Annotated in this window: 123 protein-coding genes and 1 pseudogene (1 of these 124 running past the window's edge); 68 read left to right on the forward strand and 56 right to left on the reverse strand. The window is 68.8% G+C overall.

Annotated elements, in window-relative coordinates; translation table 11 throughout:
• Positions 1-8 precede the first annotated feature (8 nt).
• The 3 genes from EP28_RS05895 to EP28_RS05905 form a co-directional block, all read right to left on the reverse strand.
• On the reverse strand, positions 9-638 hold the full coding sequence (locus EP28_RS05895) for a flavin reductase family protein (RefSeq protein WP_049983078.1): 630 nt from the start codon (positions 636-638) through the stop codon (positions 9-11).
• Positions 638-1,120: a VOC family protein gene (locus EP28_RS05900; RefSeq protein ID WP_049983079.1), complete on the reverse strand. Its 483-nt coding sequence runs from the start codon at positions 1,118-1,120 to the stop codon at positions 638-640. Before EP28_RS05900 ends, EP28_RS05895 begins: the two co-directional genes overlap by 1 nt.
• A 75-nt stretch (positions 1,121-1,195) precedes the next feature.
• A complete protein-coding gene (locus EP28_RS05905; protein WP_049983080.1) occupies positions 1,196-1,645 on the reverse strand; it encodes a DoxX family membrane protein in 450 nt (149 codons plus the stop codon).
• A gap of 69 nt (positions 1,646-1,714) precedes the next feature.
• Here EP28_RS05905 and EP28_RS05910 point away from each other — a divergent pair, with 69 nt between their 5' ends.
• Together EP28_RS05910 and EP28_RS05915 are read left to right on the forward strand one after the other, a co-directional pair.
• Positions 1,715-2,104 (forward strand): winged helix-turn-helix transcriptional regulator, encoded by a 390-nt coding sequence (locus EP28_RS05910; protein ID WP_049983081.1) that lies wholly within the window; start codon positions 1,715-1,717, stop codon positions 2,102-2,104.
• A 53-nt stretch (positions 2,105-2,157) separates the two neighbouring features.
• Positions 2,158-2,619, forward strand: coding sequence for a DUF7960 family protein (locus EP28_RS05915; RefSeq protein ID WP_049983082.1), 462 nt, complete (start codon positions 2,158-2,160; stop codon positions 2,617-2,619).
• 21 nt (positions 2,620-2,640) lie between these two features.
• On the opposite strand, the gene EP28_RS05920 is transcribed toward EP28_RS05915, so the two are convergent.
• Positions 2,641-2,919: an acylphosphatase gene (locus EP28_RS05920; RefSeq protein ID WP_049983083.1), complete on the reverse strand. Its 279-nt coding sequence runs from the start codon at positions 2,917-2,919 to the stop codon at positions 2,641-2,643.
• Between the two features lie 149 nt (positions 2,920-3,068).
• On the opposite strand from EP28_RS05920, the gene EP28_RS05925 reads away from it, so the two are divergent.
• Complete coding sequence (locus EP28_RS05925; RefSeq protein WP_049983084.1) at positions 3,069-4,574, forward strand: phosphohexomutase domain-containing protein; 1,506 nt, start codon at positions 3,069-3,071, stop codon at positions 4,572-4,574.
• A 143-nt stretch (positions 4,575-4,717) separates the two neighbouring features.
• Positions 4,718-5,872 carry a BMP family lipoprotein gene (locus tag EP28_RS05930; protein WP_049983085.1) on the forward strand — a complete coding sequence of 385 codons (1,155 nt, stop codon included), beginning with the start codon at positions 4,718-4,720 and terminating at the stop codon, positions 5,870-5,872.
• A gap of 128 nt (positions 5,873-6,000) precedes the next feature.
• Here EP28_RS05930 and EP28_RS05935 read toward each other — a convergent pair whose 3' ends face one another.
• Positions 6,001-6,594, reverse strand: coding sequence for a DUF7411 family protein (locus EP28_RS05935; RefSeq protein WP_049983086.1), 594 nt, complete (start codon positions 6,592-6,594; stop codon positions 6,001-6,003).
• A complete protein-coding gene (locus EP28_RS05940) occupies positions 6,595-6,948 on the reverse strand; it encodes a DNA-binding protein (RefSeq protein ID WP_049983087.1) in 354 nt (117 codons plus the stop codon). It abuts the gene before it with no gap.
• Between the two features lie 158 nt (positions 6,949-7,106).
• On the opposite strand from EP28_RS05940, the gene EP28_RS05945 reads away from it, so the two are divergent.
• Entirely contained in the window at positions 7,107-8,213 is a 1,107-nt protein-coding gene (locus EP28_RS05945; protein WP_049983088.1) for a 60S ribosomal export protein NMD3, read from the forward strand.
• A 105-nt stretch (positions 8,214-8,318) separates the two neighbouring features.
• Here EP28_RS05945 and EP28_RS05950 read toward each other — a convergent pair whose 3' ends face one another.
• The 4 genes from EP28_RS05950 to menD form a co-directional block, all read right to left on the reverse strand.
• Positions 8,319-8,510 carry a DUF7317 family protein gene (locus tag EP28_RS05950; RefSeq protein ID WP_049983089.1) on the reverse strand — a complete coding sequence of 64 codons (192 nt, stop codon included), beginning with the start codon at positions 8,508-8,510 and terminating at the stop codon, positions 8,319-8,321.
• Positions 8,511-8,839: 329 nt separating this feature from the next.
• Positions 8,840-10,756: a helicase C-terminal domain-containing protein gene (locus EP28_RS05955; protein ID WP_049983090.1), complete on the reverse strand. Its 1,917-nt coding sequence runs from the start codon at positions 10,754-10,756 to the stop codon at positions 8,840-8,842.
• Positions 10,757-10,807: 51 nt separating this feature from the next.
• Positions 10,808-11,560, reverse strand: coding sequence for a DUF2797 domain-containing protein (locus EP28_RS05960; RefSeq protein ID WP_049983091.1), 753 nt, complete (start codon positions 11,558-11,560; stop codon positions 10,808-10,810).
• A gap of 110 nt (positions 11,561-11,670) precedes the next feature.
• On the reverse strand, positions 11,671-13,584 hold the full coding sequence (gene menD / locus EP28_RS05965) for a 2-succinyl-5-enolpyruvyl-6-hydroxy-3-cyclohexene-1-carboxylic-acid synthase (protein ID WP_049983610.1): 1,914 nt from the start codon (positions 13,582-13,584) through the stop codon (positions 11,671-11,673).
• Positions 13,585-13,678: 94 nt separating this feature from the next.
• On the opposite strand from menD, the gene grpE reads away from it, so the two are divergent.
• A complete protein-coding gene (gene grpE, locus EP28_RS05970) occupies positions 13,679-14,374 on the forward strand; it encodes a nucleotide exchange factor GrpE (RefSeq protein WP_049983092.1) in 696 nt (231 codons plus the stop codon).
• Between the two features lie 30 nt (positions 14,375-14,404).
• Here the strand turns inward: grpE and surE are convergent, their stop codons facing one another.
• The gene (gene surE, locus EP28_RS05975; protein WP_049983093.1) at positions 14,405-15,253 is read right to left on the reverse strand and encodes a 5'/3'-nucleotidase SurE; all 849 of its coding nucleotides are present in this window, start codon (positions 15,251-15,253) and stop codon (positions 14,405-14,407) included.
• Between the two features lie 130 nt (positions 15,254-15,383).
• Between surE and EP28_RS05980 the strand changes: the two genes are divergently transcribed.
• Positions 15,384-15,728 (forward strand): DUF5798 family protein, encoded by a 345-nt coding sequence (locus EP28_RS05980; RefSeq protein WP_049983094.1) that lies wholly within the window; start codon positions 15,384-15,386, stop codon positions 15,726-15,728.
• A gap of 7 nt (positions 15,729-15,735) precedes the next feature.
• Here the strand turns inward: EP28_RS05980 and EP28_RS05985 are convergent, their stop codons facing one another.
• Positions 15,736-16,302 (reverse strand): acyltransferase, encoded by a 567-nt coding sequence (locus tag EP28_RS05985; protein WP_049983095.1) that lies wholly within the window; start codon positions 16,300-16,302, stop codon positions 15,736-15,738.
• Between the two features lie 243 nt (positions 16,303-16,545).
• On the reverse strand, positions 16,546-17,829 hold the full coding sequence (gene purD / locus EP28_RS05990; protein ID WP_049983096.1) for a phosphoribosylamine--glycine ligase: 1,284 nt from the start codon (positions 17,827-17,829) through the stop codon (positions 16,546-16,548).
• A gap of 143 nt (positions 17,830-17,972) precedes the next feature.
• Here purD and EP28_RS05995 point away from each other — a divergent pair, with 143 nt between their 5' ends.
• Complete coding sequence (locus EP28_RS05995; RefSeq protein WP_049983097.1) at positions 17,973-20,201, forward strand: thioredoxin domain-containing protein; 2,229 nt, start codon at positions 17,973-17,975, stop codon at positions 20,199-20,201.
• 53 nt (positions 20,202-20,254) lie between these two features.
• Positions 20,255-20,428 (forward strand): hypothetical protein, encoded by a 174-nt coding sequence (locus EP28_RS14095; protein WP_155118438.1) that lies wholly within the window; start codon positions 20,255-20,257, stop codon positions 20,426-20,428.
• 11 nt (positions 20,429-20,439) lie between these two features.
• Here the strand turns inward: EP28_RS14095 and purN are convergent, their stop codons facing one another.
• Positions 20,440-22,044, reverse strand: coding sequence for a phosphoribosylglycinamide formyltransferase (gene purN, locus EP28_RS06000; RefSeq protein ID WP_049983098.1), 1,605 nt, complete (start codon positions 22,042-22,044; stop codon positions 20,440-20,442).
• Positions 22,045-22,231: 187 nt separating this feature from the next.
• Between purN and purB the strand changes: the two genes are divergently transcribed.
• Positions 22,232-23,728, forward strand: coding sequence for an adenylosuccinate lyase (purB, locus tag EP28_RS06005; RefSeq protein ID WP_049983099.1), 1,497 nt, complete (start codon positions 22,232-22,234; stop codon positions 23,726-23,728).
• 25 nt (positions 23,729-23,753) lie between these two features.
• On the opposite strand, the gene EP28_RS06010 is transcribed toward purB, so the two are convergent.
• The 3 genes from EP28_RS06010 to EP28_RS06020 form a co-directional block, all read right to left on the reverse strand.
• Positions 23,754-24,788, reverse strand: a complete 1,035-nt coding sequence (locus tag EP28_RS06010; RefSeq protein ID WP_049983100.1) for an MsnO8 family LLM class oxidoreductase — start codon at positions 24,786-24,788, stop codon at positions 23,754-23,756.
• Positions 24,789-24,932: 144 nt separating this feature from the next.
• Positions 24,933-25,109: a 50S ribosomal protein L37e gene (locus EP28_RS06015; protein WP_049983101.1), complete on the reverse strand. Its 177-nt coding sequence runs from the start codon at positions 25,107-25,109 to the stop codon at positions 24,933-24,935.
• A complete protein-coding gene (locus EP28_RS06020; protein WP_049983102.1) occupies positions 25,106-25,348 on the reverse strand; it encodes an LSM domain-containing protein in 243 nt (80 codons plus the stop codon). Before EP28_RS06020 ends, EP28_RS06015 begins: the two co-directional genes overlap by 4 nt.
• Before the next feature lie 276 nt (positions 25,349-25,624).
• On the opposite strand from EP28_RS06020, the gene EP28_RS06025 reads away from it, so the two are divergent.
• The 3 genes from EP28_RS06025 to EP28_RS06035 all read left to right on the forward strand — a co-directional run bounded on the left by EP28_RS06025 (position 25,625) and on the right by EP28_RS06035 (position 29,037).
• Positions 25,625-26,977 (forward strand): ribonuclease J, encoded by a 1,353-nt coding sequence (locus tag EP28_RS06025; protein ID WP_049983103.1) that lies wholly within the window; start codon positions 25,625-25,627, stop codon positions 26,975-26,977.
• Positions 26,974-28,020, forward strand: coding sequence for a geranylfarnesyl diphosphate synthase (gene idsA3 / locus EP28_RS06030; RefSeq protein ID WP_049983104.1), 1,047 nt, complete (start codon positions 26,974-26,976; stop codon positions 28,018-28,020). The genes EP28_RS06025 and idsA3 overlap by 4 nt, the downstream gene beginning before the upstream one ends.
• A gap of 90 nt (positions 28,021-28,110) precedes the next feature.
• Entirely contained in the window at positions 28,111-29,037 is a 927-nt protein-coding gene (locus tag EP28_RS06035) for a DMT family transporter (protein WP_049983105.1), read from the forward strand.
• Positions 29,038-29,061: 24 nt separating this feature from the next.
• Here the strand turns inward: EP28_RS06035 and EP28_RS06040 are convergent, their stop codons facing one another.
• On the reverse strand, positions 29,062-29,529 hold the full coding sequence (locus EP28_RS06040) for a peroxiredoxin (RefSeq protein WP_049983106.1): 468 nt from the start codon (positions 29,527-29,529) through the stop codon (positions 29,062-29,064).
• A gap of 79 nt (positions 29,530-29,608) precedes the next feature.
• On the opposite strand from EP28_RS06040, the gene EP28_RS06045 reads away from it, so the two are divergent.
• The 3 genes from EP28_RS06045 (at position 29,609) to EP28_RS06055 (ending at position 33,342) form a co-directional block, all read left to right on the forward strand.
• Positions 29,609-31,816: a histidine kinase N-terminal 7TM domain-containing protein gene (locus EP28_RS06045; RefSeq protein WP_049983107.1), complete on the forward strand. Its 2,208-nt coding sequence runs from the start codon at positions 29,609-29,611 to the stop codon at positions 31,814-31,816.
• Positions 31,817-31,885: 69 nt separating this feature from the next.
• The gene (gene map, locus EP28_RS06050) at positions 31,886-32,791 is read left to right on the forward strand and encodes a type II methionyl aminopeptidase (RefSeq protein ID WP_049983108.1); all 906 of its coding nucleotides are present in this window, start codon (positions 31,886-31,888) and stop codon (positions 32,789-32,791) included.
• Entirely contained in the window at positions 32,791-33,342 is a 552-nt protein-coding gene (locus EP28_RS06055; RefSeq protein WP_049983109.1) for an HIT family protein, read from the forward strand. The genes map and EP28_RS06055 overlap by 1 nt, the downstream gene beginning before the upstream one ends.
• Positions 33,343-33,429: 87 nt before the next feature.
• Here EP28_RS06055 and thiL read toward each other — a convergent pair whose 3' ends face one another.
• Entirely contained in the window at positions 33,430-34,362 is a 933-nt protein-coding gene (gene thiL, locus EP28_RS06060; RefSeq protein ID WP_049983110.1) for a thiamine-phosphate kinase, read from the reverse strand.
• A gap of 239 nt (positions 34,363-34,601) precedes the next feature.
• On the opposite strand from thiL, the gene EP28_RS06065 reads away from it, so the two are divergent.
• Positions 34,602-34,952, forward strand: coding sequence for a hypothetical protein (locus tag EP28_RS06065; protein ID WP_049983111.1), 351 nt, complete (start codon positions 34,602-34,604; stop codon positions 34,950-34,952).
• A gap of 139 nt (positions 34,953-35,091) precedes the next feature.
• On the forward strand, positions 35,092-36,180 hold the full coding sequence (aceA, locus tag EP28_RS06070) for an isocitrate lyase (protein ID WP_049983112.1): 1,089 nt from the start codon (positions 35,092-35,094) through the stop codon (positions 36,178-36,180).
• Positions 36,181-36,295: 115 nt separating this feature from the next.
• Here aceA and EP28_RS14380 read toward each other — a convergent pair whose 3' ends face one another.
• The 5 genes and pseudogenes from EP28_RS14380 to gatD all read right to left on the reverse strand — a co-directional run bounded on the left by EP28_RS14380 (position 36,296) and on the right by gatD (position 39,993).
• Complete coding sequence (locus EP28_RS14380; RefSeq protein WP_196219614.1) at positions 36,296-36,460, reverse strand: DUF7838 family putative zinc beta-ribbon protein; 165 nt, start codon at positions 36,458-36,460, stop codon at positions 36,296-36,298.
• A 57-nt stretch (positions 36,461-36,517) separates the two neighbouring features.
• Positions 36,518-37,498, reverse strand: coding sequence for an A24 family peptidase (locus EP28_RS06075; RefSeq protein ID WP_049983113.1), 981 nt, complete (start codon positions 37,496-37,498; stop codon positions 36,518-36,520).
• Between the two features lie 362 nt (positions 37,499-37,860).
• Positions 37,861-38,109 (reverse strand): annotated as a pseudogene (locus EP28_RS14100) (DUF6498-containing protein); the annotation flags it as partial.
• 145 nt (positions 38,110-38,254) lie between these two features.
• Positions 38,255-38,476, reverse strand: coding sequence for a hypothetical protein (locus EP28_RS06085; RefSeq protein ID WP_049983115.1), 222 nt, complete (start codon positions 38,474-38,476; stop codon positions 38,255-38,257).
• A 203-nt stretch (positions 38,477-38,679) separates the two neighbouring features.
• Positions 38,680-39,993: a Glu-tRNA(Gln) amidotransferase subunit GatD gene (gene gatD, locus EP28_RS06090; protein WP_049983116.1), complete on the reverse strand. Its 1,314-nt coding sequence runs from the start codon at positions 39,991-39,993 to the stop codon at positions 38,680-38,682.
• Positions 39,994-40,151: 158 nt separating this feature from the next.
• Between gatD and EP28_RS06095 the strand changes: the two genes are divergently transcribed.
• The 3 genes from EP28_RS06095 to EP28_RS06105 all read left to right on the forward strand — a co-directional run bounded on the left by EP28_RS06095 (position 40,152) and on the right by EP28_RS06105 (position 41,565).
• Positions 40,152-40,520, forward strand: a complete 369-nt coding sequence (locus EP28_RS06095) for an Hsp20/alpha crystallin family protein (RefSeq protein WP_049983117.1) — start codon at positions 40,152-40,154, stop codon at positions 40,518-40,520.
• Between the two features lie 95 nt (positions 40,521-40,615).
• The gene (gene deoC / locus EP28_RS06100; protein ID WP_049983119.1) at positions 40,616-41,269 is read left to right on the forward strand and encodes a deoxyribose-phosphate aldolase; all 654 of its coding nucleotides are present in this window, start codon (positions 40,616-40,618) and stop codon (positions 41,267-41,269) included.
• A gap of 71 nt (positions 41,270-41,340) precedes the next feature.
• Positions 41,341-41,565, forward strand: coding sequence for a hypothetical protein (locus tag EP28_RS06105; protein WP_049983120.1), 225 nt, complete (start codon positions 41,341-41,343; stop codon positions 41,563-41,565).
• A 123-nt stretch (positions 41,566-41,688) separates the two neighbouring features.
• Here the strand turns inward: EP28_RS06105 and dpsA are convergent, their stop codons facing one another.
• Entirely contained in the window at positions 41,689-42,237 is a 549-nt protein-coding gene (gene dpsA, locus EP28_RS06110; RefSeq protein ID WP_049983121.1) for a DNA starvation/stationary phase protection protein DpsA, read from the reverse strand.
• A 259-nt stretch (positions 42,238-42,496) separates the two neighbouring features.
• Here dpsA and EP28_RS06115 point away from each other — a divergent pair, with 259 nt between their 5' ends.
• Positions 42,497-43,945: a HEAT repeat domain-containing protein gene (locus tag EP28_RS06115; protein ID WP_049983611.1), complete on the forward strand. Its 1,449-nt coding sequence runs from the start codon at positions 42,497-42,499 to the stop codon at positions 43,943-43,945.
• 111 nt (positions 43,946-44,056) lie between these two features.
• Complete coding sequence (locus tag EP28_RS06120) at positions 44,057-45,736, forward strand: phospholipase D-like domain-containing protein (RefSeq protein WP_196219623.1); 1,680 nt, start codon at positions 44,057-44,059, stop codon at positions 45,734-45,736.
• Positions 45,737-45,787: 51 nt separating this feature from the next.
• Here EP28_RS06120 and EP28_RS06125 read toward each other — a convergent pair whose 3' ends face one another.
• Positions 45,788-47,734, reverse strand: a complete 1,947-nt coding sequence (locus EP28_RS06125) for a Hef-associated nuclease (RefSeq protein ID WP_049983122.1) — start codon at positions 47,732-47,734, stop codon at positions 45,788-45,790.
• Positions 47,735-47,872: 138 nt separating this feature from the next.
• On the opposite strand from EP28_RS06125, the gene EP28_RS06130 reads away from it, so the two are divergent.
• The 6 genes from EP28_RS06130 (at position 47,873) to EP28_RS06155 (ending at position 53,123) form a co-directional block, all read left to right on the forward strand.
• Complete coding sequence (locus EP28_RS06130) at positions 47,873-48,394, forward strand: Mov34/MPN/PAD-1 family protein (protein ID WP_049983123.1); 522 nt, start codon at positions 47,873-47,875, stop codon at positions 48,392-48,394.
• Complete coding sequence (locus EP28_RS06135) at positions 48,391-48,855, forward strand: FAD synthase family protein (protein ID WP_049983124.1); 465 nt, start codon at positions 48,391-48,393, stop codon at positions 48,853-48,855. The genes EP28_RS06130 and EP28_RS06135 overlap by 4 nt, the downstream gene beginning before the upstream one ends.
• A gap of 47 nt (positions 48,856-48,902) precedes the next feature.
• On the forward strand, positions 48,903-50,303 hold the full coding sequence (locus tag EP28_RS06140; RefSeq protein WP_049983125.1) for a heme o synthase: 1,401 nt from the start codon (positions 48,903-48,905) through the stop codon (positions 50,301-50,303).
• Positions 50,304-50,376: 73 nt separating this feature from the next.
• Positions 50,377-50,619: an Rdx family protein gene (locus EP28_RS06145; RefSeq protein ID WP_049983126.1), complete on the forward strand. Its 243-nt coding sequence runs from the start codon at positions 50,377-50,379 to the stop codon at positions 50,617-50,619.
• Between the two features lie 56 nt (positions 50,620-50,675).
• Entirely contained in the window at positions 50,676-52,001 is a 1,326-nt protein-coding gene (locus EP28_RS06150; protein ID WP_049983127.1) for a 5'-deoxyadenosine deaminase, read from the forward strand.
• A 129-nt stretch (positions 52,002-52,130) separates the two neighbouring features.
• Positions 52,131-53,123: a DUF4382 domain-containing protein gene (locus tag EP28_RS06155; RefSeq protein WP_049983128.1), complete on the forward strand. Its 993-nt coding sequence runs from the start codon at positions 52,131-52,133 to the stop codon at positions 53,121-53,123.
• Positions 53,124-53,245: 122 nt separating this feature from the next.
• On the opposite strand, the gene EP28_RS06160 is transcribed toward EP28_RS06155, so the two are convergent.
• The 4 genes from EP28_RS06160 to hemC all read right to left on the reverse strand — a co-directional run bounded on the left by EP28_RS06160 (position 53,246) and on the right by hemC (position 56,703).
• Positions 53,246-53,644, reverse strand: coding sequence for a hypothetical protein (locus EP28_RS06160; protein ID WP_049983129.1), 399 nt, complete (start codon positions 53,642-53,644; stop codon positions 53,246-53,248).
• Between the two features lie 194 nt (positions 53,645-53,838).
• The gene (locus EP28_RS06165; protein ID WP_080506075.1) at positions 53,839-54,636 is read right to left on the reverse strand and encodes a uroporphyrinogen-III synthase; all 798 of its coding nucleotides are present in this window, start codon (positions 54,634-54,636) and stop codon (positions 53,839-53,841) included.
• Complete coding sequence (gene cobA / locus EP28_RS06170) at positions 54,633-55,481, reverse strand: uroporphyrinogen-III C-methyltransferase (protein ID WP_230455266.1); 849 nt, start codon at positions 55,479-55,481, stop codon at positions 54,633-54,635. Before cobA ends, EP28_RS06165 begins: the two co-directional genes overlap by 4 nt.
• On the reverse strand, positions 55,474-56,703 hold the full coding sequence (gene hemC, locus EP28_RS06175) for a hydroxymethylbilane synthase (protein WP_049983130.1): 1,230 nt from the start codon (positions 56,701-56,703) through the stop codon (positions 55,474-55,476). Before hemC ends, cobA begins: the two co-directional genes overlap by 8 nt.
• A 406-nt stretch (positions 56,704-57,109) precedes the next feature.
• Between hemC and EP28_RS06180 the strand changes: the two genes are divergently transcribed.
• The 7 genes from EP28_RS06180 (at position 57,110) to EP28_RS06210 (ending at position 62,692) form a co-directional block, all read left to right on the forward strand.
• On the forward strand, positions 57,110-58,387 hold the full coding sequence (locus tag EP28_RS06180) for an aminotransferase class V-fold PLP-dependent enzyme (protein ID WP_049983131.1): 1,278 nt from the start codon (positions 57,110-57,112) through the stop codon (positions 58,385-58,387).
• Between the two features lie 287 nt (positions 58,388-58,674).
• Entirely contained in the window at positions 58,675-59,220 is a 546-nt protein-coding gene (locus tag EP28_RS06185; protein WP_049983132.1) for a response regulator, read from the forward strand.
• An 84-nt stretch (positions 59,221-59,304) separates the two neighbouring features.
• Entirely contained in the window at positions 59,305-59,730 is a 426-nt protein-coding gene (gene sufU, locus EP28_RS06190; protein WP_049983133.1) for a Fe-S cluster assembly sulfur transfer protein SufU, read from the forward strand.
• A 65-nt stretch (positions 59,731-59,795) separates the two neighbouring features.
• Positions 59,796-60,488: an Sjogren's syndrome/scleroderma autoantigen 1 family protein gene (locus EP28_RS06195; RefSeq protein WP_049983134.1), complete on the forward strand. Its 693-nt coding sequence runs from the start codon at positions 59,796-59,798 to the stop codon at positions 60,486-60,488.
• A 129-nt stretch (positions 60,489-60,617) separates the two neighbouring features.
• Positions 60,618-60,860: a sulfurtransferase TusA family protein gene (locus EP28_RS06200; protein ID WP_049983135.1), complete on the forward strand. Its 243-nt coding sequence runs from the start codon at positions 60,618-60,620 to the stop codon at positions 60,858-60,860.
• Between the two features lies 1 nt (position 60,861).
• A complete protein-coding gene (locus EP28_RS06205; protein ID WP_049983136.1) occupies positions 60,862-62,007 on the forward strand; it encodes an NAD(P)/FAD-dependent oxidoreductase in 1,146 nt (381 codons plus the stop codon).
• Position 62,008: 1 nt separating this feature from the next.
• The gene (locus EP28_RS06210) at positions 62,009-62,692 is read left to right on the forward strand and encodes a helical membrane plugin domain-containing protein (protein ID WP_080506076.1); all 684 of its coding nucleotides are present in this window, start codon (positions 62,009-62,011) and stop codon (positions 62,690-62,692) included.
• Between the two features lie 96 nt (positions 62,693-62,788).
• Here the strand turns inward: EP28_RS06210 and EP28_RS06215 are convergent, their stop codons facing one another.
• Together EP28_RS06215 and EP28_RS06220 are read right to left on the reverse strand one after the other, a co-directional pair.
• Positions 62,789-63,400, reverse strand: coding sequence for a DsrE/DsrF/DrsH-like family protein (locus tag EP28_RS06215; protein ID WP_049983137.1), 612 nt, complete (start codon positions 63,398-63,400; stop codon positions 62,789-62,791).
• Position 63,401: 1 nt separating this feature from the next.
• Positions 63,402-63,656 carry a sulfurtransferase TusA family protein gene (locus EP28_RS06220; RefSeq protein ID WP_049983138.1) on the reverse strand — a complete coding sequence of 85 codons (255 nt, stop codon included), beginning with the start codon at positions 63,654-63,656 and terminating at the stop codon, positions 63,402-63,404.
• Positions 63,657-63,937: 281 nt separating this feature from the next.
• On the opposite strand from EP28_RS06220, the gene EP28_RS06225 reads away from it, so the two are divergent.
• From EP28_RS06225 to EP28_RS06245, 5 genes are all read left to right on the forward strand, one after another.
• On the forward strand, positions 63,938-65,140 hold the full coding sequence (locus tag EP28_RS06225; RefSeq protein WP_049983139.1) for an MBL fold metallo-hydrolase: 1,203 nt from the start codon (positions 63,938-63,940) through the stop codon (positions 65,138-65,140).
• 99 nt (positions 65,141-65,239) lie between these two features.
• Positions 65,240-65,764 (forward strand): YeeE/YedE family protein, encoded by a 525-nt coding sequence (locus tag EP28_RS06230; protein WP_049983140.1) that lies wholly within the window; start codon positions 65,240-65,242, stop codon positions 65,762-65,764.
• 17 nt (positions 65,765-65,781) lie between these two features.
• Positions 65,782-66,219: a YeeE/YedE family protein gene (locus EP28_RS06235; RefSeq protein WP_049983141.1), complete on the forward strand. Its 438-nt coding sequence runs from the start codon at positions 65,782-65,784 to the stop codon at positions 66,217-66,219.
• Positions 66,220-66,231: 12 nt separating this feature from the next.
• Positions 66,232-67,476, forward strand: a complete 1,245-nt coding sequence (locus EP28_RS06240) for a M20 family metallopeptidase (RefSeq protein ID WP_049983142.1) — start codon at positions 66,232-66,234, stop codon at positions 67,474-67,476.
• Positions 67,477-67,527: 51 nt separating this feature from the next.
• Positions 67,528-67,896 (forward strand): thioredoxin family protein, encoded by a 369-nt coding sequence (locus EP28_RS06245; protein ID WP_049983143.1) that lies wholly within the window; start codon positions 67,528-67,530, stop codon positions 67,894-67,896.
• A gap of 105 nt (positions 67,897-68,001) precedes the next feature.
• Here the strand turns inward: EP28_RS06245 and EP28_RS06250 are convergent, their stop codons facing one another.
• The 8 genes from EP28_RS06250 to cofD all read right to left on the reverse strand — a co-directional run bounded on the left by EP28_RS06250 (position 68,002) and on the right by cofD (position 73,835).
• Positions 68,002-68,268, reverse strand: a complete 267-nt coding sequence (locus EP28_RS06250; RefSeq protein WP_049983144.1) for an elongation factor 1-beta — start codon at positions 68,266-68,268, stop codon at positions 68,002-68,004.
• A 1-nt stretch (position 68,269) separates the two neighbouring features.
• Positions 68,270-68,449 (reverse strand): HVO_2753 family zinc finger protein, encoded by a 180-nt coding sequence (locus EP28_RS06255; RefSeq protein ID WP_049983145.1) that lies wholly within the window; start codon positions 68,447-68,449, stop codon positions 68,270-68,272.
• 134 nt (positions 68,450-68,583) lie between these two features.
• Positions 68,584-69,819, reverse strand: coding sequence for a tripartite tricarboxylate transporter permease (locus EP28_RS06260; RefSeq protein WP_049983146.1), 1,236 nt, complete (start codon positions 69,817-69,819; stop codon positions 68,584-68,586).
• A gap of 98 nt (positions 69,820-69,917) precedes the next feature.
• Positions 69,918-70,112, reverse strand: coding sequence for a 30S ribosomal protein S17e (locus EP28_RS06265; protein ID WP_049983147.1), 195 nt, complete (start codon positions 70,110-70,112; stop codon positions 69,918-69,920).
• A 102-nt stretch (positions 70,113-70,214) separates the two neighbouring features.
• A complete protein-coding gene (locus tag EP28_RS06270) occupies positions 70,215-70,877 on the reverse strand; it encodes a DUF447 domain-containing protein (RefSeq protein ID WP_080506077.1) in 663 nt (220 codons plus the stop codon).
• A complete protein-coding gene (locus EP28_RS06275; protein ID WP_080506095.1) occupies positions 70,874-71,863 on the reverse strand; it encodes a triphosphoribosyl-dephospho-CoA synthase in 990 nt (329 codons plus the stop codon). The genes EP28_RS06270 and EP28_RS06275 overlap by 4 nt, the downstream gene beginning before the upstream one ends.
• 65 nt (positions 71,864-71,928) lie before the next feature.
• A complete protein-coding gene (locus EP28_RS06280; RefSeq protein WP_049983150.1) occupies positions 71,929-72,768 on the reverse strand; it encodes a tRNA-dihydrouridine synthase in 840 nt (279 codons plus the stop codon).
• Positions 72,765-73,835: a 2-phospho-L-lactate transferase gene (cofD, locus tag EP28_RS06285; protein ID WP_049983151.1), complete on the reverse strand. Its 1,071-nt coding sequence runs from the start codon at positions 73,833-73,835 to the stop codon at positions 72,765-72,767. Before cofD ends, EP28_RS06280 begins: the two co-directional genes overlap by 4 nt.
• Before the next feature lie 147 nt (positions 73,836-73,982).
• Here cofD and EP28_RS06290 point away from each other — a divergent pair, with 147 nt between their 5' ends.
• The gene (locus EP28_RS06290; RefSeq protein WP_049983152.1) at positions 73,983-75,485 is read left to right on the forward strand and encodes an HTTM domain-containing protein; all 1,503 of its coding nucleotides are present in this window, start codon (positions 73,983-73,985) and stop codon (positions 75,483-75,485) included.
• Positions 75,486-75,665: 180 nt separating this feature from the next.
• Positions 75,666-76,928, forward strand: a complete 1,263-nt coding sequence (gene icd, locus EP28_RS06295) for an isocitrate dehydrogenase (NADP(+)) (RefSeq protein WP_049983153.1) — start codon at positions 75,666-75,668, stop codon at positions 76,926-76,928.
• 124 nt (positions 76,929-77,052) lie between these two features.
• Here the strand turns inward: icd and EP28_RS06300 are convergent, their stop codons facing one another.
• Both EP28_RS06300 and EP28_RS06305 read right to left on the reverse strand, forming a co-directional pair.
• Positions 77,053-77,490: a DUF5809 family protein gene (locus tag EP28_RS06300; RefSeq protein WP_049983154.1), complete on the reverse strand. Its 438-nt coding sequence runs from the start codon at positions 77,488-77,490 to the stop codon at positions 77,053-77,055.
• A 36-nt stretch (positions 77,491-77,526) separates the two neighbouring features.
• The gene (locus tag EP28_RS06305; protein ID WP_049983155.1) at positions 77,527-78,009 is read right to left on the reverse strand and encodes a DUF5810 domain-containing protein; all 483 of its coding nucleotides are present in this window, start codon (positions 78,007-78,009) and stop codon (positions 77,527-77,529) included.
• Positions 78,010-78,171: 162 nt separating this feature from the next.
• Here EP28_RS06305 and EP28_RS06310 point away from each other — a divergent pair, with 162 nt between their 5' ends.
• From EP28_RS06310 to EP28_RS06350, 9 genes are all read left to right on the forward strand, one after another.
• Positions 78,172-78,396 carry a hypothetical protein gene (locus tag EP28_RS06310; RefSeq protein WP_049983156.1) on the forward strand — a complete coding sequence of 75 codons (225 nt, stop codon included), beginning with the start codon at positions 78,172-78,174 and terminating at the stop codon, positions 78,394-78,396.
• A 130-nt stretch (positions 78,397-78,526) separates the two neighbouring features.
• Entirely contained in the window at positions 78,527-79,771 is a 1,245-nt protein-coding gene (locus tag EP28_RS06315; protein WP_049983157.1) for a translation initiation factor IF-2 subunit gamma, read from the forward strand.
• Positions 79,772-79,814: 43 nt separating this feature from the next.
• Positions 79,815-80,213 (forward strand): PIN domain-containing protein, encoded by a 399-nt coding sequence (locus EP28_RS06320; protein WP_049983616.1) that lies wholly within the window; start codon positions 79,815-79,817, stop codon positions 80,211-80,213.
• Between the two features lie 21 nt (positions 80,214-80,234).
• Positions 80,235-80,810, forward strand: coding sequence for a DNA-directed RNA polymerase (locus EP28_RS06325; protein WP_049983158.1), 576 nt, complete (start codon positions 80,235-80,237; stop codon positions 80,808-80,810).
• Positions 80,810-81,007 carry a transcription elongation factor subunit Spt4 gene (spt4, locus tag EP28_RS06330; RefSeq protein WP_049983159.1) on the forward strand — a complete coding sequence of 66 codons (198 nt, stop codon included), beginning with the start codon at positions 80,810-80,812 and terminating at the stop codon, positions 81,005-81,007. The genes EP28_RS06325 and spt4 overlap by 1 nt, the downstream gene beginning before the upstream one ends.
• A 26-nt stretch (positions 81,008-81,033) precedes the next feature.
• Positions 81,034-81,633, forward strand: a complete 600-nt coding sequence (locus EP28_RS06335) for a GTP-dependent dephospho-CoA kinase family protein (protein ID WP_049983160.1) — start codon at positions 81,034-81,036, stop codon at positions 81,631-81,633.
• Between the two features lie 76 nt (positions 81,634-81,709).
• A complete protein-coding gene (locus tag EP28_RS06340; RefSeq protein WP_049983161.1) occupies positions 81,710-82,018 on the forward strand; it encodes a 30S ribosomal protein S24e in 309 nt (102 codons plus the stop codon).
• Between the two features lie 11 nt (positions 82,019-82,029).
• On the forward strand, positions 82,030-83,706 hold the full coding sequence (locus EP28_RS06345) for a bifunctional N(6)-L-threonylcarbamoyladenine synthase/serine/threonine protein kinase (RefSeq protein WP_049983162.1): 1,677 nt from the start codon (positions 82,030-82,032) through the stop codon (positions 83,704-83,706).
• Between the two features lie 74 nt (positions 83,707-83,780).
• On the forward strand, positions 83,781-84,074 hold the full coding sequence (locus tag EP28_RS06350) for a DUF5808 domain-containing protein (RefSeq protein ID WP_049983163.1): 294 nt from the start codon (positions 83,781-83,783) through the stop codon (positions 84,072-84,074).
• 28 nt (positions 84,075-84,102) lie between these two features.
• Here EP28_RS06350 and EP28_RS06355 read toward each other — a convergent pair whose 3' ends face one another.
• Genes EP28_RS06355 through pyrH form a run of 3 tightly spaced genes read right to left on the reverse strand, consistent with a single transcriptional unit; the run spans position 84,103 to position 86,849 of the window.
• Complete coding sequence (locus EP28_RS06355; protein WP_049983164.1) at positions 84,103-84,360, reverse strand: DUF7573 domain-containing protein; 258 nt, start codon at positions 84,358-84,360, stop codon at positions 84,103-84,105.
• On the reverse strand, positions 84,361-86,127 hold the full coding sequence (gene lysS, locus EP28_RS06360) for a lysine--tRNA ligase (RefSeq protein WP_049983165.1): 1,767 nt from the start codon (positions 86,125-86,127) through the stop codon (positions 84,361-84,363).
• Entirely contained in the window at positions 86,124-86,849 is a 726-nt protein-coding gene (gene pyrH, locus EP28_RS06365; protein ID WP_049983166.1) for a UMP kinase, read from the reverse strand. Before pyrH ends, lysS begins: the two co-directional genes overlap by 4 nt.
• Positions 86,850-86,944: 95 nt before the next feature.
• Between pyrH and EP28_RS06370 the strand changes: the two genes are divergently transcribed.
• From EP28_RS06370 to EP28_RS06380, 3 genes are all read left to right on the forward strand, one after another.
• A complete protein-coding gene (locus EP28_RS06370; RefSeq protein ID WP_049983167.1) occupies positions 86,945-87,811 on the forward strand; it encodes a molybdopterin synthase in 867 nt (288 codons plus the stop codon).
• A gap of 347 nt (positions 87,812-88,158) precedes the next feature.
• Positions 88,159-88,416, forward strand: coding sequence for a DUF7123 family protein (locus EP28_RS06375; protein WP_049983168.1), 258 nt, complete (start codon positions 88,159-88,161; stop codon positions 88,414-88,416).
• Positions 88,417-88,671: 255 nt separating this feature from the next.
• Positions 88,672-89,820: a site-2 protease family protein gene (locus EP28_RS06380; RefSeq protein ID WP_049983169.1), complete on the forward strand. Its 1,149-nt coding sequence runs from the start codon at positions 88,672-88,674 to the stop codon at positions 89,818-89,820.
• A gap of 81 nt (positions 89,821-89,901) precedes the next feature.
• Here EP28_RS06380 and EP28_RS06385 read toward each other — a convergent pair whose 3' ends face one another.
• The 4 genes from EP28_RS06385 to EP28_RS06400 form a co-directional block, all read right to left on the reverse strand.
• Positions 89,902-91,575 carry an ABC1 kinase family protein gene (locus EP28_RS06385; protein ID WP_049983170.1) on the reverse strand — a complete coding sequence of 558 codons (1,674 nt, stop codon included), beginning with the start codon at positions 91,573-91,575 and terminating at the stop codon, positions 89,902-89,904.
• Positions 91,576-91,578: 3 nt separating this feature from the next.
• Positions 91,579-91,962: an Hsp20/alpha crystallin family protein gene (locus tag EP28_RS06390; protein WP_049983171.1), complete on the reverse strand. Its 384-nt coding sequence runs from the start codon at positions 91,960-91,962 to the stop codon at positions 91,579-91,581.
• 103 nt (positions 91,963-92,065) lie between these two features.
• Complete coding sequence (locus tag EP28_RS06395; protein ID WP_155118439.1) at positions 92,066-92,851, reverse strand: DUF2391 family protein; 786 nt, start codon at positions 92,849-92,851, stop codon at positions 92,066-92,068.
• Between the two features lie 398 nt (positions 92,852-93,249).
• Entirely contained in the window at positions 93,250-94,029 is a 780-nt protein-coding gene (locus EP28_RS06400) for an alpha/beta fold hydrolase (RefSeq protein WP_049983172.1), read from the reverse strand.
• Between the two features lie 177 nt (positions 94,030-94,206).
• Between EP28_RS06400 and EP28_RS06405 the strand changes: the two genes are divergently transcribed.
• Both EP28_RS06405 and EP28_RS06410 read left to right on the forward strand, forming a co-directional pair.
• On the forward strand, positions 94,207-94,458 hold the full coding sequence (locus tag EP28_RS06405; RefSeq protein WP_049983173.1) for a DUF7127 family protein: 252 nt from the start codon (positions 94,207-94,209) through the stop codon (positions 94,456-94,458).
• Entirely contained in the window at positions 94,455-96,722 is a 2,268-nt protein-coding gene (locus tag EP28_RS06410) for a CDC48 family AAA ATPase (protein WP_049983174.1), read from the forward strand. Before EP28_RS06405 ends, EP28_RS06410 begins: the two co-directional genes overlap by 4 nt.
• A 98-nt stretch (positions 96,723-96,820) precedes the next feature.
• Here the strand turns inward: EP28_RS06410 and EP28_RS06415 are convergent, their stop codons facing one another.
• A complete protein-coding gene (locus tag EP28_RS06415) occupies positions 96,821-97,060 on the reverse strand; it encodes a DUF8029 family protein (protein ID WP_049983618.1) in 240 nt (79 codons plus the stop codon).
• 211 nt (positions 97,061-97,271) lie between these two features.
• Positions 97,272-97,892 carry a GTP-binding protein EngB gene (gene engB / locus EP28_RS06420; protein ID WP_049983175.1) on the reverse strand — a complete coding sequence of 207 codons (621 nt, stop codon included), beginning with the start codon at positions 97,890-97,892 and terminating at the stop codon, positions 97,272-97,274.
• Positions 97,893-98,016: 124 nt separating this feature from the next.
• On the opposite strand from engB, the gene EP28_RS06425 reads away from it, so the two are divergent.
• The 5 genes from EP28_RS06425 (at position 98,017) to speB (ending at position 101,328) form a co-directional block, all read left to right on the forward strand.
• Positions 98,017-98,454 (forward strand): CBS domain-containing protein, encoded by a 438-nt coding sequence (locus EP28_RS06425; protein WP_049983176.1) that lies wholly within the window; start codon positions 98,017-98,019, stop codon positions 98,452-98,454.
• Positions 98,455-98,599: 145 nt separating this feature from the next.
• Positions 98,600-99,748, forward strand: coding sequence for an aminotransferase class I/II-fold pyridoxal phosphate-dependent enzyme (locus EP28_RS06430; RefSeq protein ID WP_049983177.1), 1,149 nt, complete (start codon positions 98,600-98,602; stop codon positions 99,746-99,748).
• Positions 99,748-100,035 (forward strand): hypothetical protein, encoded by a 288-nt coding sequence (locus EP28_RS06435; RefSeq protein WP_049983178.1) that lies wholly within the window; start codon positions 99,748-99,750, stop codon positions 100,033-100,035. The genes EP28_RS06430 and EP28_RS06435 overlap by 1 nt, the downstream gene beginning before the upstream one ends.
• 63 nt (positions 100,036-100,098) lie before the next feature.
• Positions 100,099-100,476, forward strand: coding sequence for a translation initiation factor IF-5A (locus EP28_RS06440; protein ID WP_049983179.1), 378 nt, complete (start codon positions 100,099-100,101; stop codon positions 100,474-100,476).
• A 9-nt stretch (positions 100,477-100,485) separates the two neighbouring features.
• Positions 100,486-101,328 carry an agmatinase gene (gene speB, locus EP28_RS06445; RefSeq protein ID WP_049983180.1) on the forward strand — a complete coding sequence of 281 codons (843 nt, stop codon included), beginning with the start codon at positions 100,486-100,488 and terminating at the stop codon, positions 101,326-101,328.
• An 18-nt stretch (positions 101,329-101,346) separates the two neighbouring features.
• Here speB and EP28_RS06450 read toward each other — a convergent pair whose 3' ends face one another.
• Positions 101,347-101,598 carry a SelT/SelW/SelH family protein gene (locus EP28_RS06450; RefSeq protein ID WP_049983181.1) on the reverse strand — a complete coding sequence of 84 codons (252 nt, stop codon included), beginning with the start codon at positions 101,596-101,598 and terminating at the stop codon, positions 101,347-101,349.
• A gap of 150 nt (positions 101,599-101,748) precedes the next feature.
• Entirely contained in the window at positions 101,749-102,399 is a 651-nt protein-coding gene (locus EP28_RS06455) for an HVO_0476 family zinc finger protein (protein WP_049983182.1), read from the reverse strand.
• A gap of 165 nt (positions 102,400-102,564) precedes the next feature.
• Between EP28_RS06455 and prs the strand changes: the two genes are divergently transcribed.
• On the forward strand, positions 102,565-103,434 hold the full coding sequence (prs, locus tag EP28_RS06460; protein WP_049983183.1) for a ribose-phosphate diphosphokinase: 870 nt from the start codon (positions 102,565-102,567) through the stop codon (positions 103,432-103,434).
• On the opposite strand, the gene EP28_RS06465 is transcribed toward prs, so the two are convergent.
• Positions 103,431-104,009, reverse strand: coding sequence for a sugar O-acetyltransferase (locus EP28_RS06465; protein ID WP_049983184.1), 579 nt, complete (start codon positions 104,007-104,009; stop codon positions 103,431-103,433). The genes prs and EP28_RS06465 overlap by 4 nt on opposite strands.
• Positions 104,010-104,115: 106 nt before the next feature.
• Between EP28_RS06465 and EP28_RS06470 the strand changes: the two genes are divergently transcribed.
• Complete coding sequence (locus tag EP28_RS06470; RefSeq protein WP_049983185.1) at positions 104,116-104,541, forward strand: universal stress protein; 426 nt, start codon at positions 104,116-104,118, stop codon at positions 104,539-104,541.
• A 164-nt stretch (positions 104,542-104,705) separates the two neighbouring features.
• Here EP28_RS06470 and EP28_RS06475 read toward each other — a convergent pair whose 3' ends face one another.
• On the reverse strand, positions 104,706-106,295 hold the full coding sequence (locus EP28_RS06475; RefSeq protein WP_049983186.1) for a globin-coupled sensor protein: 1,590 nt from the start codon (positions 106,293-106,295) through the stop codon (positions 104,706-104,708).
• Positions 106,296-106,435: 140 nt separating this feature from the next.
• On the opposite strand from EP28_RS06475, the gene EP28_RS06480 reads away from it, so the two are divergent.
• Positions 106,436-107,203, forward strand: a complete 768-nt coding sequence (locus EP28_RS06480) for an MBL fold metallo-hydrolase (RefSeq protein WP_049983187.1) — start codon at positions 106,436-106,438, stop codon at positions 107,201-107,203.
• A gap of 33 nt (positions 107,204-107,236) precedes the next feature.
• Here EP28_RS06480 and EP28_RS06485 read toward each other — a convergent pair whose 3' ends face one another.
• On the reverse strand, positions 107,237-108,154 hold the full coding sequence (locus tag EP28_RS06485) for a thiamine-phosphate synthase family protein (protein ID WP_049983188.1): 918 nt from the start codon (positions 108,152-108,154) through the stop codon (positions 107,237-107,239).
• A gap of 126 nt (positions 108,155-108,280) precedes the next feature.
• Here EP28_RS06485 and tenA point away from each other — a divergent pair, with 126 nt between their 5' ends.
• The 3 genes in view from tenA to EP28_RS06500 are tightly spaced (each overlapping or abutting the next) and all read left to right on the forward strand, a layout consistent with a single transcriptional unit that may run on beyond the window.
• Positions 108,281-108,940, forward strand: a complete 660-nt coding sequence (gene tenA, locus EP28_RS06490) for a thiaminase II (RefSeq protein ID WP_049983189.1) — start codon at positions 108,281-108,283, stop codon at positions 108,938-108,940.
• Complete coding sequence (locus EP28_RS06495; RefSeq protein ID WP_230455267.1) at positions 108,937-109,599, forward strand: TenA family protein; 663 nt, start codon at positions 108,937-108,939, stop codon at positions 109,597-109,599. Before tenA ends, EP28_RS06495 begins: the two co-directional genes overlap by 4 nt.
• Positions 109,599-110,126 carry the start of a sodium:solute symporter family transporter gene (locus EP28_RS06500; protein WP_080506079.1) on the forward strand. It continues 1,074 nt past the right edge of the window, so only the first 528 of its 1,602 coding nucleotides appear in the window; it begins with the start codon at positions 109,599-109,601; its stop codon lies off the right edge, out of view. Before EP28_RS06495 ends, EP28_RS06500 begins: the two co-directional genes overlap by 1 nt.

Genomic DNA, 110,126 nt, shown 5'->3' on the forward strand with positions numbered 1-110,126 from the left:
CGCGACCGCTACGGCGGCCGCTCGATCTCGTATCGGTCGTCGGTGCTGGCGTACCACTCGCCGGCGAGCCGACCCACCGTGTCGAGCCGATCGACGTCGATCCGACCGTCGGTGAGAACCGACTCGTCGGCGTGGGCGTAGACGACCTCGCCGAGCACCAGCGTCGAGGTACCGACCTCGACTGTGTCGTACAGTTCACACTCCAGTCCGACGACCGCGTCGGCGACCCGCGGCGCGTCCACCCGATCCGCGTCGACGCGCTCGATCCCGACGTGGTCGAACTCGCTGTCTCCGGGATCAAGGGTCGCGCTCGACCCGTTCATTGTCTCGACGAGGTCGGCGGTGACGACGTTGACGACGAACGCCTCGGTTTCGAGGGCGTTCGCGAGCGTGTCCTTCGGGTTCGCCGCGGTCGCCACCGGCGCGAATCCGACGACCGGCGGGTCGACCGCGACGACCGTGAAGAAGCTGTACGGCGCGAGGTTCTCACCGGCCGGCCCGCGCGAGGAGACCCACGCGATCGGTCGGGGCGTCACCGCGGTCGAGAGCAGCCGGTACGGCGATCCGAAGGCGTCCGGCCCGCCGCTCCGGTGGATGTCGTCGCACTCGCGGTGAGTGCCGTCCTCTTCGTCTGCCATCAGCGCTCGTACCCGCGCTCGAACGGGTCGATCTCGTCGCTGCCCGGCTCCTCCTCGTCGCGAGCGAATCCCGGTCCCTCGGTGGCCAGTTCGAAGACGAGCCCGTCGGGGTCGCTGAAGTAGATGCTCTTGAAGTAGGTGCGGTCTTTGATCTCGGAGACGCGGACGCCCCGCTCGCGCAGGTGCGTCTGCCACTCGCGGAGCGTCGCCTCGTCGTCGACGCCGAACGCGAAGTGGTGGCTCGCGCCCGGCCCCGGCGCGCCCTGCGAGTTCGGGTACTCGAAGTAGGTGACGGTGGTTCCAGGCTCCCCCTCGGGGGTAGAGGAGAAGTAGTAGTGCGGCGTTCCAGGGTCGTCGTAGTTCTGGGTCCGCTTGACCGTGTGCCAGCCGAGCGCGTCCTCGTAGAACGCGACGGTCTCGTCCATGTCGGTGCAGATGTTCGTTACGTGGTGTAAGCCGGTGGTCGGCGGCGCGTCGGTCATATTCGTGTGTCGAGGGTCGTCGCGGAGTCAGTTAGTGATACTGGCGGTCGAACCGTCTGGGCGCGCCTCGCCGGATCAGAACAGCCCGACGCCGAGCGCGTACGGCCACGCGGTGCCGCCGACGGCGAGGAGCGCGAGCGCCGCGCCCGCACCGTAGACGTTCTTCAGGAAGCTCGTCATCTCGCTCTGCTTCTCCTCGGGGTCGTCGACCGACCAGAAGTCGTGCATCGTCACGGCTGAGGCGAGGAGGAAGGCGGCGAGCGCGCCGGCCGAGAGCACGGGGAACGCGCCGGCGGCGACGCCGATCCCACCGAGCACGAGGAGGAGGCCCGAGGCGACGACAGAGAAGCGCGGCGCGGGAAGCCCCTTGAACTCGGCGTAGCCCGTCATCGCGTCGAGATCGCCGAAGTGATTCACCCCCGTGAACGCGAGCGTCGCGCCGAACAGGATCCGGCCGAGCAGGAAGATCTCGCCCGCCAAGGGCGTGTCGAACTGAAGCGGTAGCGCCGTGATTTCAGCTAACATCGTGTAACCACATATACGGACGTAACCTATATATCGTTTCCCGGACAATCGGGTAAGCAGGTAACACCGATGTCCTCACAAGAACTCGCGGACGGAAACTCGACGGACGCGGGTGACGCCGCGTCCGGGTCGGACACGTCGTCGGCCCCGGAGACGCCGTGTCCCGTCGTCGACTCGCTCGAACAGATCGGCTCGCGGTGGCGGCTCGTCGTCCTCCACGAGCTGTTGAACGGTGAGTCTCGGTTCAACGAGCTGAAACGCGAGACCGACGCCAACGCCCGCACCCTCTCGCGCGTGCTCGACGACCTCCAAGAGACGGGGTTCGTCGACCGCCGGCTCGAAGAGGACTCGCCCGTGGCGACCTACTACAGTCTCACCGCAAAAGGCGAGTCTCTCGCACCCGTCTTCGAGGAGATCGACGAGTGGGCGCACGAGTGGCTCACCGAGTGTAACGCCTGACCGACGGTTCTGCCGGCGAAACGCACACCACCGTCCGGCCCCAACGACTCGTCGTGTACGCCGGACTGAAGAACACCCCCTGTTGTCTGTGCGGCCGCGACGACACCCACACCCGGATCGCGGTGCCGCCGCGCGCGCTCACGCTGATGGAAAACGGCGAGCCGATCGCGTGGCGCGACGTGGTCGGGGCCGTCACGCTCCGCTTTTGTGCCGACGACTGGGACCTCGTGCGCGACCTCGCCGTCGAGATGGACACCCACCCGCTCTCGCGGTGTAACGCCGCGCACGTCTCCTTGGACCTCCGCGAGGACCACGAGGCGCTGCTGTCGGCGACGAAGGCCGAGACGGACCAGACCGAGCTAGAGGCTCGGCTGGAGCGCGAGGCGGAGGCGACGCTCGACGCGGTCGACGACCCCTACACCGAGGAACGCGACGTGGTCGAGGCGATCGTCGTGTTGCGCGCGCTCGACGCGCTCGGCGTCCGCGACCGACCCGGGGACGCGGTCAGGCCGTAACCGCTCGCGCCGGGCGAGTGGTCACCACCTGACCTCGAACCCGTCGAGCCCCTCTGGCTCCTCGTAGGTCGCGTCGACGGCGTCGACTTCGGCCGCCTTGCTTCCGGTTTCACACCACTCGACCATCTCGCGCACGGCCGCCTCCTCGCCCTCGAAGACGGCCTCGACGCGGCCGTCCTCACGATTCCTGACCCAGCCGTCGACGCCCGCTTCCCGGGCGGTGTCGCGGGTGGTCGCGCGGTAGTAGACGCCCTGGACGCGGCCGGAGACGTACACGTGTGCTCGCGTTCGATCGGTCATCGATCGGCCGTGCGTCCGCGAGCGTTGTAACTACCACGGCGGACCGACCGTCCAACGCACCACGGCGGACCGACCGGTCGGCGGCGTCCGTTCACCACGACTCGGCACCGACCGACGACTTCTAACGACTCGCCCGCGACACTCCGGACATGGAACTGTTCGGAACCGCGGGAGTCCGCGGGAGCGCCACGGAACGGGTCACCCCCGAACTCGCGCTCGCCGTCGGCCGGGCGGTCGCGGCGGCGGTGCGCGATCGCGAACCGGTCGGCGACGGCGGCGGCGAGAGCGACCGCGGGGACTCGGATGCCACGGGGAGCGCGAACGCCACGGACGCCGCAACGGAGCCGGCTCCTGAGGTCGTGATCGCTCGCGACGGGCGGGTGACCGGTCCGGCGCTTGCGGCCGCGATGGAGGCGGGGGTCGCGTCGGGCGGCGTCTCGGTCGAGCGAGCCGGCCAACTGCCGACGCCGGCGCTCGCGTACGCCTCGCAGGGCCGATACGGCGTGATGCTCACGGCCTCGCACAACCCGCCGGCCGACAACGGGATCAAGCTGTTCCGCGACGGCAGCGAGTTCGATCGCGACGCCGAGCGCGCCGTCGAAGCGCGAGTCGACGCGGGCACGTCGCCGGCGGCGTGGGACGAGTGGACGGATCCCGAGCGCGTCGACGTGCTCCCGAGCTACCTCGACGCGGTGTGCGAGTACGCGGGAGAGTTCGGAGCCGACCTCGACGGGCTCCGGATCGCCGTCGACTGCGGCAACGGAATGAGCGCGCCCGCGACGCCGACCGTGCTCCGCGAACTCGGTGCCGACGTCGTCACCCTCAACGGGAACGTCGACGGCCACTTCCCCGGTCGCGGGAGCAAGCCGACGCCCGAGACGCTCGCCGACCTCAGGGCGTTCGTCGCCGACGCCGACGACGGCGGGGACGACGCGGGGTTCGCGTTCGGCATCGGTCACGACGGCGACGCGGACCGGATCGTGATCGTCGACGCCGACGGCGAGGTCGTCCACGAGGACACCGTCCTCGCGATGCTCGCAGAGCGGTACACCCGCGAGAGCGACGCCGACGACCCGGTGGTCGTCACCACGCCGAACGCCTCGGGCCGGATCGACGAGCGCGTCCGCGCGGCCGGCGGGCGAGTCGAGCGCGTGCGGCTCGGGGCCCTCCACGAGGGGATCGCGGCCGTGCGAGAGACGGCGACCCCGACCGGCGACGACACTCGGGTCGTCTTCGCCGCGGAGCCGTGGAAACACGTTCACGTCGGGTTCGGGGAGTGGATAGACGGCGTCGCGTCTGCGGGCGTGATCGCTCGGCTCGTCGCCGACGAGGGACTCGACGGGCTCCGCGAGCCGATCACGGAGCGCCCGTATCGCAAGGTCAGCGTCGACTGTCCCGACGACGCCAAGTCAGACGCGATGGGGCGGCTCGAATCGGCGCTCCCCGACGCCTTCCCCGACGCGGACGTCGACACCGACCACGGCGTGCGTCTCGAGTTCCCGGACGCCTCGTGGGTTCTCGTTCGTCCCTCGGGGACCGAACCGTACGTCCGCGTGTACGCCGAAAGCGACGCCGTCGACGAGCTGATCGCGGAGGCCAAAGCGGTCGTCGAGACGGCCGTCGGAGCGGTCGCTGACGCGGCGGACGTGGAGTGACGCTGGCGGCTGGGTCGGATTGGGAGTGCGGGTGTGCGTTAGGCCGAGAGTGCAGAAGCGTGTCGGCAGAGACGCGGCGATGACGCCCGTGAGACGCCCGGAGCGACGAATTTATGGCCCGCTCGCGCTCCGTTGTAGGTGACATGGATTCCGAGATCGATCGGCGGCGACTCCTCAAGGCGGCGAGCGCGGCGGGCCTCATCGGACTCGCCGGCTGCAGCGGCGGACCGAGCGGCGACGGCGCGGACGGTTCCGACAGCGAAGACGGCGCTGATGGAAACGACGGCTCCGACGGAAGCGACGGAGACGGCGTGGACGGCGCAGACGACGTTCCGGCCAGAGTCGGCATCGTCTACTCCGACGGCGGGCTCGGGGACAACTCGTTCAACGACGCGGCCCAGCAGGGGCTCTTGCAGGCCGAAGAGGAGTTCGGAATCGAGTACAACGAGGCCGAACCGGACGGCGCGGGCGAGTTCGCGCGGTTCCAACAGCGGTACGCGAGTTCGACCGACCCGGCGTACGACCTCGTCTCCTGTATCGGGTTCAACCAGGGCGACGCGCTCTCCGAGACCGCCCCGCAGTACCCCGATCAGGACTTCATGGTCGTCGACACCACGGTAGACGAGTCGAACGTCGCGAGCTACCTGTTCCGCGAGGAGGAGGGATCGTTCCTGATGGGCGTCCTCGCCGCACGTCTGACGGAGACGGATTTCGCCGCGGGCGAAGGCGCAACCAACCCAGACTCGACGAACGTCGGATTCGTCGGGGGCATCGACAGCCCCGTCATCCGCCGGTTCCAAGCCGGCTTCGAGGCGGGAGTCGACTACGCGTCGGACGACGTCGACGTCACCACGAGCTACGTCGGCAGCTACGCCGACCCCTCGGGCGGACAGGAGGCGGCGCTCTCGATGTACCAGAGCGGTGCCGACATCGTCTACCACGCCGCCGGTGCGACAGGCGTCGGCGTCTTCCAAGCCGCCCAAGCGGAGGGGCGGTTCGCGTTCGGAGTCGACCAAGACCAGTCGATCACCGAGGAGTCGTTCGCAGACGTGATCCTCGCGTCGATGGTGAAACGCGTCGACACCGCGGTCTACGAGTCGATCGCGAACGTCATCGACGACGAGCATCAGGGCGGTGAGACCGTCGCGCTCGGACTGGAGTCTAACGGCGTCGAGTGCGTATACGGGAACGAGATCGGCGATCAGGTGCCGGACGAGATCGTCACGGCGGTCGCCGACGCCCGCGAGGAGATCATCGCCGGGAACATCGACGTCCCGGACACGACCGACGGGAACTGAGCCGTTCGGTCGCCGTCGGTTGAATCGCCGCGACACCGATCGACCGATCGTGGCCGTGGGCCGTGAGTACCGTCACAGCCGCTGAGGCGGGCGGCTGCAGGTGAGTGCTCGCTGCCGCCGTCACGGCATCACTTGTTCCGGCCGTGTACGTAGGTCTGGTCGTGGTCCGGAAACACCTCGTCGACCGCCTGCTCTCCGTTCTCGTCGGCGATGAGCGTCCGGAGTTCGTCCTCGTAGTCGGCTTTGGGCACCTCCTCGCTCGGTCCCTGCTGGACGTCGAAGGTCGCCTCGACGAGGCGGTCGACGGCGTGACGACCGAACCCGGACAGCGGTGAGATGTAGTCGACGCCGTGGCGGTCCTCCAAGCTCTGCGCCTGTGCGCGCGAGACCGTCGGCACGCGGTCGTCTCGGCGCGTGCCGTCGGCGACGGCGTCGACGTCTCGGGTCGCGACCACCTCCAGCGCGTGTTCGTGCACGCGCTGGATTCCGTTGCGGGGGTATCCGTCCGCAATCATCCGCTCTGCGGCCGCCGCGGCCACCTCGTCGTCGAGGTCGACCCGCTCGAACGCGTAGCCGAGTTCTGCGGCCGCGCGCTCGGCGTGCTCCCAGTCGTCGGTGAGGCCGAAACTGCCGGTGACACACCGCACGTCGTAGAATCGATCGAGCAGGTGAGCGGCGAGCGACGAGTCTTTCCCCCCGCTGTACAGCAGCGCGAGCTCCATCTATCGCCGCCGGATGTCGAAGCTCTGCTGGTCGGGCTGGAGTTCCTTCAAGAGGTCGCGCATCTGGTCTTCGTCGATGCGTCCCTGGATGCGGCCGCTCTGTGCGAGCGCGGCGACCTGCTGTTTCACCTTCTCGCCGAACTCCGGTTTGGACATCTCGACCGCGTTGAGTCGCTGGCGCGCGCCGTCTGTCAGGTACTGTTTGAGCACCGCCTCCTGTTGTGCATCCGCGCGCTCTTGGGCTTCCTTTTGGGCTTCGGGGTCCGTGCCGCCCTGCTGTTTCCGCTCGCGAAGCTCTTCCATTTTCTCCTCGCGAAGTTCCTGTAGCCGCTCGTCGTCGGGGTTCTCGCTCATACTCGCCCGTTCACGGTCCGCGCGAAAAACGATTTCGGAGGGATCGGCGTCGGCGGCGCTGGAAGACGGGCACGCGGTCGGCGGCCGCGATCCGTTCGGCACTGCTCGGCGGCTCCGGTCCGCGCCGCTTAAACGGCTCCTCGGTGTATCTCGCGGCAATGAGCGAATCGCGGGAGTTCTGTCCGCGCTGCGGTGACGCGGTCGCCGAGCGGCGAGAACCGCTGCCGGGCGATCCGGGGGGGCGGGACGCGCTGTTGTGTGACGACTGCTACTTCGAGGACTTCGACCTCGTCGACGCCCCGGACCGGATCGAGGTGCTCGTCTGTTCCGGGTGCGGAGCGGTGCGACGCGGCGAGTCGTGGCGAGACGTGGGCGCGCGCGACTACACCGACGTCGCCGTCGACGAGGTCGCGGAACGGCTCGGCGTGCACGTCGACGCAGAAGAGGTGGAGTGGGGGGTAGAGCCCGAGCAGGTCGACGAGAACACCATCCGGATGCACTGTCAGTTCTCCGGGGTCGTCCGCGGAACGCTCCGCTCGGCGGAGGTCACCGTTCCGGTCAAGATATCTCGGGGCACCTGCGACCGGTGCGGACGCATCGCCGGCGGCTACTACGCCGGCATCGTCCAGATCCGCGCGGACGAGCGCGACCTGACGCCGGAGGAGCGCGCGGAGGCGCTGTCGATCGCGGAGTCGTACGTCGCGAAACAAGAGGCCGACGGCGACCGCGAGGCGTTCATCACCGAGGTGAACGAGACCGACGACGGCCCCGACGTGAAGCTCTCGTCGAACCGGCTCGCCCAGAACGTCGCCACGCGGATCACGGACCGGCTCGGCGGCAGCTTCGAATCGTACCCCACGCTCGTCACCGAGGACAGCGACGGCAACGAGGTGTACCGCGTGACGTTCGCAGTCCGCCTCCCGCGATACGCCGAAGGAGAGATACTCGACCCCGAGGACGGTGACGGCCCCGTCCTCGTCACGAGCGTGTCGGGCCGGCTCCAGGGAGTCCGGCTCGCGACCGGGGAGGCGTACACCTCCGAGTTCGAGGACGCAGAGGCACCCGACGCGACGCGGCTCGGAACCCGAGACGACGCCACGGAGACGACCGTGGTGACCGTCGAAGACGAGAACGCGATCCAGGTGCTCGATCCGACCACCTACGAGGCGAAGACGGTCCCGAATCCCGAGTTCGTCGACGACGACGCGGACACCGTCCTCGCATTCGAACACGGCGGGACAGTCCACCTGGTCCCCGAGGCGTAGAAGAGCACAATTCCGTCGGCGTGAGCGCTGACTGAAACGATCTGAGCGGAGTGAAGAGGCAGAGGGGAGCGAAGAGGCGGAGGAAAGCGAGAGATGGAGCGTCGATCAGTCCGCGTGGACCGGCTGTTCCTCACCGAGTGCGGCGGCACGCTCCGAGTCGGGGACGTCGATGCCGCGGCGCTCTAACTGATCGATGAACTCCGACTCGCCGAGACCAGCCTGCGCGGCCGCCTGCGAGAGTGTCAGCGTCCGCGCTCCATACAGCGTCAGCGCACTCGACAGCCCGTGTGTGACCATACCTCCAGTAGGGGCATGAGGGATTATGAAGGTTACTACTTCATTGATGGCCCTGATACACCTTATACGATATATATTGACGATCGATCAGTAGCGTGTGGTATAACCACTATCGAACCACACGCGATCAGCGATTTCCCCGCGGGGTCTCGAAGCGACCCCGCAGGAATTATCAGCGTCTGCGACGGAGCAGGCACATGGAGAGACAACAGCTCATCGCGCTGTTCTTCGCGTTCCTCATGATGAGCTCGATGGTCGCGTGGGGCATCTCACTGCTCTAAGACGTCCGTCCCCCGTGATGCGGGCGATCGAAGCGGGGGGAGACAGCGTCAGCCGTCGCCCCAAACGTCGGAGAGCGGGTGATTCCGCCGGCGCTCGGCGTCGGTCTCCGACCGAGTCGTACCGCTTCCACCGGCGTCGTCGCTTCCGGCGTTGCCGCCCTCGCCGCTTTCCGACCGTGACTTCGACGCACCGGCGCGTCCCGCGTCGCGAGTCCGACCGCGCGCGGCGTCGTCCGTCGGGCGGCCGCCCCCTCCGCGCCGCCGGCCCGCACCGGCCGGTCCCGACGGGTCGGCGTCGATCCCGGCGAGGGCGGCCGCCGGATCGAACTCGGGCAGCGACGGGGTCGTCATCGCGTCGATCTGATCGCGGAACCACGGCGGGGTGTCCGCTTCGGCGCGGTCGAAGAGATCCAGAAGCGAGTCGTCCGCGAGGTAGGTCACACCGTGGTCGTCTGGCGCGCGCACGACGCGCCCGCACGCCTGTATCACGGTCCGAAGCGCGGTCCGGTGGTACCACGCCCACTGTCCGTCTGCCAGTCGGCGAGCGACCCGCGAGTCGTTGGTGTTGCGGTAGGGCGCTTTACACACCACCTGCCAGCGGCACAGGTCGTCGCGGAGGTCGAGCGCTTCCTCCATCTTCACCGAGACGAACACCGACGGCTTATCGCTCGCCCGCCACGCCGCAAGCTCCGCGTCGCGGTCGTCGCGTCCGTGCCGGCGCACCCGCGCCGCGACGCCGAACTCACCCAGCAGCTCGGTGAGCCGGCCGGCGATGTCGTACGAATGCGCGTGGATGAGCCCTTTCTCGTCGGGGTGGTTCGCCATCAGGCGCACGATCAGTCGGGCGATCTTCGGCACCGTCTCGTCGCGGTGCTCGTAGGTCATCGACCCCTGCGTCACGTCGTAAAGCGGTCGGTTCTCCAGCGGGAACGTGTGGTCGACGTCGACGAGGGCGACGTTTCCGGGATCGAGACCGACGCCCCGACAGAACGCCTCCTTCGAGAGGATGGTCGCGGACAGTAAGGCGAATTTGTTCCCGCGGTCCCACACGGTGTGTCTGAGGTACCGCGCCGGATCGAGGGGTTTGATCGCTATCGCCGACCCCTCGCCGCCCGGCTGGTCGACGACCCACGTCGTCGGCGACTCCGGGTCCCGGTAGTCCTCCAAGAACCAGCCGAGTTCGCTTGCGAGCTCCTGAAGCCGGTCTCGGCGCGCGACCTCCTCGCGGTCGAGTTCGGGCCGGCCGGTCAGCTCGTCTTTCGCGTGGGTCGCGACATCGAGAAGCGACTCGACGAAGCGCGCGGTGCGGTCGAGCGCGTCTTCTTCCGGGGCGACGTCGGCCTCCACGTCGGGGACGCCGACCTCGTCCCACACCGGGACGCGGCTCGGCGAGAGGTCGATCGTCGCGTACATCTCCGCCCACTCCGCGAGCCCGTGGGCCTCGTCGATCACGACGACGTCGCGCTTGCGGAACACCTCCGAACCGGCAGTCCGCATGAAGTAGGCTAACGTCATTGCGGCGTATCGGTTTCCGGAGGCGATGGCGCGGTCGGAGAAGTACGGACAGCGGTGTTTCACCGAGCAGTCGAACCCCCGCTGGCGGACGCAGGGGGCGCGGTTGACCGGCGTGTCGTGCTCGCCGGGGAGGATGCAGTCGTAGTTCGATTTCCCCCGAATGACCGCCAGGTCGTCGAGGAGGTCGTCGGCCTCCACGTCGTCGATCTGCGACACCTGCGGCGTCGTGTAGTACGCGCCGGTCGCCTCGCTCGGCGACGTCTCCTCGACGGTGTCGGCCGCGCCCATGATGGCGCGCGCGAGAAGCGACTTGCCGCTGCCGGTCGGCGCGCGCACCAACACGACGTCGTTGCCGCCCGCGAACGCGTCGCGGATGTCCGCGAGCGCCTGTCGTTGCGCGCCGCGGAAGCTCGGCGCGGGGAACTCGGCGGGGATCCGATCGGGGTCCACGGATGTCTCTGACGCGCTCGCCGAGTTAAACGCTCGTTTCCTCGCCGGCGATCACCGACCGAACGCGCCGAGACTCGACTGCAGTTCGCGTGCGGGCACGTCTTCGGTAAGTTCGTAGCCGACGAGGTCGCGCGCGTCCACCGCGTACGTCGAGCCACCCCGGTCGATTACGAGCACCCGGCCCTTCCAGCCGCGGACGGTTCCGGCCGCCATCGTCTCGGCGACCGGCCGTTCGTCGAGGTCGAGCCCGTAGTCGAACGCGAACCGCTCGATGGGATCGAAGCCGTCGAGTACGGTCTCCCACGCCGTCGCGTCGACGTCGCGTCCGAGTCCGTCGACCTTCGTCGGGACGCGAACCCGGTCGACGAGGCCGTCGCGGGTCGCCAGTTCGGCCTCAACCTCGCGGGCGACCCGCCCGTCCGGAAACGTTCTGACGTGAGCGGCTCGGTCCGCGCCCTGCTCGCGGAGCCGCGTCTCCAGCCGCCACAGCCGCGTGACGCCCACTTTCAACACGTCCGGTGCGAACGCCGCGAGGTACATCGCGTGCTCCTCGTGACAGTCCATCTCGTCTTTGAGACACGTTCCCGTACAGCGTGCGCACACCCAGACGTGGCTGTGGTCCTCACAGTAGGGAGCGTCGGCGGCGTCGCAGGCGATGTGGTCCCCCTCGTGGACCGTCCCGGCACAGCGCCGGTCGCCGAGACCGAACGCGAGGTCGTCGCCGGCGTCGGCCGACACGAGTTCGACCGCGCCGCCGCTTTCGACGTAGAGCCCCTCGCCCGTCTCGTAGCCGACGACCTGCACGACGCGTTCTAGGCGGAGCCGCGACTTATGCGCGTCGTCTACGCCGGTCCGAGGCGACGAGCGAGTCGGCGAGCGGCCGGCGAGCGGCCAGCGAGCGGTCGGCCAGTCGGTCAGTCCCCGCCGTGAACCGCGCCCTCGACGGCCGCTTCGAGCCGGTCGCGGGTCCGGTGGCTCGCTTCGGCGTCGACGCGAACCTCGATCAGGTGCGATCCGTCCGCGTCGCGGGCCGCCGCGTACGCTGCAGAGAGGTCCGCGGCGGCCGACTCGGGGTCACTCTCGGTGCGTTCGTCCGGCCGCGCCTCGACCCGAGCGTACGAGAGTCCGTGGAGGTCGGTGAGCGGCTCGAAGTCCATCCCGTGCGGCGTCTTGAACTGCGCCGTGAACGGCGGGTCGAACGACTCTATCGGGAGAATGTGGAAGATCCCGCCGCCGTCGTTGTTGACCAGCACGACGGTCACGTCGACATCGCAGCGGTCGATCGCGAGGAGGCCGTTCGCGTCGTGATACAGCCCGAGATCACCGACGACGAGCGTGAGATCGTCCGTCGTCGCGGATCCCGCCCCCAGCGCGGCCGAGACGATCCCGTCGATGCCGGAGACGCCGCGGTTCCCGAGCGCGGTCACGCTCGCCGTCGACGGGCCGACGAACCGGTCGAGATCGCGGACCGGCATCGAGTTCGAGACGAAGAGCGTCGCCGGGTCTGGGAGGCCGTCGGCGACGACGCGCAACACATCTCCCTCGTGGAAGGCGGGAGCGTCGTCGTCGACTCCCTCGACTGAGCCGTCGGACGACCCGCGGCCCGCGCCGTCGACCGCGCCATCGTCCGCCGCGCGGTCGGCGTCGCGCTCGCGGGCGTGGACCGCCAGCGCCGCGCGGTCCGCCTCCTCCCACTGTGCGCGCCACCCCGGGGCGGCGTCTCCCCCACTCGCGGTCCGCGAGAGCCGGGCACAGAGGCGGTTCGGCTCCGCGACCACGAGGTCGGTCGCGGCGAACTCGGCCTCGCGCCAGCGACCGGCGGGATCGACCTGATACTGGTCGGCACCGGTCGCAGCGAGGTACTTCCGGAGGCGCTTCGAGGTGGGCGACGCGCCGAGCCGCACGACGAGGTCGGGGTCGTCCCAGTCGGCGGCGGCCGCCGAGCCGCCGTCGCCGGCGAGGGCCGCAGAGAGGTACGCGTCGTACGCCCCGATCACGGGCGCGACGCGCGTGTGTCCGCCGAACCGGACCCCGGAGAGGGGGTCGGCCACGATCGGAAATCCGGTCACGTGCGACAGCGCCGTCACCGCCTCGGCGTCGAGGCCGGGCGGGTCGGCCGGCCCCGCGACGATCAGTCCGCGGTCCGCGGCGGAGAGGGCTCGTGCGAGCCGACGGAGTTCGTCGTCGCCGGGCTCCGGCGCGCCGGGCGTCACGTCGACGTACGGCCCCTCGCGACCCGACGCTGCGACGGGGTCGAGGTCGTCGGGCACGTCGCCGTCGACCGGCGTCGGTTCCAGCGGTTTCGCGAACGGGACGTTGAGGTGGACCGGGCCGGCGTCGGCCCCCTCGGCGGCTGCGACGGCGCGGACGACGGTCGTCCGGAGCGAGCGGAGCGCGCGGTCGGTCGCGGCGGGCTCGGGTAGGTCCTTGTAGTACCGGACGGCGTCGCCGTATAGCTTCTCTTGGTCCGCCGTCTGATTTGCCCCCGAGTCGCGCAGTTCGGGCGGGCGGTCCGCGGTGAGCGCGAGCAGCGGGACGCGGGCGTTGTCGGCCTCCATCACGGCCGGGTGATAGTTCGCGGCGGCCGTGCCCGAGGTGCAAATAAGCGGCGTCACCTCTCCAGTCCGTCGGGCGCGACCCAAAGCGAAGTAGGCGGCCGAGCGCTCGTCCAACTGCGAGAAGACGTGGAGGTCGTCGGCGCGAGCGGCGGCGGTTGTCAGCGGGGTCGACCGACTCCCGGGCGAGACGACGACGGCGCCGACGCCCGCGGCGACAAGCTCGTTCACGAGGGCGCGAGCCCACAGCGTGTTCCGGTTCGGCGCGGTCATGACGCCCACTTCGACGTCGCGATGTAAATACTCCGGCGAGTCGTCGGCGTCCGGTTCTGCAACGCTTATGCCCGCCGACCGACTTCGATCGGTCATGAGCGACGACGACGCAGTCGACGTCGAGGTCGAATCTTCGGACGGCCCCGAGACCGACGCGTCCGCGGCGACCACTGACGAGTCGCGAGACGCGGCGAGAGCGAACGGGACGGCCGCGGCGACGGCCGGCGACCCGAGCGAAGACGCGGCCGACGTCGAGGGGGAGTCACTCGTCGACGCGGTCGCCGAGCACGACGCGGACCTCGCCGCCGAGGTCGCCGCGTTAGAGGACGAACTGGCCGAGGCCCGGGCGGAGCTGCTCGAAAGAGACGAGGAGATAGACGAGCTGACGAGCAAGCTCGCGCGTGTCCGCGCCGACTTCAGCAACTACAAGCAGCGCGCCAAACAGAAACAGGAGGACATCCGCGAGCGCGCCTCCGAGTCGCTCGTCGAGCGGATCACCCCGGTCCGCAACGACCTGCTTCGCGCCCTCGATCAGGAGGAGGGAAGCGACCTCCGTCCCGGCGTCGAGTCCACGCTAGAAAAGTTCGACGAGGTGCTCGCGGACGAGGGCGTCGAGCCCATCGAACCCGATCCCGGTTCCGACGTCGACCCCGCCCGGCATCAGGTGATGCTCCGCGTCGAGAGCGACCAGCCGGACGGAACGGTCCACGAGGTGTACGAGCCCGGCTACGAGATGGGCGACCGCGTCGTCAGCGAGGCGAAGGTCACGGTCAGCGCCGACGAGGAGTAGGCCGGTCTCGGTTTTCAGCGTCCGTAGCAGTCACGAGCGCCCGCCGTACGCGTCGGCGAGTCGAGAGAGCCCCGCGTCCGACGCGGCCTCGTGGGGGACCGACAGCGGCGAGACGGACACCTCTCCGTCGACGACAGCGCGTCGGTCGGTGCCGACGGGGTCCGGGACGTCGGCCGCCGTCATCCGGCCCCAGATCGGGTCCGAGAAGGCGACACGTCCGTCGCCGTTCTGCGTGGCCTCGATCCCGTACCACTCCGAGGGCGTGGTCACTCGCATCGGAGCGCCGCCGTCACCCTCGACAGCGCCGCCGTCACCCTCGACAGCGCCGCCGTCGGCACCGACCGACGCCGCCTCCGCGATCGGCGCGTTGACGTTGAGGTAGTCGGCGCGGTCGAATATCCCCGTCTCGCCGACTCGGTCGACGAGGAACGTCGTCGCCCGCGTCGCGTTGGCGAACTCCGCCGGTTCCAGTTCGCGTTTCCACCAGTCCTCGTCACCGGGAACATACATGGACGTCGCCACCGCGGGCACGTCGAAGAAGGCGGCTTCGACGGCGGCCGACACCGTCCCAGACCGGCCGAGGGTGTACGCGCCGAGGTTCGCGCCCTCGTTGCAGCCCGCGACCACGAGGTCGGCGTCGGGAACGAGCTCGCCGAGCCCGGCGACGACGCAGTCGACGGGAGTCCCGTCGACCGCGTAGCCGAGCTCGTGGTCGCTGACGGCGACCCCCTCCGAGAGCGTCCGCCCGGTCGACGACTGGTCGGCGGTCGGCGCGACAGTCACCACGTCGTAGTCGGCCGAGAGCGCGTCCCGCATGGCGCGGAGCCCGACGGCGTCGATACCGTCGTCGTTCGTCAACAGGATTCGATCGACGCTCATACCGATACGACGGGCGGTTCGGGCAAAAGCCCACCGGCGTCGCACCTCCGACGGCGCTCCAAACCGCCCCGACACGGCGACAGCGGCGAGCGAAGGAAAGGCACAGGTACCGCGGCGTCCACCGACCGGTATGGGATTCGGCGACACGGCAAAAAAGATTCAGACGCTCGCCGACAAGGCCGAGCGCACGTACCAGAAGATAAACGAACTCAGGACGGAGGTCGAGCAGACCCAGTCGACTGTGCTCGATACCTCAGAGCGCGTTCAGCGACTCGAAAACGAGATGGCCGAACAGCGGGCGGTCCTCGACGCCGTGGCCCGCGAGGTCGGCGTCGACTTAGAGAGCGTGAGCACGGAAGCGCACATCACGGACGCGGAGGCGGCAGCGAAGTCCGACGTCGGATCGCCCGACGACGCGCCCGCTGACGGCGAGTCAACGGACGACGCGCCCGCTGACGGCGGATTGACCGAGTAGCCCGCGGTCACGCGGTAGACTCGGCCTGCGAGACGACCTCCGCCGGAACGCCAGCGACCGTCGCGTTCGGCGGGACGTCCGCAGCCACGAGCGAGTTGGCCGCGACGCGGGCTCCCGCGCCGATCGTGACGCCGGGGAGGACGACCGCGCCGGCTCCGATCATCGCCCGCTCCTCCACGACCACGTCGCCGAGGCGATACTCCTCGTGAAGGAACTCGTGACACAGCAGCGTGGCGTCGTAGCCGACGATCGCGTCGTCGCCGACCGCGATCCGCTCGGGCCAGAACACGTCGGGCGTCGACTCCAGCCCCCACGAGACGCCGGTCCCGACCGTCACGCCGATCCGCCGCAACAGCCAGTTCTTGAGTCGGAGGCTCGGACAGACACGTGCGAGGACGATTACGACGTAGTTGCGGACGACCGCGAGCGGTGACTTCGCGTCCGGCCACGACCACAGCGAATTGCGCGGCCCTCGGGTCGGGAAACGGTCTAGACGGTCGGCGCGGACGCCGTCCGTAGTCGTCTCTTCCGGCCGGCTCTCCTCCGCACTCGTCGGGTCGGCGTCGTCGCTCACGACGCGACGTTCGTGGGGCTCTGGTAAAAAGAGTCGCTGCCGCATAATCCGCGCGGGCGACCGTTCAAGTACCATGCCGCGGCCATCGCGCACACGACGGAACTCCGGCCCACGGTCGGCCGAGGCGGGTGCGCGATCCACCGCCGTGGGGCCGAATCGAGGATCGCCTGTTCGCCAGACGACGTCCGAGAGCGGTGCTGATACGCCGCCGGAAGCGCCCCGGCTCGGCCGTTCGGTCGCCGTTCAGGACCGGATCTCGTCCATGTGTTCGATCCGCCGCTCGACGAGGTCTGCGGTCCCGATATCGTGTCGGATGCGGACGCGGTCGCCGGCGGCGGCGAGCGCGTCTGCCGCCTCGGCCTCCGCCGCCGCGATGGAGTCGCCGCGGCCGACGACGGCGAACGATCGCGAGGTCGTCGTATAGAGGCCGTCGTCGCGTTCGTCGACACTGGCGTAGTAAAGGAGCGCGTCGCCGACGCTCGACTCGTCGACCGCGACCTTTGCGCCCGCGTCCGGATCCGTCGGGTAGCCGTCGGGCACGGCGTACTTACAGACGGTCGCCTCGCCGGAAAATCGGAGCTCCGGAAGCGGGTCGCCGTCGCGCGCGGCGGTGAGCACGTCGAGGAACGGCGTCTCCAAGACGGGGAGCGTGTTCATCGCCTCCGGGTCGCCGAAGCGCGCGTTGAACTCGACGACCTTCGGCCCCTCGTCCGTGAGCATGAACTGTCCGTAGAGGACGCCCTTGTACGCGGGAAGCGCGCCGACGACCGCCTCCAGCACGTCGACCGCGGCGTCGTAGTCGCCCGGGTTCATGAAGGGTAGCGACGGCTCCGTGTCTGTGTACGAGCCCATCCCACCCGTGTTCGGCCCCTCGTCGCCCTCGTAGGCGCGTTTGTGGTCCTGGACCGCGGGGGTCGTCCGGAGGTCCCCGTCGGCGACGAACGCCTGCACGGTGAACTCCTCGCCGACCAGTCGCTCTTCGAGCACGACGCGGTCGTACTCGGAGTCGCGGAGGTACGCCTTCGCCTCCTCGGCGGTCACCTGATCGCCGATGACCTTCACGCCCTTACCACCGGTGAGTCCCACGGGTTTGACGGCGAGGTCGCCGTCGTACTCGTCGATGTACGCGCAGGCCTCGTCGATGTCGTCGAACACCGCGAAATCGGGACAGCCCGGGATCGACTCCTCGTCCATGAACCGGCGCTGGTACGCCTTGTCGGTCTCCAGCCGCGCCTCCGCGGCGCGCGGGCCGAAGGCGTACACGCCGGCGTCGTCGAGCGCGTCGGCGACGCCCGCGTCGAGCGCCGACTCCGGGCCGATGACCGCCACGTCCGCGCCCACCGACGTCGCGTAGTCGGCTATCGTCGCCGCATCGGTCTCGGCTATCGACTCGAACCCGTCTGCGAGCCGCTTGATTCCCGGATTTCGGTTGCTCGCGCAGGCGTACAACGCGCAGTCGTCGGCCACCGCGCGGGCGATCGCATGTTCGCGTCCGCCGCCGCCGACGAGGAGTACGGTCTCCGTCATGCTCGACGGGTTACCGCACGGTAGTGTAAACGTTACTCTCTATCTGCACGAATATATGCACCGTCGTGGATAGCCGTTCGACGGGACGACTGGTGTGCGGACCGGTGTGACGGGTTTTTGCCGCGCCGGATCGAACCGCGCGTATGTCACAGCCGACGGCGCAGAACCGCCTCGACGAGGAGGCGAGCCCGTACCTCCGACAGCACGCCGACAACCCGGTCAACTGGCAGCCGTGGGGCGAGGAGGCGTTCGAGCGCGCCCGCGAACACGACGTGCCCGTGTTCGTCTCCATCGGCTACTCGTCGTGCCACTGGTGTCACGTGATGGCCGAAGAGAGCTTCGAGGACGAGTCCGTCGCGTCGATCCTCAACGAGCAGTTCGTTCCGATCAAGGTCGACCGCGAGGAGCGCCCGGACGTCGACAGCACGTTCATGACGGTCTCACAGCTCGTCACCGGCGGCGGCGGGTGGCCGCTCTCAGCGTGGTGTACCCCCGAGGGGAAGCCGTTCTACGTCGGGACGTACTTCCCGCCGGAGCCGCGCCGGAACCAACCCGGATTCCGCGACCTGTGCGAACGCATCGCGGAGTCCTGGCGCGATCCCGACCAGCGCGAGGAGATGCGCCACCGAGCGGAGCAGTGGGCGTCGAGCGCCCGCGACGAACTTGAGTCGGTTCCGGACGGTATCGGCGGCGACCCGCCCGGTTCGGAACTGCTTGAGGAGGCTGCCGCCGCCGCGGTCCGCGGCTACGACGAGGAGCACGGCGGGTTCGGAAGCGGCGGCGCGAAGTTCCCGATGCCGGGTCGAATAGACCTGCTCTTCCGCGCGTACGCTGAGAGCGGACGCGACAGCGCGCTCGCGGCCGCGACCGGCACGCTCGACGGGATGGCGTCGGGCGGGGTGTACGACCAGATCGGCGGTGGATTCCACCGCTACGCGGTCGACCGGCAGTGGACGGTCCCGCACTTCGAGAAGATGCTGTACGACAACGCCGAGTTACCCATGGTCTACCTCGACGGGTATCGGCTCACCGGGAACCCGGCGTACGCCCGGGTGGCAAGCGAGACGCTCGGGTTCGTCGATCGCGAGCTTCGGCACGCGGACGGTGGGTTCTTCAGCACGCTCGACGCCCGGAGCCGGCCGCCGACGGCGCGCACCGGCGGGGGTTCAACGGGCGGCGACGACGGAGACGGCGGAGACGTGGAGGGCGCGTTCTACGTCTGGACGCCGAGCGAGGTCGACGCGGTGTTAGACGAGCCCGCAGCGTCGCTCGCTAAACAGCGGTTCGGAATCCGGCCGGGCGGGAACTTCGAACGCGGCACGACCGTCCCGACGATCGCGGCCTCGATCGAGGAAATCGCCGAGGAACGCGATCGGTCGCCCGAGGCGGTCCGCGAAATGCTGACCGACGCGCGCGTCGCCCTCTTCGATGCGCGGGAGTCGCGGCCGCGTCCCGCCCGCGACGAGAAGGTTCTCGCCTCGTGGAACGGGCGAGCGATCTCGGCATTCGCGAGTGCGGGTCGCACCCTCGGCGAGCCGTACGCCGACATTGCACGGGACGCGCTCGACGTCTGTCGAGATCGGCTCTACGACGCGGACACGGGCGAACTCGCCCGGCGCTGGCTCGACGGCGACGTGCGGGGTCCGGGGTACCTCGACGACTACGCGTTCCTCGCGCGCGGCGCGCTCGACGTGTACGGGGCCACCGGCGATCCGGAGCCGCTCGGGTTCGCGTTAGATCTGGCCGACGCTATCGTCGCAGACTTCTACGACGCCGACGACGGGACGGTCTACTTCACGCGGGATCCGGAGTCGGACGCGGACGACGAGGGTGTAGACGGGGAGCCCGACGACGGTCCCGGCTCGCTTTTCGCGCGGCCGCAGGAGTTCACCGACCGGTCGACGCCGTCGAGCCTCGGCGTCGCGGCGGAGACGCTCGCGATGCTCGACGGGTTCCGAACCGACCGTCGGTTCGCGGAGATAGCGGAGTCCGTCGTGACGACGCACGCCGACCGGATCCGCGCGAGTCCGCTGGAGCACGTCTCGCTCGTTCGCGCCGCGGAACGAGTCAGAACAGGCGGGATCGAGGTGACGATCGCGGCCGAGACGGTGCCCGACGAGTGGAACGAAACGCTCGGCGAGCGGTACCTCCCGGGAGCGCTCGTCGCGCCGCGGCCGCCGACCGGGGACGGCCTCGACGAGTGGCTCGACCGGCTCGGACTGGAGTCGGCTCCGCCGATCTGGGCGGACCGCGACAGCGATGGCGGCGAGCCGACCGCGTACGTCTGTGAGGAGAGAGCCTGTTCGCCGGCGGAGACCGACCTCGACGCGGCGTTGGCGTGGCTCTCGTCGCGGGGTCGGGAGGAGGTCTAGAGCGCCCGGCTGATGTAATAGCGTCGACGATCGCGTCCGCGGGTGCTGGGTTCGTGGAGGCCGACGACGCGGCTCTGCGCGTCGAGTCGGACAGGGACATCGACGGCGACTGGAGCCGACTCCAGCAGGCGTTCGAGACCTTCTTTCCAAACGCGGTCAAACGCGGCGGGAGCGACGAGGGCGGCGCAGGGGTCGAGATACGCGGGCTGGAACCGAGCGGCAAGTAGCGGACTGGCCGTCAGTCGTGTCGGAAACAGCGCGATCCGGTGAACGCCATCGCCATGTCGTGGTCGTCGGCGGCGGCGATCACGTCCTCGTCGTTGACGGAGCCGCCAGGCTGGATCACGGCCTCGATACCGGCGTCCGCGGCCTCTTCGATGGCGTCCGGGAACGGGAAGAAGGCGTCCGAGGCCATGACCGCTCCCTCGGCCGACTTGCCGTCGGCGTCTTTCTCGGCTTTCATCGCCGCGAGCGTCACCGCGTCGACGCGTGACACCTGTCCCATGCCGACGCCGACGGTCTCGGTGCCGGTCGCGAACAGGATACCGTTCGATTTCACATGTTTGAGCGTCTTCCACGCGAAGGTCATCGTCTCCAACTGCTCGTCCGTCGGCTCGCGCTCGGTGACGACCTCCAGATCGTCGGCGGCCGGCGACTGGCGGTCGCGTGCCTGCACGAGCCGTCCACCTACGATCGGCTTCTCCGTGAACCGCTCGGTGAAGCGCTCGTCGCCCTCGCCGAGCGGCCCCACGTCGAGCACTCGGAGGTTCTTTTTATCCGTGAGCACGTCGAGCGCGCTCTCGGTGTAGCCGGGAGCGACGACGACCTCCTTGAACGAGTCCGCGACGGCGGTGGCGGTGTCGGCGTCGCACTCGCGGTTCAAGGCGACGATGCCGCCGAACGCCGATTTGGCGTCTGTTCGGAGCGCGCGGTCGTACGCGTCTGCGAGCGTGTCGCCCGTCGCGCAGCCCGCGGGGTTGGTGTGTTTGATCACGGCGGCGGCGGGATCGTCGAACTCCTTTACGAGATCGAGGGCGGCGTCGGCGTCGTTGTAGTTGTTGTACCCCATCCCCTTCGCGCCGGGGTTCAGCTGTGAAGCCCCGACGACGCTCGCCTCCTCGCAGCCGTCGTCGGCGTACAGCGCGGCGTCCTGGTGGGGATTCTCGCCGTAGCGGAGTTCGGCGGCGCGCTCCTCGGAGACGAATCGGCGTTCGGGGAAGTCGCCGCCCGTGTCGCCGTCGACGGTCGCGTCGACCGCCTCTCCGTCCTCGCTCCGCTCGACGGTCACCCGTCCCTCCGCGAACCAGCGAACCGCCCGCGGGTACGCCGTGAACTCGGCCTCGTGGAGCACGCGCTCTTTCAGCGAATCGGCGTCGTCGTCGCCGTAGACGGGGACCGGCTCTTGGGTCACGATCGGCCCCGAGTCGACCGCTTCCGTGACGACGTGGACGGTGCAGCCCGTGGTCCGGACGCCGGCGTCGAGGACCTGCTCGTGAGCGTCGGTTCCGGGGAACGACGGGAGAAGCGAGGGGTGGACGTTCAGCGTCGTCGGAACGGCGTCGAGGAACTGGTCGGTCAGGACGCGCATGTACCCGTCGAGGCAGACGAGGTCGATGTCGTATCCCGAGAGCCGGTCGACGATCCGGCGCTCGTGGGACTCACGGGACTCCCCGTCCTCCCGCTCGACGACCTCGGTGGGTATCCGGCGCTCCGTCGCGGCCTCGAGGACGGGTGCCTGCTCCCGGTTCGTCAGAACGACCGACAGCTCCGCGCCGCCCGGCGCGACATCGGCGATGTGTCTGAGGTTCCGTCCCCGGTTGCTCGCGAGTCCGGCGATCTTCATACACGAGAGGACCGACCGATCGGGTATATCGATTGCGGTCCGTCGCGGAGATAGATCCATGTTCACGGATAAGAATCGGGTATCGAACCGACTTGGGCGACGAACTTATCCACATCTGTGCGATTCGCACCTGTCCAAGTAGGTCGCCATCGACACGCTTTTGCTGGCTCCGAGGGCACTCGCGGACATGACCGACGACTCCGAACCGACGGACGACGACACCATCTCCGGGCTGTCTCGGTCCGACCCGCTCGCGGCGGTCTCGCCGCTCGACGGGCGGTACGCCTCCCGCACCGCGCCGCTGTCTCCGTACGCGAGCGAGGCCGCGCTCATGCGCGCTCGGACCCGCGTCGAAGTCGAGTACCTGATCGCCTTGGCCGACCTCGACGCGACGCCGATCGGACTCGACGAGGCCGCGCGCGAGTCGCTCCGAGAGATATACGACGCGTTCTCCGCGGAGGACGCGCGGCTGATCAAGGCGCTCGAAGTCGAGGGCACAGAGGGGTACGCCGCGACTAATCACGACGTGAAGGCGGTCGAGTACTTCCTGCGCGTCCGGATCGACGGACTGGCGGAGTCCGGGTCGGGAGACGACGACGCGACTGCGAGCGCCGGCCCGCCGATCGGCGACGCCGAGGCGCTGTATCCGTGGATACACTTCGGCCTCACGAGCGAGGACGTGAATAACCTCGCGCACCGACTGCTCCTCGCGTCGGCCGTGACCGAGGTGGTCGTCCCCGCGATCCGCGAGGTGCGCGACGCGCTCGCCGAACTCGCACGAGACCACCGCGACGCGTCCATGCTCGCGCGCACTCACGGCCAGCCCGCGACGCCGACCACCTTCGGCAAGGAGATGGCGGTGTACGCCGCCCGGCTCGGCCGCGCTCTCGGCCGCGTCGTCGTCGCGAACGGGGACCTCTCGGGGAAGCTCGCCGGCGCGTCCGGAACCTACGCCGCCCACGCGGCCGCGTATCCCGAGGTCGACTGGCAGGCGTTCGCCGAGTCGTTCGTCCGCGACCTGGGTCTGGAACACACCCCGCTCGCGACACAGGTGAACCCCTGTGACGACCTCGCCGCGCTTTTCGACGCGCTCCGGGGAGTCAACAACGTCCTCCTCGATTTGGATCTTGACGCGTGGCTGTACGTCTCGGACCGCTACCTCGGTCAGCGGACGGTCGAGGGAGAGACCGGCTCGTCGACGATGCCGCACAAGGTCAATCCGATCGACTTCGAGAACAGCGAGGGGAACCTCTCGAAGGCGAACGCCGACCTCACCTTCCTCGCCGACTACGTCACCGGCTCGCGGCTCCAGCGCGACCTATCTGACTCGACGGTCAAACGCAACGTCGGCGCGGCGCTCGCACACTGCCTCATCGGCTACTCGAAGGCGGGAGACGGGCTCTCGAAAGTCGTTCCGAACGAGGCGGTGATGCGCGAGGAACTCGACGCGACCCCGGAAGTGATCGGCGAGGCGGTCCAGACGATCCTCCGACGCGAGGGAGACACCGACGCCTACGAGCGCGTGAAGGAACTCACCCGCGGGCGGTCGGTGACGCTCGACGACTTCCGCGAGCTGTTCGACGACCTCGACGTCGACGACGACGTCCGCGAGGAGCTGAAGGCGCTGACGCCCGCGGGCTACACCGGTGTCGCCGGCGACCTCGTCGACGAGATCGACGAGTAGCGCGGGACGGGCGCGTGGCGGGGGATCAGCTCCGCGGGTCGAGCCCGACGGCCTCAGCCAGCATCGCGTGCGATTCCAGGGCCACGTCGGGATCGGGCACCGTGTGCTGGATCATCACCTCGTCGGCGTCGATCCGGTCGGCGAGCTGTGAGAGGACCGCCGCGATCGTCTCCGGACTCCCGGAGACCGACCGTGGCCACTCGTCCGCGTCGAGGGTCGCCGGCGTCGGGTCTGGCGTCCCGCCCAGTTCGTCGATCGCCTCCGCGACCGACGGCGTGCGGTCGCCGAGGTTTCCGCGTTGCATCCGGCGGTAGACGGCCTCGGCGGGAGCGCGTCGTCGCGCGGCCGCCTCGTCGGTGTCCGCCGCGACCGCGTTGATAGCGAGCATGGCGCGAGGCGAATCGAGGCTCGCGGGGAGCGTTCCGGGATCGAACGCCTCGCGGTAGGCGGCGACGGCGCGCTCGGCGAACCCCGGGCGGATGAACCCCGCGAAACAGTAGGGGAGCCCGAGCGTCCCCGCGATCTCACCGCTTGCCGGACTCGACCCGAGCACCCACGGAGCGGGCGGCTCCGCGCCGGAACGCGGAACCGAGAGGTCGGCGTAGGAGTGACCCTCCGGATACGCGTCGTAGAGGTGGTTCACGAGCGCCCGGATCCGCTCTTCGTGGTCCTCGTTCGGATTCTCGACCCGCCGTTCCGTGCCGAGCGCGCGGTCGGCCGCCGGCGAGCCGTTCGCCCGGCCCAGCCCGGCGTCGACGCGTCCCGGGGCGAGTCCGTCGAGCGTTCCGAACGTCTCGGCGACCTTGAACGGGCTGTAGTGGTTGAGAAGCACCGCGCCGCTTCCGATCCGGATCTCCTCGGTCGCGGCGGCGAGCCGCCCGAGCAACACCTCCGGGGTCGTGCCGGCGAGTCGCTCGGCGCGGCCGTGGTGCTCGGCAACCCAGAACCGCGAGTAACCGAGCTGTTCGGCCTGTTTCGCGGCCGCGACGGTGTTCTCGAAGGCGTCGGCGGCGGTACCGCCGGCGGGGATCGGCGAGAGGTCGACAGCGGAGAGGTCCATGGGCGCACTCGGCCGTCGGTGCGGGAAACGGTTGGGTTCCCGGCGGAGTCATACTCGATCGAAACGCGCGGGCTCCGACGCCCGACTGCCGGACGCACGGCTACGAAATCGGCGGGGGACGAAACGAGAAACGAGAGACCGTCGTCAGTTGTCGCCGGACTTCGACTGCCAGGCGTAGTCGCGCCGGGAGGCGGAGTCGCCGAAGCCGCACGACGAGCAGCGTTCCTTCTTGACGTGGTATGACTTCTCGCCGCAGCGGCGGCACTTCACGTGAACCGTCTTGTTCTTTTTCCCCTGAGAGGGCGTTCCGGAGCCGGTCATGCTTTGATGGTGACGACGTTATCGCCGCGTATAATCGTTGTGTCTTCGATCGCGACCGCGAACTCTCCGTCTAGGTCGTCGTCGACGCGGTCGTCCACGTCGGTCTCGGGCTCGATGACGACGTTCATGTGCTGGTCGTAACCGGCCAGGACGCCGTAGTACGTCGTGCCGTCTTTGAGGTGTACAGTCACCGGCTCCTCGAGCGACGCTTCGAGCACGTCGAGGGGTCGTCCACTCATTAGGTGTATCGCGGCTCGTGGCACTATTAAAAATACCGGGAGGACGACGGGACGGCGTCGAGAGAATCCGCGACAAAGACGCGGGCGCGGCCGAACCCGGGAGTTTTTAACGTGCCCGGGAGTACGCCGAAGTACCACACTCCCGCGGGACACGGTGAGTCACCGGCGACTCGGCCGTAGCGGGGCCTCAACGACGCACGGTCGGACGTAGCGCAGAACGGCTCCTTGCGGGGTTTCAGTGATCGACGCCATTCAGGCGCTCGATATAGACAAATCATGGAAATCGAAATTGCGACACTCGGCGGGTACGAAGAGGTCGGTCGACAGATGACGGCGGTTCGCGCGGGCGACGACATCGTCATCTTCGACATGGGCCTGAACCTCAGTAAGGTCCTCATCCACGACAACGTGGAGACCGAGAAGATGCACAGCCTCGATCTGATCGACATGGGCGCGATCCCGGACGACCGCGTCATGAGCGAGCTGGAGGGCGACGTGCAGGCGATCGTCCCCACGCACGGTCACCTCGACCACATCGCTGGCATCCCGAAGCTCGCACACCGGTACGACGCGCCCATCGTCGGCTCGCCGTACACGATCGAACTGGTCCGCCAGCAGATCGAAGACGAGGGGAAGTTCCAGGTCGACAACGACCTCGTGAAGATGCAGGCAGGCGGCACGATGGCGATCGGCGACTCCGAGCAGGTCGAAATGGAGTTCGTCAACGTGACCCACTCGATCATCGACGCGATCAACCCGGTCTTACACACGCCCGAGGGCGCTATCGTCTACGGGCTCGACAAGCGACTGGACCACACGCCCGTCATCGGCGACCCGATCGACATGGACCGGTTCCGCGAGATCGGCCGGCAGGACGAGGGCGTCCTCTGTTACATCGAAGACTGCACGAACGCGGGTCGGAAGGGCCGGACGCCGTCTGAGGCGTACGCCAAAAAGCACGTCGAGGACACGCTGACCTCGATGGAGGACTACTCCGGCGGCATCGTCGCCACGACGTTCTCCTCGCACATCGCCCGCGTGAAGACGCTCGTCGAGTACGCCCGCGAGATCGGCCGGCAGCCGATCCTGCTCGGCCGCTCGATGGAGAAGTACTCGGGGACGGCAGAGCGGCTCGACTTCGTCGACTTCCAAGATGACATCGGCATGTACGGCCACCGGAAGTCCGTCAACCGCGCGTTCAAGCGCATCATGAAGGAGGGGAAGGGGAACTTCCTCCCGATCGTGACGGGCCACCAGGGCGAGCCGCGCGCGATGTTGACCCGCATGGGCCGCGGCGAGACGCCGTACGAGATGGACGACGGCGACAAGATCGTCTTCAGCGCGAGCGTCATTCCGGAGCCGACCAACGAGGGACAGCGCTACCAGTCCGAACAGCTGCTTCGGATGCAGGGCGCGCGCATCTACGACGACATCCACGTCTCCGGCCACCTCCGCGAGGAGGGCCACTACGAGATGCTCGACGCGCTCCAGCCGCAGCACCTGATCCCCGGTCACCAGACGCTGAAGGGTCGCTCGCCGTACGTGGATCTGGCGACTTCGCAGGGGTACAAGCTCGGCCGTGACGTCCACGTCACGCAGAACGGCAGCGTCATCCAGCTCGTCGAATGACGAGTGAGACGAAGGAGGCGCGGGTGCTCGACGCCATCCGCGAGCGGCGCGACTTGGTCAACGCCGCTATCGACGAGGAGCTGCCGGTCGAAGAGCCGAAGCGCCTCTACGAAGCGACGCGGTACATCCTCGAAGCCGGTGGAAAGCGGCTCCGCCCCACGGTGGCGACGCTGGCCGCCGAGGCGGTTACCGGCGTCGAACCGCTGAGCACCGAGTTCCGCGAGTTCCCGGCGCTCGACGGTCGGCCGGTCGACGTGATGCGCGCGGCGGTCGCCATCGAGGTCATCCAGTCGTTCACGCTGATTCACGACGACATCATGGACGAGGACGCGCTCAGACGCGGCGTACCCGCCGTCCACGAGCAGTACGACACGTCGACGGCGATCCTCGCCGGGGACACGCTCTACTCGAAGGCGTTCGAGTTCATGACCGAGACTGGCGCGGATCCGGCGAACGGACTGGAGGCGATGCGGATGCTTGCGTCCACCTGCACCGAGATCTGCGAGGGGCAGGCACTCGACGTCGCCTTCGAGTCGCGCGATGACATCCTCCCGGAGGAGTACCTCGAAATGGTCGAGTTGAAGACCGCGGTCCTGTACGGCGCGTCGGCGGCGACGCCGGCCGTGCTGCTCGGAGCCGACGAGGAGGTCGCCGAGGCGCTGTACCAGTACGGGATCGACTCCGGCCGAGCGTTCCAGATCCAAGACGACGTGCTCGATCTGACGGTCCCCTCTGAGGATCTGGGCAAGCAGCGCGGCTCCGACCTCGTCGAGGGGAAGGAGACGCTCATCACGCTCCACGCCCGCCAACAGGGCGTCGACGTCGACGGGCTCGTCGAGGCTGACACGCCCGACGAAGTGACGGAGGCGGCGATAGACGACGCGGTGGCCGCGCTCGAAGACGCCGGGTCGATCGCCTACGCTCGCGAGACCGCCGAGGACCTCACGGCGCGCTCGAAAGAGCACCTCGACGTGCTCCCCGAGAGCGGGTCGCGCGAACTCCTCCGTGACCTCGCCGACTACCTGATCGTCCGCGGCTACTGAGCGGCCAGAGTCGAACGCGGACGGCCGCCACCCGACCGTCCCGACAGCGAAACGGACACGGCTTTATCCGCGGCGGCCGTCCGGTAGCGCGTGTCCGGATACCGAGACGTCGCGTTGTTCTTCCTGCTCGCGCTCCTGTGGGGCGGGTCGTTCGTCTCCATCGAGGTCGGCCTCGACTACTACCCGCCGATACTGTACGCCGCTTATCGGTTCGACGTAGCCGCGGTCGCGCTGCTCTCGTACGTTCTGTTCACCGAGTCGTCGCCGCTCCCGCGCACCCGCGGAGATCTGGCGGCGATCGGGTTCAGCGGCGGCCTCTCCGTCGCGGTCAACAACTCGCTTCTGTTCGTCGGCCAGCAGTACACCACGAGCGGGATCGCCGCTATCACTTACAGTCTGGTCCCGATCGCGACCGCCGCCGTCGCCGCGCTCTGGATCGGCGGCACGAACCTCGACGCGCGGGGCGCGGTGGGTGTCGTGTTTGCGTTCGTCGGCGTCGGGCTCGTCGCACAGCCGGATCCGGCGAACCTCGCCGGCGGCGTCACGATCGGGGTCGGGCTCATCTCCGTCGGCGTGCTCGCGGTGGCGGTGGGCAGCGTCGGCCTCCGCACGGTCGAGACGAGCTTCTCCAGTATCGCGCTCACCGGCTGGGCGATGGCGTTCGGCGCGCTGCTCATTCACGGATTCAGCCTTGGGTTCGGCGAACCACAGCGGCTTCCGGCCACGGAGCTGCCGGCGCTCGCGGCGCTCGGCTTCCTCGGCCTGCTGGCGTCGGCCGTGGCGTACACGATCTACTTCACGCTTCTCGGCCGGCTGGGTGCCTTCGAGATCAACCTCGTCTCGTACGTCGTCCCCGTGGTCGCCACGGTCACCGGCGCGCTGCTGCTCGAAGAGCCCGTCACGTCGCTCACGGTCGCCGGGTTCGCCGTCATCGTCGTCGGCTTCGGGCTGTTAAAGCGACACGCGATCGCGGCCGAGGTACCGAAGCTGCTGGCGCGCGTCGGCGGGCTGTTCTAGCCGTCTCTGTGCGCCCGCCGTCCACTAGCCGTCCAGCGCCTCGACGTCCTCGAGTATCTCGACCGCGTGTTCCTCGGGGTCGACGCCCTCGTACGCGAGCACGATGGTGCCGTCCGAATCGAGCACGTACGTGTTCCGGAACACGCCGTCGAAGGTGTTTCCGAACATGTTCTTTTCGCCGTAGGAGTCGTAGGCGCGTGCCACCTCGCCGTCGGGGTCAGAGAGGAGCGCGAACGGGAGGTCGTACTCGTCGGCGAACGGGGCCAGATCCGCGACCGGGTCGTCGCTGACGCCGACGACGGCGACGTCGGCGTTCGCGAAGGCGTCCCACTTGTCGCGGAAGCCGCAGGCCTCGGTCGTACAGCCCGGCGTGTCCGCGCGCGGGTAAAAGTAGACGACCGTGTAGCGCGCGTCGGCCGGGTCGACGGTGACGGTGTCGCCACGGTGGTCTGCGAGCGAGATCGGTGGGGCGGCGTCTCCGGGCTCGAGCATACGCCGTCTCTCATCCGAAACCGGTTAGCACGTTCGGTCCGGTTCCTTTTTACTCGCTACCGTCCTCGGGACGGTACCGATGGAGTGGCAACCGACGCCGTTTACCGCGCCGTTGCTGGTCGCGGCGCTCGCGTCCTTCGGGTTCGCCGGGTACGCTCTCAGAAACCGGCTGCGGGGAGGACGGCCACTCATCTCTAGTTTCGTCGGCGTCACCGTCGGTGCGGGTCTCTGGGCGCTGGCGTACGCCGCACAGCTCTCTGCGACGACGCTCGCCGAAACGCTGTTCTGGAACCGATTCGTGTGGATCGGCATCGCCGTCCTCGCCGTCGCGTGGCCGGCGTTCGTGCTCGCGTACGTCGACTGGCGGGAGTGGTTTCGACCGAGTCGCCTCGCGCTCCTCTGTGTCGTTCCGCTCGCCGTCGTCGTCGCGATCCTCGCGTTCGGTGCCGATCCGCTCTTTTACCGGTCGCCGGCGCTGTCCGATTCGAACGGCTACCTCGTGTTGACGTTCCTGCCGACGCCTGCGCTTATCGGCTTTATGGCGTACACGTACCTCGTGAACATTCTCACGTTCCTCGTGCTCGGTTCCGTCGCGCTCACCCGCGGCGGGGTGTTCCGCCGGCAGGCAGCGCTCCTCCTGGTCGCCGGTATCGCACCGATGGCCGCCGGAGTGCTCGGCGTTTGGGGGGCGTTCGGAACGGCGTTCGTCGATTACACTCCGATCACGTTCACCGGGACCTCTCTCGTGCTCGGCTGGGTCGTGTTCAGATACCGCCTCTTCGACCTCTCGCCCGTCGCCCGGGATGTCGTGTTCGCGAACCTCTCCGACGGCGTCGTCGTCGTCGGGCCGGACCGGCGGATCGCAGATATGAACGACCCCGCGCGGGCACTGTTCCCATCTGCGACCGTCGGGTGTCGCATCGACGACGCGTTCGAAGACGCGCCGGGCGTTGTCGAGGCGGTCGACGGCGGCGGAACGGACGCCGAGCGGTCGCGATCGGCGGAGACGGACCCGGAGATACGCGTGACGGTCGACCGCGGGGACGATCCGCGTATTCTCACCGTGACGCCGCACGACATCACCGCCGGCGAGGGAAGGCAGTCTGCCAGCGGCGGGACCGTCCTGTTGTTCCACGACGTTACGGCGCAGGAGACGCTCCGACGTCGGTACCGGGCGCTCATCGAGAAGTCACCGAATGTCATCGCCGTGTGCGGCACGGACGGGCTCGTTCGGTACGTGAGTCCCTCCGTCGAACGGTTGCTCGGGCACTCGCCCGCGGAGGTCGAAGGGCGGCCGGCGATCGACTTCGTTCACCCCGACGACCGCGAGACGTCTCAGCGCGCGTTGGAACGCGCTTTTCAGACCTGTGATCCCCAGACCGTCGACCACCGCCTCATCCACGTGAACGGAAACTGGCGGCGGTTCGAGACGACCGTGGAAGGGCTGTTCGAGGAGACGAGCGAGGTGGTGATCACGGCGACCGACGTGACGGAGAGCCGGCGATACGAACAGCGGTTACAGGTTCTCAACCGCGTTCTCAGACACGATCTCAAGAACGATGCGAACGTGATCGGCGGGTACGCCGGCCTCTTGCGCGATCACGTCGACGAAGGGGGATCGGAGTACCTCGACATCATCGACCGCAAGGTACAGACGCTGACGCACCTCAGCGATCAGGCCCGCGAGATTGACGTCGCGCTCCACAATGACGCCGGACGAGCGACGATCGACCTCTCGGAGCTGCTCTCGCGGCTCTGTGCCGCGCTCGAATCGGCGTTCCCCCGCGCGAACGTCAGCGTCTCGACCCCGGAGACGGCGGTCGTCCGGGCGGACGAACTGCTCGAATCCGCCGTGCGAAACGTGTTGGAGAACGCCGTCGTCCACAACGACCTGACGGAACCGGTCGTCGAGGCGAGCGTCGACGCCGTCGACGACGGCTATCGAATCGCGGTCGACGACGACGGTCCGGGGATCCCCTCGGTCGAGCAAACGGTCTTCTCGGAGGCCCGCGAGACACCGCTCGAACACGCGAGCGGACTCGGTCTCTGGCTCGTCCACTGGATCGTCTCGCAGTCCGGCGGCGAGCTGTCGATAGACACCCGTGAGCCGCGGGGATCGCGGGTGAGTATATGGCTTCCGGCGACCGACGCGGACCGAGAGGCGGACGCGGATCGAGAGGCGGACGCAGACCGAGAGGCGGACGCGGACCGAGAGGCGGACGCGGACCGAGAGGCGGACACGGATCGAGAGGCAGACGGCGATTCCGGCGGCGTCCCGGAGCGGTGACCCGGCCGGCCGCCGGCGCCAGCGCCTCTCTCCGCAACCTCTTTGCGGGCGGTCGTCGAACCGGAACCTATGAGTCACGGACCCCTTGACGACGGCGCGGTCGAGAGCTACCGGGAGGCCGGTGCGGTGTTGGTCGAAGCGATGAACGAGGCCCGAGAGATGGTCGAACCGGGGCGGACGCATCTCGAAGTCGCCGAGTGGACGGAGGACTTCGTCCGCGAGCAGGGGGCCGGTCTGGCGTTTCCCGTGAACATCAGCGTCGACCCGGAGGCGTCACACGCGACGCCGAGTCGGGATGACGATACGACGTTCGGCGAGGAGATGGTGTGTCTCGACATCGGCGTCCACGTCGACGGCTACATCGCCGACGCCGCCGTCACGGTCGACCACACCGACACCCCGGAGCTCGTGGAGGCCGCCGAGATGGCGCTCGAAGCCGCCGTCGACGAGGCCGGTCCGGGCGTGGAGGTCGGGGTCGTGGGACAGGCGATAGAGGACGTGATACGCGGGTACGGCTACACGCCCGTGTTGAACCTCTCCGGGCACGGCGTCGAGCGGTACGACGCGCACACGGGTCCGACGGTGCCGAACCGCGGCGTCGACCGCTCCGTCGAACTGGAACCCGGGCAGGCCGTCGCCATCGAGCCGTTCGCGACGGACGGGCGCGGCAAGGTCGGCGAGGGGACGGACGAGGAGATCTTCGAGCAGACGGGGTCGGCCAGCGTGCGCGACCGCCGCGCGCGGCAGGCCTTGGAGGAGATCGAAGCGTTCGACGACCTCCCCTTCGCCGCGCGGTGGCTGGAGGGCGACCGCGTCGGGATGGCGCTCCGGCGGCTCAAGCAGGCGAACGCGATCAAGGGGTATCCCGTGTTGAAGGAGGCGGACGACGCCGTCGTCAGTCAGGCCGAACACACGCTTCTCGTCACCGACGACGGCGTCGAGGTGACGACCGCCGGCATCCACGACTTCGATTAATGGACCGGATCTACGCGCCGTGGCGGATCGAGTGGGTCGAGCGCGAGTCCGACCCGATCGACGGCTGCCCGTTCTGTGTGCTCCCCGAACGCGAGTCCGACCGCGAGGCGCGGATCGTCGCGTACAGCGACCGCAACTACGTCCTGTTGAACAACGCGCCGTACAACCCCGGCCACGCGATGGTGATCCCCCGCGAGCACGAAGAGCACGTCACCGACCTCGACGACGCGACGCTCGCGGACCACGCGAGACTGGAGGCCGCGACGATCGAGGCGATGCGCCGCGACATCGACCCGGACGGCGTCAACACCGGACGGAACCTCGGCGGGTCGGCGGCCGGCGGCTCGGTCGATCACCTCCACACGCACGTCGTGCCGCGGTGGGACGGCGACACGAATTTCATGCCCGTCACCGCGGACACGAAGGTGTTAGTCGAGGCGATCGACCGGACGTACGAACACCTCCACGCGGGGTTCGCCGCGGACGGTCGCGTGACCGATCCCGGCGACGCAGACGGCGGCGAGGCCGTCAGGCTGTCGTTCGACGACTGAGAGTCGAGAGACGGAACGGCGGCTGAGTCGAGAGGGCGACCGTCGAGTCGGCATGGCGACCGCGTCTCTTCTCGCCACGCGCGCCGATCACTCCGTCCCGTGCGTGTAGCCGCGGTCCGGGAGCGGGTCACCGTCGGCGGTGATCCCGTCGGCGGCGGCCACGACGGAGCCGACGCGAACCAGCGAGCCAGGACACCGAGCGGCAACGCGGTCCACCGCCGGCTCGGGAAGCGTACAGACAAGTTCGAAGTCCTCGCCGAAGTGCGCGGCGAGTTCAAACCGCTCCGCGGGGCCGTCGGTCACCGCGTCGACCGCCGGGTGAACCGGGACGGCGTCGCGGTCGAGCGCGAACCCGACCTCGCTCGCCTCCCCGAGCTGGTGGAGCGACCGGGCGAGGCCGTCCGAGGAATCCATCATCGCAGTGGCGTCCGCCGCGAGCGCGAGCCCGTCGGCCACGCGCGGGGTGAATCGGAACAGCTCGTTGGCGCGTTCGATGTCGTCGCACTCCGCTGCTGGGTCAGAGACTGCGTCGTCGGATCGGCCGCGCTCGAACAGCCGGAGAGCCGCGGCGGAGCGTCCCCACTCGCCGGTGACACAGAGCGCGTCGCCCGGCGCAGCGCCGGCGCGCGTGACGGGACCGCTCTCGGTGAGCGTCCCGATCGCGGTCGAGGCGGTCGTGAACTCCGCGTGCGTGTCGAGGTCGCCGCCGACGTACGAGGCGTCGACGGCGTCACAGACGTCGACTGCGCCGGCGACGAACCGGTCGAGATCCGCCTCGTCGAAGTCGGCGTCGGCGTAGACGGCGACCGCCGCAGTGGCGGCTGCGCCCATCGCGGCGACGTCGGAGAGCGACGCGCCGACCGCGCGCCAGCCGGCCGTGTACCTGCTCGTTCCCGGCGGGAAGTCCGTCCGCTCGTGGAGCATGTCCGTCGTGATGACGGTGTCGCCGACGACCGCCGCGTCGTCGCCCGCGTGCGGGAGGTCGTCCGCGAGCACCCGGAGCGCGTCTCGCTCGTTCACAGTGTCGGGTGGACGAGCGGCGCCGATTAGAAGGGATCGGTCCCCTCCGTGCCCCTCGTTGGCAAACACCATTTAAACGGGTAAAACACATTAACGAATATTATCATTATCAATCATTATGTTTATTACCACCCACCTGCTCGTACCGAGTGCAATGTCAGTACCCGTACGCGGACACGTCACGGACCGACGCACAGACACGCCGATCCCCAGACGCCCGCCGACCCCACCCCAACCCGATGACAACCCCTGACGACACGACGAACACGACCGACGCGACGACTCGCACACCGACCGACCAGACATCGACGACGACCCGAGACGGGCAGACGCCCGACACCGACGACGCCGCGCAGCGGCCAAACGCGACCACCCCACAGATCCCCGGCCGCATCCCGACGACCGAGGAGGCCGGCGCGCCGCTCGTCCCACGCACTCGACCGACGACGCGGCCCGCGATCGATCCGGCCCCGGCCGGTGGAGCGACCCGCCGTCCGAGCCCGCCGCCGGCCGACGGCGAACGGGACGCGCCGCTCGTCCCTGACCTGCGTCCGACGCGCCGGACACGCGCCGACGGAGGGGCGCAATGACGGCGACTCGTTCTCGACGCCCGCGGCCCGCCGCGAGCCCCGTCCCGATGACGGGCACCGGCGACGGTCCGCGACCCGACCCGACCACGTTCACGCGACGCGCGAATGACCGATTCGACGACGACAGCGAGTGACATCCATGCATCCAAGCGAACTCGACGACGACGTTTACGCCAGAGACATCGACAACCCGGCCGGCCGCAAGCTCCGCGAGCAGTTCGCCGAGCAGGACTACACGTTCGCGCCCGGGATCTACCACGCGCTCGACGCCCGCCTCGCCGAGATGGCGGGTGTCGACGCCGCCTACATGAGCGGCTACTCGACCGTCCTCGGCCAGTTCGGCTTCCCCGACCTGGAGATGGTCTCCATGACCGAGATGGTCGAGAACGCGAAGCGAATGGTCGAAGCGACGAACCTCCCGGTCGTCGCCGACTGTGACACCGGCTACGGCGGCGTCCACAACGTCCGCCGCGCGGTCCGCGAGTACGAGAAGGCCGGCGTCGCCGCCGTCCACATCGAAGACCAGACCTCGCCGAAGCGCTGCGGCCACATCGCCGGCAAGCAGATCGTCTCCCGCGAACAGGCGCGCTCGCGCTTCGAGGCCGCGGTCGACGCCAAGCAGAGCGAGGACACAGTCATTATCGCCCGCACGGACGCGTACGGCTCCGCGAACGGCGACTGGGACGAGCATGTCGAGCGCGGCCGGATCTACGCCGACGCCGGCGTCGACCTCGTCTGGCCAGAGATGCCCGACCCGTCCCGCGAAGACGCGATCCGCTACGCCGAGGAGATCCACGAGACGCACCCCGATCTGGACCTCGCGTTCAACTACTCCTCGTCGTTCGCGTGGAGCGAGCAGGAGGACCCGCTCACGTTCGAGGAGCTGGGCGAGCTGGGCTACCAGTACATCTTCATCACGCTGTACGGGCTCCACTCCGGCGCACACGCCGTCTACGAGGACATGGAGAACATCGCCGAGAACGCCGAACAGGCCCAGTGGGATCTGGAAGACCGATACCTCGGTCACGAGACCGAGAGCCACCACGAGCTCTCCTTCGTCCCGCGATATCAGGACATCGAGGCGCGCTTCGACCCCGAGGCGAAGGCGCGTCAAGAAGAGTCCGCCGGGTTCACCGAAGACGACAGTGACCCGATCACGGCCGGCGACGAGTCGGAGACCGAAGACGACAGCGACCCGGTCGCGACGCCTGAGAGCGCGGACGACTGATTGGCGACCGCTCGGTCTGACGACGCGCGAGGCAACTCGCACACCACGATTTTTTGCCGACGGAGTCACAGAACACGGGGTGCGAACCGGCGAGAGCCGTCAGCCCCCGACGCGTTCAAGCTGCGAGCGTGTCGATCCCGTTTATTTCGACGAATCCGTAGCCGCACTCCGGACAGCGCCACTTCGTCTTCTCGCCGAGGTGAAGCGTCATCGCCGCGGTCCGATAGAACTCCCGGGACTCGCCACACGATGGACAGTCCACGTTCTTTTCGAGCGCCATGCTGCGGGGTCCGTCCGGCGCGGTTTTCAAGCTACTGATTCGCGCTCTCGGAACCCGTCACACCACGCCGACCGCGGCGAGCACCGCGAACAGCACGTCGCCGTACGTCAGCGAGACGAGGAGCCCGACGGCCATGGGAACGACGAACGGCATCCCCGGCGAGACGAGCACGCGGTCCGCGTGCGCGACGGCCGCCAGCCCCCCACGGAGCGTGTCGGCGTCGGTGCCGTACGCGCCGTGGTCGATCTCCTCGAGGAACCGCTCGGCAGCCCACGGGTCGCCGTCATCCGCGCGCTCGTCTCCCGGTTCCGCGACGCCGCCGTCGGTTCGTGGACCGACGTGCGTGCCGCCGTCGGTGGGGGCGAACGTCTCGCCGACGCTGTCCGGATTCCGTAGCCGATCGGGGTCGGCGCGCAGATCCGCCAGCGTGATCCCCCGCCAGCGGAGGTACATCCGGAGCGCGTCGAGGTCGAGCCCGCCGCGCGTCGGTCCGTTCTCGTCTTCGAAGAGCCGCCCGTGTCGGTCGGAGAGCGATCCGACGCTCACCGGCCGCGCGAGGAACATGCTCGGCGAGACACGACCGCGAACGAGGTTGAGAGCCGCCAAACCAACGGGGTACGCCAGTCCGAGGAGGACCGCGTTCGTTAAGATCGTGAGCGAGAAGACGCCGAGCTGTGTGTCGACGACCGGAAGCGTCGCCCCGGCGATATCGTAGGCGGGGAACGTCGGAAAGACGACCGCGAGCGCGATGAGCGCCTTCGCGTCCGCGCCGCCGAACGCGCCGAGATACCAGAACGCGTAGCCGAGCGGGGCGACGAAAACGAGGCTGATCGCCGCCCGAACGAGGAACAGCCGCCCCTCGACACCCGCGAGCGGCCACAGCACGGCAGCCTCCCAGATGAGAAGCAGCGCCCCGAAGAGGTACAGTGGCGGCCACAGCCGGTTCGGGAGGCGTCGGGTCCGGACGTCCCGTATCGCCGCCCACGCGAAGACGGGGACGACGAGCAGTCGGAGGACGTCCGGCAGCGTCGCGAACATGTCATCACCCGCGGTGCGGGCGTAATTAGGCGTTCGGGTTCGGGTATCGCAAACGATACCTCGATCCGGCGGTCGGTGCGGCCGCACCGCCAGTCAGCCGTCCGACCGCCCGCCCGTCAGCCATCCGACCGCCCGTCCATCAGCCGTCCGACCGCCCGCCCGTCAGCCGCCTGGCCGTACCGCCCGTCGGTCGAAGACACCGAGGACGGGATCGGGGTCGGCGAGCAGCGGGACCTTCCGTTCGCGGTCGCCGAGGTCGATCACGACCGTCCCGGTTCCGAGCCGGCGGTCGAGCCACGTTCGGACCAGCAGAAGGTCCGTCTCGTCCCACGGCTCGACCCGCCACAGCGCGGTCCCGAACGGACGAGCACCGAGGAGAGCCAGATCCGCGCGTTCGTTCGGGGGATCGGAAGCGAGAGGCGGCGGGCGGCGAGCGGCCCGGCGATAAGCGTCCCGGGCTCGAACTCGGACGGTCGCCCGGCGAACAGGCCGCGCACGACGGCCCAGAACGAGGCGATCCCGAGTTCGAACCAGTAGAGCGTCACGAGTGCGGCGGCGTTCCAGCCGAGCGCAACGACCCCGACGAGCGGGATCAGCGTGGTGACGGCGATCGCGAGCGCCTAGGGACGGCGTCCGCGAGCGATCCGACTCACGATCCGGAGGCGTCCGACGGAGGGCATCTGTCGGTCATTCCGCGCCACGGCACTTCGCAGGTATTCTCCTTAATTTCGTATAAACAGACGGGAGGCGTTCGGCTCAGTTTCCGGTCGGATCGCCGTCCCGGTACACGTAGAGGTACGCGAGCACGGGGACGATGGTGAACGCGAGCGTCGCGAGGAACCACGCCAACGCGCGGTCGCTCCCGCGGGCCTTCGCGTCCCGGTAGATCCAGACGGCCACCGCGAGCACGATCCCGTAGACCGCCCCGTAGTAGAGCAGCGACCGGAGCGTCTCGAACTGGAGGGAAACCGGATCCATAGCGGGCGAACGCCGTGAGAGAGAAAGAGCGTGGCGGTTCGGGATGCGGGAGCTTGTGATCCTGGGGGTCCTCTGCCCGTCCGCTCCGCCACCGGATACGCTGAGTGCTTCGCTTCGTCGCTCGCGCCGATGTCGCACGTCCGCCGCAGTCTCCGGGATCAGCACGCGAGCCGCGTCGACGTCGACGGCATCGGCGACCGCGGCTATCGCCAGGGCTGTGACTCCTCCGTCAGCTCGCCCGCGAGGTCGCGTCCCATCGCGTCCGCGGGATCGGAGACGTTCGCGAGCGCCCACATCAGCTTCACCTTCGCGGTGCCCGGGAGGGTGTCTCCCGCCTCGACGACGCCCGCGTCGAGCAGGTCGCGTCCGGTGTCGTACACGCGGTCGCACACGCGGCCTTCGAGACACTGGCTCGTCATCGCGACGACCGTGCCGTCCTCGACGAGCTCCGCGATTCGGTCGATAAGATCGGTGTGGACGTGGCCGAGGCCGGTTCCCTCGATCACCACGCCGTCTTTCCCGTCGAGGTAGTCCCACGCCGCCGGGTCCATCCCCGGCGTGAACTTGACGAGCTCCACGTCGGCGTCGAGATCGGGGTAAAAGCCGATATCGACCGACGTGTCGCCGTCACCGTCGACCGCCTTGCCGCGAGAGAGCGGGTCGCGGTTCCACTCGATCGCGGCGTCGGCCGCGTCCCCGTCAGCGCCCGCCTCGGCGGCCGCCGCGTAATCGATCAGGCCGAGCGGCTCGGCACCAACGGTCTCGAAGGCGTCCCGGCGCGAGGTGTGGTTCTTGCGCACGCGGGTGCCGCGGTGGAGCGCGCAGGCGTCGTCGGACTGCGTCGCGTGCATACACACCAGCGTCTCGGCGTGGGCGGCCTTCGCGGCCTCGACCGCACAGACCGCGTTCATCACGTTGTCGGAGGAGGGCCGGTCCGCGGAGCGCTGGCTCCCGGTGAACACGACGGGGACGGGCGAATCGAGCACGAAGGAGAGCGCGGACGCGGAGTACTGCATCGTGTCGGTGCCGTGCATCACGACGACGCCGTCGGCACCCGACTCGATCTCCTCGCGGACGGCCGTCGCGAGTTCTCGCCAGATCGACGGGTCCATGTTCTCGGAGAGGATGTTGGCGACGACCCGCCCGCGATAGTTCGCCCGCCCCGCGAGGTCGGGAACCGCCCGGAGCACGTCCTCGGCGTCGAACTGCGCGGTGACCGCCCCGGTCCTGTAGTCGACAGTAGACGCGATGGTACCCCCCGTCGAGATGAGCGAGATGGTGGGGAGATCCGAGTCGAAGGTGATCTCGGAGGCTTCGCCGCCGCCGGCGTCCGCTCCCTCGTCGACGTCACGGGCACCGGATTCGAGCACTTCCACCGCTGCCGTATCGCGGTCGATGCCGACGTTGTAGCCGCCGTCGAGCTTGACGACGAGGTGGTCGCGAGTCGTCGAGGGGAGCAGTACGCCCTCGTTCGTGACGTCCCCGCGGTCGACGCGGACGCGATCTCCCGGTTGCATACCACCCGATTCCCCGGCGGCGGACTTGAATCCAACCGTTCGGCGGTCCCGGAACCGACGCCGCCGCCAGAGAATAAAGCTTGATACCGGTTCACACGATTCAAAATGTATTTGTAGACTCGCTAGCCTAGTACTACGTGCATCCGAGGTGGTCTGCAATGGCCTTACCGCGACCAGCCAGTTCGTGGACACAGGGGCTCGACTTCCCGAGCCGACTGTTCGAATCCGGTAGCAGCGACTACGAACTGTACGAGGAGGACGACGAGTTCGTCCTCACCGTAGAACTCCCCGGGTTCGACCCCGAGGAGATCACGGCCTCGTGGGACAGCGGCGTCCTCAACGTCGCCGGCGAACACGAGGACGAGACCCGCGGGACGCGCCGGACCTACCACCGTCGATTCCGGTTCCCGAAGACGATCGACGAGGACGGCATCGAGGCGACCTACCAGAACGGCATCCTCACCGTGCGTCTCCCCGTGGTCGTCGACGCAGCGGTGACCGGCACCGAGATCGAAATCGAGAGCTGATCGGTCGGCCGCGCGGCGATCGCTCGTCCCGGCCGACGAACCCCGCCGAGTCGGACCCAGTACGCCTTTTTATCCGCACCACTGACGGTGAGCGCATGGACCGCGACGAGTTTGCCGCCAGCATCGACCACACCGTGCTCGGCCCGGAGACCACGTGGGGCGACGTCGAGACCATCCTCGACGAGGCCGCAGACCGCGGGATGAACGCCTGCGTCCCGCCCTGTTACGTCGCCGAGGCGGCGGACTACGTGAACACGCTCGAAGAGGAGATGTCCGGCGCGCTCGCGACGGTGGTCGGGTTCCCGCACGGTCAGCACGCGCCGAACGCGAAGCGAGACGAGGCGGTCGCGGCGTGGAACGACGGCGCGGACGAGATCGACGTGGTGATCAACGTCGGCCGGCTCAAGGCGGGCGCGGACGACGCCGTCGCCGCAGAGATATCCGACGTCGTCGCCGCGGTGCCGATTCCGGTGAAGGTGATACTCGAAACGGCGCTTTTGACCGACGCCGAGAAGCGCCGCGCCTGCGAGGCCGCCGTCGACGCCGACGCCGACATGGTGAAGACGTCGACGGGGTTCTCCGACGGCGGGGCGACGGCCGCAGACGTGGAGCTGATGAGCGAGTACCTCCCGGTGAAAGCCTCCGGTGGTGTCGGCTCCTACGAGGAGGCCGCTGCCATGCTCGACGCCGGTGCGGTCCGGATCGGGGCGTCCTCCGGCGTCGCCATCGTCGACGGATATCGCGGGTGATCGCCGATCTCGTTTTCTCTCTGTGAGAATCCCGTGGTGATGATTTATACGTGGCTCGCGTACTCGGTGGTATGAGCCACTCGACCACTGCGGCACAGCCCAGACTCGATGCGGCGTTCAAAGTGTTCGGCGCGGTCGGCATCCTCATCGCCGTCGTGCTCACCGTCGGAGTGCTCGCCCTGACCGATCCGTTCGGCGAGTACGTCACCGTCTCGCCGGCCGTGTTCGGGAGCCTCCTGTCTGTGGGGCTCCTCGCCGCCGTCGGCTACGCGACGTACGCGCTCCGCCGCCGCTGAGAGGGTCCGAACCGCGTCGTGAGAAGCGTGTCGACCGCCGCCGGAGCGAGGGGGTGACCGCGCACGACGACGCCGTCACTTGACGGTGTGTGAAAATATGCGGACGGAGAGGCCGAGACGGCGTTATTCGAGCGTCTGCTCGGTGACGAGGGTGTCGTCTTCGAGGTAGTGCTCGATGTGGTGGCCGTGTTCCTCGACGTCTTCGAGGATTTCGCGGAGCTGTTCTTCGGTGTTGTAATCGCCGAGGCTGTTCGCGAGCTGAATGTGTTCGCGGAGCTGTTCTGTGATGTCGCCGAATATCTCGAGGTCGTTTTCCAGCGACGTGCGGATGTCGTACGCGTCGGCGTCCTCGGGGCTCACCGGCGCGTGTTCCTCGTAGTTCGCGCCGCCGGAGAGCGGCACGCCGCCGAGCGCCTGCGCGCGCTCCGCGAGCACGTCCGCACCCGCTTCGAGGTCGGCGGCGACTTCCCCGAGGTACTCGTGGATCCCGAGGAACTCGGCGCCCTCGACGAGCCAGTGGTGTTTTTTGACCTGGTGGTAAAGGACGTACGTCGCCGCGAGATCGCTGTTGAGCGCATCGACGAGCTGCTCCGCTTTCTCTTCGGGAACGCGGAGGGCGTCGCTCTCGTGAACCTCTCCGTACCGCTGACGGGCCTGCTTTTGCGTGCTCATAGGTATATACACGTACGCGCGTAAGGTACTTAAAACCTTCCACATACTGAATAGATGTTCTAATTGTTGAAAACAAAATTTTAGAGAACGAAACGATAGTGTGGAACAGTCCACAGACATCTGCCGCGGATCGGCGTTGACGGTCGGACCACTCTCGGGTCACGGGCGATCGTCGGCCGAAACGGGCTGGCTCAACCGATCGACAGGGTCGCCCGCGAAGGGAAACGTCTTAATGGACTACGCGCGCAGTCTGTGGTGTATGAGCAACGGCGACGACGACCCGGCGGACGCCTCCGGAGAGGCCGACGCCCCGGGCGACGCGGAGGACGCGGCGGACGCCGGCGAGTCGACGGAGGCCGCCGCACCGACGCGTCCCGACGAACCGACCGAGGAGTCCCTGAACGAGTACCTCGACGAGATCGAGACGCATCTCGACGGGGCCGAGACCGAGGCCGACTTCGACGACGTCGACGCGCTCCTCGATGACGCGGAGGCGGGCGTCGAGGAGGCCGACCTCCCCGAACCGGACGAAGACGATGAGGACGCAGACGATCCGCGCGGCGACCTCGAATCGCGGATCGCGGAGCTTCGCGAGGAGGTTAAGGACGCGCGCGGCCCGTACGGTTCGGACGTTGTCGACGAGATCGAGGCGGCGGCCGAGACGCTCGACAACACCGAGTGGACCGCCGACGGCCACGCCGACGCGGCCGACGCGGTTCGGGCGTTCGTCGACGCCGCCGCCGACGCGGTAGATGTGGAGGGAGGCGACGACGCGGACGCGGTTCTCGACGCGGCCGACACAGCAGAGGCATCCGAGTCCGAGGCCGGTTCCGAGAAGCCGACCGACGCCGTTCCGGTCGAGACCCTCGTGACGGCGCTCGACGCGGTCGCGAACGCGGTTGCAGACGCTGATCTCGACGCCGACGCCGACGCAGACACCATCTCGGCGCTGCTCGACGCGGCCGACGACCTCACCGACGGTCTCGACGCCGCAGAAGAGTGGGACGACTTAGAAACCCACGAGCAGCTCCGCGCACAGGGCTACTACGACGTGCTCGGCCACTACAAGGACTACCCGGTCGAGTGGGCCGCGCTGAAGGAACACGAGACGCGCGGCAACGTCGACATGATCCTGCTCGCGCTCGACTCGCTCACCTCCGATTTCATGGAGCGGCATTGCCTCGAAGCGCTCGAACGGATGGGTAAGCGCGGGAAGACGGAGGCGTCCCTCGAAGAGCTGCTCGGCCGCGCCGAGAAACGCGACCAGTTCGCCATCCGCATCCTCGGGAAGATGGCCGCAACGGAGGCGACGGAGACGCTCGTCGAGTTCGTCCCCGAAGACTCGAACCCGCAGCTACAGAAGGCGGCGTTCAAGGCGCTCGGCGAAATCGGCGCTCCCGAGGCCGTTCAACCGCTCGCGAATCAGCTCGCGGCCGACAGCGATACCGACGACCTCGTCCAACCGCTCGCGGCCAGAGCGCTGGGTCTCATCGGCGACACTCGCGCCGTCGATCCCCTCGCAGACGTGCTCGCGGCCGACGACCGCGACGACGACCTCCGCGCCGCCGCCGGCTGGGCGCTCCGACAGATCGGAACCCGAGAGGCGCTCGAAGCGGTCGCCGACCACGCGGACGAACACTCGTTCGTCGTCTCGACGGAAGGCGAGAAGGCCAAGCGCTCGCTCGACGCGGCGGCCGCGACCGCCTAACGCCGGACGTTCCGGTCCCTCCGCTTTTTATCCGATGCCGCAGGAACCGACGACGTGCGTTCCCACCCACCGATCGGTTCGAGCGTCGCCGGTCGATGGCCGCCCGTCGTCGTGCTCGCGCTGTTCGTCTGCGTCGCTGTCGGCGGTGCTCCGTCGGTCGCTGTGGCCGCCGTCGGTCCGCCGGCCGCAGACGGAACCGCAGACGCCGGCGACGCCGCGACACGCAACGCATCCGCGCGCCCGACAGCACCGGCGATCGTCGAACTGTACCCCAATCCGACGACCGAGCGGGACCGCGGCGAGTACCTCGTCGTCGCCCTCCCGTCGCGGGGGAACTGGTCGCTCTCGGACGGCTATCACGAGGCGTCGATTCCGTCGAACGCGAGCGGGACCGTCGCGCTGTCCGCGGACCCCGAACGGAGCGCCGCGTTCCTGACCGACGGCCCGGCGGCCGACGACCGGGGACAGGTCGATCTCCACCGACTCGACGGTCACTTTCCGCTGTCGGCCTCAGGTGACAGGATCGAACTCCGGCACAACGGCGTTCCCGTCGACGTCGTCGAGTACGACCGCGTCAGCGACGGACACCGTTGGCGAGCGGACTGGGGCGAGTGGCGGCCGCGCGGGTACGACCCCAGAGCCCCGGTCCGGATAGGTGACGCGAGCGTGACTCCGTTCGTCCTCCCGGACAGCTCGGACGTCCCCGTCAGCGCCCTGCGAGGGGCAGACGATCGGCTGCTGCTCGCGGGGTACACCCTCGAATCGAATCGGATCGCAGACGCGCTCGTCGCCGCCGCCGACCGCGGCGTCGCGGTCCGCGTCCTGCTCGAAGGCTCGCCGGTTGGCGGCTTCTCGGCGCGGAGTGCGCGCCTCGTCGACCGACTCGTCGCCGCCGGCGTCGAGGTCCGGATCCTCGACGGCGACGCGGAGCGGTTCCGCTTCCACCACGCCAAGTACGCGGTCGCCGACGACCGCGCGGTCGTGCTCACGGAGAACTGGAAGGCGTCGGGCACGGGCGGGCGAACTAACCGCGGGTGGGGCGTCGTCGCCGAGCCGACAGCGAACGGCGGGTCCCGGTCCGGACCGAACCTGTCGCCTTCCGCGGCCGACGACCTCGCGGCGCTGTTTCGCGCGGACGCCGCCGCCGTCGACGCTCGCCCGTGGAGGGAGTTCAAGGCGGACACCGAGTTCCACGAATCGGGACGAGCGAACGACACGTATCCCACCCGGTTCGAACCGCCCGCGCCCGCCCGGGCCGACGTGACGCTTCTCACCGCCCCGGGCAACGCGGCCGATCGGATCGTCGCCCGGATCGACGCCGCAGACGACCGAGTCCTCGCCGTGGTTCCGCGAACGGGCGGGCAGAACGACCGGATCGTCCGCGCGCTCCGGCGAGCGGCCGACCGCGGCGTCGACGTTCACCTCCTCCTCTCGGGTGCGTGGTACGACCGCGAGGAGAATCAGGAACTGGTCGCGACGCTCGAATCGGAGCCGATCGCGGTCGCCGTCTCGGAGCCGCGGGGGAGGTACGGAAAGATCCACGCGAAGGGCCTCGTCGTCGACGACGCCGCTATCGTCGGCAGCCTCAACTGGAACGAAGCCGCGGCGGCGGAGAATCGCGAGGTACTGCTAGCCGTCGACGACGCCGGAGTCGCCGACTTCTACGCCCGGGCGTACGCCGCCGACTGGCGCGGCGGCGGGATACACCTCCCGATCGGACTCCTCGCGGGACTCGGCGTCGCGGGCGTCGGAGCGGGGGTCGCGGCCCGCAGGGAGGTGCGGTTCGCGTGATCGAGAACCGGGACGGCACGACCGCCGGCGGCGCAGTCGAGTCGACCGCGATCAGTCGTCGAGCGCGGCCGTCGAGGAGAGCGCCTCGTCGATCTCCGCGTCCGCCATCTTCTCCACGAGGGTCTCGATGACCGCGCCGCGGCGGCCCTTCACGAACTTGATCGAGCCGACGACGAGGTGGCCGCCGCCGGAGACGCCGGCTTCGGGCAACTCCTCGTTCAGCTCGGTCACCATGTTCGGGATGTCGAGCCGGACCCCGTCCGAGCGGAGGACACAGAAGTCCGGCCCGTAGCCGATCGTGATGACGGGGTCGCCGGTCTCTCTCACGCGCGTGTCGTGAAGTTCGCCGGTCGTCTTCCCGGGGGCGGGGTAGGTGAACCGGTGGGCGTACTCGTCGAGGTCGATCCGGTACAGGTGTGCGCCCGACGCCAGCCGCTCGTGGTCGACGTGGTCGTCGAGCGCGGCGAGCTGGCGGTCGACGTCACGCTCGGCGCGCTCGGCGAGGAACTCGACCAGCTCCTCGTGGCGCGTTTCATCCTCGCAGCCGACGTTGAGGGCGTCGTTGACGAGGGTCTTTCCCTCGGAGTAGCGCAGCCAGTGGGCGGCGTAATCGAGCGCCTCGCCGATGTCGAGCAGGTCGGACTTCTCGTAGCCGGCCTCGGCGGCGAGGTCGACGTAGTCGTCCATCGCCTCCGCCTTCGAGCGGTCGGAGAGTCCGGCGACCGCGGGGACGTGTTCCAGCTCCTCGGTGATCGACGGGTCGATGAGCCGGGCGAGTTCGACGCACATCATGCCCGTCGTGATCCGGTAGTCCTCGTCGTGGAGGTACGGGTTTACGTGTGCGTCGAGCAGCGGCTCGACGGCCTCGGGATCGGGATGGTGGTGGTCGACGACCGCGATGGGGATGTCGTAGTGCGTGAGATTCTCGTAGGCGGGCACGTCCTCCTCGGTCGACCCGTTGTCGAGCATGAGCAGGAAGGGGAGCTTCTGGCCGTGGCGAGCGCGCCCCTCCAGCGCGAAGTTGAGGTCGCGCGTCACGTCTTCCATCTCGTAGTACGGGGCCTTGCTCGGGAGCCGCTTGAACAGGTGTCGCGCCGCGTCGGGGTCCTCGTGGACGTCGCGGACGAAGTCTTCCAAGGCGAGCTGGACGGGGATCGCCGCGCACATCCCGTCGCCGTCGGCGTGGTGTCGGACGCGGATCGGGCGGCCGGCGAGGACGGTCCGGCGCAGCAGTCGGGCCAGCTCGCGGAGGTCCTCGTGTATCGGCTCGAACGCCTCCCACTCGACGAGCGGGTCGATGTCAGCGGGCTCAGCGCGGTCGTCGAGCGCGGCCTCGAATCGCTCGCGGGCGTCCGCGGCGCGATCGTCGGGCAGCCGGCTCAGGGAGTCGACCTCCAGTTGAAGGGCGTTCTCACGGGTTTCGACCGTGCCAGAGACGTGGACCATGTCGCCGACGGCGATCTCGGGGTACGCTCGAACGCCGGCCTCCTCGAAGGCGGCACACGAGAGGACGCCGGTGGCGTCCGCGACGGCGAAGATGGTCGGACCGCCGGTCTGTTTGGCCTGTACGACTTCCCCCTCGACGGTGACCTCGTCGCCCGGCGAGAGGCCGTGAACGCGTGAGACCGAAGGTTCGTGTGAGACCGTCTCGGTCCGGTACTCGTCGAGGTCCGCGTCGTCGAACGCGACGTCGCCGTTCGGTTTCACCTCGGTGAGCCGGACGACGAGCCGGTCGCCGACGGCGTAGTCGTCGTCGAGATTCGATTCGTGGACGAGGCCGCTCACGGCGTCGGAGACGTCGACGAAGACGCCGTAGTCGACGACGCCGTTGACTTCCGCGTGGTACAGCGCGTCGACTTCGGCGTCTTCGAGCGTACAGTCGGGTGCCAGGTCGTAGACGATCGGCCGGTCGTCGGCCGCCCCCTCCGCCGCCTCAGCGTCGGGTTCGAGGCTCGAATCGCCTCGCGTGCCGGAATTCCCGGCGGTGTTCTCGCTCATGCGCGTTCATCGGGAACGGCCGGGGTTAAGCCTGTTCTCTTGCGTCTCCGCGGTGGGTGCACACCACCTCACTCGTCTCGTTGCTGTCGTGGTCGGCGGTCCGGAATCCCTATGAGGCGACGGCGACTGCGTTCTGGTATGCGACTGTTCCGCTCGGACGAACTCCTCGGGATCGCCCGAGAGGCGTTGGAGTTCATCCTCGAGGCGAGCGAGGAGAGCCACCCCAACGAGTACATGGGGTTCCTCCGCGCGGACGACGCTCGCAAGCTCGACGTCGACCGGGACGGGCAGGTGATAACCGACGTGCTCGTCATCCCCGGCACGGAGTCGAACCCGACGAGCGCGAGCGTTCAAACTCACATGAAACCGAACGACATGCGCGCTGTCGGCTCGGTCCACTCGCACCCGAACGGAGTGCTTCATCCGAGCGACGCCGACCTCGCGACGTTCGGACAGGGGCGCGTCCACATCATCGTCGGCGCGCCCTACGGGTGGGGCAACTGGAAGGCGTTCGACAACGAGGGACGACAGACGACGCTCGACGTCCTCGACGTCGAGGTGCCGGACGAGCACTTCTTCGATTTTACACAAGAAGACATCGACCGCGAACTCGGCGACGAGCGGCGAGACGACAGCGGATTCCTCTCGTGGTTTCGATGACGCGGGTCGTCGCACAGGGGACGTTCGACCTGCTGCACCCGGGCCACGTCCACTACCTCGAAGACGCCGCGACCCACGGCGACGAACTGCACGTCATCGTCGCGCGGCAGACGAACGTCACCCACAAGCCGGACCCGATCCTGTGTGCCCGACAGCGACGCGACATGGTCGACGCGCTCGGGGCGGTCGACGAGGCGCATCTCGGTGACTCCGAGGACGTGTTCGTCCCCATCGAACGGCTCGATCCGGACGTGATCGTGTTGGGGTTCGACCAGCACCACGACGAGGCCGACATCGCCGGCGCGCTCGCCGACCGCGGGATCGACTGTCGTGTCGAGCGCGCCACCAGCCGGGAGCCTCGGTACGACGGCGAGGTGTTATCGAGCGGCGACATCGTCGACCGCATCCTGCGACGGCGGACCGCGGACGGTGACGGAGCGGCGACCGGCGAGCGCCCGTGACTCGCCGAAGCGCGGGACATATATGGATCGGTTCCTAAGCCTGTTCCGTGACGATACCCGACCGATTCCCCGCGGTCCTCGCCGCGACGGCGATGGGCGTGTACCTCCTGCTCGTCGTCGGTGCGACCACGTCGCTCACCGAGGCCGCGGCGGCCTGCGGGGGGTGGCCCGCCTGCGGCGACGGGACGGGACTCCCCGTGTCGCCGAGCGGATGGATCGCGCTCGGGCACCGCTTTATCGCGGCCGTCGTCGGCGTCCTCGTCGCGACCTCGGCCGGTCTGGCGTGGCGTACCGACGTGAGCCGCCGCATCCGTGCCGCCCTCGCCGGTGCACTGCTTTTGTACCCCGTGCAGGCAGCCGTCGGCGCGCTCGTCGCCACCGGCGCGCTTCCGGCCGCCCTCGGCCCGCTCCACCTGCTCTTTGGCGTGGTCATATTCGGCGCGGTTCTCGCCGGGCTCGCGTGGTGGCTAGAGGCGGAAACGGGTGACGACGACGCCCCCGTCGACTTCGATCTGGGAGCGGACGATCTCCCGCCGGTGGAGGACGCGCCGGAGCCGGAGATACCGACGGCCACGCTGCCCCGGCTGCGAGCGACCGCGGCCGCCTACTTCCGGCTCATGAAACCCCGGCTGATGTGGCTCCTCTGTCTGGTCGCGGCCGCCGCGATGGCGCTCGCGGGCGGGTCGGGGTTCACTCCGTACGCCGTCGGCGCGACGCTCGCGGGCGGCGCGCTCTCGATCGGCGCGTCGGGGACGTTCAACCACGTCCTCGAACGCGACGTGGACAAGCGGATGCAGCGGACGAGCGACCGCCCGCTCGCGACCGACCTCGTTCCCGTGCCGAACGCGCTCGCGTTCGGCGGACTGCTCACGGCCGTCTCGCTCGGGCTGTTCTGGAGCGTGAACCCGCTCACCGCCGCGCTCGGGCTGGTCGCCATCGTGTTCTACAGCGTCGTCTACACGCTCGTTCTCAAGCCCAACACCGTCCAAAACACCGTCATCGGCGGGGCCGCCGGAGCGCTGCCGGCGCTCATCGGCTGGGCGGCGGTGACCGGGACGGTCGGCGGCGGCGGGCTGCTGCTCGCGCTCGTCATCTTCCTGTGGACGCCTGCCCACTTCTATAACCTCGCGTTGGCGTACAAAGACGACTACGAGCGCGGCGGGTTCCCGATGATGCCGGTCGTTCGAGGCGAGACGGCGACACGTCGACACATCGTCTGGTACCTCGGCGCGACGCTCGTCGCCGCGGTCGCACTCGCGGCGGCCGCCGATCCGCTCGGCGTGTTGTACGCCGTCGTGGGCGTCGCGCTCGGTGCGGTGTTCCTCTGGACCGTCGTTCGGCTACACTACGAACAAACGGAGGCCGCGGCGTTCCGCGCGTTCCACGCCTCGAACGCCTACCTCGGACTGCTGTTGTTCGCCGTCGTGTTCGACGCGCTGTTGGTCTGACTCGCCCGTGATCGGCGACGGCCCAGTGGCCATACACCGCGCGTTTAATCGGTTCCGGGTCCAACGCAGTCCCATGACCCGTGTCGAGATCGAATACTGCGTTCCCTGCGGCATGTTGAACCGCGCCCGAGACGTCGCCGAGGCGGTCCTCCGACAGTTCGGCGAGTCGCTCGACGAGGTCGCGCTGGTGACCGGCGACGACGGGGTGTTCGTCGTCCGCGTCGACGGCGAGATCGTCTTCGACGTGTCCGAGGACGCCTACGACGTCGACGAGATCGTGCGAGCGGTGCGACCGCACGTCGGCACGCGCGCCTGAGACGAGTGACGCGAACGAACAGCCTCTTTTGTGTCCGTCGCCAGTAGCGGACGGACATGTTGCTCGCCGGGACCGTCGTCGTCGACCCGGAGACCGTCGTGCCCGACGGCGCAGTCGTCGTCGACGGGCGGACGATCGCCGCGGTCGGCGACGCGTCGACGCTCCGTGACCGATACCCCGACCACGACCGCCGCGAGTGCGACATCGTCGCGCCCGGGCTGATCGGCGGCCACGTGCACTCGGTGCAGTCGCTCGGGCGGGGGATCGCCGACGACGACGCGCTCTTGGACTGGCTGTTCGACGCCGTCCTCCCGATGGAGGCCGCGATGGACGCCGAGGCGACGCGCGCGGCCGCCGAACTCGGCTACCTCGAGTGTCTGGAGTCGGGAACGACGACGGTGGTCGACCACCTCTCCGTCCACCACGCCGCGGAAGCCTTCGAGGCCGCGATCGAGACGGGGATCCGCGCGCGGCTCGGAAAGGTGCTCATGGACAGGGACTCGCCGGACGGTCTCCTCGAAGACACGGAGACGGCGCTCGCTGAGAGCGACGCGCTCATTCGCGAGTACCACGGCGCGGCCGACGGTCGGATCCGGTACGCTGTCACGCCGCGGTTCGCCATCACCTGTTCTGAGGCCTGTCTCCGCGGCTGTCGCGACCTCGCGGACCGCCATGAAGGGGTGACGATCCACACCCACGCGAGCGAGAACGAAGACGAGATCGAGGCGGTCGAGGCAGACACGGGGAAACGGAACCTCCTCTGGCTCGACGAGGTGGGACTGACGGGGCCGGACGTGACGCTCGCCCACTGCGTTCACACGGACGAGCGGGAGCGCGAGGTGCTCGCCGAGACCGACACGGTCGTCACGCACTGCCCATCGTCGAACATGAAACTCGCCTCGGGGATCGCCCCGGTGCAGGACTACCTCGACCGCGGGATCACGGTCGCGCTCGGGAACGACGGCCCGCCCTGCAACAACACGCTCGACCCGTTTACCGAGATGCGGCAGGCGAGCCTCCTCGGGAAGGTGGACGCTCGCGACCCGACCCGACTTCCGGCCGCGACGGCACTGGAGATGGCGACGACGAACGGCGCCCGCGCCGCCGGCTTCGATCGGCTCGGGACGCTGCGGGTAGGTATGCGCGCGGACGTGATCGGGCTCACCACGGACCGCACGCGCGCCACGCCGATCCACGACCCGCTCTCGCACCTCGTGTACGCCGCGCACGGCGACGACGTGACGTTCGCGATGGTCGACGGCGAGGTGCGGTACGCCGACGGCGAACACGTCGGAATCGACGCCGAGGCGGTCCGCGAGCGCGCGACCCGCCACGCGAAGCGAGTGGTCGAGACGGCCGGTATCGACACGGCCTCGCGGTGAGCTGGCGGGGGATTCCTGGCGCGTTGATACCCGACAGCGGACGAATGAAATAAAACTGGGTTGATCCGCATAAATTCGGGCTGAGGGTCTTCCGTGTATATCCGTCTAGGGGCCGTTCGATGAGCCACCATGACAGACCGACCGCAGACGAATGGCGACGACTCGCACGACGCGTTCACCGACGGCCTCGCCCGACGGACGTTCGTTGCGCTCGGGGCGGGCGCGAGCGTGACGGCGCTTGCAGGATGTAGCGGAGAGGACGCTCCCGCGTCCACCGACGGCTCGGGCGGCTCGGACGGTTCCGACGGCGGCGACGGCTCGAACACCCTCACCGGCAGCTTCCGGCTACTCGTCAGCGACGCGCCGGCGGACATTGGCGATTTCGACCGGCTCGACGTCACGCTCGAGGCGGCTCGGCTCTTCGAGGCCGAGAGCGGCGATGACGGAGACGAAGACGAGGAAGACGCTGAAAACGAGGACGGTGACGAGCAGACTGCTGATGACGAGCAGGGTGGCAACGAGAGCGACACCCAGAACGACACCGACGCCGGCGCAGACGGCGGGGACGTCGAAGGCGAGAACGGAGAGGATAACGACGCAAACGAGGGCGGGAACGCGGACGGCGAGGGCGGCGACCGGGGCTTCACGGTCATCGATCTCGACGGGGCGACGGTCGATCTCACCCGAGTGATCGGCGACGACGCGACCGCCGTGTTCGACGGTGAGATCCCGGCGGGAAGCTACGAGAAGATAGCGGTCGACGTCTCCGAGACTGAGGGGGTTGTCGACGGCGAGACCGTCGACGTGAAGCTCCCGAGCGAGAAGCTCCAGATCACGAACAGCTTCGAGGTCACGCCAGAGGAACCCGTCAGCTTCGTTTTCGACATCAACGTCGTCAAGCGAGGCCGGACCAACGGGTACATCCTCACGCCCGTGATCTCGGGGAGCGGCGTCGCGGGGCGCGACGTGAAGGTCAACGAGGTTGACGATGATGACGACGACAGCGAGGGCGACGCCGACGGTAACGAAACCGAGTCCACTGACGGTGGCGACGGTAACGAAACCGAGTCCGCCGACGGCGACAACGCGGAGAACGGGACCGCCTCCGGGATCGACAGCTAAGGCGGTAGTCCGCGTCGCTCACCGAATCACGGGTGTTCCAACGCCTTTCGGCGCTTTGTGAATCTACCCGCGTGGTCGTGTCGACGGATGGACTCGCGTATCCGTGTCGTCTGAGAAACGTCCTACGTGGACGTGTCGATCGACGGCGCGGCCACAGAGGGACTCTCCGCCCACCCGCGGGCGGCGGCGGTGTCGTTGAACGCCTCGACGTCGACCCCGTCGATGTCGATCGTCCGTTTGAGGTACCGGCGCTTCGATCGCTCGCCGACGACGGCGAACCGCTCTGCGCCGCGAGCGACCGCGATCTGCGCGGACTCCCGGAGGGCACGCCGCCCGGCGTCGGAGCACGGACGGCTCGTTCGGACGACGATCACGACGGCGTCGATCGGTCGGTCGGTGGTGGTCCGCCACCGGTCGAGGAGCGCCTCGGCGTCGTCGGGGCTCAACCCGGTTCCGTGCGGAAACTCGACGACGATCACTCCGTCGTCGGCCCGCAGCGCCCAGCGCTCGCTCGGTTCCATGCCCGGTTCTTTCCCCTACCGGATAATAAACCCGCGGAGTGCATTTTCAATTTTGATAATCAAAGTACACCGGGGGAACAGGCAGAGATCGGGTGTACAGCCCCACTCGCGTCGTATTGTCGATTCTTCCGAGGACGGTGTCGATCGCGAGAACTGGAGGGGGTATCGGTCGCGGTCGGGAGCGACCCGGCCGCTCACTCGGTCGCCGCGTCGACGACAGCCGCTGCGAGCGCCTCGAACTCGGCGTCGTCGGGGACGACGTCGACGTCGAGTCCGCGGTCGGCCGCCGTCTCCGCGGTCGGCGCGCCGATGGCACCGACTACCGCCGAATCGAGTCCCTCGATAGCCGCGTCGCGAACGCCCCGCTCCGCGGCGGCCGCGAGGAAGTGCTCGACCGTAAGCGACGAGGTGAACGCCGCGGCGTCGAGTTCGCCGGCTGCGGCCAGCTCGGCCGACTCGCCGGCTTCCGGCGGACGCGTCAGGCGGTACAACACCGTCTCGGTCGGCTCCGCGCCCGCCGCGCGGAGTCCGTCCAAGAGTACGTCGCTGCCGTGGTCGGAACGAGCCACCTCGACGCGATCGCCCGCGACGCGGTCGGCGAGCGCCGCAACGAGCCCCGCCGACGTATACTCGTCGGGGACGACGTCGACGGTCCAGCCCGCCGCACGAGCCGCGGCGGCGGTCGCGGGGCCGATAGTGGCAAGCACCGCGTCGCCGGGGTCCCACCCCGCCGCGGCCGCGAGTTCAACGCCAGTCTTGCTCGTGAGGACGACGAACGGGGCGTCGCTGGGGACCGCACCGGTCGGCTCGACGGCGAGCATCGGGTCCGGGACCGGGTCCGCGCCGAGCGACTCCAGATGCGCGGCGGCGGCGTCGATACGCTCGTCGGCCGGCCGGAACACGGCGACGCTCGGACGGCGAGCGCTGCCGGCTCCGGGTGCGTCGTCGCCGTCCTCGGCTCCGGGCGTGTCGTCGAGGTCTGCGTCGCTCATACGGCGTCACCTCCGTCGGCGTCGTCGTGTTCGTTCTGCAGAAACGCGACCACCCGGTCGCGAGTCGCCGCGACGTCGCCGATCACGGTGATCGCGGGCGGCTCGATCCCGGTCTCGTCGCGGACCTCGACGATCGAACCGAGCGTGCCCGTCGCCACACGCATCTCGGGCCATGTGGCCCGCTCGACCAGCGCGACGGGGGTGTCGCCGTCGAGTCCGGCCTCGCGCAGCGCCGCGGTGTACCCCGGGAGCTTCCCGACGCCCATCAGCACGACGATGGTGCCGCCGGTCGCCGCGAGCGCGTCCCAGTCGACCGCGGACTCGTCTTTGGTCGGGTCCTCGTGGCCGGTGACAAAGGAGACGGAGGAGGCGTGATCCCGGTGTGTGACCGGTATCCCGGCGACCGCGGGGCCGGCGATGGCGGAGGTCACGCCCGGGACGACCTCGAAGGGAACACCGGCGGCCGCGAGGTGTTCCGCCTCCTCGCCGCCGCGGCCGAAGACGAACGGGTCGCCGCCCTTGAGGCGGACTACCGACTTCCCCTCGCGGGCCAGTTCGACCAGCCGGCGGTTGGTGTACTCCTGCGGGGTCCACTCGCCGCCGGCGCGTTTGCCCACGTCTTCCCGTTTCGCCTCGGGGATCTCGCCGAGGATCTCCGGGCCGGGAAGCTTGTCGTGAAGCACTACGTCGGCAGACTCGATCAGCCGCGCCGCCTTCACCGTCAGCAGGTCGGGGTCGCCGGGACCGGATCCGACGAGGTAGACGGTTCCGACCGCCGACTCGTCATCCGGACTCAGTTCGTCACCCGGGCTCAGTTCGTCACCCGGACGCGACTCATCACTCATCGTCCGCCTCCGCCCGGGGCACCTCGTCGGTCTCCGCCTCCTCGCGTGCCGCCGCGATCAGGTCGGCCGCGCCCCGGTCCGCCAGATCCGCCGCGAACGACTCGGCCGCCTTCGCGTGCGACCGGATCGGCAGGTCGCGGGTGTCCGCCACCTCCTCGGTCCCGTCCGTCGAGAGCACGCGAACCCGCGTGTGGACGTGTTCGCCCTGTACGAGCGCAGAGACGCCGATCGGTGCGACACAGCCGCCGTTGAGTTCGCCGAGAATAGTCCGCTCGACGGTGACCGCGACTCGCGTGCGCGGGTGGTCGATCGCGGACCGAACCGTCTCGATCACGTCGGGATCGGCCGCGGTGACGGCGATCGCCCCCTGCCCGGCGGCGGGAACGAACTCCTCACGGGGGAGCCGCGTGGTCTTGACCTCGTGAAACAGCTCGGAGCGGCGGAGTCCCGCCTCGGCGAGGACGATCGCGTCATACTCGGTTTCGACCTTGCGTTCCATCGCCGAGCGTTCCAACTCGGTGAGGGAATCGAACCACTCCTCAACGGTGCGTTCGAACGTCTCGTCGGAGTCGTCTGCGTCCGCCTCGTCGACCTCATCGCCCGCCTCGTCGTCGAGAGCGTCCCAGTTCGGCTCGTCCGCCTCGGGTGTTCCCTCGTCGGCAGCACCGTCTCCCCCCGTTTCGGTTGTCAGCGCACTCGCTTCGCCCGAAGCGATCAGTCGCCGCTCGTGTTCGGCCTGTAGTCGGGGTGCGAGCAGCTTCTCGATCCGGGTGTCGACGTTGCCGCGGAGCGGCTCGACGACGACGTCCGGCCGCGCGGCCTTGAGTTGGGCGGTCCGCCGGAGCGACCCCGTGCCGACCACCGCACCCGCGGGGAGGTCTTCGATCCCGACTCCGTCGGGGTGGACGAGCACGTCGCCGGCGGGAGCGCGCTCGGGGACGCCCGCGATCACCACGTCGTCCATCCCCTCCGTCGGGACGTCCTTCAGCGAGTGGACCGCGAGGTCGGCGTCGCCGGCGAGCACCGCCTCGTCGACGGCGCGGACGAACGCGCCCGTCCTGCCGAGGCGGTGGATCAGTTCGTCCGGGATCTGGTCGCCGCGCGTCTCGACGCGCCGGATCTCCACGTCGCGCCGGCGGCTCGATAAGGCGTCGCGGACGGTCCCGGCCTGTTCGAGGGCCAAGTCCGACCCGCGGGTGGCGAGCCTGAGTGTCTCGGTCATACCGAAGAGAGGTCCCCCGCGTTCAAAAGGGCACTAGTTCGGCCGTGACGCCGACGCGCGGGCGGAACGCCGTATCGCGACGCGGCCTCCGTTACACCTCGGTTACGCATCGAGCGGCGGCGCGCCGGTGAGCGGTCGCCGCCGGCGACCGCGAGACCGTCCGCGAGGGACGCGGTGAGCGACGCGGGCGACCGGAGGGAACTCCGAGCGAGCCGCGAGGCTGGGGAGGCGTGAGGTGCGGTGCGGGGCTGCAGTACGGGCTCCGAGGAGCCACCTCGCCGTCGCGGAACTCGTTCAGACGCGATCGTCCGGACGCGATCGTCCGGACGCGATCATCCAGATCAGAGGTACTGGCAACACGTACCGGACCGAAGGTGTGTTAGTGCTCGGGCCCCCATACGGGACAATGGGAGTTCAGGAACAGTACCCGTTCGACGTGGAGGCGGTCCGCGCCGATTTCCCGATACTCGACCGAAAGGTCGGCGGCGACCCCGAGACCCCGGGGGAGGGCGCAGGCGACGACACGCCGCTCGTCTACCTCGACAACGCGGCGACCTCGCACACGCCCGATCCCGTCGTCGACACGATCGCGGACTACTACCGCGGTTACAACGCCAACGTCCACCGCGGGATCCACCAGCTGAGCCAAGAGGCCTCGGTCGCGTACGAACAGGCGCACGACACCGTCGCCGACTTCGTCGGTGCCGCGGGCCGCGAGGAGATCGTCTTCACGAAGAACACGACCGAGGCGATGAACCTCGTCGCGTACGCGTGGGGGCTCAAAGAACTCGGCCCGGGCGACAACGTCGTCCTCACCGAGATGGAACACCACTCGTCGCTCGTGACGTGGCAACAGATCGGCAAGCGGACCGGCGCTGACGTCCGGTTCATAGAGGTCACAGACGAGGGGCGACTCGATATGGACCACGCCGCGGACCTGATCGACGACGACACCGAGATGGTCTCCGTCGTCCACGTCTCGAACGCGCTCGGGACGATCAATCCGGTCCGCGAGCTTGCCGACCTCGCGCACGACCGCGACGCGCTGATCTTCGCCGACGGCGCACAGTCCGTCCCGAACCGTCCCGTCGACGTGACCGAACTCGACGTCGACTTCTTCGCCTTTTCGGGTCACAAGATGTGTGGGCCGACCGGGATCGGCGCGCTGTACGGCCGCGAGGCGCTGCTCGACTCCATGCAGCCGTACCTCTACGGCGGCGACATGATCCGGCGCGTCTCCTTCGAGGAGTCCACCTGGGAGGACCTCCCGTGGAAATTCGAGGCCGGCACACCCTCGATCGCGCAGGGGATCGGCTTCGCGGCCGCGGTCGAGTACCTAGAGGAGATCGGGATGGAGCGGATCGAAGCCCACGAGAACCTGCTCGCTGAGTACGCGTACGACGAGCTGTCCGCGCTCGGCGGCGTCGAGATCTACGGTCCACCCGGTGACGACCGCGGCGGACTCGTCTCGTTCAACGTGGAGGGCGTTCACGCCCACGACCTCTCAAGCATCCTGAACGACTACGGCGTCGCGATCCGCGCCGGCGACCACTGCACCCAGCCGCTACACGACACGCTCGGCATCTCCGCCTCGGCGCGCGCGTCCTTCTACGTCTACAACACCGTCGAGGAAGTCGACGCCTTTGTCGACGCGGTCGGCGAGGCGCAAGACCTGTTCGCCTGACGCCTCGATTTTATCAATCCACCCTCTCAGACCGTCTTTTTGCTCCACGCGGACGATTAAACGGGTTTAATCCGGCTTAATCCGGACTGAGTATCTCTACGGTATACCCGTAGGGCGTGCATTTGGGAAACCGTGATGACACCGATCGGGAGGACAACCACCGATCGCTCTCCGGACGCTCCAGCCGGTGGCTTCCGGCGGGGAGCGATCATGGCATTCGGCGAGCGTATGAGCGCGACGAGATCCGCCGCAGTCGCTCGAAGGTGTCTGGCAGATATCACCACATCATGAGTAACTACACACCGGCACCCACCGCAACCACTGTCCAGACGGATACGCACACCGCTGCCGGCGGTTCGTCAGACGAGGTCGACACCGTCGTCCTGCTTCACGTCGAACCGGACGCCCGCTCCGCGGAGCTGTTCGCGACGTTCGCGGAACGGCTCACGGAGGGGTTCACGGTCCGGTCGGTCGACGGGATGGAGCCGGCGCTCGACGCGGCCGACGATGTCGACTGTGTCGTGACCGAACAGCGACTTCCGGACGCCTCCGGCGTCGATCTGGTCGAGCGACTTCGGAGTCGAGGCGTCGACATCCCGGTCGTGTTTCACACCACCTGCCGCAAAGACGAGATGGGAGCGCGGGCGCTCGCGGCCGGCGCGGACGCCTACTTCCCAAAGCAGCCGGAGCGCGGTCAGTACGACCGTATCCTCGACCGGCTCCGCGAGCTCGTCGACGACGTGTCGGAGACCGACACGGCGACCACGACGACACCGGAGTCGTCCGCGCCGGCTCGGGAACCGTCCGCGAGACGGCCGTCGTCAGAGGAGTAACCGGGTCGCCGCCGCCTCGCGCTGGCCCCTTCCTCCGCGCCCGACGGAACCCTTTTTGCTCGCACCGGCGTACCAGTTTCTGATATGGGACTGGGCTCGGACATGTACCGACAGCAGATCCTCGATCACTACAAGAACCCGCGCAACTACGGGGAACTCGAGGATCCGGACGTGACACACGTCGGAGAGAACCCGTCGTGTGGCGACACGATCCGGATGGAGATCGACCTCGACGACGCGGGTGACGCGATCGAGGCGGTCCGGTTTACCGGTGACGGCTGCGCCATCTCGATGGCCTCCGCGAGCATGCTCTCAGAGCGGCTCCACGGCATGTCGGTAGCGGAGCTGGACGCGCTCGACACCGACGACATCACCGAGATGCTCGGGGTCGACATCTCGCCGATGCGCGTGAAATGCGCCGTGCTCGGGCGACAGGTGGCCCAAGACGGCACGAAGATTCACCGCGGGGAACTCGATCCCGACCGCACTCGGACGAAGACCGAGGAGTAGCGCGCCGCCGGCGTCGGTCGTCCCGAGCCCACGGAACTTTTGCTCGTGAGTACGTTCGTCCAGACATGAGCGACGGGTTCGACAAAGAGGCCGAACGAGAGAAGCTCCGCGAGAAGTTCGCGGGAGACGACGAGAAGCGCGAACACACCCAGCGGATGTCGGAGCTTCTCTTGCAGGGTGCGACGATGACGAACCGTCACTGCGACGACTGCGGCGACCCAATATTTAGACACGACGGCCGCGAGTTCTGTCCAACGTGTCAGGCGGGCGATTCGGGCGACACGGAGAAGACAGCGGGAACGACTGCGGACACAGTCGGCTCGTCGTCACCGGAGACCGCGGAAGCCGAATCGGCGGGCACACTCCGCGCGGACACCGCGGAAACGACACCGGAACCTCCGGCGTCGACGGCAGCCGACCCGGCGTCCACGGCAGCCGACCCGGCGTCCACGGCAGCCGACCCGGCGTCCACGGCGGCCGACCCTGCATCGGTCGGCGGCGATGCGACCACACCGCCGACCGACGGTGAACGGCAGGCGCGCGCGAGCGGAACGGCCGGATCGACGCGGCGCGGCGGCGAGCGTCACGTCGCGTCCGACCCGGCCGGCGCCGCGAGCGTCGGTGACGCTCGCGACTCGCTCGCAAAAACCCTGCTGCGGTTCGCTCGCAACGCCGAGGCCACGGATGATCCGCGACGCGCACGCGAGCACCTACGGGCGGCCCGTGAAGCGGCCGAAACGCTCGAAACGCTCGATTGATATGTTCCTGTCCGCGCTCGACCTGTCGGGTGGTCCGCTCTCGGCATCATATAACTGTTCCCTCGTTCTCCACTTTTGGAACTACTGCACAATACTATAACCGTGGAGCACGAAGGGACACTTGTACCCATGTCCACTATCGATATCGAACCCACCGACACCGTCGACGCCCGAGGCGCAGCCTGTCCGGGGCCGCTCATGGATCTCATCAGCCAAGTCCGAGGAGCGGAATCCGGTGATGTGATCCGCCTCTTGAGCGACAACGACCAGTCGCTTACCGACGTCTCGGAGTGGGTCGACGAGACCGACAACGAACTGCTCGCGGTCGACGAATCGGGCGACGAGTACGAGTTCTACGTCGAGGTGGCCTGACGTGACCGACCGCATCGCGATACTCGGCGGCGGCACCGGCGGCGCGGTGCTCGCAAACAACCTCGCCGAGCGGCTCGGCCCGGAGATCGAAGACGGGGACGTCGACGTCACCCTGATCAACGACGACCCGGACCATGTGTACAAGCCGGTATGGCTGTACGTCCCGTTCGGCAAGCGCGAACCGGCCGACGCCCGCCGGCCGCTGCAGTCGCTCGTCGACGATCAGATCGACCTGCGAATCGACCGGGTGACCGAGATAGACACCGACGGGAAGCGGCTCGAACTCCGCGACGCTGCCGGCTCCCTCGAGTACGACTACCTCGTCGTCGCGACGGGGTCGACGCTCGCGCCGACGGAGATATCCGGACTCGAAGAGGGCGGTCACGACTACTACTCGGAGTCGGGAGCGCTCGCGCTGCGCGACGACCTGCTCTCGATGACCGAGGGACACCTCGTGTTGAGCGTGATCGGCACGCCCCACATGTGTCCCGCCGCGCCGCTCGAGTTCGTCTTCATGGCCGACGACTGGCTCCGCGAGCGCGGGCTTCGCGAGGACATCGACATCACCTACACCTACCCGATCCAGCGCGTCCACGGTAACCCCCACATCGCCGAGTGGGCCCAGCCGATCATGGACGAGCGCGGGATCTCCGTGGAGACGTTCTTCAACGCCGACGCGGTCGATCCGGAGGCGGGAACCGTCACGTCGATGGAAGGGACCGAGATCGAGTACGACGTGCTCGCCGCGATCCCGCCGCACCGCGGCGTCGACGTGGTCGAAGAGGCCGGTCTCGGCGACCGCGGCTGGGTCGACGTGAACAAACACACGCTGGAGGCCGAGGAAGCTGAAGACGTGTACGCGCTCGGTGACGCCGCGACCACCGGCGTGCCGAAGGCCGGCAGCGTCGCTCACTATCAGGCGGGCATCGTGGCACAGCGGCTCGAAAGCGAGATCCGGGGGCGACCCGCGACGGCGACGTACGACGGCAAGACGCTGTGTTTCATCGAGACCGGGATGGACGCGGCCTCGTACGTCGAGTTCGACTACGAGAATCCGCCGTCGCCCGCGCCGCCGTCCGAGAAGCTCCACTGGTCGAAGCTGGCGTACAACGAGTCCTACTGGCTCACCGCACGGGGGTTGCTCTGAAATGTCGGACGCCACTGACGACGCCGACGACGAGCAATCGACCCCCGAGGGCGTGGACGGGGAGAGCGACGGGGAAGAACTCGACCGCGCCGACCTCGAGTCGATCGTCGCGGAGAACCCCGAGGCGGTCGCCGCGTTCGTCGAGCGGCTCGACGCGGTCAACGAGTTTCTCGACGTCGTGTCGCTCGGCGAGAACGCGCTCACAGACGAGATGGTCGTCGAACTCACCGGCACGGCCTCGACGCTCGCGGAGTCCGCGGACGGACTCGCGACGGACGAGACGGTCGCACTCGCGGAGGCGGTCGGCGCGAACGGGGCCGAGCTTCACGACGCCTTGGAGACGCTCGTCGAACTCCAGCGAAGTGGTGCGCTAGACGACCTCGCAGAGGTCGCACAGGTCGGGTCGCTCGCGAGCGACGCCCTCGACGACGAGATGGTCCGCTCGCTCGCGAAGACCGGATCCGCGCTGGGTGAGGTGGCGGACACCGCGGCCGACGACGACGTCCGCGACGGCGCAACGACGCTTCTCGAAGGCGTCGGTGCCGCAGAGCGCAGCGACCCCGAACCGGTCGGCGCGCTCGGACTCGCGCGCTCGGTCCGCGATCCGGAGGTGCAGTACGGGCTGGGCTACGTCATCGCCATCTCGAAAGCGATCGGGCGGTCACGGGCGGCTGACGGAGACTGACACCGTCCTGCGGCGATCGCCTCGGCCTGCGCGATAGGCAAGTTGCACACCCGACGACGGAATCGGTCGGTCGCTCGTAAAAAAGACGCCCGAGAACTAGACGAGCAGTTGGATGTCCGCGTCGGCCATGTCCTGAAACGCCGAGGCGGCCCCGACGCCCGTTGTGACACCGTCGTAGAAGTCGTCCTCGTCGTAGCCGAGGAGATCGATCGTCATCTGGCACGCCTGCAGTTCCACGCCGCTCGCGAGCGAGGTCTCTATCAGCTCCTCGATCGAGGCGACATCGTTGTCGGCGATCTTGTTCCGCATCATCCGGGTGGTCATTCGGTCCATACCGGGGAGCGCGCCGATGACGTTCGGCACCGGCATGTTGGGGTTGCCGACGGAGCTGAGCTTGAGGTCTTTCGAGTTTTCCTCGTGGAGGATCTCGAGTCCCCAGAAGGTGTGGAAGAGAGTGACATCGTAGCCGAAGGCGGCCGCCGTGCTCGCGAGAATGAGCGGCGGGTACGCCATATCGAGCGTGCCCTTCGTGGCGATGATCACCATCTTCTGTGCGCCGTCGTCGTCGACCTCGGCGCGCAGGTCGGACACCTCGGACTCGAGGTCGTCGATGCGCGTGCGTAGGTCGGCGACCGTCTCGGGCGCTGGCTCGGAGCCGGGGTCCGTCGCGTCGTCGCCGTCTGCGGACGCGGATGTGTCCGTGCTCATCTCACTCGGTCTTGCGGAGGTAGTGTTTGTACACGTCTTCGCCCCCTTCGGTGGCTTCCTCCTGTTCGACCAGCTCTGCGCCGTCTGTCGAGTCGGCCCAGCCGGCGATGTCGCTCATACTCCCCGAGTCGGTCGCGACTACTTCGAGCACCTCGCCGGGGGCGAGGTCGTCGAAGGCACCGCGAGTCTTGATAACGGGCATCGGGCAGTTCTGTCCCTTCACGTCCAGCGTCTGGGCTGCAGTTTCCGTACTCATGGTTAGTTCCCCATGTTGGGGTTACCTCACAATACTGTTCAGATCAGTATAAGTGTGTCGATTCTTGTACTCGGTGTGAACGACTGGGACTCCGGAGCAGGGGGTAACAGGTCATAAGTGCGATCGCTCACACGCGGGCTGTGACGGCTTGTTCGTTCGAAGCTGCACTCGCCGGTATCGGTCGAATCGGCGAGGTTCGGTTATCTGACTCTCTATATTGTGTATATGGTGAATTACTATACAAACTCTTAAGTTGCTGCTTCCGCTATGGTGGGGTGTACATGGACCCAGACGAGATGGACTTCCCGACGCCGGACGCGGATGTTGATTCGATCGCCCCCGAGACGCTGAAAGCCCGCATCGACGACGGGGAGTCGGTGACGCTGCTCGACGCGCGAATGTCGAGCGACTACGAGGAGTGGCGGATCGACGGTGAGAACGTGGAGTCGATTAACGTGCCGTACTTCCACTTCCTCGACGAGGAGATCGACGACGACGTGCTCGACCAGGTCCCGGACGACGAGCACGTCACCGTACTCTGTGCGAAAGGCGGCGCGAGCGAGTACGTCGCCGGCGCGCTCGCCGACCGCGGCTACGACGTCGATCACCTCGAAGACGGGATGAACGGCTGGGCGTCGATATACGAGGCCCACGAGGTCACCGAGTACGACGGTCCCGGAACGCTGCTGCAGTATCAGCGTCCCTCCAGCGGCTGTCTGGGGTACCTGCTGTACGACGGCGGTGAGGCCGCTATTGTCGACCCCCTCCGGGCGTTCACCGACCGCTACCTCGCCGACGCCGACGACCTCGGCGTCGAGCTGACGTACGCGTTCGACACCCACGTCCACGCCGACCACATCTCGGGACTCCGCGACCTCGCAGACGAGGGCGTCGAGGCAGTATTGCCCGCGCCCGCCGCCGACCGCGGCGTCACGTACACCGACGCGGTGACGCTGACCGAAGACGGCGACGAGTTCGCGATCGGCGACGCCACCGTGGAGACGGTGTTCACGCCGGGCCACACGACCGGGATGACCTCCTACCTGCTCGGCGACAGCCTGCTCGCGACGGGCGACGGCCTATTCACGGAGAGCGTCGCCCGCCCCGACCTAGAGGAGGGTGACGACGGCGCGCCCGACGCGGCTCGCACGCTGTACGACTCGCTGCAAGAGCGCGTGCTCACGCTCGACGACGACGTACTGATCGGCGGCGCACACTTCAGCGACGCGGCCGAGCCCGCGGCCGACGGCACGTACACCGCACCGATCGGCGAGCTCCGAGAGCGGATGGACGCGCTCTCGGCCGAGAAAGACGAGTTCGTGGACATCGTCCTCGCGGACATGCCGCCGCGGCCGGCCAACTACGAGGACATCATCGCGACGAACCTCGGCCAGAACGCGGTCGACGACGACGAGGCGTTCACGCTCGAACTCGGCCCGAACAACTGCGCCGCGAGTCAAGATGCACTCACGAGCGACGACTGATCCGATCGTGAGACACGCCATCCGGTCCGTGACGCGTGCTCGGTCCCTGCCCGTGACTCGCAGCGACCCGTCGCCGAGCGCAAGGCGGGGTGATCGGCGATGATCGATGCCGCCGTCGCCGAACTGCTCGGTCACGGGACCGTCGACGCGCTGTTCCCGAACGGCGTTTCGCGGTACGCGATAGGCGGGCTGTTCGTCGGACTCGGAACCGCGCTGATCTACCTCGGCACAGGGATCACGGCGGGCGCGAGCACGTTCCTCGAGTCGACGCTGTCGTACGTGTCGGGACAGTCGCGGTTCGCGCAGTACGTCTCCTCACGGGACTGGCGGCTCGTGTTCACCGCCGGCATCATCGGCGGTGCCGCGGTGTACGCGCTGATCTATCAGGGCGATCCGTGGTCGCTCGCGGGGAGCGGCTGGACGACGCAGGTCTCGCCGTGGCGGCTGTTCGTCGGCGGGATCCTCGTCGGGATCGGCACCCGCGTCGGGAAGGGGTGTACCTCCGGTCACGGGATCTGCGGCGTCGGGTCCGTCTCACGGACCTCGCTCGCCGGCGTGGCCACGTTCCTCGTCGTCGCTATCGTGACGGCGAACGTCGTCTCGGCGCTGGGGGTGGGACTGTGAGCCGACATCCCCTGTTCATGCCGCTGGTGCTCGTCGGAGGCCTGATCTTCGGGTTCGGGCTCGGATACAGCCACATGGCCCGTCCGGAGGTCGTCCTTGACTTCCTAACGTTCACCGACTTCGGGCTGTTGTTCGTGATGTTCGGCGGCTCGATAGTCGCCGGACTCGCGTTCTGGACGATGCCGAAACTCCGCTCGTCGGCACCGCTCACGGGTCGCGCCTACGGCCGCCGGCTGAAGTCGTTCGATAGGAACGTCCTCGTCGGCGGGTCGATCTTCGGCGTCGGCTGGGGGCTCTCCGGGATCTGTCCCGGGGCGGCGTACGCGAGTCTCGGCGTCGGCAACTGGCCGATCCTCTACGCCATCGCCGGGATGTTCATCGGGGCGTACGCCCAAGGCGTCTGGCGAAGCCGGGACACGCCGGGCGCGGCCGGAGCGGCCCCGAGCGACGACTGACCGGCACCCGCCATGCCGCACGACTCACCGCTCCCGTCGACCGAGCGCGTCGTCGACATCGCGACGGATCTGATCGCGATCGACACGCAAAACCCGCCGGGCGACGTCCGCGCGATCGTCGATTACGTCGAGGAGTTGTTAGCGGCGGCCGGCTTCGACACCGAGCGCACCGTGACCGATCCGGCGAAGCCGAACGTGCTCGCGACGCTGTCCGGCGACGGCGACCGAACGCTCCTGTACAACGGTCACGTCGATACCGTTCCGTTCGAGGCCGGCGCGTGGACGCGCGATCCGCTCGGCGAACGGGACGGAGAACGCCTGTACGGTCGCGGTGCGACGGACATGAAGGGACCGCTCGCGGCGATGCTCGCGGCCGGCGAAGCGCTCGCTTCGGCTGATCGCGACCCGCCAGTCTCGGTCGCGTTCGCGGTCGCGAGCGACGAGGAGACGGGCGGGTCCGCCGGGGTCGACACCCTCGTCGAGAGCGACGCGTTCGGTCGTATCGCACCGGACGCCTGCGTGATCGGCGAGACCACCTGCTCGCGCGGGCGTCACTCCGTCACGGTCGCCGACCGCGGCAGCATCTGGCTGACGCTCCGGGCCACGGGGACGGCCGCGCACGGCTCTCGCCCGGCGCTCGGCGACAACGCCATCGACCGGCTCTGGGAAGCCACGTCGCTCGTCCGATCGCGGCTCACGGCCCGGGAACTCGACCTCGATCCGACGGTCCAGCCGATAGTGTCGGAGTCCGTCGAGTACTACGAACCCACGCTCGGGGCGGACGCCGCCCGCGAGTCGTTCGAGCACCCGACGGTGAACCTCGGGACGATCGAGGGCGGTGAGGCGATCAACACCGTTCCCGACGCGGCGACCGCGCGGCTCGACGTGCGGCTCACGGCGGGGGTCGAAACCGCGGCCGTCCTCGCCGACATCCGCGACTGTCTCGCCGAGTTCCCCCGCGTCTCCATCGCGGATGCGAGCTGGTCCGTCGGGAGCCGAGAGCCGCTCGACAGCCCGCTCGTCGAGGCCGTTTCCGAGGCCGCGGCAGCCGTCAGCGACGGTCGCGTCTACCGGCGGAGCGCCACCGGCGGCGGCGACGCGAAGACGTTTCGACACGCCGGGATCCCCACCGTCGAGTTCGGGTTCGGCACCGACACGGCCCACGCCGTCGACGAACACGTCACGATCGAGGCGCTCCGACGCAACGCGTCGGTGTACGCGCGTCTCCCGGCCATCTGGGCGTCTTCGGACCGCTGACCCCGGCGTACGAGGAAGGGGGTTTATGCGTTCGGGAAGCCAATAGTGGGCATGACAGCCAATACTCGGAGCGGCGAGTCGCCCGGTGACGAAGGGGTCCGACGCCCCGTCTCTCTCGACGATGAGGACGCGCTCGACGCGTTCGTCGCCGACGCAGACGCCGCGCTCGTGGAGTTTTACACCGACGGCTGTGGGATCTGCGCGAGCATGGAGCCCGTCCTCGGCAACGTCGCCCGCGCGGTCGACGTCGACGTCGCGCTCGTGAACCCCCGCGACGACCCGCCGCTCGTCGAGCGGTTCGACGTGCGAAGCGTGCCGCTTTTCGTGCTCTTCGTCGACGGCGAACCCGTCGCGCGGCGCGCCGAGGGGTTCATTCCCGGCGACGATCTGACGGCGTGGGTCGACGAACACGTCGCGTGAGGTCGCGTCCGCTCGTCTCCGATCGCGTGCGCTGTGGCTCGACGCGAATCAAGTGCGGCGAAAATGAACCGTTCTCGGCGTACGCGTCCCGCGTGACCGACCGGCTCAGAGCCGGCCGACGTTCTCGACGGCGACGGACTCGACGCCGTCGACCTCGGTGAACGCTTCCTCGACGGCCTCGGTACCGCCTGCACCGTCCGGAACGATGACCGTGGGGAGGAGCGCGACCAGTCCGAACGCGACGTCGTCGCGCTGGAACCCGCGGATCTTCGCGCCCTGCGGGAGCGACTCCTCCAGACGGTCCTGAAGGTCGTCGAGGTCGACGTCGGGGCTGTCCGGCATGACCTTGATCTTGGCGGCGACGTCGCCCATGTTAGGGCCCCCGGAAGCCACAGTCGTGACACTCGTAGAGGTTGCTCTGCTTCCGGCACTTCGCACACCGGTGGATCGTCGCGCCGCAGTCCGGACAAGAGAAGCGCGCGGCGTTCATACCGGCGACCTGGATGCCACAGGAGACGCACTGTCGAGCGCCCTGCGTTTCGCTCTCGCTCATACCCGATCCACCACCGCGCGACTTTTAACCGTTGTTCTTTGCCCTCGGCGGGGGCCGATCGACTGTCACGCGGTACCGCGGTTCGTGCCGGCTCCGTCGTACGCGCCGCCCGCGACCGCCCGCGACCGCCCGCTTTACCCCACGATCAGCGGTCCGATCAGCACGCCCATCAGGTGCACCCGCCGCGTGCCGACTCGCGGCGGGAACAGTCCGAGGACGCCGGCGACGACGAACACGCCGACGCCGAAGACGCCGGCGAACGCGAACGAGATCGCCGCGAGGAGCGTCAAGACGCCGATCGACAGCCGCGTGTAATCCGCGGTCCCGACGGTACGGAGGTAGCCGTCGCCGACGAGGACGACGAGGGCGAACCCGCAGCCCGCGGCGGTCGCGGCCGCGACCAAGAGGATCGGGAGCGCGAGCGGAACGGCCGCCCGGTCGATGGCGACGGTGACGCCGGTTCGAGGCGTGCCGAGCGCCGCGAGCGCGAACAGCGCGAAGATCGTGTTCGCCGTGTTCGCGCCGCTCGTGGCGACGATGAAGCCGCGGTCGCCCTCCGACGGCGGGATCGCCGGGAGCGCCGCGACCGCGGCGATGGCGGCGGAGACGCCCGGCACGTACCCGACGACCGCGCCCGCGAGCGATCCCGCTCCCGCGCTCACGCCGAGGTCACGCGGAGTCATCGTGATCCGCGCGTCGGCCTGCGGCGGCACGCCCTCGCCGCCGAGCGCGTCGACGAGCACCGGCGCGCCGAACAGTCCGGCGAAAAGCGGCGCGAGGATACCCCCGGCGTCGAGGGGTGCCGCGGGGTCGACATCGAGCGTGGCGAGACCCAGCGCGGCGCTCGCGAGAAAGGCGACCAGTCCGCCGACGGCGGCCCGCTTCGAGGACTCCGTGAGCACGAGCGCGGCGACGACCCCAGCGAGGAGGAGAGGGAGATGGGCGCGGACGGCGGGATACCCGCGGACCATCGCCCACGTGATCGGGACGGCGAGCGGCACCGCGAGCGCGACGGCGAGCGCGGAGCCGACCGCGGAGAGCCGCAGCGCCTCGCGCCCCCGCCCGGCGAGCACGAGTCGGTGGCCGGGGAGCGCGGCGATAGCCGTGGCCGCGTCGGGCACGCCGAGCGCGAGCGCGGGGACGATGTCCAGGAACGAATGCACGACGCCGGCCGCGAGCATCGCGATCCCGACGAGGAGCGGATCGCCAGGGACCGACGGCGCGAGTCCGGCCAGAAGCAGCGCGAAGTTGTTCGCGTGGAGCCCCGGGACGAGCCCGCTCGCCGTTCCGAGCGCGACGCCGCCCACGAGGAACGCGAGCGCGGCCGCGGAGAAGGCGGGGTCGACGACGGGTCGAACGAGTGCGTCCATCCTCCCGAGGTGGCCGCGCTTTCGGATATAAGCGGTCGGCCGACGGAGTCGAGACTCACCGGTCGTTTCGAGTCGTCGCCGCAGAACACGAACCGCCGTTAGGCGGGCTGGGCCGCCTGTGCCTTCTTCCGCGTGACGTAGCCGGCGATCCGGTTGCGGACGCCCTTCGACTCGACGGTCGTCAGCGCGGTGACGCTCTCCTTGTTCGTCTCGAAGTCCGTATTGAAGGAGTCGGGATACTGCTCTAACAGGACGTTCCCGAGCTGTTTGATGTACTTGGGTTTGATGGCCATATCGAGCGATACCCTCGGGGCGAACTAAAAGGGTTCGTTCCGCCGCGAGCGGCCGCGAGGCGGGTGTCGGCAGACTGGAGGCGAACGGAGACGCCGTGAAACTCACTCGCGACCGCCCGCGCGGTCACGCCACCCGGTGACCTCGTGGATCCGCGCGAACGCCTCGCGCTCTGCCGGTCCGCCGCAGCGCTCGACCACGTCGGCGAAGTACGCCAGCCGGTCGAGGAGTGTCTCTTCGTCGAAGCCAGGCACGTCGAGCCGCGAGGCCGCGACCGTCGCGTCGACGACCGCGCCGAACCCGCGGTTCACCGTCGGGACGCGCTCGGCGAGCACCGCGCTCTCGACCGGATCGAGTTCCCACGTCCGGATCGTCGTCTCTCCGTCGGTCTCGCTTGCGACCTGCTCTGCGCGCACCTCGACCCACGCGTCGGCGGTCGCGAGCACCGGGTCGTCGACTTCGTGGACCGTGAGCGCGGCGTCGACGAACGTCCGTGGGTCCGTCGTGAACTGCACGACGCCGCCGCCGCGCTCGGTGAAGTTCCGCCACGTCCGCGTTCGCCCGTACGTCCGCGCCGTGACGGAGCCGCCCGGAGCCTCGGTCGCGTCTGAGTCGGGCGGAGCCTCGGCCTCCGCGGAACCGTCCGGCGCGTGGAGTCCCAGCGCCGCGGCGTTCCACCGACCGTTCGGACCGAGCGTCGTCACCACGGACTCCGTGACGCCGCGGAGCCGGACGGGCCAGCCGTCGAGGGAAACGCCGTCGGTCACGGCGCGACCTCCGCGCCGCGTCTGAGCGCGACGTACAGCGCCGCACAGGTGAGGTCGGCGGTCGTTCCGGGGTTTATCCCCTCGTCGACGAACGCGTCAGCCAGCGTCTCGGCTGTGGCGAGGTCGACCGCGTGGACCGCGTCGGGAGTCGGCGGGTCGGTGAGCGGCCCGCTCTCGCGGTCGCCGGGGCCATCGAGTACGCTCACCTTGTGGTTTCCGCGCACGACCGCGGCCGCCCGCGCCGTCGCATCACGAGCGACGTCCGGACCGCGGTTCGTCGCGACGAGCGTGTCTGGCTCCGTCGCGAGTAGGCCGAGGAACGCCCGAGCCGCGCGGTCCGCGAGCGGGCCGTCGTCAGTCAGGATCCACTCGGCCGCGCGGAAGGTCCGCGGAAACCCCTCGGTCCACTCCTGCGCGTTGCGGTCGGGAACGCGCTCGCTCGGGAGTGACTCCGGTCCGTCTCCCGCCGACGTGGATAGTGCCATCACGTCCCGCAGCGTCGCCCCGCGGTCCCTGAGTGTCGTCTCTGCGTCGCCGCCGCGGCGCACGTCGAGCGCGTCCGCGTCTGCGGGAGGCTCGGCGACCGCGATGTCGACGCGCTCGAACGACCGATAGAACGCGACCGCGTCGCCGACGGTCGTATTTCGGGTCACCCGGTCGACGCCGGCGGGCGAGAGGTCGCCGGTGGCGGTCGCCCGCACGAGCGGGACGAGGAGCAGCAGACAGCCGAACTGCGTGTTCGTCCCGGCGCGGTCGGCCATCCCGGCGACGGCGCGCTCGAAGGCGGTTCCGACCGACGTCTCACTGGTCGCCTCGCCGCTCGGGTCGCCGTCTGCCGCCTCGCGTTCTCGGCCGCGAGCGGCCAGTTCGAGGCCCCCCCTAGCTCCGACCGCGCCGCCGAGGAACGACTCGAATCGGAGGTCGGCGAGGTCGCGACGCCGGTCGACGTTGCCGGGTTTCGGCGTGCCGGCGACTTCGAGGAGCATCGCGAGGACGGCGTCGTCGGCCGGCGACCGGTTTTCCGTCGCCCGAGGGCGGCCGCCCTCGGCGGTCACGGCGACGCCTCCGATCGCTTCTCGGGTTCGACCCCCGACAGCGATCCCTCTCGCCACGCCGTCACCGCGTCCGCGACGCGGGCGAGGGCGGTGAGACGGTCGCTCGGTCGACCGACGCTCACGGCGTCGGCACCGTGGGCGGCGTACTCGGCGACCGTCTCTCGGTCCCTGACGCCGTTGTTCGCGATCACGGTGAGGTCGGTTGGGGACGTCTCCGCGTCGGTTCGGAGGCCAGCCGGGCCTCGCTCGGCGAGGTCGTGAACGACCCGCTCCGAGTCCATCGCGTCGACGTGGAGCCAGTCCGCGCCCGCGCGCTCGACTGCGTCCGCGACGTCGACGAGGTCGACCCCGTCGACCTCCGCGCGCACCTTCACGCTCGTCGTCGCCCCCGTCTGCGCGGCGGCCGCGACGTACTCGGCGAGCCGGTCCGTGTCGCGGAGCAGCGACTCACCGCAGCCCACCTCGCGGAGTTCCGGCTGACGGCAGTGTGCGTTGATCTCACAGACTGCGGCGCGGTCGGCACAGACTTCGGCCGCCTCCCGTATCGGATCGACGGTCGCGCTGCGGACGTTGACGCCGGGAACGATGGGGACGTCGGCGACCGCGTCGAGCTGACGGCCGATCCACGCGATCGGGTCGTCGGGGAGGAACTCCGAGCGGTCGCGGGCGACGAGGGCTCGCGCCGCCGCTCGGCTCTCCGGTTCGAGTGCGATCCCGCCCATCACCCCGGCGTCGACGTGGGGGGCCGCCCGCCGGGCCCAGTCGGCGTCGGCCGCGCCGCTGAGGCTCGCAGCGGCGAGAAAGGGCCGTTCGAGCGCGCTCGGCCGGCGGCTCACCGCTCCGTCACCTCCGCGTCGGAGGCGAGGTCGCCGTCGGGGTCCGGGCCGCCGCTGGGGGGTAGTTCGCCCGCGCCGACCGCCTCCAGCGCACGCTCGCAGGCCCGAGAGACGCGCTCTGCGTCGTCGCCGTCGCCGATCTGCGTGTCGGTGCGCTCGACGTGCCGATCGAGGGACGTCGGATCGTCCTCGTCGAGCACGAACGCGTCCGCGAACGGGTACGTCTCGGCGACGCCGGCGGTCGAGGGATCGGTCCCGGTCCCGGCCATCAGGTCGGCGGCCGGCCCCGAAAAGACCTCGTCGCCGACGAACGGCGAGACCGCGACCACCGGCGTCTCGCGGAGCGCGCGCTCGAAACCGGGGAGCGCGAGCATCGGGCCGATGCTCGTGACGGGGTTCGAGGGACCGATCACGACCGGGTCCGCGAGCGCCTGCCGAACCGCGTCGGTCGGAGCCGCGGTATCGGCACCGCGGAACTCCACGTCGGCGACCGCGGGCTTGCCGCGTCGCGCCACCCAGTACTCCTGAAAGTGGAGCGTCTCGCCGTCCGCGGTGTGGACGAGGGTCGCGACCGGGTCGTCTGACATCGGGAGGAGATCACCGTCGAGCCCGAAGGCGTCGGCGAGCGTGCGCGTGGTTTCTGTGAGCGTGTGTCCCTCGTCGAGGAGGCTCGTGCGCGTGAGGTGTACCGCGCGGTCGCGGTCGCCGATCTCCATGAACTCGCCGACGGCCGAGAAGCGCCGCCACCGGGCGATCTCGCGGCCCGCAGTCTGCGCGTCGGCGTCGAGGTACCGCGGTCCCGGCTCGATTCCGATCTCGTCGGCGAGCCGACGGAGCTCACCGTGAGTTTCCGTCGTATCGCCCTCGATCCCCCACCACCGGTCGCGGTCGAGGACGCCGCCGCCCGCGAACAGCACGGTGTCGACGTCCGGACAGACGAGGTGGCCGCCGAGTTCGACGTCGTCGCCCGTGTTGGCGACGACCGCGACCTCGTCGGGATCCCACACGCGGGTCGCCCCGTCGAGCAGCTTCGGCGTCCCCGTGCCGCCGGCGAGGAACGTGACCATACCCGACGCACGCGGCGACCGGATTTGTATCCTCGGCTCCGAGACGGCCGGCGTGACGAGCGGTGTCGGCGACCGACCGCGGATCGGGCGTCGCCCGCGACCCCGTCCCCGCAAGACCTATTTCCGCGCCTCGGAGAGACTCTCACTGTGAGTGACGACGGACGAAACGGGTCGGCGACCGACCGCCTGCGCACCGCGTTCGGCGATCGCCTCGGCGTCGACCGGCGCGCGCTCGCGGCGTTCCGGATCGGGCTCGGGATCGTCCTCCTCGTCGACCTCGGGCTCCGCGCGCGGAACCTGACGGCGTTTTACACCGACGCCGGCGTGCTTCCGCGCGCGGCGCTGGCCGAGGCGTACCCGCTCGCCGCCCGTGTCTCGCTTCACGCCCTCGTTGGCGACCCGCTGGCGGTCGCAGCGCTGTTCGCGCTGGCCGGCGTCGCGGCCACCGCGCTCGCGGTCGGCCATCGGACCGGGCTCGCGACCGCGGCGTCGCTCGCGCTCCTGCTATCGTTGCAGGCGCGGAACCCCCTCGTTCTCAACGCGGGCGATCTCCTCGTTTCACACCTGCTCGCCGTCGGCCTGCTGTGTCCGCTCGGCTCGCGGTGGTCGGTCGACGCGGTCAGGCGCGACGGGGACGCGATCGGAGCCGCGGACCGCTCCGACGACGGGGGAGAGTGGTTCGTCGGTCCCGCGTCGGCGCTGCTTTTGGCCGTCACGATCGTGGTCTACGCGTCGAACGCGCTCGTGAAACTCCGCGGCACGGCGTGGACCACCGGCGAGGCCGTCGGCCGGGTGTTCCGACTCACGTACCTCCACGGGCCGCTCGGGGGCCTCGTCCCCGAGGTTTCCGGCCTGCTCGCGGCGGCCACCTACGGCTGGGTCGGGCTGCTCGTCGCCGCGCCGCTTCTCGTCCTCGCCACCGGGCGGATCCGAGCGGCGCTGGCGGGCGTCTTCGTCGCCGGCCATCTCGCGATGCCGTTCCTCCTCCAGATCGGGGTGTTTCCCCTCGTGTCCGTCGTCGGACTGCTGCCGTTCTTTCCGCCCGCAGCGTGGGACCGGGCGGAGCGGCGCGTCGCTCCGGTTGCGACGCGCGTCGGAGGAGTGGTCGGATCGCCGCGGTCGGGTCCGAGCAGACCGGGATCGATGGCCTATCGCGCCGCCGCTGCCGGCCGACGAGTCGCGCCGGCCGTCGCCGCGGTCCTGCTCGCGGCGCTGCTCTGCTGGAACGCACTGGCGATCGGTCTCGTCGCGACGCCGGACCCGGTCGCCGCGGTGAGCGACCCCACAGAGAGCGGGTGGGACATGTTCGCACCGGATCCACCCACGACAGACTCGCTCGTCCTCGCGACGGCCGCGACCGCGGACGGCGACCGGGTTGACGCCCTGTACGGCGACGACGTCGCGGCCGACAGGCCGCCGGCGGCGGCCCGGGCGTATCCGACGGCTCGGTGGCGGAAGTTCCTCACGCTCCTCGCGGACTCGCCGGATCCGACGCGCACCCGTCACCTCCTCGGGCACCTCTGTGATCGCGCCGGCGGACGCGCGGGCGCGGAGATCGAACGCGTCTCGGTCTCGTTCGCCGCCGTCGACGTCGCCGACGGCGAGACGCGAGTCACGCTGCTCGGCGAGCGGCGGTGTGACGGCCGGTGACCGGTTCGCCGTGGCGCGTCCGTCGCATCCGCCGCGTTGGTGCGTCTGCCGCGGCTGACCGCCCGTGACCGCCTTTCGGCCGCTGCAGTCGATCTGGCCTCGCCGTTCGGTTCCGGCGAATGCGACTCCAGCGGCAAAGCGGCAGGCACTTTAGGGGGCCTCAAGAATCCACGAACGTTCATGAGCTACGACAAGGTCGACGTCCCCGAAGACGGCGAGGCGATCACGCTCGCCGACGAGGAGACCGGCGAGCTGAACGTCCCGTCGAACCCCATCATCCCGATCATTCACGGCGACGGGATCGGCACCGACGTCGGACCGGCAGCACAGAAGGTACTGGACGCCGCAGCGGAGGCGACCGGCCGCTCCATCGCGTGGATGCGCGTCTACGCAGGCGAGAGCGCCCGAGAGAAGTACGACGAGAACCTCCCCGAGGACACGGTGTCTGCCATCCGCAGTCACCGCGTCGCGATCAAGGGGCCGCTGACGACGCCCGTCGGCGCGGGCTTCCGATCGCTGAACGTCGCGCTTCGGCAGACGCTCGATATGTACGCGAACGTCCGGCCGACCTACCACCTCGAAGGCGTCCCGTCGCCCGTGAAAAACCCCGAGGCGATGGACATGATCACCTTCCGTGAGAACACGGAGGACGTCTACGCCGGCGTCGAGTGGGAGGCCGGTACCGACGAGGTAGAAAAGGTACGCGAGTTCCTCGAAGACGACATGGAGGTCGCGGACGTCATCCACGACGGCCCCGTCGGGATCGGCGTCAAACCGATCTCGGAGTTCGGCTCGAAGCGCCTCATCCGCGAGGCGATCGACTACGCCGTCGCCAACGACCGCGACACCGTCACCCTCGTCCACAAGGGGAACATCATGAAGTTCACCGAGGGCGCGTTCCGCGACTGGGGCTACGAGGTCGCAGAGGAGGAGTACGGCGACGACGTCATCACCGAGGACGAGCTATGGGACGAACACGACGGCGAACAGCCCGAGGGCACGGTCGTCGTGAACGACCGCATCGCCGACAACATGCTCCAGCAGCTCCTCACCCGGACGGACGAGTACGAAGTCATCGCGACGATGAACCTCAACGGCGACTACATGTCCGACGCCGCCGGCGCGCAGATCGGCGGTCTGGGCATCGCGCCCGGTGCCAACTTCGGCCACGGCCGCTGTCTCGCCGAGCCGGTCCACGGCTCCGCGCCGAAATACGCGGGCGAGGACAAGGTGAACCCCACCGCGATGATCCTCTCCGGCCGCGAGATGCTCGATTACCTCGGTTGGGACGACGCCGCGGACCTCGTGCGTGACGCCGTCGAAGAGACGATCGCGTCCGGGCAGGTCACCTACGACCTCCACAGGCAGATCGACGGCGGCGAGAAACTCGCGACGAGCGAGTTCGCCGAGGCCGTCGTCGACAAGATCGACGAACTCGCCTGAGAGCCGGCGTCGCGGACGCGTCGGGTCGACTCCGACTCCCTCGATTTCTGTTTTATATACGACGCTCACAGCGCGTCGACCACGCCGGCGTCTCGATCCGACAGTCCGCGCGGCGATGTCCGCGCTACCGCCCCGAAGCGTAGAACTCCTCGCGATACACGCGCCCGAACGCGTTCCGGCGAAGGGTGCTCGCGGCCGCGTCGGGCTCCTCTTGATACGTCGCCGCGATCACCGTGTCGGCGAACGGTATCGGGTGCCACACCACGTTCTCGACGGTTTCGGAGCCGATCCGTACCACGTCCTCATCGTCGAACTCGCTGTCGGCGAGCCACGCCTCGAACTCGCTCTCGTCGCCGACGTGGACGGCGAGCAGCTCCGAGAAGGTCGCGTCGCGGGCGGTCTGGACCACTTCCGGGGTGACGCGCTCGTCGTACTCGTCGGCGTCGAACTCCATCGCCTTCGTCGCCTCGCGGACGACCACCTGCGCGACGGGGCCGACCTCCTCGTAGCGTTCGAGCGCGTCGGCGCGGGTCTCCGGCGCGAACGTCCCTCTGGTGTGCATACCACCGATTCGACGTCGACGGGAAAGGGCGTTCCGTTACGCGGTCGGATCGTCGCGGTCGTCGCCGTCGCGGTCGTCGTCCTCGCCCGCCAACCCGTCGGCGAGCATCTCGCGGGTCATCTCTCTCGCCTTCTCCAGCGCCTCGGCGGTCTCCGGGTCGGTCGCGCCGCTCTCGTCGACGATACCGGGGCTCGCGGCGGAGCCGTGTGCGTGTCCAGAGTGACCGCCGTTCGCGGGGGCGTGGTCGCCGTGTCCGGGGTCCGGGTGCGCGCCATCGTCTACGTTCGGTCGCCCGCGGTCGGCGGTGTCCTCGAACACCTCGTGGTACTCGGCGTCGTCGGCGTGGGGGATCACCGCGGCCGCGAGCCCGTCGGGATCGCGGTCGCTCCAGTCCGGGACGCGCTCGTCGAGCCACGCGGCGTGGTCGTCGCCGTGGAGCAATGCCGTGAACGCGAGGTGGTGTGCGAGGTGCTCGCCGTCACGCTGCGGGGTCTCACAGACGGGGCACGCGTATCCCATGTCGAGAGCGGCTACGACCGTGAGGCGTAAAGTCGCGTCGGACGGAGTCGTCGCCCGCGGCGAGCGGAGCCCCGGCGGCGTCGATCGACGGCGCGTGAGAGCGTGCGACGTACCGACAGGTGTCGAGTGCGGCTTAACCCGCTCCGGCCCCAAACATATGGTATGACAACGATAGCACAGGAACGGCTGCTCGAACTCACGGTACTCGCTCTCGTCGCCACGGTCAGCGGCGACCTGCTCGGAATGACGCTCCTGACGAGAGTCGGCGTGACCGGATTCTTCCTCGGCGTGGCGGCACTGCTCGCGGTCATGACCGCCGCGCTCGTCGTCGGGCTCGGCCGGTCGTCCGGCCCGGACATGCGCGACTCGATTGTGACGCGACCGTGAACCGCCTCGGGGTCAAGCCCCGAGGCACTCGGCCTGTTCCGCCTGTAGAACACAGCGCCACTATAACAGCAACTTTATCACTCGCACGGGGCGAATTTCGGGTAAGACTGCTCCGTTAGGAGGTCCAACAGTGACTGAAGCCAACACACAACCGGAGGTGAACATCGGTCTCGTCGGTCACGTCGACCACGGGAAGACGACGCTCGTGCAGGCGTTGTCCGGCTCGTGGACCGACCAGCACAGCGAGGAAATGAAACGCGGCATCTCGATCCGACTGGGCTACGCGGACGCGACGTTCCGCCGCTGCCCCGGCGTCGACGCGCCCGAGTGTTACACCGTCGACGAGACGTGCGAGGACGGCTCCGAGAGCGAGCCGCTCCGAACCGTCTCGTTCGTCGACGCGCCGGGCCACGAGACGCTGATGGCGACGATGCTGTCGGGAGCCTCGATTATGGACGGGGCCGTCCTCGTCGTGAGCGCCACGGAGGACGTCCCGCAGGCACAGACGGAAGAGCACCTGATGGCGCTCGATCTGATCGGGATCGAGAACGTCGTCATCGCCCAGAACAAGGTGGATCTGGTCGACCGCGACCGCGCCGTCGACAACTACCAGCAGATCCAGGAGTTCGTCGAGGGTACCGTCGCGGAGGACGCGCCGATCGTCCCCGTCTCCGCCCAGCAGGAGGTCAACCTCGATCTCCTCATCGACGCCATCGAGACGGAGATCCCGACCCCTGACCGCGATCCCGGAGAGAGCGCCCAGATGTACGCGGCCCGCTCGTTCGACATCAACCGTCCGGGCGCGACCGCGGCGGATCTCAAGGGCGGCGTCGTCGGCGGCTCGCTCGTCAGCGGCGAGCTGTCGGTTGGCGACGGGCTGGAGATCCGACCGGGCCGCGAGGTCGACGAGGAGGGACAGACGGAGTGGCGACCGCTCGAAACGACGGTCAGATCGCTGCAGGCCGGGAGCAACGACGTCGAGAGCGCTCGCCCGGGCGGTCTGCTCGGCGTCGGCACCGGACTCGATCCGAGCCTGACGAAGGGCGACGCGCTCGCGGGACAGGTCGCTGGCGAGCCCGGCACGCTCCCGCCGACCCGCAACGAGTTCGAGATGCAAGTCGATCTGCTCGACCGCGTCGTCGGAAAGGAAGACGACGAGAGCGGCGAGAGCGACATCGAGGAGATCAGCACGGGCGAGCCCCTGATGCTCACCGTCGGCACCGCCACAACGGTCGGCGCGGTGACGAGCGCGCGCGACGGCGAGTGCGAGGTGAGCCTCAAACGCCCCGTCTGCGCCGAGGAGGGCGCACAGATAGCGATCAACAGACGAGTCGGCGCGCGGTGGCGGCTCATCGGCGTCGGGACGCTCTCGTAACGTGACCGAACCCGCCCGCGGCGCTCTCACGGCCGACACTTCGATGCTCGCGGACGCGACCCCGCCGGTCGTCGCGCTCGACGCGAGCGCGCTTATGGCCCCGGTGGAGGCGAACGTTCGGCTCTTCGAGGAACTCGATCGGCTCCTCGTGACCTACGAGGCGGTCGTTCCCGCTGCGGTCGTGGCCGAACTGGACGGGCTACAGGCCGGGAACGGCGCTGAGGCGACCGCGGCGAGCGTGGGAGCGGACCTCGCGGGGCGGGCGGCGACGGTAGAGACCGAAGCAACGTACGCTGACGACGCGCTCGTCGAACTGGTCGCCGACGGCCGGGTCGACGGCGTCGTCACCAACGATCGACCGCTGGCGAATCGGGTGCTGGAGGCGGACGCACCAGTAATCGGTTTAAGGGGTCGGAACACACTGGCGATAACGGAACCCTAGCGGACGCGGACAACCAACACTATGTACAAACGAGTTCGACTCAAGGATACGGTCGAGGTACCGCCGAAACACTTGGCGGACGTCACCGACGAGCGGGTGAAAGCCCTGCTACAGGACAAGCTGGAAGGACGGATGGACGAGGATGTCGGCAGCGTCGTGAGCGTCATCGACGTCCACGACATCGGCGAGGGAGCGGTGTTACACAACCGGCCCGGCGTTTACTACGAGGCCGAGTTCGACGCGCTCACCTACGACCCCGACATGCAGGAGGTCGCGGACGGCACCGTCGTCGAGACGGTGGAGTTCGGCGCGTTCGTCGGTATCGGTCCGGTCGACGGGCTGCTCCACGTCTCGCAGATCACGGACGAGTACCTCACGTTCGACGGAGCGAACCAGCAGCTCGCCTCCTCGGACTCCGACAAGACGCTCGGCGTCGACGACGCCGTGCGGGTCCGCGTCGTGACGAAGAGCATCGACGAGCGCAACCCCCGGGACTCGAAGATCGGACTCACGGCGAAACAGCCCGGACTCGGGAAACACGAGTGGCTGGAGGGACAGCGAAAACACCGCGAACAGACCGGTGAGGAGGCCGACTGATGGCCGAGGACCGCCTCGCGTGTCGGGAGTGTCACCACGTCAACGACCCCGACGCACAGACCTGCGAGCACTGCGGGTCGTCGTCGCTGACGGAAGACTGGGCGGGCTACGTCATCATCACCCAGCCGGAGGAAAGCGAGATCGCAGAAGAGATGAACGTCACGAAGGCCGGCTCGTACGCGCTGAAGGTCCGGTAGCGCGGCACGCCGGAAGCTGACCAGTCATGCTCACCCTACCAGACTCACTCAGAGACGCGTTCAAGGACCCGCTCGGCCCGGTAACCACCGACGCGGACGAGCTGCTCGCGGCGGCAGCGGAGACGGCGGCGGCGCACGCCGAGCCGACCGCGGACGACCCGACCGTGAGCGAGGCTCCGATCGTCGCCGTCGGCGACGTGGTCACCTATCACCTCTGTGCGGCCGGGCGTGTACCCGACGTGGCCGTTATCGACGGGAAGACGGAGCGCGAGGCGGTCGGCGAGGAGATCGAGGCGGCGCTCGCGGACCCGGCGGTCCGACGGGTCGCCGTGCGCAATCCCGCGGCGTCGCTGTCGGCGGAGCTGCTCTCGGCGCTCGCGACGGCGGTGGCCGACGACGAACCGGTGTGGATCGAGGTGACCGGCGAGGAGGACCTCGCGACGCTGCCGGCGATCCTCGCCGCGCCGGACGGGGCGAGCGTCGTCTACGGACAGCCGGGCGAAGGGATGGTTCGGGTTCCGGTCACCTCGGAGACACGGGCCGAGGCTCGCGAGCTGTTCGAGGCGCTCGACGGCGACGTCGACGCGGCGTACGACGCGCTCGGCGTCGATCCGGACGACGGGTGAGAATCGTCGTTCCGCCGCGACACCCCCGCTTCGAAATCCTTTTACAGCTTTCGGGGGGATATACGCGTAACTGACCATGGACGTCGACATCATCTCCGAAGAGGAGAACCCCATGTTGCACCGCACCGACATCCGCTTCGAGACGACCCACGAGGAGGCGACGCCTTCGCGCCTCTCTGTCCGCGACTCGCTCGCGGCCAAACTCGATAAGGACTCCGAGGAGGTCGTCGTCCACGAGCTGGACACCAAGTTCGGCATGCGGAAGACGGTCGGCTACGCGAAGGTGTACGACACCGCGGCCGACGCGCTCGACGTCGAACAGGAGTACATGCTCGAACGCAACAAGATCGGCGGCGAGGGCGACGCGGACGCCGAAGAGGCCTAACGCTCCGCCGAATGCGCGTTCTCGGCATCGAGGGAACCGCGTGGTGTGCGAGCGCCGCGCTGTACGACGCCGAGACCGACTCCGTTCTCATCGAATCGGACCCGTACGAGCCGGACAGCGGCGGCATTCACCCGCGCGAGGCCGCAGAACACATGTCCGAGGCGATCCCTGCGGTCGTCGACGCGGTGGTAACCGCGGCTGAAACCCGGCACGGCCCGGACGCCGTCGACGCCGTCGCCTTCTCACGCGGCCCCGGCCTCGGCCCCTGTCTCCGCACGGTCGGCACCGCGGCGCGGGCGCTCGCGGGCGCGCTCGACGTCCCCCTCGTCGGGGTGAATCACATGGTGGCCCACCTCGAGATCGGCAGGCACCGTTCGGGATTCGACAGTCCGGTCTGTTTGAACGCCTCCGGCGCGAACGCGCACCTGCTCGGCTACCACGACGGTCGCTACCGCGTGCTCGGTGAGACGATGGACGCCGGCGTCGGCAACGCTATCGACAAGTTCACCCGCCACGTCGGGTGGAACCACCCCGGCGGACCGAAGGTCGAGGCCGCGGCCGCGGAGTACGCGGCGGAGCACGCTGCGGACGGTCCCGAAGACCTCCTCGATCTCCCGTACGTCGTCAAGGGAATGGACTTCTCGTTTTCCGGAATCAGCTCCGCGGCCAACGACGCGTACGACGACGGCGTACCGGTGGAGGCGATCTGCTTTTCGCTGCAAGAACACGTGTTTGCGATGCTCACCGAGGTCACAGAGCGGGCGCTGTCGCTAACCGGCGCGAGCGAACTCGTCCTCGGCGGCGGCGTCGCCCAGAATGACCGGTTACGAGAGATGCTCTCGACGATGTGTGACGACCGGGGAGCCGACTTTCACGCGCCCGAGCCGCGCTTCCTCCGCGACAACGCCGGGATGATCGCGGTCCTCGGCGCGAAGATGGCGCGAGCGGGCGACACCGTCGCGATCGCCGACTCCGCCGTCGATCCGAACTTCCGTCCGGATCAGGTGCCCGTGACGTGGCGCGACGACGGATCGGTCGCCGTCGGCGAAGGCGTCGACACGCCCGAGACTCGCGTGACCGACCGCCGGGGAGCGGAGGCAGTCGTCGATATCGAGACGGGCGACGGGGACGGCCGCGTGATCAAACGCCGGGTTCCGAAGCGGTATCGACACCCGGAGCTGGACCGCTCGATCAGACGCGACCGAACCGTCTCCGAGGCGCGGATCACGAGCGAGGCGCGCCGCGCCGGGGTTCCGACCCCGCTCGTGTACGACATCGACGTGCCGAACGCGACGCTCACGCTCCAGCACGTCGGCGACCGGGACCTCGCGGTCGCCATCGACGACGGTGACGCGTGGGTGCGCGCGACGGGCCGACACCTCGCGACGCTCCACGAGGCCGGGATCGTCCACGGGGATCCGACGACCCGGAACGTCAGAATCGCGGACGAGCCGCAATCGACCCCGGAAGCGGAACGAACCACGCTCATCGATTTCGGACTCGGCTATCACACCGGCCACGTCGAGGACCACGCGATGGACCTCCACGTTTTCGAGGGGTCGGTCCGGGCGACCGCGACAGACCCTGAGGCGCTGATCGACGCGTTCGAGGCGGGATACGCCGCCGTCGGCGACCCGACCGTCCTCGACCGTCTTCGCGACGTCGAGGGGCGCGGCCGGTACCAGTGATCGAGCGGTATCGGAGGGCGCGGGCGACGGCGGCTTGCGCCACGATTTATATGGCCGGCGAGCGATTTACCGATATGGCAGATAAACCGTCGTCGGGTGAAATACTCGGAATCCCGTACAACTTCGATCGACCGAGCCTCGGTCGCCTCCTCTCGTCGCACTGGCAGCCGGACGAGGGCATGTTGGTCGAGAAGCCGTTCGGCATCGGCTACACCCTGAACCTCGCGAACTGGCGGTCGTGGATCGTCCTCGCGGTCGCCGGCGGCCTCTACTACCAGCAGGCACAGAGCGGGGCCGGCGGCAGCGACGGGGACGCGTCCGACTCGGACGACGACGGCCCCGTCGAAGTGATCGTCGACGGCGAGTAACTGAACAACCGATCCCACGTCTTTTCCGCTACTCGGACCAGTTCTTGCAGTCGGCACAGACGAACGCGTCGCCATCGCGCCAGCGGCGAGTAGTCGGCTCGCCGCATCGGTCGCAGTCGGCACCGGCGGTGGTCCACGTCGCGGTCGCGGTGACCGGCTCGGCGTCCGCCTCGCTCTGTTCGCCGCGCTCCGACTCCGCGTCTGCGTCGCTCCGACCGCCGCGTCCGTCGCCTCCATCGGCGTCCGCGTCGCCGGCGAAGTCGTCGAGCGACCGGTCCTCGGCCATCTATGCCTCCCGTCGAAGCCGCTCGACCACGTACTCGCGCTCCAGTTCGCCGAGGAACTCGCCGAGCCGCGGCCCCTGCGTGTCGTCGAAGAAGAGCCGGTAGCCGGCCGAAAAGAAGTCGCTGACCTCGATGTCGTGGTCGCGAGCCGTCTCGTACATCTCGCTCTGTATCGCCTCGCCGTCGTGTCCGGCAGCGACGAAATCGGCGAGGTCGTCGAGCGCGGCCGCCACCTCGTCGTCGAAGTCGACGTCTGGAAGCGCGGTCTGGAGCCGGTAGTCGTACTCGTTTTCGGTCCGTTCGGCCCAGTTTCGGGCCTTCTCGACGCGATCGAGGGCGGCCGCGATCGCCTCGTCGCTCGCGTCCTCAGGGATGTGGCCTTCATCGCGGGCGAGCCGCTCGCGGAACGCCGGGTCGTCGACCATGCCGAGGACGGCCGCGAACGTGTAGGGAAGCCGGATCGGCTTCTCGGTCGGCGGGTCCTCCGGACGTCCGACGACGAACGGGTACGCGCGCTCGGCGAAGGCGGTCAGCCCCTCGTCGTCGACCTCGCCGAAGTACGCGCGCTCGAACCGGTCGAAGCGGTCGACAAGCTGATCGAGCCGCTCGACGTCGAGGTCGCGGGCCTTCTTCGGGTGGAGCGCGAAGAAGTACCGCAGCACTGCGGGTTCGAGAAGCTCCAGTAACTCGGGAACGGTGACGATGTTACCCGCGGACGAGGAGAGCGGCTCGCCGTTGAGCGTGAACCACTCGTACACCATCGGCACCGGCGGCTCGATCCCGAGGACGTTGCGGGCGACATCGACCCCGGAGGGCCACGATCCCTCCGCGTGGTCCTTCCCGAACGGCTCGAAGTCGACGTCCAGCACCTCCCACTGGCCGGGCCACTCCAGCCGCCACGGAAGCTTCCCTTCGCGGAACGTGGCGGTTCCCTCGTGGCCACACCCCTCGATCGTCTCGTCGCCGACCGCCATGTCGGTGCAGGCGTACTCGACCGTCTCGCTCTCCGTGTCTACCCCGGTGACCGTCTCCGTGATCTTCCCGCACTCGGCACAGACGGGGTTAAAGGGGACGTACTCCCCGTCGACTTTGTCCTGATACGCAGAGAGCACCTCGCGGACGCGGTCGAGGTCGGAGAGGACGGTTCGGGTGACCTCGTCGAAGTCACCGTCGGCGTACAGCTCGGTGTTAGACACCATCTCGACGGGGACGTCGAGACGGTCGGCGTCGGCTTCGAGCAGGGCCGCGAAGTGGGCGGCGTACGACTCGCGCTCGCCGAACGGGTCCGGGATCGCGGTGTACGGCTTACCGAGATTCCGCCCGATCGCGCCGGCGTCGACCTCGCCGAGCCCGACGATCTCGCCGTCGGCGTTCGCCAGCTTTCGCGGGATCTTCCGGAGGGGATCTTTGTCGTCGGAGGTGAACACCTGTCTGACCTCGTGTCCGCGGTCGCGGAGCACCTCGGCGACGAAGTAGCCGCGCATGATCTCGTTGACGTTCCCGAGGTGTGCCACGCCCGAGGGCGAGACACCGCCCTTGATCACGACCGGATCGTCGACGCCGCGCGACTCGATCTCGTCTGCAACGACGTCGGCCCAGAACGCGCGGAAGTCGCCGTTGCCGGCCGTTTCGCCGCCGACCGCTTCACCGTCGGCGAGTGCGTCCTCATCGTCGCCGCCGGTTTCTCCTTCGCTACCGCCCATCGCCGGACGGTCCGAGAGGATGTGCGGGGAGTCTGTCGGTCCGCCGGTGGCGTCACGGTCGGTCATGACTGCTCCGTGCGTACGGGGTCGGTCCGTTCGTCGTCGCCGACCGGTATCACGTCGGTGCCGGAGTGGTCGCCGGAGACGACGGCGTCGACGACGGCGCTCGGGTCGGTGCCGTCGAGGACGATCGCGCGCATCCCCGCGCGGTCGATGAGCTTCGCGGCGAGCAGGTCGACGGGGGCGGAGGCACCGGCGTCGCGGCTCATCGGCAGGACGACCTCGACGAGTTCCGCGGGCGACAGCTCGGCGAACTGCGTCGCGTTCGGGTCGACGTTGGGGTCCGCGTCGTACACGCCGTCGGCGCTCGTCGCGTACACGAGCAGGTCGGCGTCGACCGACTCGGCGAACGCGGCGGCGACGGCGTCGGTGGTCTGTCCGGGCGTCATCCCGCCCATCACAGACACCTCGCCGCGGCGGAGCCCGGCGGCGGCCTCGTCGTACTCGGTCGCCGGCGAGACGGCCGCGACATCTCCGAGCGCGGCGATCAGCAGCCGGGCGTTCAGTCGGGTCGTCCCGATGCCAAACTGGTCGAGTTCGACCTCGTTCGCGCCGAGGTCGCGTGCCGTCTCGATGTATTCGCGCGCGACGCCGCCGCCGCCGACGACGACGCCAACCTCGTGGTCGGCCGCGACCAGCCGCTCGATCGCGTCGGCGTACGCGGCCACCCGGTCCGGGTCGAGATCGGGCGCGAGCACGCTTCCGCCGACAGAAACGACGACTCTCATTACCGTCGAATATCCCTGTCGCGGTCTTAAGGATTATCAAGCCCGGACGCGCCCGGCCGGGAAACGCCTAAGCCGCTCGCACACCGCTACCGAGTATGCAGCCGATATCGATCCTCGGGTCCGACGCCGCGGCCCTCGCCGCGGCCCTCGCCGATCGGCTCGACGGACGAGTGGCCGTCGTCGACCGTCGCGAGCGACACGACGGCGACGGGGACAGCACGGCGAAGAGCGCGCCAGACGGCGGGGTTGCCGACGTTCAAAGCGCAGAGGCGACGCTGACGAACCCCAACTGCGACACCGAAATCGCGCTCGCCGCGGACGGATCGTGGTCCGGCTCCGGGCGCGTCGACGGCCTCGACGAGCTGCTCGACGACCTCGCCCCCGCCCACGACTACCTCCTCGTACTCGGCGAGTCGCGCCTGCGCGTGCCCGCCGTTCTCCTCGACGACGATGTCTCCCCCGGCGACGTTCCGGGTCAGGTTCTCGCCACCGCATCCTCGGCGGACGACGTCGCGCTCGACCGACTCGTCGCCGACCTCGACGACGCGGAGCCGTGGATCACCCGCGAGACGCTGGTTCGAAGGGTGGAGGCGTCCTCCGACGCCGACCGCTCCGGGGCGATCGCGACGTTCACCGGACGGGTGCGCGAGCGTGACGGCGCGGACGACGACCGAACGACGCACCTCGCCTTCGAGACGTACGAGGGCGTCGCGGGCGAGCGGATGGACGCCATCGCCGCAGACCTGACCGATCGCGACGGGGTCTTCGACGTCCGCATGCACCACCGGACGGGCGTGATAGAGTCAGGCGAGGACATCGTGTTCGTCGTCGTGCTCGCGGGACACCGCAGGGAGGCGTTCCGCGCGGTCGAAGACGGGATCGACCGGCTCAAAGACGAGGTCCCGATATTCAAAAAAGAGACCACCGAAGCCGAGGCGTTCTGGGTCCACCAGCGCGAGTGACCGGCCCTCGATTCGACCGGCGGACGTGATTCGTTCAGGCGGTGAGACGAGAAACGAATCGCCCGTCCGGACGCGAGCGAGGAGCAGCCAGCCAGATAACGGCCCGATTCGCCCCTAATGTTCGGCAATAGTGTAAAATTAAATATGTAACGTCTTACTTCATCTGTGTCTCTAAAACTTCCTCTAATAGCTTTGTAAAATGTCTAACTCTACCTGCAGCCGTTATGAACGGTTCGCCAGACACGTTTTAGATCGGTCGCGTCTGGTAAAACGCCATGAAAGCTACTGAACACCATTCAACGGTCGCCGCTTTATAACACCGTTCGGGGGCAAGAGAGGAGTGTACCATGAGCGCGACTGCAAACCCCTCCACGAACGCGACGGCCGACGACCGCAGCAAAGAAGAGCGGCTGAAACAGTACCTGCTCGATCGCGCCGAAGAAGGCGAGATGTACTTCAAAGGAAAGTTCATCGCAGACGACGTCGACCTCTCACCAAAAGAGATCGGCGCGCTGATGGTGAAGCTCCGCGACTCGGCCACCGAACTCACCGTCGAGAAGTGGTCGTACACGGGCGCGACGACGTGGCGTATCGAGCCGGCGTAATGCCACCGGACGCCATCGAGTGACCGGCAAACCGCCGCACGACTGCGCGCTCACGCGCGTCCCCGCGTCGCCGTTCCTCCGAGCGCTTTCTCTTTCCACCCGCGTGACGACCGCCGGTGTCGCGGTTTTCGATAGTCCGCGCGCGCCGGCGTGTTGTACGGCCATTCTCGGATATCTACCGCGAGCGCGCTCCCGCCCGTCAGGCGACCGTCGTCCGACGCGGGGTTTATACTAGACGACCAGTTACGACGGACGATGCCAGAACACGACGGAAGGGCGTCGGCGACGACCGACGCGCCGCGTCCGGAGCCGCTGCGGACGTTCTTCCGGGTCGACGAGGTTCACCGGGACGACGGCCGCGTCCGGTACGTGGGCGAGTCGTACGTTCCGGAACGGACGCTGGTGAGAAAGCTGGTCCCGCCGTTCCGCGAGGCCGGATACGACGTCGACGTCGATGTGGTGGACGGCCGGCACGTCGTCGTCGCGACGCCGTTCGGCCACGACCGAGGCGGGATCCCCTGGGTCAACCTCGCAATGCTCGTCGCGACCGTCCTGTCGACGCTCTTCGTCGGGGCGTACGGGTGGTTCTATGTTGGATGGGGAGAGATCACGGCGAACCCGCTCGCCGTCCTGCGAGGGTGGCCGTTCACGGTCGCGGTGCTCGGCGTCCTGCTGACGCACGAGCTGGGCCACTACGCCGCCGGGCGGTATCACGGCGTCGACGTCTCGCTGCCGTACGTCATTCCGTTCGTGTTCCCGTTCGGCACGCTGGGTGCTGTGATCCGAATGCGGGGACGAATGCCCTCGCGGAAGGCGCTCTTCGACATCGGCGTCGCCGGGCCGATCGCGGGACTCGTCGCGACGGTCGTCGTGACCGCGATCGGCCTCTCGCTCGATCCGATCCGAGTTCCCGCGGCGCTCGCCGACGCCTCGGGCACCGTCATCCAGTTCAATAATCCGCCGCTGTTGTCGATCATCGCCGACCTCCTCGGGCAGCCGACCTCCTACGAGGATCCGGGCCTGACGGCGCACCCGGTAGTGATCGGCGGCTGGGTCGGGATGTTCTTCACGCTTCTCAACCTCCTTCCAGTCGGCCAACTCGACGGCGGTCACATGGTCCGCGCGATGGTCGGACCGCGACAGGAGACCATCGCGTCGCTCGTGCCCGCCGCGCTGTTCACCGTCGCCGCGTACCTCTACTTCTGGCGCGGCTTCGGAATCGACCAGTCAGTCGGGTTGTGGGCGTTCTGGGGCGTGTTCTCGCTCGTGATCGCGTACAACGGCCCGGCGAACCCGACGGACGAAACGCGGCTCGGATGGCCGCGGCTCGCCGTCGGGATCGCGACGTTCGCGCTGGGCGCGCTCTGTTTCCTTCTCGTACCGATACAAGTCGTGACGACCTGAGGTAACGGTCGCTCATCCGAAGTGATGGTCGCTCATCCGAAGTGACGGACTCCCGAAACCGGGTCTCAGACGGACCTGCTCTCACTCCTCGCGCCGCTTTTTCATCCCCTGTCGCGTGAACTGCGGCCGCGCGCGGATCCCGCGCTTCTTTCGGAACGATCGGTAGAGGGCGACCGCGAGCGGCGCGGCCAACACGAGGACGACCGCCGCGAGCCGCCACTCCTCGGCGAACGAGTAGAGGATCGTCGACGAGAGCACGCCGACTGCGAGCAGCACGGAGTACGCGATCCGCATCGCGAGTTTGTCGAGGACCTTCGAGTCGTCTTCGATCGTGACGTCGACGTGGAGGTCGCCGCGGTTCGCTCGGTCGAGGAAGTCGTCGGCCTTCGGCGGGACGGTGAAAAGCGCCTCGGCGGTCCGTTGGGCCTGCTGGCCGGCCTGCTGGGCGAGGTTCCGTGCCGTCTCCTCGTAGTACCCCTCGTCTCTGAGGTACTCCGTCGCCGTCGAGATGAAATCGAACTCGGGATCGAGCGTGACACAGACCCCTTCGACGACCGTCGCGACCCGCAACACGAGTGCGAGGTTCGGGGGGAGCCGCAGGGGGAACTCGTATATCGTTGATTCGACCTGCTCGATTATCTGATTCACCTGGTACTGCTCTATGTCCTCGCCGCTGGCGTCAGCGATGGCGAGTTCCATCACGTTGCCCATCACCTCGCGGTCGGCGTCCGGCGACAGCGTCCCCATCGCGATCAGCGTGTCCAGTATCGCGTCGATGTCCTGTCGGGCGACCGCGACGTAGAAGTCGACGATCTTCTCTTGGATGAACGGCTCGACGCGACCCGCCATCCCGAAGTCGTAGAATATCACCGTGCCGTCGTCGTCGACCGCGAGGTTTCCGGGGTGAGGGTCGGCGTGGAACACCCCGTCTTCGATTATCATCTGGAGGTACACCTCTTGGAGCGTCTCCGCGATGGCGTTCCGGTCGAACCCCGCGTCGTCGAGCGTGTCGATGTCGCTGATCTTCGTTCCGGGGACGTACTCCATAGTGAGCACACGCGGGCCCGAGACGGCCTCGTAGGTGTCCGGAATCCGGATCCGGTCTTCGTCCGCGAAGTTGCCGCGGATCTCTTCGAGGATGATCCGCTCTCGCTCGTAGTCCATCTCCTCGCGGATCGTCTTCGCGAACTCGTCAGCGAGGTTCTCGAGCGAGAACGCCCGCCCGCTTCCGGTGAACTGCTTGACGAGAGGGATCGACCAGCGGATGGTCCGGAGGTCCGCCTCGACGAGCGACTCGATCCCCGGGCGGCGGACCTTCACCGCGACCGGGTCGCCGTCGTATCGGGCCGTGTACACCTGACCGAGGCTCGCGCCGCTTATCGACTCGCGGTCGAAATCGTCGAAGACGTCGTCGACGGGGCCGAGTTCGTCTTCGAGTACGGTCCGTGACTCCTCCCACGGGGCGGGCGGCACGTCGTCTTGGAGGTCCTCCAACACCTCGATGTACGCGGGCGGGAGGATGTCCGGTCGCGTCGAGAGCAGCTGCCCGAGTTTGATGAACGTCGGGCCGAGCGTGAGCAGGGTGTCGAGGAGGATCGCCGCCCGCTCTCGCTGCGTCTCCGCGTCGACATCGCGGCCGCCGCCGAACAGGAGGTACCGCTTCCGGTCCCGCCAGTAGGCGACGATCAGCGGCGAGAACTGCCGCATGACCACGACGAATCGCCAGTAGGCGCGAAGGTTGACCAGCGTCACCACCCGTCAGGCGTCACCGTCGGAGCCGTCTCCGTCTCCCTCGTCGATCGGGATAGTGCGCGCGGCGTCGTCGCTCCGCTTGGGGATGGTGACTTCGAGGACGCCGCGGTCCATCTCAGCGTCCGCGCCACTTTCGTCGGCGTCCGCGGGGAGCGGCAACTCGGCGTCGAGGAACAGCGGACGGTCCTCTCGCACATAGCGGAAGTCGTCCGGAACGGCCTTCTCTCGTCGGCCTTCGATAACGAGCCGCCCGTCCTCCGCGAGGACCTCAGTCGTCTCTGCAGTTGCACCCGGGAGGTCGACGACGAGAACGTATCCGTCGTCGGATTCGAGCAGATCCGCAAACACCGCGTCCGGGAGGTCCCGGAGCGCGTCGCGTAACGCTGACATACACACTCGTAGGGTCGCCGCGGCGAAAAAGGTGTGGAAACTGCGGATCGGCCACGCGGCGGGCCGCCGCGGTCAGGTGAGGCTGACCGGCCGGCCGGAGCGGTCAGTCATCCCGCTTGCCACCGCCGCGGTCGAAGTCGAGGTCCAAGTCGATGTCGTAGATGTCCTCGCCCTGTGATTCGCCCGGAAGGATGTCGCCGAGTCCGGCACCGAAGGCGGCGGCCGCCCAGACGAGCGCGACGCGTCCCATCCGCTCGACCGCGCTCGGGTCACCCTCGTGCAGCCGTCCCCACAGCAGTAACATGACGACCGACGTGAGGAGCGAGACGAGTAAGACGCCGGCGTACCGTCGCGGGATGACGCCGAGGATCGGATGCCGAACCTCGATCTGCCGGAAGTCCGCGAAGTAGAGCAGGCCCGCGGTGACGAGGAGGACGAACCCGATGTGGACCGCGAGCAGCACGGGGACGTCGGCGACGGTGACTGCCGCGAACCACGCCGCGATCTCGAAGACGCCCCCTTCGACGAGAAGGGGGAGCGCGAAGAGGACCGACCCCACGAACGCCTCCGCCATGTCCCGCGAGGTGTACTTGGTGATCCGGCTGGTGAACGCCCCGCTTCCGGGCATCTGTTCGACGAGGGAGATCGTCTGTCGAACCGCCTCGCGCTCGTGCGGGTCGTCGACGGTGTCGCGGAGTGCGTCGAGTTTCGCAAGCAGATCGGTAATGTCGGGGTCGCTCGGAGCGCGTGGCGAGTCGATCGATCGATCGCCGGGGGTCGTCGGTCCACCACCGGATCCCGCAGAGTCGTCCTCGACGGCGGTCGCGGAACCGTCGTCGGATCCCGCCGCGTCGTCGGAGCGCCTCGTGTCGTCCCCGTCGGTACCCATGGCTCACTGCTTGCTGCCGACCACCGAAAGCGTACCGGGTACCGCGCTGATACCGCGCACTCGGACGCGTTCGATCGGGGGTCACGCGGTAGCGATGTCGGGAGTGGTCGGGCACCTATCGACCCGGACCGCTTGGCCCCGCACGCCCGGCGTCGATCATTTTATATTCCGTGGGTTGCTACTACATACCACGGGGTGAGTATCGAGAATATCGGAGACCGATATCAACGGCGTTCAGTTGCCGAGCGGTATCACAATGAGTCCAGTGTGGACCGTCTTCGAGGCGCAGAGCGCGCGGCTCTCTGTCAGCGATCCGCGCTCTGCGGTGCGTTTTTCGTCCGCGTTCTCCGTTTCTCGTAGCTTCCTGCGTCACGTATCGTCCGGTTCCGAGACGACGACTACGCCGAGGGGTGCACGCGCGCCAGGAACGTCGACAGCGCCGCGTTGAACGCCGCGGGCCGTTCGAGCATCGCGAGGTGAGCGGCGGCGTCGATCACCGCGTACTCGCAGTCGTCGATCCGGTCGGCGAGATACTCGTGGGACGCGGGCGGCGTGAGCGCGTCGTGCTCGCCGACGACCGCGAGCGACGGAACGGCGACCTCGCCGAGGCGCTCGCGGACGTCGAAGGTGTGGCAGGTCCGGAAATCGCGCTCCGTGACCTCGCGGCCGCACTCGCGCATGGCGATGCGCGACCGTTCGACGTACTCCGGCGGCGCGTCGTGAAAGAGGCGGTCAGGCTCGTGTAGGTAATCGATCGCCCGGTCGAAGTCGGTCGAAAGCGCGTCCAGAAGCTCCGGCGTTACGCCGAGTGTCGCGCCCGTGCCCGCGAGCACCAGTCCGTCGAGCGCGTAATCGCGGTCGAGCGCGACCCGCAGCGCCACGGCCCCGCCGAGCGAGTTGCCACAGAGCACGGTCGCTCCCGTCGCCGCTGCGACGGCGACGACGTCGTCCGCGTACGCGGCGAGGGTCTCGGTTCCCGCCGCCGTGTCCACGTCGTCGCTGTCGCCGTGGCCGGACAAATCGAGCGCGACGGTCCGGAACCGGTCGCTCGCGCGAGCCTGCGCCTTCCAGACTCCCTTCGTTCCGCCGCTTCCGTGGATGAAACAGACCCCCGGACCGCCGCCGCGGCCGGAGGCGCGGTAGGCCGTCCCGCGACCGTGATGCGTGACGCGCTGCATACTCGCCTCTCCTGTGCGACGACCCATAAGCGTCCACCACCGAGTGGAGTCAGAAACCCCGATCTCCCTCCGCCGCCGGCTCCGAACCGCAACACCACCGATAGTTCGGCCGTTTACTCACGTCGTGCGATTTTACCCGATGGGCTTAAATACTTCTGCGCCTAACTTGTTGTTAGGATGAATCACCAACAGACCCAATCGGCCGGCGACGGCGCGCTGCTTCGTCGGTACGAGTATGAGGACGAGTGGGTCGTCGCCGCCGATCTGGGCGTCGACGCCGAGAACGTCTCAGTCGACACCGTCGGCGAGACGGCGATCGTCGTGATCGAGGGGTCCGGCGAGCCGGTCGAGTCCGAGTTCGACTTGCCCGGAACGGCCGAGTCCGTCTCGGTCGCAAACGGCGTGATCACGGTGGAGGGCGACCGATGAAACTCACCGTCAGACCGCTAAAACAGAAGGACGCCGGGCGTCGGCTCGCGGCTATCGACCGTGTCGCGGCCGACGAGTTAGGGCTCTCCGGCGGCGACATCGTCCGCGTCGAGGGTCAGGACGGAGCCGCGATCGCTCGCGTCTGGCCCGGCTACCCCGAAGACGACGGCACGGGCGTCGTCCGTATCGACGGTCGGCTCCGTCAGGAGGCGAACGTCGGGATCGACGACCGCGTGACGGTCGAGTCCGTCGATGTCTCGCGGGCGGAGTCGGTCACCATCGCGTTCCCGAGCCAGCTTCGGGTGCGCGGTCAGATCGCGCCGTTCATCCGCGACAAGCTCTCCGGACAGCCGGTGACCGAGGGACAGACGATCCGCACCTCGATGGGCTTCGGCCTGATGGGCGGTCAGTCGCAGGCGGTGCCGATGAAGATCGCCGAGACCCACCCCGGCGGCACCGTCGTCATCACCGACGAGACCGATATCTCGATCTCAGAGGTCGCCGCCGAGGAGATAGCGGAACGCGGCGAGGGTCCCGACGGGACCGGCGAGGGGCCGGACGTAACCTACGAGGACATCGGCGGGCTCGACAGCGAGCTTGAGCAGGTCCGCGAGATGATCGAGCTGCCGATGCGACACCCGGAGCTGTTCAAGCGGCTCGGCATCGACCCGCCGAAGGGTGTCTTGCTCCACGGCCCGCCGGGCACGGGGAAGACGCTGATCGCGAAGGCCGTCGCCAACGAGATCGACGCGAACTTCCACACAATCTCCGGCCCGGAGATCATGTCGAAGTACTACGGGGAGTCGGAAGAGCAGCTCCGTGACGTGTTCGAGGAGGCCTCGGAGGAGGCGCCCTCGATCATCTTCATGGACGAGCTCGACTCCATCGCCCCCAAGCGCGAGGAGGCCGGCGGCGACGTGGAACGGCGCGTCGTGGCCCAGCTGCTCTCGCTCATGGACGGGCTCGAAGAGCGCGGCGAGGTCGTCGTCATCGGGGCGACGAACCGCGTCGACGCCATCGATCCCGCGCTCCGGCGCGGCGGTCGCTTCGACCGCGAGATCGAGGTCGGCGTCCCCGACCGCGACGGCCGCAAGGAGATCCTGCAGGTCCACACGCGGAACATGCCGCTGGTCGAGGACATCGACTTGGACGAGTACGCCGAGAACACCCACGGCTTCGTCGGAGCCGACCTCGAATCGCTGGCGAAGGAGTCCGCGATGCACGCGCTTCGGCGCATCCGCCCCGAACTCGACTTAGAGAGCGACGAGATCGACGCGGACGTGCTGAACTCCATCCAAGTCACCGAGAGCGACTTCAAGGAGGCGATAAAGGGGATCGAGCCCTCCGCGCTGCGCGAGGTGTTCGTGGAGGTTCCCGACGTCACCTGGGATCAAGTCGGCGGCTTGGACGACACGAAAGAGCGGCTCCGCGAGACGATCCAGTGGCCGCTCGAGTACCCCGAGGTGTTCGAGGAACTCGACATGCAGGCCGCGAAGGGCGTGCTGATGTACGGCCCGCCGGGCACGGGGAAGACCCTGCTCGCGAAGGCCGTCGCCAACGAGAGCGAGTCGAACTTCATCTCGATCAAGGGGCCTGAGCTTTTGAACAAGTACGTGGGCGAGTCCGAGAAGGGCGTCCGCGAAGTGTTCAGCAAGGCCCGCGAGAACGCGCCGACCATCGTGTTCTTCGACGAGATTGACTCGATCGCGACCGAGCGCGGGACGAACTCGGGCGACTCCGGCGTCGGCGAGCGCGTCGTCTCCCAGCTGCTGACGGAACTCGACGGGCTCGAATCGCTGGAGGACGTGGTCGTCATCGCGACGACGAACCGTCCGGACCTGATCGACTCCGCGCTGCTCCGGCCCGGACGCCTGGACCGCCACGTCCACGTCCCCGTGCCGGACGAGGAGGCGCGCCGGAAGATCCTAGCGGTCCACACCCGGCGCAAGCCGCTGGCCGACGACGTCGACCTCGACACGCTCGCCCGCAAGATGGAGGGGTACGTCGGAGCCGACATCGAGGCCGTCGCCCGTGAGGCGTCGATGAACGCCTCGCGGGAGTTCATCGGCAGCGTCTCGCAGGAGGAAGTCGGCGAGTCGGTCGGCAACGTCCGCGTGACGATGCAGCACTTCGAGGACGCCCTCCGAGAGGTGAACCCAAGCGTCACTCCCGAGACGCGGGAGCGCTACGAGGAGATAGAAAAGCAGTTCAAGCGGTCGGACGTCGACCGCACGGAAGCCGAGCCCGGCGCGGCGTTCCAGTAAGCCGGCTCCGGAGCCGCCGGTCGGTAGCGACCGGCGGCGCGTCCGCGTGTTCTTTTTCGTGTTTTCGTTGCCTCAGATGTTGTGCCGTTCTCACCGCCTCAGATGACGCCGAGGACCGTCAGCAGGTAGACGGCGGCGACGACGACGATACCGATCGTGACGAGTCGCCACGCGAGCTTCAACACGAACTTCCCGAGGACGATCACGATCGCCGCGGCGACGAGCGCAGCGAGCAACTGTCCGGTCGGGCTGGCGAGGATCCCGGCCTGAAGGGGCGTCGACGCTGCGCTCTCGGCGAGTGGCGTAGTCATGTCCGAGGCCACGGCGAGGCCGGGGATAAGCTTGTGGGGCCGAAGACGACTCACGGTTGAGGGTGAGCGAGATCAGCGAGATCAGTGAGATCGGCCGTACGCTGGCGTCGATCCCGACACGCCCCGACCGGTCTCTGTCTGACACGCCCCGACCGGTCTCTGTCTGACACGCCCCGACCGGTCTCTGTCCGTGAGTGACAGAACGCGAGGCGTTCGGCGGAGCCGAACCCGCAAACCCCTACGAAACGAACTTCAACAGGTCGTCCCGGTTGTGCTCGTGAAAGCGTGTTCTGAGGCACTCCTCCAGCGCCTCGATGTCGCCGCGTTTCGCGCAGATCGGGGCGATCCGGTCGGACCACTGCTGCCACGGCGGAAACAGTCCGAGTCGGTCGCAGATCTCGTCGAGCCGCTCGTCGAGGTCGTCGATCTTGTCGGTCTTGTTCACGGCCACGATCGGTTCCACGCCCACGTCTTCGAGGAACCCGTACATCTCCACGTCGTGCGGGACGTTCCCGCGCTCCGCGTGGCGGTCGATGATGTCGACCGCGGCTTTCCCGTCCATCACGACGACGCCCGCGAGGATGTGCTCCGCGTTCTCCTCTAGGTACTGGACGATGTCCGTCTTGATCTGCTCGCGGCGCTCGTCTTCGACGCCCGACATGAAACCGAACCCGGGCAGGTCGGTGAACATGAACCCCTCGCTGGCCCAGTCGAAGTGGTTCGGCTGGCGGGTCACTCCCGGCTTGCCGCCGGTCGAGAAGTCGTGACCCGTCAGTTCGCGCATCAGCGTGGACTTGCCGACGTTCGAGCGTCCCACGAGGACGACCTCGGCGTCGCGGTCCGGCCGGTCTTCGAACATGTGCTTCTCTGCGCGAGGGAGCCGGTTAAAGGGCGCGTCGTGGGGTCGGCGGGTGAGACCGAGCCGAGAGGCGACGCTCGGCGCGACCCGTACGACCAAGTGCGCGCCGCGAGTACGGGCGCGTATGATCGTCGAGGAGGTGATGTCGACGGAGTTGGTCACCTGCGACGTCGGCGCGTCCGTCAGGGAGGCGACGGAGCGGATGCTCCGGAACCGAGTCGGGAGCGTGATCGTCACCGACGGGCGGACACCGGCGGGGATCGCGACCGAGGCCGACGTGCTCTACGCGGGATACGCCGCCGACGAGCCGCTTTCGACCATTCCGCTACGGAAGGCGATGACCAGCCCGGTCGTGACAATCCGGCCGTCTGCGACGCTCCGGACCGCGACAGACCGCATGCGTTCGGAGAGTGTAAAAAAGCTCGTCGTCACGGAGGAGATGCAACCGGTCGGGATAGTGACCACGCAGGACATCGCCGACAACTACGGGCAGATCCGGCGCGAAGTCCGGGACCTCGCGGCCGACGCGACGAACTGGTCGAATCGGAGCGACCGCCCCTGAGACGACCGTGTCCGGCAGTCGCCGGGCAGGTATCGAACGCGACAGCGGACGCCACGCGGGCCGCCGTTCTGTTGACCGGGCGAGCGGTGGTCATGGCCGCGAGAGACCGTAGCACATATGCTCGCGCCGAACCGAGCGGTCGTATATGCGCATCGACCCGTTCGGCCTTGAACGCTGGTTCGCGGAACACGAACACGAGGCCGACATCATGTTGGCCGAGAGCGGGATTCGGTCGCTGGACGCGAGTCGCTTCGACCTCGACCCGGGTCGGTTCGACTACGTCATCCCGACGAACGGCGACCCCGACCTCCGCGCCTCGGTGGGTGAGAGGTACGGGCGCAGCGCCGACGAAGTTCTCGTCACCTGTGGCACCCAAGAGGCGAATTTCCTCGCGTTCGCGTCCCTGCTCGGCGACGACGGGGGGATCGGGGAGGGTGGAGGCGACGACGACCCGGTCGGTACCGGCACCCACGCGGTCGTCGTGACGCCGACGTATCAGGCGCTCCACGCCGTTCCGGAGGCGTTCGGCGAGGTGACGCGCGTCGAGTTGGACCCTCCGACGTGGGAGCTCTCGCCCGACGCGGTCGCCGATGCGGCCCGGGATGACACCGCGGTTATCGTTGTGAACAACCCCAACAATCCCACCGGTCGGTACCACGACGAGGCTGCGATGCGGGCGGTATACGATGTCGCCGTCGATCACGGGGCGTACCTGCTCTGTGACGAGGTGTACCGACTGCTCGCGGAGGACCCGCAACCGCCGGTCGCGAGCTACGGTCGGCACGGGATCTCCACGACGAGCCTCACGAAGGCGTACGGACTCGCCGGGCTCCGGTTCGGTTGGATGGTCGGTCCGGAGCCGGTCGTGGAGCGCGCGTGGCAGTGGAAAGACTACACGACGATCTCCCCGTCGATCGTCGGCCAACACGTCGCGGAACAGGCGCTCGGCAGACGCGAGGACCGAATTCTCTCCGAGAACCGCGACCTCGCCGAGACGAACCGAGGCGTCGTCGCCGACTGGGTCGCGGACCGCGGCCTCGACTGGTACGACCCGGTCGGCGTCAACGGATTCGTGACGGTGCCGAACGGCTTCGCCGACGCCGAGACGTTCTGTCGGACGGTCGTCGCGGAGGCGAGCGTCGTGCTCGCGCCGGGCACCCTGTTCGGGTTCCCGGATCGCTTCCGGATCGGGTTCGGGCTGCCGACGGCGGAGTTGGAGGAGGGGCTCGGCCGCGTCGACCGCGTGATCGACGAGCGGCAGGAAGGGACCGCGACGAACGGGGGTGCGGCCTGATGGGGCTGTTGAGCGAGCTCAAAGCCGACGTGGTCGGATTCGTTCGAGACCCGACGGACGAGCAGAAGCTGCTGTTCCTCGCGGTGATCGCGATGGCGATCTCCGACCGCTTCTTCTACTGGGTCGACTTCCCGATCGTCGTGCGGACGACCGCGGCGGTCGGCGTCGGATTCATCGTGCTGTTCGTCGCGAGCTACCTGTACACGGGGTCGTTCGTGCCGCCGGACGGAAACGTCGACGACGAAAACGAGGAAGACGACGCGTACGTCGACGAACTCGACCCCTGACGACGAGAACGGTCGCGGCGGCGTTCCAAACCGTTTATACCCGCGCCGGAGGAAGGTTCGCGCATGCCGCGAGAGCAGAAGCAGGTTCGCGAACTACAGGAGGGCAGCTACGTCATGATGGACGACTCGCCCTGCAAGATCAATCACTACAGCACCGCCAAGCCCGGAAAACACGGGAGCGCCAAGGCCCGCGTCGAGGGGAAGGGCGTCTTCGACGAGAAGAAGCGCTCGCTCTCCCAGCCCGTCGACGCGAAGGTCTGGGTGCCGATCATCCAGCGGAAACAGGGACAGGTCGTCTCCGTCTCCGGTGACGACGCGCAGGTCATGGATCTGGACACCTACGAAACGTTCACGATGCGCATCCCCGAGGACGAGGACTTCTCCTCTGACGACAACATCGAGTACTTAGAGTACGAGGGCCAGCGGAAAGTCGTCGGGTAATCGAGGCCGATGTTTCCGGGAGCGACGACCGATCGCGAGGCTGCTTCCTACGTGGTCGTCGGCGCTCCCCTCGACGCCACGACCACCTTTCAGCCGGGCACCCGGTTCGGACCGGACCGAGTCCGGCGGTTCGCCGAGACGTTCGACGACTACGACCGCGAAACGGCGAGTCACTTCTCCGCTCACGGCGTCTGTGACGCCGGGAACGTGCGGCCGTGGGACGACGTCGAGGCGTACCTCGACCACCTCGCTGCCGAACTCAGGAGCGTCGTCTACGACGACGCCATCCCGCTTCTCGTCGGCGGCGAACACACCGTCACGCACGCGGGCGTCGACGCGACCGACCCGGACGTGCTCGTCGTCTGTGACGCCCACCTCGACCTGCGAGACGCCTACGACGGGAACCCGCTGAACCACGCGTGCGTCACGCGGCGCGCCCTCGACGACCTCGGCGTCGACCGCGCCGTGATCGTCGGCGCGCGCACCGGCTCCGAGGCCGAGTGGGACCGCGCTGCAGACGCCGACGTGACCGTGGTCGCCCCCGAGGACTCACGCGAGTGGATCGACGCGCTCGGCGAGGGGGACGCCGATCCGTTCGCCGGCGAGTCCGTGTACTGTTCGATCGACATCGACGGCCTCGATCCCGGGTTCGCGCCGGGAACGGGGACGATGGAACCGTTCGGACTGACGCCGCGTGCGGTCCGCGATCTGGTTCGGACGGTCGCGCCGCGCGCCGCTGGCTTCGACATCGTCGAGGTGAATGACCGCGACGACGGGCAAGCGGCGGCGCTGGGCGGGAAGCTCCTCCGGGAGTTCGTCTTCGCGCACGCGGGCAGCGCGGCGGAGCGGTGAACGGGGACGGCCCCGTGCTCACGAGACCTCGGAGAGGCGTCGCCGCGCGGCGGTGACCGCCTCCATCGCGTCGATCCACTCGCGGGGGTCCGTACACCAGATGCGGTCGCCTTCGACGCTGACACAGAACACGGAGTCGCTGGAGGGCGAAAGCGTCACCGCGTCGACGTCGGGCCGATCACCGAGGTACGAGTCGATCAGGCGGCGGGCCGTCTCGGCCTCCGGCTGGAGGCGACTGCCGGCGGCGTACTCGATGGCTATCTCTGCCATACGTGACCGAACGATCCGCATGATTAATAACTACACTTTGCTGGCAGCGCTTGCAGCCTTTTGTGAGGACGCGTGGCACGATGTCGGGCTGGTCGCTCGCCGCACGTCGCGTACCGCACTGATTCCGTCACCGCGCCGCCGTCGGAGATATCACCACGCCGACCACGCCGTCAGACTCTCGTCGCGAGCGTACACGCGCTTGAGGTCCTTGGCATACGCGAAGTCGCCCGGGTGGTCGAGCTTTTCGTGGCGGTACTCGGGGGCGTCCTCGCGGATCTGAAGCCCTTCGACGGTGAACTCCTCCTCGCCGAACTCCGCCGTCTCGTCGACGGTGAACTCGTAGTCGCCGGGGACGTTCACGCGCAGCGACCGCGTCTGGTCCGCGGTGCCGTCCTTCGGGTGGAGCGTCACCGCGACGGCGACGTTGTCGACCGCGCGCGTCCACAGCGTCTCGACGTCCTCGATGTCCGCCTCCTCGACGCGCTGTTCGGGGCCGACCTCGATCCCGGTGACGCGAACCTGCATCAGCGCGTCGTCGGTGTCGACGACGAACTCCTCGCCGGTCGCGACGTAAGTGTCCGCGGGCACGTCCATCCGCGTCGTGAACGACTCGCCGTCCTGTGAGACGACGATCGTCAGGTCGACGGTCTCTTCGTCCGGGATTTCGGTCTTGTACGTGTGGTCGCAGTCGGTACAGCGGACGGTCGCCTGTCCGCCGGGGCGTAACACCTCGTGGACGGTCTCCTCGCCCGGCGAGCACGCCGGACAGGGGAGACCGACCGGATCTCCGGATTCGCTCATTATCGCGTCGTACCCGTCCAACGCGTAAATATCCGCCCCTGTGAGGCCGGTGCGTGGATCGCTGGCGTGTGCGAACGTCTGGCTCGCTCGGTGTCGGCCGTCAGCGGAGCCGCCGTGCCGGCGGTGTACAGAAACTGGTTTACCGGTGACGGGATACGGGCGACCATGATCGTACCCGGATCCAGCTCACAGCTCCTCGCGGCCGCGCTCGCGGAGAAAACGGGGGAACGGCTCGCGACGCCGACGTACGACCGGTTCCCGGACGGCGAGTCGCTCGCCGCGGTCCCCAACTTCGACGCCGAGTCGGCGACAGTCGTCGCCGCGACCGACTCCGACGCCGCGTGGGTCGAACTCCTCCAGCTACAGGACGCCGTCCGCGAGGCGGGCGCGACGGACGTGACCACCGTCGTCCCGTACATGGGATACGCGCGACAGGACCGGTCGTTCGCCGACGGCGAGCCCGTCTCGGCGCGCGCGATGGCGCGCGCGATCTCGACCGGGACCGACCGCGTCGTCCTCGTCAACCCCCACGAACGGGACGTCGCGGCGTTCTACGACGTGCCCGTGGACATCGTCGACGCCGCGGCCGTCCTCGCCGACCCGCTCCCTGCCGACCTCGCCGACCCGCTGTTTCTCGCGCCCGACGAGGGCGCGGTCGACATCGCAGAGACGGTCCGGGACGCCCACGGCACCGGTGCGGTCGATTACTTCGAGAAGCACCGCGACCGTGACACTGGCGCGGTCGAGGTCTCGCCGTCGGACGCGCCCGTCGCCGACCGCGACGTGGTCGTCGTCGACGACATCGTCGCCACGGGATCGACCATGAGCGAGTCCGTCTCGGTGTTGACCGACCGCGGCGCGGCGGGCGTGATCGCCGCTTGCGTCCACCCCATGCTCGCGGCCAACGCCGTGACGAAGCTCCGGAGCGCGGGCGTCGATCGGCTCGTCGGGACCGACACGATAGAGCGCGGGTGTAGCGTCGTCAGCGTCGCCGCCCCGCTCGCCGACGCGCTCGGTTCGCTCGGCTCGGCTTAACTGGATGTAGGCGCGTCGTCGGAAATCTCCCGGATCACCCGTGCCGGGTTCCCGCCCGCGACGACGCGCTCCGGCACGTCGCTCGTCACGACGGAGCCGGCCGCGACGACCGCTCCGTCGCCGATCGTCACGCCGGGCGTCACGACGGCGCGGCCGCCGATCCACACGTCGTCGCCGACGGTCACCGGCTCTCCGCGCTCGCGTCCCGTCGCGCGCTCGTCGGGGTCGATCGGGTGCGTCGGCGTGTACACATGGACGCCGGGACCGAGCAGACAACGGTCGCCGAAGCGGATCGGGGTGACGTCGAGGAACACGCAGCCGAAGTTCGCGAAGAAGTCGGTGCCGACGGCGACGTTGTAGCCGTAGTCACAGCGGAACGGCGGTTCGACGACGGCGTCGCCGCCGCCAGCGTCGAACAGTTCGTCGAGGAGCGTCCGTCTGTGATCGCGTTCCGCCTCGGTCGTCGCGTTGTACCGGCGGACGAGCCCGCGAGCGCGCTCGCGGTCGGCGACGAGGGCCGGATCGGTGGGGTCGTACGGCTCGCCGGCGAGCATTCGTTCGGTTTCGGTCGGCATGGTCTGTGTGGCCGCCGCATCCCGATAGTGGTTTTCCCCGGCCGATCTTCCCGCAGGACGGGCCCGTTGGCGTACCGTTATTTGCCCCCGGATCGAATCGGGGAGTATGTACGACGACATCCTGGTGCCGACCGACGGTAGCGAGGCAGTCGACCGAGCGCTCGACCACGCGGTGCGACTGGCGAGCGACCACGATGCGACGGTCCACGCGCTGTACGTCGTCGACCGCCGGATCGTCACCGCGAACTCCGGCGACCTCCACGACGAGATCGTCGCAGACCTCGAATCACAGGGCGACGCGGCGGTCGCACGCGTCGCCGACCACGCTCGCGAGGCCGGACTCGACGCGGAGACGCACGTCGTCGAGGGGACGCCCGACACGGAGATCGTCGCGTACGCCGAGGAAAACGAGATCGACGTGATCGTCTTGAGCCCCGAAGGGAAGTCACCGCGCGAGCGGATCCAGTCGCTCGGGAGCGTCTCGGACCGCGTCGCAGACGACGCGACTGTCCCCGTGTTCCTGATCAAATAACGAGTCGGCTACACACTGGTCCGGCGGGCCGGGGCGGAGAGGCAGCCCGTGGCGGTGGGATGGGCCAAGGCTAACCGTGGCGGTGGGATGGGCCAAGGCTAACCGTGGCGGTGGGATGGGCCAAGGCTAACCGTGGCGGTGGGATGGGCCACCGTCCCGGACCGTCACTCGGCGAGGTCGTCCGCAGCGTCAGCGATCTCCGCGACCCGCTCGCGCTGGCGGCCGGTCGCGGTTGCGATCTCGCTTGCGCCGTCGGCGACGGCCTCGGCGGAGTCGGCCGACTCGTCGACCATCGCGGCCACCTCCTCGACGGAGGCGGCCTGCGAGTCCATCGCCTCCGACACCTCGGCGACCCCGTCCGACGCGTCGACGACCGCGTCTTCGATCTCCGCGAGCCGGTCGAGCGCGCGGTCGACCCGCTCTGTCCCCGTCTCGACGCGGTCCGCGGTCCGTTCGAGCTCGGCGACCGTCGAGTCGCCGCTCTCGGCCACCTCATCGACGGTCTCCTCGATGTCGGCCGCGTGGTCGCTCGCGTCCTGCGCGAGCGATTTCACCTCGTCCGCGACGACCGCGAACCCCGACCCGGCCTCGCCGGCCCGCGCCGCCTCGATAGAGGCGTTCAGCGCGAGCAGGTTTGTCTGGTCCGCGACGTCACCGATCACGTCGGTGACGCCGCGAATCTCGTCGACGCGCGCCTGCAGCCGGTCCATCTCCGCGCGCACCTCCGCCGTGGCCGCCTCGATCTCGTCCATGGCGTCTGCGGCCTCCTCGGCCGCGGCAACGCCCTCGCCGGCGATATCGGCCGCGTCGTCGCTCGTCGTCGCGACCTCGTCCGCCGTCGCCGCCACCTCCTCGACCGTCGCCGTCATCTCGTTTGCCTCCCGTGAGAGCTGGTCCATCCGCTCCGACTGCTCGCGCGCGAGGCCGTCGATCCGGTCGCTCTCCGCCGCGACCTCCGCCGTCGACTCTCTGAGCGCTCGCGCCGGCTCGCCGATCTGCTCGCCCACGTTGCGGGCGAGTTCGCGCTGTTGGCGCGCCTCTCGCTCGGCCTCCGCGGCATAGGAGTCGACGTAGGTGTCGATCGCGAGCTGCTGGTCGAGCAAGAACGCCTTGAGCACCGACAGCGCCTCGCGCTTGAACGTCTCGACCGCCTCGGCGGCGTCCGGTTGGGTCGGCGTTTCGGCGGCGGAGGCGTCGGCCACCCCCGCCGCGGCGTTCGGTCCACCGCTCGTCCCGTCCACAGCGTCGACGCCGCCGTCGCTGACGGCGTCGGCGTCGGCGCGCTCGCCGCGGCCCGCGACCGCCCGCTCGGCGAGCACGTCGAACAGCTCCTCGTAGTACACCGAGTACTGTCCGAGGTACGCCGCGGGGCCGAGCCCGAGGAGGTCGTGCAGCCGCCCGACGCGGGCGCGGTCGGCGAAGTAGTCGCGACCGTACTCGCCGGCGACGAGCCGGTCGAGGTAACGGCGCTGCCCCGCGACGAGCGCCGGCATCGGCATCGACGAACGGTCGAGTATCTGCGCTATCTCGGGGTCCTCGCCGATGTGTTCATAAAAGTCGTCTACGATGTCGTCGGCGACCGGATCGAGGTCGTCCGCGATCGATTCGAGCCGCGCTTCGTCGTCCTCGCCGAACCGCGTATGACGCTTCCGCCGAGCGATCTCCGCGTCGTCGACACCGAGGTCGTCCAAGAGTTCCTCTCCCTGCACCGTCGCGCGCACGTCGTCGTCGATGGCCACACCCTGACTGCCCATAGAGACCGGAGTTGCGAATCGATATATGTACCCTCGTCTCCGATTATCAGGTTCGTTTTTTCGGATGCCCGCGGTGGGGTGAACGGTCGGCCCGACCGCCCACCGTGGAGCACTTAGGCGGCTATGGCCTCGGTCGAGGCATGGAACTCACCGTGCTCGGCTCCGGCAGCGCGATGCCGGTCCCGGACCGCGCGCAGGCCGGCTACCTCCTCACCGACGGCGACCGACGGCTGCTCGTCGACTGTGGCGAGGGCGTCCTCCACCGACTCGCGGAGACCGATCCCGGCTACGAGGGGGTCTCGACCGTGCTCTTGACGCACCATCACCTCGACCACGTCGCGGCGCTGTTACCGCTCGTGAAGGCCCGGTGGCTCGCCGGGGCGGACCACCTGGAGGTCGTCGGGCCGACCGGGACGAAAACCCTCGTCGACGGGCTGTTCGACGTCCACGAGTACCTCGACGGTCGGATCGACCTGTCGGTCCGAGAGGTGTCCGCGGCGCGGTCGTTCTCGGCGGCCGGCTTCGGCGTCGCGGCCCGCGAGACCCGCCACTCGATGGACGGCCTCGCCTACCGGTTCTCGCCGCCGAGCGTCGACGCGCCGGGTGAAACCGGACCGCTCGCGATATCGGGCGACACGGAGGCGTTCGCCGGGATGGCGTCGTTCGCCGACGGAAGCGAGGTGGTCGTCCACGACTGCTCGTTCCCCGACGGGACCGACGTGTCGAACCACCCGAACCCGACCGAACTGGGTCGGGCCTTCGCCGACGCCGACGTCGGCCGCCTGCTGCTCTCGCACCTGTATCCGCACACCGGGGGCCGCGAGCGCGAGATGGCACGGAGCGTCAGAGACGCCGGCTTTTCCGGCGAAGTCGAGGTCGCGAGAGACGGACTGGTCGTCGAGGTGTGAGCGGCGGCCGCGCATCGGGCGGTCGGCGGGGATCTAGCGGCCGGGCGGAATCAGATCGGCGAGCCGCCGGACCGCGTCGACGGCGGTCGATCCGAGCACGTAGGTGACAGGTTCGATGCCGAATGCACCCTCGTGGTACACGACTGGCCGGACGCCGTCCTCGCGGAACCGCTCGCGGAGCCGTCGGTCCCGGTCGTCGTAGTCGGCGTCCACCCGGAGCGGATCGAACCCCCGCTCGCGCGCGGCGTCGAGCAGCGCGTCGTCGGTCCGGACGTTGATCGCGGCCCGCACCGACGGGTCGACGCCGAATGCCGCGAGGACGGTGCCGGCCACATGACGGGACGCGCCGAACTCGGGGTTCGCCGGGACCTCGACGCGGCCGTCCATCTCGTAGATACGACCCGGAATCGCGGCGACGTCCGCGTGGTCGGTCGCGTCGGGGAGAGCGGTGCCGACGTTCGTCCCGACGTTGGGCACGACGCGGGCGGCCCCCTCGGTTCGGGCGAACAGCCGCGCGGCCTTCCGGACGTCGGCGAGCACCTCGCGCTCGGCTCGAATTCGGTCGTCGTCGCCGCGGACGCACAGATCGCAGCCGAGCCCGGCGAGCGCCGGCATCTCCTCCTCGTGTATCGCGCAGATCGGTCCTCGGTCCTCGAGTTCGTCGACCAGCGCCGACAGCTCCGCGAGCGCCTCGTACTCGTCGATATCTCCGGCTTCGAACCCGTTCGCGACGGTCTCGATCGTCCGACGCGTGTGGGGGTCCTCCGCGATCCGCGATTCGATCGCGGCGTCGCCGCTCACGTAGCGGCTCACCGCCGCCTGCGTGACGCCGAGCCGATCGGCGATCTCCTGTTGGGTGAATCCGCGCTCGTCGAGCGCGCGCGCGAGTAACACGCGAACGGTGGGAAGGAACCGCTCGACGACGATCTCGCTCGGCAGCTGCAGCGACATGGCGGACCCGACGCGGGCCGACTCCTAAAAGGGTCCGACGGAGCGTGGACTAGAAGCGGCCGGGAGAGACCGAACGGCGCGAGTGGTATACATTAGTTATATTAGTCGCTAATACAACGGGTACCCATGGCGTTCAGCGACGATCTGCTCGACGCGGGCGCGGAGATATGGGCCGCACAGCTCGACCATCCGTTCGTCACGGAACTGGCCGCGGGCGACCTCGATCCGGTCGCGTTCCGGCGGTGGCTCGAACAGGACTACCGGTACCTGTTCGACTACGCGCGGACCTACGCCGTGGCGGGCGCGAAGGCGCGAGACGAATCGGCGATGGCGACGCTCTTGGGCGGGGCCGACGCCGTGCTCTCCGAGGAGCTCGACCTCCACCGGTCGTTCGCGGCGAAGTACGGCGTGAGCGAGGCCGACCTCGCGGAGACTGAAAAGACGCCGACCTGCGAGGCGTACACGAGCTTCCTCGTCCGCACGGCTCACGAGCGGCCGGTCCCGGTCGCCGTCGCGGCGCTGTTCCCGTGCATGCAGGGGTACCTCGACGTCGCCGAACACATGGCCGAGATCGCGGAGGGCGACAACCGGTACACGCCGTTCATCGAGACGTACACGAGCGAGGCGTTCCGGGCGGAGACGGCGGCCCTGCGCGATCTGGTCGACGACCGCGCGGCCGCCCGGCCCGGCTACCGCGACGAGATGCGGGAGGCGTTCCTGACGAGCGCCCGCCTCGAACTGGCCTTCTGGGAGATGGCGTACGCCGACGAGGGGTGGGCGGCGTGAGCGACCGCCTCACCGCGACGCTCCGCGACGGGGTCGAAGACGAGTGGCGTGCGGCGACCGACCACCGGTTCACCCGCGAATTGGGAGCCGGAACCCTCGACGGCGACGCGTTCGCGCGATACGTCGTACAGGATTACGCGGTCGTCGAGGAGCTGACCGCGGCGTTCGCCGTCGCGCTCGCAGACGCGCCGTCGGCCGACGCGCGCCGCCGCTACGTCGCGTTCCTCGACACGCTCACCGACGCCGAAAACGACTTTTTCGAGCGCGCGTTCGACGCGCACGACGTTCCGGAGCGAGACCGGACCGACCCGGACCTCGCGGAGCCGACCGCGGCGTTCCGTGACCTGCTCGGCCGCGCCCGCCGCGAGGGGGGATACGCCGAGACGCTGGCCGTGCTCGTGCCCGCGGAGTGGGTCTACCTCGCGTGGGCGAGCCGAGAGGCGACCGACCGACCGGCCGACCCGCTGTTCGACGAGTGGATCGAACTGCACGCCGCGCCGCCGTTCGCGTCGTTCGTCGACTTCCTGCGTTCGGAGCTCGACCGCGTCGGGGCGTCGCTGTCCCCGCGGCGGCGCGAGCGGGTCGCCGAGCTGTTCGATCGAACCGTCTCGCTCGAAGTCGCGTTCTTCGACGCCGCGTACGCGACGGAGGAGATCTGATGGTCTCGACCGAGCTCGCGCTGGCGGTCACCGTCGTCGCGCTGGGAGCGTTCACCGTAGCGGGCGTGCTCCACGCCCGCGGGCGCGTTCGCACGCTCGACGATTACGTCACTGCGCGGTCGACGACCGGTCCGGCGGCCACGACGGCCACCCTCGTCGCTAGCGTGATGGGCGCGTGGATCCTGCTTGCCCCCGCAGAGGCCGGTGCCGCGTTCGGCGGCCTCCCCGCGGTGCTCGGCTACGCAATCGGGAGCGCGGTGCCGTTCCTGCTTTTCGTCCCCGTCGGCCTGCGCGTCCGGAAGCTGCTCCCCGAGGGCCACTCGCTGACGGAGTTCGCGCTCGCGCGGTACGGGCGCTCGATGTACGCGCTCGTGGTCGCCGTCTCGATCTTCTACATGTCCGTGTTCCTCGCCGCCGAGCTGACCGGCGTGGCGGCCGCGCTCTCGCTCGTCGCCGAGGTGCCACAGGCGTACACTGCGGCGCTTATCGGCGGGTTCGTCCTGCTGTACACTGCGTACGGCGGCCTC

Origin of the sequence: Halorubrum sp. BV1 (genome assembly GCF_000746205.1) — an archaeon.
Taxonomy (GTDB): domain Archaea; phylum Halobacteriota; class Halobacteria; order Halobacteriales; family Haloferacaceae; genus Halorubrum.

Bases quoted from the DNA above. Each gene is read 5' to 3' on its own strand.
- EP28_RS05895 (WP_049983078.1), bottom strand. From the start codon at position 638: ATGGCAGACGAAGAGGACGGCACTCACCGCGAGTGCGACGACATCCAC.
- EP28_RS05900 (WP_049983079.1), bottom strand. From the start codon at position 1,120: ATGACCGACGCGCCGCCGACCACCGGCTTACACCACGTAACGAACATC.
- EP28_RS05905 (WP_049983080.1), bottom strand. From the start codon at position 1,645: ATGTTAGCTGAAATCACGGCGCTACCGCTTCAGTTCGACACGCCCTTG.
- EP28_RS05910 (WP_049983081.1), top strand. From the start codon at position 1,715: ATGTCCTCACAAGAACTCGCGGACGGAAACTCGACGGACGCGGGTGAC.
- EP28_RS05920 (WP_049983083.1), bottom strand. From the start codon at position 2,919: ATGACCGATCGAACGCGAGCACACGTGTACGTCTCCGGCCGCGTCCAG.
- EP28_RS05925 (WP_049983084.1), top strand. From the start codon at position 3,069: ATGGAACTGTTCGGAACCGCGGGAGTCCGCGGGAGCGCCACGGAACGG.
- EP28_RS05930 (WP_049983085.1), top strand. From the start codon at position 4,718: ATGGATTCCGAGATCGATCGGCGGCGACTCCTCAAGGCGGCGAGCGCG.
- EP28_RS05935 (WP_049983086.1), bottom strand. From the start codon at position 6,594: ATGGAGCTCGCGCTGCTGTACAGCGGGGGGAAAGACTCGTCGCTCGCC.
- EP28_RS05940 (WP_049983087.1), bottom strand. From the start codon at position 6,948: ATGAGCGAGAACCCCGACGACGAGCGGCTACAGGAACTTCGCGAGGAG.
- EP28_RS05945 (WP_049983088.1), top strand. From the start codon at position 7,107: ATGAGCGAATCGCGGGAGTTCTGTCCGCGCTGCGGTGACGCGGTCGCC.
- EP28_RS05950 (WP_049983089.1), bottom strand. From the start codon at position 8,510: ATGGTCACACACGGGCTGTCGAGTGCGCTGACGCTGTATGGAGCGCGG.
- menD (WP_049983610.1), bottom strand. From the start codon at position 13,584: ATGACCGCGCCGAACCGGAACACGCTGTGGGCTCGCGCCCTCGTGAAC.
- grpE (WP_049983092.1), top strand. From the start codon at position 13,679: ATGAGCGACGACGACGCAGTCGACGTCGAGGTCGAATCTTCGGACGGC.
- surE (WP_049983093.1), bottom strand. From the start codon at position 15,253: ATGAGCGTCGATCGAATCCTGTTGACGAACGACGACGGTATCGACGCC.
- EP28_RS05980 (WP_049983094.1), top strand. From the start codon at position 15,384: ATGGGATTCGGCGACACGGCAAAAAAGATTCAGACGCTCGCCGACAAG.
- purD (WP_049983096.1), bottom strand. From the start codon at position 17,829: ATGACGGAGACCGTACTCCTCGTCGGCGGCGGCGGACGCGAACATGCG.
- EP28_RS05995 (WP_049983097.1), top strand. From the start codon at position 17,973: ATGTCACAGCCGACGGCGCAGAACCGCCTCGACGAGGAGGCGAGCCCG.
- purN (WP_049983098.1), bottom strand. From the start codon at position 22,044: ATGAAGATCGCCGGACTCGCGAGCAACCGGGGACGGAACCTCAGACAC.
- purB (WP_049983099.1), top strand. From the start codon at position 22,232: ATGACCGACGACTCCGAACCGACGGACGACGACACCATCTCCGGGCTG.
- EP28_RS06010 (WP_049983100.1), bottom strand. From the start codon at position 24,788: ATGGACCTCTCCGCTGTCGACCTCTCGCCGATCCCCGCCGGCGGTACC.
- EP28_RS06015 (WP_049983101.1), bottom strand. From the start codon at position 25,109: ATGACCGGCTCCGGAACGCCCTCTCAGGGGAAAAAGAACAAGACGGTT.
- EP28_RS06020 (WP_049983102.1), bottom strand. From the start codon at position 25,348: ATGAGTGGACGACCCCTCGACGTGCTCGAAGCGTCGCTCGAGGAGCCG.
- EP28_RS06025 (WP_049983103.1), top strand. From the start codon at position 25,625: ATGGAAATCGAAATTGCGACACTCGGCGGGTACGAAGAGGTCGGTCGA.
- idsA3 (WP_049983104.1), top strand. From the start codon at position 26,974: ATGACGAGTGAGACGAAGGAGGCGCGGGTGCTCGACGCCATCCGCGAG.
- EP28_RS06040 (WP_049983106.1), bottom strand. From the start codon at position 29,529: ATGCTCGAGCCCGGAGACGCCGCCCCACCGATCTCGCTCGCAGACCAC.
- EP28_RS06045 (WP_049983107.1), top strand. From the start codon at position 29,609: ATGGAGTGGCAACCGACGCCGTTTACCGCGCCGTTGCTGGTCGCGGCG.
- map (WP_049983108.1), top strand. From the start codon at position 31,886: ATGAGTCACGGACCCCTTGACGACGGCGCGGTCGAGAGCTACCGGGAG.
- EP28_RS06055 (WP_049983109.1), top strand. From the start codon at position 32,791: ATGGACCGGATCTACGCGCCGTGGCGGATCGAGTGGGTCGAGCGCGAG.
- EP28_RS06065 (WP_049983111.1), top strand. From the start codon at position 34,602: ATGACAACCCCTGACGACACGACGAACACGACCGACGCGACGACTCGC.
- aceA (WP_049983112.1), top strand. From the start codon at position 35,092: ATGCATCCAAGCGAACTCGACGACGACGTTTACGCCAGAGACATCGAC.
- EP28_RS14380 (WP_196219614.1), bottom strand. From the start codon at position 36,460: ATGGCGCTCGAAAAGAACGTGGACTGTCCATCGTGTGGCGAGTCCCGG.
- EP28_RS06075 (WP_049983113.1), bottom strand. From the start codon at position 37,498: ATGTTCGCGACGCTGCCGGACGTCCTCCGACTGCTCGTCGTCCCCGTC.
- EP28_RS06085 (WP_049983115.1), bottom strand. From the start codon at position 38,476: ATGGATCCGGTTTCCCTCCAGTTCGAGACGCTCCGGTCGCTGCTCTAC.
- gatD (WP_049983116.1), bottom strand. From the start codon at position 39,993: ATGCAACCGGGAGATCGCGTCCGCGTCGACCGCGGGGACGTCACGAAC.
- EP28_RS06095 (WP_049983117.1), top strand. From the start codon at position 40,152: ATGGCCTTACCGCGACCAGCCAGTTCGTGGACACAGGGGCTCGACTTC.
- deoC (WP_049983119.1), top strand. From the start codon at position 40,616: ATGGACCGCGACGAGTTTGCCGCCAGCATCGACCACACCGTGCTCGGC.
- EP28_RS06105 (WP_049983120.1), top strand. From the start codon at position 41,341: ATGAGCCACTCGACCACTGCGGCACAGCCCAGACTCGATGCGGCGTTC.
- dpsA (WP_049983121.1), bottom strand. From the start codon at position 42,237: ATGAGCACGCAAAAGCAGGCCCGTCAGCGGTACGGAGAGGTTCACGAG.
- EP28_RS06115 (WP_049983611.1), top strand. From the start codon at position 42,497: ATGAGCAACGGCGACGACGACCCGGCGGACGCCTCCGGAGAGGCCGAC.
- EP28_RS06125 (WP_049983122.1), bottom strand. From the start codon at position 47,734: ATGAGCGAGAACACCGCCGGGAATTCCGGCACGCGAGGCGATTCGAGC.
- EP28_RS06130 (WP_049983123.1), top strand. From the start codon at position 47,873: ATGCGACTGTTCCGCTCGGACGAACTCCTCGGGATCGCCCGAGAGGCG.
- EP28_RS06135 (WP_049983124.1), top strand. From the start codon at position 48,391: ATGACGCGGGTCGTCGCACAGGGGACGTTCGACCTGCTGCACCCGGGC.
- EP28_RS06145 (WP_049983126.1), top strand. From the start codon at position 50,377: ATGACCCGTGTCGAGATCGAATACTGCGTTCCCTGCGGCATGTTGAAC.
- EP28_RS06150 (WP_049983127.1), top strand. From the start codon at position 50,676: ATGTTGCTCGCCGGGACCGTCGTCGTCGACCCGGAGACCGTCGTGCCC.
- EP28_RS06155 (WP_049983128.1), top strand. From the start codon at position 52,131: ATGACAGACCGACCGCAGACGAATGGCGACGACTCGCACGACGCGTTC.
- EP28_RS06160 (WP_049983129.1), bottom strand. From the start codon at position 53,644: ATGGAACCGAGCGAGCGCTGGGCGCTGCGGGCCGACGACGGAGTGATC.
- EP28_RS06165 (WP_080506075.1), bottom strand. From the start codon at position 54,636: ATGAGCGACGCAGACCTCGACGACACGCCCGGAGCCGAGGACGGCGAC.
- cobA (WP_230455266.1), bottom strand. From the start codon at position 55,481: ATGAGTGATGAGTCGCGTCCGGGTGACGAACTGAGCCCGGGTGACGAA.
- hemC (WP_049983130.1), bottom strand. From the start codon at position 56,703: ATGACCGAGACACTCAGGCTCGCCACCCGCGGGTCGGACTTGGCCCTC.
- EP28_RS06180 (WP_049983131.1), top strand. From the start codon at position 57,110: ATGGGAGTTCAGGAACAGTACCCGTTCGACGTGGAGGCGGTCCGCGCC.
- EP28_RS06185 (WP_049983132.1), top strand. From the start codon at position 58,675: ATGAGTAACTACACACCGGCACCCACCGCAACCACTGTCCAGACGGAT.
- sufU (WP_049983133.1), top strand. From the start codon at position 59,305: ATGGGACTGGGCTCGGACATGTACCGACAGCAGATCCTCGATCACTAC.
- EP28_RS06195 (WP_049983134.1), top strand. From the start codon at position 59,796: ATGAGCGACGGGTTCGACAAAGAGGCCGAACGAGAGAAGCTCCGCGAG.
- EP28_RS06200 (WP_049983135.1), top strand. From the start codon at position 60,618: ATGTCCACTATCGATATCGAACCCACCGACACCGTCGACGCCCGAGGC.
- EP28_RS06210 (WP_080506076.1), top strand. From the start codon at position 62,009: ATGTCGGACGCCACTGACGACGCCGACGACGAGCAATCGACCCCCGAG.
- EP28_RS06215 (WP_049983137.1), bottom strand. From the start codon at position 63,400: ATGAGCACGGACACATCCGCGTCCGCAGACGGCGACGACGCGACGGAC.
- EP28_RS06220 (WP_049983138.1), bottom strand. From the start codon at position 63,656: ATGAGTACGGAAACTGCAGCCCAGACGCTGGACGTGAAGGGACAGAAC.
- EP28_RS06225 (WP_049983139.1), top strand. From the start codon at position 63,938: ATGGACCCAGACGAGATGGACTTCCCGACGCCGGACGCGGATGTTGAT.
- EP28_RS06230 (WP_049983140.1), top strand. From the start codon at position 65,240: ATGATCGATGCCGCCGTCGCCGAACTGCTCGGTCACGGGACCGTCGAC.
- EP28_RS06235 (WP_049983141.1), top strand. From the start codon at position 65,782: ATGCCGCTGGTGCTCGTCGGAGGCCTGATCTTCGGGTTCGGGCTCGGA.
- EP28_RS06240 (WP_049983142.1), top strand. From the start codon at position 66,232: ATGCCGCACGACTCACCGCTCCCGTCGACCGAGCGCGTCGTCGACATC.
- EP28_RS06245 (WP_049983143.1), top strand. From the start codon at position 67,528: ATGACAGCCAATACTCGGAGCGGCGAGTCGCCCGGTGACGAAGGGGTC.
- EP28_RS06250 (WP_049983144.1), bottom strand. From the start codon at position 68,268: ATGGGCGACGTCGCCGCCAAGATCAAGGTCATGCCGGACAGCCCCGAC.
- EP28_RS06255 (WP_049983145.1), bottom strand. From the start codon at position 68,449: ATGAGCGAGAGCGAAACGCAGGGCGCTCGACAGTGCGTCTCCTGTGGC.
- EP28_RS06260 (WP_049983146.1), bottom strand. From the start codon at position 69,819: ATGGACGCACTCGTTCGACCCGTCGTCGACCCCGCCTTCTCCGCGGCC.
- EP28_RS06265 (WP_049983147.1), bottom strand. From the start codon at position 70,112: ATGGCCATCAAACCCAAGTACATCAAACAGCTCGGGAACGTCCTGTTA.
- EP28_RS06275 (WP_080506095.1), bottom strand. From the start codon at position 71,863: ATGCTCCTCGAAGTCGCCGGCACGCCGAAACCCGGCAACGTCGACCGG.
- cofD (WP_049983151.1), bottom strand. From the start codon at position 73,835: ATGGTCACGTTCCTCGCCGGCGGCACGGGGACGCCGAAGCTGCTCGAC.
- icd (WP_049983153.1), top strand. From the start codon at position 75,666: ATGAGCTACGACAAGGTCGACGTCCCCGAAGACGGCGAGGCGATCACG.
- EP28_RS06300 (WP_049983154.1), bottom strand. From the start codon at position 77,490: ATGCACACCAGAGGGACGTTCGCGCCGGAGACCCGCGCCGACGCGCTC.
- EP28_RS06305 (WP_049983155.1), bottom strand. From the start codon at position 78,009: ATGGGATACGCGTGCCCCGTCTGTGAGACCCCGCAGCGTGACGGCGAG.
- EP28_RS06310 (WP_049983156.1), top strand. From the start codon at position 78,172: ATGACAACGATAGCACAGGAACGGCTGCTCGAACTCACGGTACTCGCT.
- EP28_RS06320 (WP_049983616.1), top strand. From the start codon at position 79,815: ATGCTCGCGGACGCGACCCCGCCGGTCGTCGCGCTCGACGCGAGCGCG.
- EP28_RS06325 (WP_049983158.1), top strand. From the start codon at position 80,235: ATGTACAAACGAGTTCGACTCAAGGATACGGTCGAGGTACCGCCGAAA.
- spt4 (WP_049983159.1), top strand. From the start codon at position 80,810: ATGGCCGAGGACCGCCTCGCGTGTCGGGAGTGTCACCACGTCAACGAC.
- EP28_RS06335 (WP_049983160.1), top strand. From the start codon at position 81,034: ATGCTCACCCTACCAGACTCACTCAGAGACGCGTTCAAGGACCCGCTC.
- EP28_RS06340 (WP_049983161.1), top strand. From the start codon at position 81,710: ATGGACGTCGACATCATCTCCGAAGAGGAGAACCCCATGTTGCACCGC.
- EP28_RS06345 (WP_049983162.1), top strand. From the start codon at position 82,030: ATGCGCGTTCTCGGCATCGAGGGAACCGCGTGGTGTGCGAGCGCCGCG.
- EP28_RS06350 (WP_049983163.1), top strand. From the start codon at position 83,781: ATGGCAGATAAACCGTCGTCGGGTGAAATACTCGGAATCCCGTACAAC.
- EP28_RS06355 (WP_049983164.1), bottom strand. From the start codon at position 84,360: ATGGCCGAGGACCGGTCGCTCGACGACTTCGCCGGCGACGCGGACGCC.
- lysS (WP_049983165.1), bottom strand. From the start codon at position 86,127: ATGACCGACCGTGACGCCACCGGCGGACCGACAGACTCCCCGCACATC.
- pyrH (WP_049983166.1), bottom strand. From the start codon at position 86,849: ATGAGAGTCGTCGTTTCTGTCGGCGGAAGCGTGCTCGCGCCCGATCTC.
- EP28_RS06370 (WP_049983167.1), top strand. From the start codon at position 86,945: ATGCAGCCGATATCGATCCTCGGGTCCGACGCCGCGGCCCTCGCCGCG.
- EP28_RS06375 (WP_049983168.1), top strand. From the start codon at position 88,159: ATGAGCGCGACTGCAAACCCCTCCACGAACGCGACGGCCGACGACCGC.
- EP28_RS06380 (WP_049983169.1), top strand. From the start codon at position 88,672: ATGCCAGAACACGACGGAAGGGCGTCGGCGACGACCGACGCGCCGCGT.
- EP28_RS06390 (WP_049983171.1), bottom strand. From the start codon at position 91,962: ATGTCAGCGTTACGCGACGCGCTCCGGGACCTCCCGGACGCGGTGTTT.
- EP28_RS06395 (WP_155118439.1), bottom strand. From the start codon at position 92,851: ATGGGTACCGACGGGGACGACACGAGGCGCTCCGACGACGCGGCGGGA.
- EP28_RS06400 (WP_049983172.1), bottom strand. From the start codon at position 94,029: ATGCAGCGCGTCACGCATCACGGTCGCGGGACGGCCTACCGCGCCTCC.
- EP28_RS06405 (WP_049983173.1), top strand. From the start codon at position 94,207: ATGAATCACCAACAGACCCAATCGGCCGGCGACGGCGCGCTGCTTCGT.
- EP28_RS06410 (WP_049983174.1), top strand. From the start codon at position 94,455: ATGAAACTCACCGTCAGACCGCTAAAACAGAAGGACGCCGGGCGTCGG.
- engB (WP_049983175.1), bottom strand. From the start codon at position 97,892: ATGTTCGAAGACCGGCCGGACCGCGACGCCGAGGTCGTCCTCGTGGGA.
- EP28_RS06425 (WP_049983176.1), top strand. From the start codon at position 98,017: ATGATCGTCGAGGAGGTGATGTCGACGGAGTTGGTCACCTGCGACGTC.
- EP28_RS06430 (WP_049983177.1), top strand. From the start codon at position 98,600: ATGCGCATCGACCCGTTCGGCCTTGAACGCTGGTTCGCGGAACACGAA.
- EP28_RS06435 (WP_049983178.1), top strand. From the start codon at position 99,748: ATGGGGCTGTTGAGCGAGCTCAAAGCCGACGTGGTCGGATTCGTTCGA.
- EP28_RS06440 (WP_049983179.1), top strand. From the start codon at position 100,099: ATGCCGCGAGAGCAGAAGCAGGTTCGCGAACTACAGGAGGGCAGCTAC.
- speB (WP_049983180.1), top strand. From the start codon at position 100,486: ATGTTTCCGGGAGCGACGACCGATCGCGAGGCTGCTTCCTACGTGGTC.
- EP28_RS06450 (WP_049983181.1), bottom strand. From the start codon at position 101,598: ATGGCAGAGATAGCCATCGAGTACGCCGCCGGCAGTCGCCTCCAGCCG.
- EP28_RS06455 (WP_049983182.1), bottom strand. From the start codon at position 102,399: ATGAGCGAATCCGGAGATCCGGTCGGTCTCCCCTGTCCGGCGTGCTCG.
- prs (WP_049983183.1), top strand. From the start codon at position 102,565: ATGATCGTACCCGGATCCAGCTCACAGCTCCTCGCGGCCGCGCTCGCG.
- EP28_RS06465 (WP_049983184.1), bottom strand. From the start codon at position 104,009: ATGCCGACCGAAACCGAACGAATGCTCGCCGGCGAGCCGTACGACCCC.
- EP28_RS06470 (WP_049983185.1), top strand. From the start codon at position 104,116: ATGTACGACGACATCCTGGTGCCGACCGACGGTAGCGAGGCAGTCGAC.
- EP28_RS06475 (WP_049983186.1), bottom strand. From the start codon at position 106,295: ATGGGCAGTCAGGGTGTGGCCATCGACGACGACGTGCGCGCGACGGTG.
- EP28_RS06480 (WP_049983187.1), top strand. From the start codon at position 106,436: ATGGAACTCACCGTGCTCGGCTCCGGCAGCGCGATGCCGGTCCCGGAC.
- EP28_RS06485 (WP_049983188.1), bottom strand. From the start codon at position 108,154: ATGTCGCTGCAGCTGCCGAGCGAGATCGTCGTCGAGCGGTTCCTTCCC.
- tenA (WP_049983189.1), top strand. From the start codon at position 108,281: ATGGCGTTCAGCGACGATCTGCTCGACGCGGGCGCGGAGATATGGGCC.